The sequence below is a fragment of the Vibrio casei genome, from assembly GCF_002218025.2.
GTDB classification, from domain to species: Bacteria; Pseudomonadota; Gammaproteobacteria; order Enterobacterales; family Vibrionaceae; genus Vibrio; species Vibrio casei.
In genome coordinates, this window is record NZ_AP018681.1 from 692059 (window position 1) to 807401 (window position 115343).

A 115343-nucleotide genomic window follows, 5' to 3' on the forward strand; every position below is an offset into this window, starting at 1 on the left:
TGTATGCAAATAACACACATAAATCATGCCTTTTAACCTCAACAGCCCCTAGCAAATTCAAGACATTTAGGTATATGATAAATACGTTTATTTTATTGCGGTACAATAAGGACTTTCCATGGAACAACTCATCCGTCAAGAAATGCAAGTATTACCCACTATTGACCCCCTATTTGAAATCTCTCGTCGAGTTTCTTTCATCAAGAAAAAGCTGAATGAATCCGGCTGCAAATCATTAATTTTAGGAATAAGTGGCGGTGTAGACTCCACCACTTGTGGTCGACTTGCACAAATCGCTATTGATGAACTGAATCACGAAAGACAATCTAATGATTACCAATTCATAGCCGTACGTTTGCCTTACGGTGAACAAAAAGATGAGGAAGAAGCTCAACTGGCATTAGGTTTTATTAAACCAACACACTCAATATCCGTCAATATAAAGCAAGGTGTTGAGGGTATTAACTCCGCCACTCATGCAGCACTTCATCACACCAATCTATTACCAACCGATCCGGCTAAATTAGATTTTGTAAAAGGTAATGTGAAAGCTCGAGCTCGCATGGTGGCTCAATATGAAGTCGCTGGTTATGTTGGGGGGCTCGTACTTGGAACGGACCATTCAGCCGAAAATATTACAGGTTTTTATACTAAATTTGGTGATGGTGCTTGTGACTTAGCGCCTTTATTTGGATTAAATAAACGTCAAGTTCGTCAAGTAGCTGCAGTGTTAGGCGCTCCAGAGTGCTTAGTGAAGAAGATACCAACCGCAGATTTGGAAGAGCTAGCGCCTCAAAAAGCGGATGAAGATGCTTTAAACCTTACTTACGATCAAATCGATGATTTCCTTGAAGGCTTACCAGTAAGCCAAGATGTGATAGACCGACTTGTGAGCGTATACAAAGCAACACAACACAAACGTCAACCAATCCCAACGATCTATGATTAATATCCGTAAAATAAAAGGACTCATTGATAAAAATGAGCCCTTTTATCACTATATGTTGCTACCCTTATCGTGTATTTATTGCTTTATGCCTTCGACATAAAGGTCTAAATCAACATAACTAGTGCCTGCCATTTCTTTAATACCAAAATCGTTAAGTTCCAAACGAGTCGTCCCTTTAAAACCAGCGCGCTCACCGCCCCATGGGTCTTTACCTGCCCCAATAAATTCAGCATCAATAGTCACAGGTACGGTTTTACCATGAAGTTCTAAATTACCATCAACGGATAATTTTCCTTCACCTTTATCCGTCACTTTGGTGCTTGTAAATGTTGCTTTTGAAAATTTGCTTACATTCAAAAAGTCATCACTTCGAATATGTTTATCACGATCGGCATGATTTGAATCAACACTGCTAGTATCAACCACAACCTTCACTTTAGACGCTGCTACATTTTTAGGGTCATACGAAAAGGTCCCCTCAAAATCATTAAAACGACCTTGTGTGAAGCTAAAACCTAGGTGACTTACTCGGAAATTAACAGAGGCATGAGCACCCTTAGTATCAATATTATAATCAGAAGCGATTGCTCCCATAGGAAAAACGATAGAGGCACATAAACCGGCAGTCGTTATCCATTTTTTCATTTCCATCTTTATCATTTTGTTGCTCCTGTTATTTTTCTTAAGGTATTGTCTTTATTAACAAAGTGATGTTTCAAGGCCGCAATCGCATGAACGGAAGCTAGCCCTATGAGTACGCAAGCAAAATAGTAATGTAGCATGCCAGCAATATCGGATTGGTCTTCAAATAAAGCGCCTAAAGAAGGGACGGTGATCCAATCAAAAATATCAATGCCACGCCCATCTGAAGTTGAAATCAAATAACCAGAAATAAATATCCCAAAGAGTAGTAGGTACATCAAAGCATGAGCAATTTTGGCAGCCACTTTCTCAAAATGAGATCCTTCAATTTGAGGTGATGATGTCAACATTTTCCAAATAACACGAAAAACCGTGTATGCAGCAAGCATTAACCCCACCGATTTATGCCAATGCGGAGCATCTTGATACCACGCACTATAGTAGTCTAGGTCAACCATCCATAATCCTGCGGCAAATAAACCAATGATTATCGCCGCTGACAACCAATGATTCACTTTGGCTAAAAAATTATATTGATCCACATTTTGTTTCATATTCTTTCTACCGTCGCTGCTAATGTGATGTTGGCAATGCATAAAGCATGAGTATGCACTGATGGCATAATTACAATAAATCATCATCGTTGAACACGTCATTTGCAAAATGGACGGCGACGCAAAGTATCGCCCCAAAAACACAAACGACATTACCCACACTATAATGATAATCAATAAGACGAAACAAACATTAACATTATTTTCTGTAACATTTGCTTACTGAGTTGACGTGCAAGTCAATCTTAATAGATATTTTATCATTTATTTACAAAAAGTTAGAAAATGAGAGAGTAAGTTGAAAGATATTAACAACTCATACGGTCTTTTAAGTATTCGTTATGATGAGTGATATACGCTTAACTAAACCATTTTAAAAGGATTGAACGTATGCTAATTAAAAATCGCCCTTCTTGGTTTCTGAATGAAAGAGATTCAACACCTGAATCTATCTATAAAGAACGCAGAGAAATTGTTAAGAAGCTTGGTATAGCCGCCGCAATAACTCCATTTTCCACACAAGCAAATGCGGGGATATTTGATGTATTTTCGTCCAAAAAAGATAATGAACCATACCAAGATCCTCGGGTTGCATTGCAAAGTATAGACTCCCAATACTCCACGCAAGGACTAACATTAACACCAGAAAATAAAGTACTTACTTATAATAATTTTTATGAATTCGGTAGTAGCAAAGGGTCTCCTGCTGAGCTAGCTAAAGGCTTTCAGACCACACCTTGGACAATAACTATTGATGGCGAAGTGGCTAAAGCCGTCACTTTGGATATGGACGATGTAATGAAAAGCATGCAGATAGAGGAGCGTATTTATCGCCATCGCTGTGTAGAAGCTTGGTCTATGAATGTACCGTGGTTAGGATTTAGTCTCGCGTCATTATTAAAACTCGTTCAGCCAACCAGTAAAGCTAAATACGTCGCATTTGAAACACTCTATGACCCAGAACGCATGCCAGGACAAAAATCATATTCTGTTGGTGGCGGGATTGATTACCCCTATGTAGAAGGCCTAACTATCGACGAAGCTATGAACCCACTTACTTTGATGACAGTCGGTTTATATGGAAAAACACTTGCACCACAAAATGGCGCTCCACTTCGATTAATTGTTCCATGGAAATATGGTTTTAAAGGCATTAAATCCATAGTGAAAATTCACCTATTAGAACAACAACCACCAACAACATGGAACCTGCTTGCAGCCAATGAATATGGCTTTTATGCCAACGTAAACCCTAACGTAGATCACCCAAGATGGAGCCAAGCAAGTGAACGTTTCATAGGTGAAGGCAGTTTATTTAGCTCTCGCCGCCAAGATACCTTAATGTTTAATGGTTATGGCGAAACGGTAGCATCCTTATATAAAGGTTTAGACCTAAAGCGGAATTATTGATCATGAAACTTTCACCCAATCATATTATTGGGCTAAAAGTGTTTATTCATTTGGCTCAACTGTTTGCTTTTACATGGCTATTATTTGCAGTCTTAAATGGTCATTTAGGAGCAGACCCAGTTCAACCGATCATTCACTTCACAGGAAAAGCGGCTTTAAATACATTGTTTTTGGCTCTATTGATTTCCCCTATTGCACAAAAACTAAAACAAGGGCAATTAATAAGAACCCGTCGATTACTTGGTGTATATAGTTTTGTTTGGGCAATTATTCATCTTACAAGCTATTCATGGCTAGACTTAGCATTAGAGTGGCAGTTAATTGGCAGTGAGATTATTAAGAGACCTTATTTAGTGATCGGAGCAACGGTATGGATAATCCTGTGCTTATTAACACTAACCTCAACACAAAGAATGCAGCGTCGGTTAGGTAAGAAATGGCAGCAATTACACAACTGGGTATACCTTGCCGCCATCCTTGCGCCTATTCACTACTACTGGTCTGTAAAATCAGATATTGTTGAGCCTACTATTTATATCATGGCTGCCTTATTGTTACTTCTGGTTCGCAAAGACAAAATCCAACGATGGATCAAGCCCATCAGAAATAAAATACGCACATTACGAATGTAAACTTCCTCAGTCATAATTTCTTAACCTATCATAGGCATTCTGATTAATAGAATTTCTAATCATGATGAATGCCTTGAAAACTCTGAAAAGATATCAGTACGAACGTTATGCGGTTTTATGTCGACTAGCTTACCCAAGGGTTTTTAAGCAAACAAGATACGGTTTTGATCCTAACGGACAACGTATAATTAAAAATGCCAAAGGCAAAACTTTAATACGTGTTTTGTGGAGCAAAGATAAAGAAGAGGTTATCGTTGTTATTAAAGGCTCCCATAGCCCTTCAGACTGGTTTATCAATCTCGCAATGTGGCTTCGTTCATGCGAAACAACACTTGGCTTAAACTATTCAATTCATGCTGGTTTTTATTATCTGTTACATCAAGAAAGCATGCCCGCTCATCGGCAAGATACGCTTGGAGACTCGGTCATTGTAAGGCTAGAAACTATTTTAACACCTTTAATTAACAGCGGTAAAAGAATCAGTGTCACTGGTCATTCATCCGGTGGCGCTATTGGTTTAGTGATCGCTGACTACTTAGAAACAAAGTACCCTAATGTCATTAAACGAGTGGTTACCTTTGGCCAACCTGCCGTTGGTGGTTGGCGATTTCGTCAAAACTATCAACTTGCACGTCGTACTTTTCGTATATGCTGTGATATTGACATGGTTACTTTCCTTCCTCCTATTCCTTTTATGTATTGGCATACTGGCAAAATGCTATGGCTATATAATGAACGAATTCACGAAAATACACCTACCATTCTTCGACTTGGTCGCTCTATATTAAGCTGGCTACTTAGGCCATTCTCTTATCATTTAATGAGTAAATACATTCGAGACAAAGATTTTTTTGACGACAGATAATAAATAAAACCAATGGTTATAAATACGTTAAGGTAGGAATGAAAATGTGTTAACAGATTAATATAAAGTCATTTATATCGATAATATTGATAGATGTTCATCACTCTGTTTACTACATTAATTAGTAAATACTGGTATAATCTGAGTCTTAATTCATGCTTGAAAACTTAAAAATATTTTTATTTAAAGACAAATTTGGTAACCATATCTCTAAGTATAAAAGCTTTCTACTTAGCAGTGTATTTCAACCTATTTTCAACCATAATAATAACATTGTAGGTGTGGAAGCACTTTTAAGAATAAAAGATGTATCAGGTGAATCTATTTGCCCTGGGTTTTATTTCTCAGATCAAAATCCGGACAAAGAAGATAAAGTAACGATTGACAAAATTAGTCGAATTTTACACCTTAATAATTTTGCTTCTTCCCAATACTGCAACAAAAAATTGTTTTTAAATTTACTTCCTGATGCAATTAAAACCCTTCATTCACCTTGCCTATACGACATACGCTTTTTACGAGAAATGAAAAAGCTTAACATCAGCTCAAAACAAGTTGTTTTAGAGTTGCTAGAAGTAGGATGTGATAATTTATATGAACTACAAAGATCAATAGGTAACTTGAATAATTATGGCTTTAATATCGCTATCGATGATTTTGGTTCAGAACATTCAAATGCTAATCGCGTGAGTCTTATTTGCTCGAGCGTCTTAAAAATAGACAAAAGCTTACTGAACCAATTTATGAAAGGTAATAAAACCAATTTAACCCAAGCGATGAAAATGGCGAATATATTTAAGGCTCAAACGGTTATTGAAGGCATAGAAAACCAAAACCAATTAGACACCATGCGCGCCCTTAATATTGATATGTATCAAGGCTACTTTCTAGCAATGCCACAGCCAATAGCTTCCTGCCCCGAATAACATCCCCAAAGCATTAAATCGTGCTAACCTTATTTAAGGCAAGACAAACCGCCACATTAATAACATATTATAAGTCCAAATTTTATACGTCAAACAATGCTTTCTTTGCGGCTTAATGATTTATTATCTCCCTCAATAGACACAAAAAACGCACCCGAAAGTGCGCTTCTTCAATGACTAATTACTTAGTCCAATCTAGTATCACTTTCCCAGAAAGCCCGCCACGCATAGTGTCAAAGCCCTCTTGGAAATCATCAACGCTGAAGTGATGCGTGATAATTGGTGTTAGATCTAAGCCTGATTGAATCAAGCTCGCCATCTTGTACCAAGTTTCGAACATTTCCCTGCCATAGATGCCTTTGATCACTAAACCTTTAAAGATCACTTTAGTCCAGTCAATCGCCATGTCAGATGGTGGAATGCCAAGTAAGGCAACACGCCCACCGTGATTCATGCCTTCTAGCATGGCATTAAATGCAGATGGTACGCCTGACATTTCTAGGCCCACATCAAAACCTTCCGTCATACCCAGTTCAGTCATCACATCTTCTAGCTTTTCATTGGCGACGTTAACGGCGCGAGTGACGCCCATTTTACGTGCAAGGTCTAAGCGATATTCATTCACATCAGTAATAACAACGTGACGAGCACCAACATGTTTTGCCACTGCTGCCGCCATAATACCAATTGGGCCAGCACCTGTGATCAACACATCTTCACCCACCAAATCAAACGATAGCGCTGTATGAACGGCATTACCAAATGGGTCAAAGATGGAAGCTAAATCATCTGAAATTTCATTTGGGATCTTGAATGCGTTAAAAGCAGGGATCACTAAGTATTCAGAGAACGCACCGGTACGGTTTACACCCACGCCCGTTGTATTACGACATAAGTGAGTACGACCGCCACGGCAGTTACGACAGTGACCACAAGTGATATGGCCTTCACCTGAAACACGGTCGCCAAGTTCAAAACCTTTTACTTCTTGACCAATACCAACCACTTCACCCACGTATTCGTGACCAACAACCATTGGGTAAGGAATAGTATTTTGTGACCACTCATCCCAGTTATATATATGAACATCAGTACCACAAATAGCGGTTTTACGAATTTTGATTAAGATGTCGTTATGACCCATTTCAGGCATATCAACTTCTGTCATCCAAATGCCTTCTTCAGGCTTTAGCTTAGAGAGTGCTTTAATTTTACCCATAGATTGAACTGACATTTAGATGATCTCCATTTCTTTACCAACTGCGATGAAAGCATCAATTGCGCGATCTAATTGCTCACGACTATGTGCTGCTGACATTTGAGTACGAATACGCGCTTGGCCTTTAGGCACTACAGGGAATGAAAAACCTACAACATAAATGCCTTTTTCAAGTGCACGCTCTGCAAACTCAGCCGCGACTTTTGCATCACCTAACATGATTGGAATGATCGCGTGATCCGCGCCAGCCATTGTGAAGCCTGCCTCGGTCATACGAGTGCGAAAATGCGTAGCGTTATCCCAAAGCTTCGCGCGTAAATCACTGCTTTCGGCCAATAAATCAATCACTCGAATAGAAGCTGAAACGATCGCTGGAGCCACTGAATTTGAGAACAAGTAAGGGCGAGAACGCTGACGTAGCCAATCAATCACTTCTTTTTTACCAGAAGTATAACCACCTGAAGCGCCGCCCATGGCTTTGCCTAGTGTGCCCGTGATCAAGTCGATACGGCCCATTACATTATTGTATTCGTGAGTACCACGACCATTTTCCCCCATAAACCCAACAGCATGAGAATCATCGACCATCACTAACGCATTGTATTTATCGGCTAAATCACAGATAGCAGTTAAGTTAGCAACCACACCATCCATTGAGAATACGCCATCAGTAACAATGAGTTTATGACGCGCGCCAGCTTCATTCGCTGCAATCAACTGCTCTTCCAGTTCCGCCATATTGTTGTTGCTGTAACGGAATCGTTTTGCTTTACATAAGCGCACACCATCAATGATTGAAGCGTGGTTTAATGCATCAGAAATAATTGCATCTTCTGCGCCAAGAATCGTTTCAAATAAACCTGTATTGGCATCAAAGCATGACGTATAAAGAATAGTGTCTTCCATGCCTAAAAACTCAGAAAGCTTACACTCCAATTCTTTATGTGAATCTTGTGTACCACAAATAAAACGAACGGATGCCATGCCAAAGCCATGCTCGTCCATCCCTTGTTTTGCTGCTTCGATCAATGCGGGATGATTGGCAAGGCCAAGGTAGTTATTCGCACAGAAGTTCAATACCTCTTCACCAGTCGAAATAGAGACAGCAGCCGCTTGAGCAGAAGTGATAATGCGTTCAGATTTATACAAACCTTCAGACTTAACATCTTCAATTTGTTGGTTAATTTGACTGTAGAATGCAGAAGACATGAAATTTCCTTTTTATATTTATGATTTTTTCAATTAAAAACCTACCATCTATTCTAGTTTATGCCATAAAAGACTATTATCCCCCTGCATGGAAAAACATTAGTGAATTGAATTCACAAATAGACTCACTGCTTGGAGATAATGGCATGCTTAATTCTCGATTGATTGCTCTTTTGCCCGATTTAGCCACCTTCATACTGGTGGTCAATAAAGGCAGCTTTACGGCAGCAGCAAAAGAATTAGGTGTCACGCCTTCGGCTTTAAGCAAACTCATCACTCGCTTGGAAGCTTCACTCTCTGTAAAACTGTTTGATCGCACGACACGAACATTACAAATCACACAATCTGGTGAGAAAATTTATCAACAATCTGTCGCTATGGTGAACGCTGCTCAGCTTGCCATTGAAGTATCGAATGAAGAGCATTTAGAGCCAGTAGGCACTATTACGGTAGCTGCTCCAAAAGCGTTTTTAAGCATTCTTCTTCAACCCATTGTGACGCCATTTTTACAACAATATCCAGATATTGAATTGAAACTTAAAGTCTCTGATGGCGATATTGATATGCTCGAACAAGGCATCGATATTATGTTTCGCTTAACCGATGCGCCTTATGAAAATCTCATTTCAAAAGAACTTGGAAAGGTAAATTTATCTTTATGTGCTAGCCCTACATATCTTGATTTAAAAGGCACACCAGCCGAGCCGACAGAATTATCACTTCATGATTGCTTATACCTTGGCGAAACCAAAACCGATCATATTTGGGATTTTGTAAAAGGTAATGAAACCCATACCATTCCAGTTTCAGGACGCTATGCGGTAAACCACTCGCAAATGCGATTAAATGGAGTAAAAGATGGTTTAGGTATTGGTATTTTCCCCGATTTTGTCATCAAAGAAGCACTACAAAATGGTGAGGTCGTTCAGGTATTGAAAGATTGGACGATTAAAGGGAATTATCATGGTGTGATTGCTATGCAATACGCGCCAAGTAAATACATGCCGACGCGCTTGCGAGTCTTCATTGACTATGCGACGAAAAACCTGCCGATATAATGTATCATGCAGGCTTACAATCGGTGATTAACATTCAAAAAAGAAGATTACATACCTTGAAATTCAGTGATGGGTTTACGGCCACGTAATGCGAGAAAATCAAGAAACTGCTTGGGCGTATGAGTGATCACCTTATCGCTTGGCATGGTGACTTTATCCAGTAAAGCACTGACTTTTTCAAACTTGCCTAAGTCATAACAAAAGTGAGCATCGGATCCCGTGGTAATAAAGCCACCCACCTCTTTCACTACGCGCGCAATCGCTTCACAGCGCTCTTCACTGCCTGCTCGGCTTCCCCCCTTAAGCGAAGAATTATTTAACTCAATCGCGACATTGTACTCTTTAGCGCATAACGCAACGGCTTCAAAATCAAAATCGTAATTAGGGTTTCCCAAGTGGCCGAGAGCATCGACTTTACCGCTTTTGATCGTATTAATTAAAGCACGAGTATGTCCTGCTTTATCTTGAAAACGAAAAACCGCTTCGTGAAAACTGGCGATAATCCAATCTAAATGTTCATAAGAACTCGGGTGAAGATCCACTTCACCTTGCTCGTTCATGATATTCGTTTCAACGCCTCGTAAAACGGCTACACCATTTAAAAATCTAGGCACAACTCGTTGATTGTTAAAAAACCAATAATGTGGAGAACCAGGCATTGCAGATGAGTGATCAGTTGTGCAAAACATTGCCATTCCATGTTCTTTCGCCATTTGAGCGTTTTCAATCAGTGTACTGTAAGCATGACCACTTGCGTAAGTATGCGTGTGAGTATCAACTTTAATCTGCATGGGAACACCTTATTGTCTTATTTAATTCTAATACCATATCATTTGTGATGGGAAAAAGGACCATTCCGATATCACCATTTGATGATGACCATCGTCACCAACCATAAATGAAGTAATATGCGCCTGATTTTTATATTTTGGTTCAAAGAATAGAGAAAAGTTTCACGTCAATAACATTTCTGGTCAACAATTATCGTTAACCTCTTTTATCTATTTCTTGATAGGAACTTATCAATGTCAAAAGTAAAGGCGAGAACACTGCTCACGCTGGCTATTTTAACGCTACTTCACGTGCCGTTTAGTCCGACTCTATTGGCTAAAACAAACCCCTTACAAGATCATCACTCACCTGAGTTTCGAGCATTACACACAACACGCTATCAAGACGATGCCGAGCGAATCAAAAAAACATTTGAAAATGAGCTCTATACCTTAAATGCAAGTACTGCTGGTCACTACGGACTACGGATGTATCGCCAAACTTTAGACCCTAAATATTCAGCAGCAGTATGGTCAGATATGGCTAGAGTCGCCAGTACCTTAAATGGCATTGCTGCAAGTATTCACACCAAAGAACAAGCAAAGGAATATGGTTCAAAAAGATTGGAAGAATACAGAAAGAAAAAGACAACTCGCAGCCAACTTCGCTACCAAGCAACAAAAGACAAGCCAGAATACCTACTCATTGGTCTTGATATGCTCGGTTCGATGGCAAGAGCCAATGAATATGGCTTAAAACATAAAGCTGACGTGCAACTTCGTCACCTCATTAAACAGTTCGATTTTAAACCCTATGCAACCAATCCAGAAATGATTCGAGCGTGGGCAGCACAATTAGCCAATCAAGTTTACTGGTTGCGTCAATTAGGAGAGCAAGATATCGTCGATGACTTTATTCATGCATTTAAAAACACTTACCCAGATAGCCAAGATAAGCAATTATCAGATCAACAATTTACGAATAAGATTTATGGATTAACGCATATTATCTTTGCCGCTTCTGAATATTATCAACAGTCTGTTGATCCCAACGAGTTTGCTTGGATATATGACTATTTTGATAATAATATCGATCAGATTTTAACTCGCACAAAAGAGGATGTGGTAGCTGAAGTGGGTATCAGTTATCTTCTGGCAAACAAATTACACTCCCCGGTTCTTGCCGATACCCAATCAACCATTGCTCACGCTATTGATATAAACCACGACATGATTCCATCAACTGACGGAAGTTTTGCATTACAAAAAGGTGAACATCGTAATGTGCTCGCGATCATGTTATTAAATTGGCAAGGCGTCAAAAATGCACCAACGGTAAAGAACCAACCAGAAGTTTTTAAAGATCGACCTTATGGGTTAGTCAACAATAACTTAATGAACAATGATTTAGTCACAAAGTAATGGTTTAGTCATAAAATAACGCTTTAATTAATAACCACCGCAGTACGGAGGAGAAAAACGTTAAATATTACAAAAGCGTATTCAACATAAAGAAACAGCCCATGCTCAATATTGTCGTCGCAATAACATTTTTGGTCTTCCATGCCACTAGCGCAGCAATAACCGCCGCAATCAAATAAGGGTTACCTAAGTTTACCGCTAATTTGTCATCATGAACAAACACAATAGGAGCCCAAATAGCCGTTAATACTGCGGGGCTAGAATAATTTAAAAGGCGCTGAGCACTTGGATTAATCTTTATAGGTAAGCGAGGTTCCAAAAAAAGGTATCGACTCAGAAAAACAACCGCTGTCATAGCAAAAATAGAGAGCAGAATCATCACTCCACCTCGTTGTTGATCACAGGTTTCACCCCTGATTTAGATAGTTTAACTTCGGCCAAATAACCCGAAATCATCGCTAAGATACTGGCAATAATCAAACTCCCCTCAACCTTCCAATAGCTGAACAAAACAGAAGCCACTAAAGCCACAATCACAGAAATTAAAATAGGTAGATTTTTAATGGTAGGAATGACAATCGCAATAAAGGTTGCCGCCACCGCAAATTCCAATCCCCATTGATTCAAATTTGGGATCTGTTTTCCCGCGACAATCCCAGCAAAACTTGCAATATTCCAAACAAGATAAAAACTTAGCCCTGCGCCTAAAGCATACCAAGGGTTAAACTCTTTTTGCTTTTGATGACCACAAACGGCAAACAGTTCGTCGGTAAGTAAAAACCCCAAGACTAAACGCCAAGGAGTACTTAATGGGCTGATTTTTTCTCGCATTGACATGCTGTACAGAAAGTGGCGCGAGGTAATAAAAAAAGTTGTCGCTAACATCGTCCAAATGCCAACGTTTGCATCAAACATGCCCGTTGCAACAAGCTGAGCAGCCCCTGCAAATAAAATCGCAGACAGTGCCTGAGCTTCAATTGGAGTGAGGCCAATATCAATGGCATATGACCCCGCCAATAACCCCCAAGGCAACACCGCAAGGCTTAATGGAGAGATAGCAAGCGCACCTCTCCACAATGAAATAAATCGAGATGATGGATTACGCTCAGCTCCCATTTTGAAGAATTCCTAATAACAAATCTATGAGTGTTCAGTCGGATCAATCAAAGCTTCAAAGCGAACATTGCCACGAAGTAATTCAAAATCCGTTTCTTCTGCGGCTAATTCTCGTAATGAATTACTTGATTCAATGGCAAGCTTAAGATCATTAATGGCCTGCTCTTCTGCACCAAGACGAGAATAAGCACAAGCACGTTGATAAAGCGCATGGCCATTACTGTCATCCACTTCTAAGACTCGGTTACATATACTTAATGCCCAATGGTATTCATTGATTTCCATTGCTGCATCCGCTTTATGCGTTAGTGCTTCTAAATCACCTGGGCGTATCTTCAGAATTTCATCATAGGTCTCAATTTGCTGCTCCGGTGTTTGCGCACTTTGCGCCCGAAGCCATAAATTATGTACCTCATTGATAATCTCAATTTCTCGATTATTTTCGGTAATAATGCGCGTTTTACGTTTCAAATCCCGTTCTAAAGCACCGAATTTTTTCTCGTAGGACATGGTGATTTCGTTTAAACGCTTATCCGCCATTTCTTTGGTGTTATGCTTGATTTCTTTAAGAGATTGCCAACCGACTAATGCCACTAAAGACGCCACCCCCGCAATAATATAGAAGAAATAAGTAACGGTAATATTTGAGTAGTTGAGCGACTTATCTGCAACGTCTAATTCACGGTCAGTGATCTGTATGGTTAGTCGACGTTCCAAATCTTGTTGATCCATACGCAAAGATTTCAATTCATCAAGAATATAGCGCTCCATTAACGGACGGTCGAGTATCTCTGTTTTTGAATATTTTTCTTCTGCTGCGGCGAGTACTTGAAACGACAGCAACGACACTAAAACAATCCATAACCATTTCATAACTATGCTTATCTTCCTTTTCAATATTTAGCAACAAACCTTAACATATAAGCTAAAAAATTATAGTCTTGGAAAAGAAACAACTTTTAAAAGCGATATATAAAGCACTATTACTAATAAAATACTTAATTTTGTTTCCCTTTCTTCTGGTTAAAAATCATTTCCAAAAGAAACGTTTCTCTTTCTATCGATAAGCCCTTTTTATCGCTTAATGCTATGGTGCTTAGGTTGTGTTCAATGGCTTCTTCAAGATTAATCCAAATCGGCTTCATGCCATTATTAATTTCATGACTTTCAAAACGGGTATGGCCTAATGTCTTATCAACCTTGCAGGTATAGCAGTAAGAAATCATGTGGATGACATCCGCATTCGTTTTGTGCCATGGCCGATATTCTTCATAACGCCCGAATGGTTCAATATCACGAATATTTTGAGCGCCGGTTTCTTCTTGTAATTCTCGAATCATGCCTTCAATTTTATCTTCACCTGCCTCCAATCCTCCACCAGGCAGAGTGTAGTCATGATAACGCTCAGTATAGAGCAGTAAGATATCGGCTCCATTCAAAACAATGGCGCGTGTTGCTAAACGTTGAATAATACTCAGTTCATCAAGCGAGAGAATATCCGGATGGATGGTGCTGCGTAGTAATTTCATATAAACAAAGGCTTTATTAGTAATAAAAAGATCTTATCAGTTTTCAGGTGACATTATTGATTGTTTTTCTTATCAACTCGATGTGTAAACTAATATCTCGCTATTATTTGACGACGACCTCAACTAATCGATGTTTAACTCCGCGACCGATTCAATACACATTGCATCATGTCGCCAATATTCCAAATCACAATCGATCAACTCCCCTTTTTGATTATAATTGACACGCTCAACTAACGTTGCAGGGCTGCCAGCAGTGGCACGTAACGCTTTTGCCATATTGCCTAATAATGAAGTAGTACTAACACGATAACGAATTCGTTGATATACCTGTCCGTAATGCTCACGGTAGATATCAGTAAGTGATTGCGTTAAGTCATGGCTCAATAGTTTAGGGAAAATATCAGGTCGGACAAAATTTGTTACAAAGACCACCGGCCGATCATCAAGATAACGGACACAATCAAAGCGGTATACATCAGCAAAAGGGGCAAGATCTAACAATGTTGCGGCCTGCTTATTCGCCAGCATAGACTTTGCTGAAACAAGCTGCGTTTCAGGGACTCTGCCTTGCGATAACGCCATATTGGTAAAATTTAACGTTTGTGTAGGGTCGTAAACTAAAGGATCAGGAGAGATAAACCAACCTCTGCGATCTTCACGATAAATTTGACCTTCTGCCTCTAATAAAGAAAGTGCCTCACGTAAGGTAATACGTGTCGTATCAAATGATTCAGCTAACTTCCGCTCTGATGGTAACTTTTGTCTCGGCGTTAACATTCCCGAATCTATCTGCTCAACAATAGCTTCTTTTATTTTTACGTATTGCATACGATACCCCTACTTAAAATAGGTACTCAGTCATTCAAAAAATACACAAAGCGTATAAAAAATTCGCCCCAAGCATGAACATGGAGCGAATTTTTATTCATAAGCGATATTAGATATGCCGTAACACCTTACAACTTAACAAACATGATTACTTCGTCACTATCCATAATGCATGGATCATCGCTGGGAAGAAGAAAAAGAAGCATAATACGATGTTAATTAATAAATCTTTACCAACACCGCATTTTAAGAAAACAGCCACAGGTGGTAAAAGTACCGCTAAAATAATCGCAACTAATTTGTTATCCATCAGTCACCTCCATCAAAATTTAATAAAAAAACTTTTATTTCAAAAAGTATGGCCAAATTACAGTAATAAGCTCAATCATGTTTCAATTTAACGTCAAAGTTATTCATTATCCTAATCAGTTTTGATATTAGGTCACAAATCAACCTATCTCAATGCGATAATTTCCCAGCTGTGGGTCATTTCAATACCAGCGCCTAACATGAGACAAACAGAACAGTACTTTTCAAGAGAATTAGCAGCAACGTTAGCAACCACGTTTTCATCTAGATCTTGTCCAGAGACTTCAAAGTGGATATTAATATGAGTAAAAACTCGAGGAGCAGTTTCACGACGTTCAGTCGTCAATTTAGCGACACAACCAAATACCGCTTGGTTAGCGGTTTGCAAACCGTCAATAACATCAACAGAACTGCAACCACCAGCGGCCATTAGCACCATTTCCATAGGACTTGGTCCTGTTTTTCCGCCATTACCATCCATAACAACGGCATGCCCAGATTGAGACTCACCAACAAATTGAAACCCATCTACCCATTTAACTTCTGCTTGCATAACACCCCTCAACACAACAAATAAATAACCTGAACTCTGTAAAAGAAAGTCTATTCTCTATTAATTTATAGCTTATTAATTTATAGCCTATTGCCTCATTGACAGAACAGCGCAGAGATTTTATACCCATGACACTAATTAGATGACCAGATAATAAGTACAATTGGTATGAGCTGCATTAATATTTTTTTACGATAGTTTGACCGATCGGGGCCAATGAAATCAATGCAAGCTTAATATGTTGAATACCAAACGGAATACCAATAATCGTGACAAAACACGCTAATGCTGACGTTAAATGCCCAATGGCAAGCCAAATACCGGCAAAGACAAACCATACAACATTACCAATCATACCTAGAACGCCCGTTCCAACATCTTTTTTAAAGCTCAATTCGTTACGTTTCACCGCTTCTTTTCCAAAAGGGAAAAACGTGAATGCACCAATCACAAAGCACGATTTAGCCCAAGGAATACAAATTATACTGATGATACAAAACACACCGGCTATCCACCAGAATAGCCCCATGAACACTCCCCCGAGCAAAAACCATAAAATATTACCAATCGTACGCATTCAAACCTCTTCTATAATCCGGCATGCATCAGCATCGCCTTGCTGTCCATTTTGTTGTATGACTAACTCTGTATCACGTTCTCTAAGACTTAAGATAAACATATCATTAGTCAGTCAATATATTATCTTCAGGATACTTGAGTAATGTTGAATTAGATTTCGCTAACATGTAAGCCAATGTTAACAGCCCTATATGGCCAATAATCCGATCATAACCATAATCACAACATAATGTATTTTCATGGCGCTGATAACTCAGCCGTTAAACTGGCAAATAACCCCACGGTTGCGAAAGTGGGATAACCTTCCACATAACGTTGTCGAAACTGGCTTCTTCTGTCAGTATCAATAAAAACGGTAAGGATAATACCACTGACCACTGTGATAGCCAAAGTTCGTGTCACTTTCGGCCAACTTACGGTACGCTTAAATATAACCGCAGATAAGTTCATTTATAGCAAAGAGTAGGCAGCAACCCTAATTTTTGATAGCGTCTAATCTGACCTTGAATTCAATACATTAAGGCTTACGAATTTAAATGGAAGAATTGTTTAACCACACCAAAAACTTGATCGTAGAGCATAATTACAGCTGGGCAACCGATCTTCTTATCATTGGCCTATGCAGCTTTATTTTTTGGATTATTTGGCGCATTGTCTATGCTCGTTTAGTGAGTATTACTGACAGAACAAAATTGCAATGGGATGACGTTATTATCCATTCCTTAAAAGCACCTGTTAGTACTTTTATTTGGTGCTGGCCAATGCTCATCGGTATTGGGGTACTATTAGAGGATGTTTTTGACCGCCCTATCGGCTGGCTCCATACTGTCCAGATCTTGATTGGCATTGTACTCGTCATTTGGACTTTATTTCGTTTAGTGAGCAATGTTTCAGACATCGTTCTCAAGAATAAAAAACGCGATGAAACGACGGTTCATGCTTTATCAAAAGTTGTCCGCATTATTATCTTTATAATTGGTGCAATGACCATCATGCAAGCCTTAGGTCTAAGCTTATCAGGCCTGCTGACATTTGGTGGGGTTGGTGGTCTGATTGTTGGTTTAGCGGCTAAGGATCTCTTATCTAACTTTTTCGGCGGCATGATGGTTTACCTTGACCGGCCTTTTAAAGTTGGAGATTGGATCCGTTCACCCGACAGAAATATTGAAGGCACCGTTGAAAAAATAGGGTGGCGAATGACGATTATCCGCACCTTTGACAAACGACCTTTGTATGTACCCAATGCAATTTTTAGTAATATAGTTGTAGAAAACCCATCTCGGATGCATAACCGTCGGATTAATGAAAATATTACCCTTCGCTACCAAGATGCAAATAAAATTGATGCCATCATTGCAGATGTTACTGACATGGTAAAAAATCACCCCGATATCGATTCCCGCCAAACCATCATTGTGAATTTTAATACTTTTGGCCCATCATCACTCGATTTCTTCATCTATGCATTCACCAAAACCGTCGAATGGGTTCGCTACCATGAAGTAAAGCAAAACGTATTATTAGAAACCATCAAGATTATCCACAAACATGGCGCTGATGTGGCTTACCCGACAAGGACACTGATGATGAATATGCCTTCGGATGAACATCATCATTCAGCACAAGAGCCCTCCCTAACAGAAAGAAACCCATAAAATACCGTGCTCAAGAAAAATAAATATGCCCCGCCTATTGATTATCGATTCGTGATACTACACTCAATTATACGTAATAAAATACATTAACATACCCATATTATTGTAGAGATACTCGCTTATTGAGATATTTAATAACACCAAACCTATACAACGATACTGTCGGTTATGCGTATTAATCTATACTCAAAGTAATTGGAGTTGTAGGGAGGCGAATGAACGCCGTCAACAACACTGCAACTTCAAGTACGAAGGATATAATGACAAAGGGTAAGAATGATGAATAAACCTACAGACAAACCATCCTCCGCTTGTGATTCTGATTTGGATATTTTCTGCTGTCCAATTTGTTCGAGTGATGAGTTTTTATTATCGAGTGATCAAAAAGAAATAATTTGTGTGGATTGCGGAGTTGTCACGCTAGAACCAAAATCTAGGATTCATCGCATATCTGAATTTTCTCATGCTTATACCGTTTGTGTGCTGCATTGAACATCACTATTTGCCCACACACAGGCATGAATTCGCACGTTTCAAATATTCTGATAATCTAAGTTCAATCAATACGATCTTTAAAAATACGCTTTCAACTCAGATAGGTCTTGAATATATTCGACCAATGGATGAACAATATTATGCGTATTATTTGGGCAATAATGAATTGTCTTTATATTGGCGTTAATACCCGCCCAAACACCATTTTCCGTATCGTCAACAAACAAACATTCTTCGATTAAAAAACCCATTTGCATAGCGGTATACATTAATAAATCTGGCTCTGGTTTCCAGCTATTAATATCAAAAGCGCTAAAAATTTTATTTTTAAACAAAGGTAACATACCGGTTAAAGCCAAAGAGTGCTCCATTTTATTGGTAGAACCATTTGAGGCAACACAAACCGCAATACCTTTATCAATCAAATATTGAACCGTTTCTAATGCGGAAGAAACCGGTTTCAGTTTTTCATCAAATAGTTGGCGCATACATTGACGATACTTAGGCTCCAATATATCCATTGGGATAGTGAGCCCAGCCCTATTACTTGTTTCTTTCAATACATCGAACATTTTTCCACCTTGGAAATGCGCCATACATTCATCAAAACAAATCTCAGCACCATAACTGGCAAAAACCTGAACAAGAGCTTGGCAACTTAAACGTTCACTATCGACTAAAGTACCATCACAATCAAAGATCACACATCTAATTTTGTCCTTATCCATCTGAATACCCTATTCATATATCATGAACTTGAGTGTCGCTTTTAAAGAACAAAAAAGACAGAGAGCAACAAATATTGTGTTAGATCAAACAATATAAAAATTAAAATTTATAAACAGGATCACTATTTAAAACGAATAAATATCATTGTATCTATTCGTCATCTAGTATTTAACCTAAAGTAGGATGGATAACAGAGCTTATATTTTTTCCATTCACTGCTAAATAACGTAAAACATCCGAAATAAAATCATTAACTTGATTTTTCTCTTTATATTCTGGTGCAATAACCACATCACTAAGCAACATCACTTGATTTTCAATATCAAGCTTTCCAATCAATGCCGCGGCAGGAGTGGCTCCCATAAAGCCAACATACAATTGGTATTCATCACTTAAAATAATCTGAGTTAAAAACTCAATAACTAATTTTTCTTTTTCTGATTCATTGGCCCATTGAGTCGCCTGTAAAACTGAAAAAATAATAGTTAAACGATGAAAATCGACCAGTACAACATCATCTATCCATGTAGATGATAACAATTGAAATTGTTGAGTCAGCTTATACTCTTTACTTTTTTCAGCTTGTAAGTATAAGTCACGGCCTTCAATACTTTGAGGTGTTGGAAATGCAACATTAACTTGTTCAGCGAGCCAGTTATTTTTATCATTAAGATAATTTACAATTTGAGTTTGCATAGATTCCTTTGGCTCACTTTAGCATTGAAAATAAGATTCGTGTTCGCATCCTAACAGTTACAACCTACATCGGCTAGCAGCAAAGCCTTCGATTAAAAATCATACCTTCATTAAACATCTTATTTATAAGTATTTTTCTTATATCAACACGTATTTTTCATTGCTGTGTTAGAATTTAAAAACACACCGACAGGAAGATACTACTATTGAATCATTCTGATTCATTTGTTTACATTTAATTTGTTCCAAAGGAAAGGAAAATGATTAAAAAAATTGCCCTAATCTCTTGCATAACATTATCACTTAGCGCTTGTGATAGTAATGAAGTTGGTGACGTATCACTGGGTATTTTCACAACAAAAGACATCAAAATAGATGTATTAACTGACCCAATCGTAACGGGCATCACTTGTCATATTTCAAGTGTCGAAGCGAATTTAGATTTTGCAGATCCTTCGGATATGGGAATATCTTGTCGTCAAACCGGTGAAGTAACATCTGAAATGATTGATACTATTGATAAATCCAAGTCAGGCGAAATAGTCTTTAAAAAGTCTAAAAGTGTTTTATTCAAAACCTTGAAAATTCGTCGTATTTTCGATGCAAACTCGCAAACCCTACTTTACCTTTCGTATAGTACCAAAGAAACTGAAGGCAGCTATAAGCACAGCCTATCAACGGTTCCATTATGGAACACAAAAGCATATAAAACCCCCGCTCAACTGGAAGCTGAAAAATTATCGGCTCAAGAGAATAACTAATTACTAAGCCATTAGTGATTATGTTACTGCCATAACGTTAAAGAGACCCCATGCAACTTATAGCATAGGATCTCTTTACATATTTCTTGTTTATTGCTCGTATTTCGTTTAAAAAATACAACTTAAATTCAAAGTACAGCTTGGTTGCTTCTACGCTTCCACTCTAGGATTATCAACATAAACATAGTAAGCCAACCTAACGAACCGCCACCACCTGAATCACTTCCTGAGTTATCCATGTTATTAGTCGCTGTCATTTTTTGTTTTGCCGTTTCCGTTCCATTTAATACCGAAGCAATCCAATCTTGGTAATCGAACACTTCAGTAAAAACACTTTGAACTTCTATATCAGGTCTACCACAAAAGTCAGGACCAAAACTCACAATCCCCGCTTGGTAGAGCTGCCCACCTTCAGAAAATAATAACGGTCCACCAGAGTCGCCTTGACAGCCACCAGATCGAAGCTGATTCATTATAGGTCCAGTGATACAGATCTGATGTTCTGAAATCTTAGTATCGGCAAATGAACTTTCACACTCCATAGGCTCTAAATAAGTTACTGAAACTTCTTTTAAAGTATCTGATTGATTGGTTGAACCTGCAGAGACGTAAGCATCTGGTGCTATTTTCCCATAACCGATCAATGTAAAAGGGAAATCAGGCTGTCGATAAGTCTCTGACGGTGCTAATTTCACATATGAAGCTGCCGGAATAAGGTTCAAGTCCACCGGATTGCGTAACTTAATAATAGCGACATCATCATCAAGAGTGGTGTTGTTATATGTATCCGGATAATAAATTTCAGAGGCTTGATAGCGATTATTTGAGACAAAAATATCACTCGAGATGGTTTCTATATTAAAAGCAACTTCTAAGCGTTCTAACTCCTCTTTTTTTTCTTCTGTTGAGGCATACAGGCAATGTGCTGCAGTCAAAACATAATGTTCATTCAATAAAGTCCCACCACAAAAAGTCACGACATTAGGGCTAGATTGGTCAAGAAAATTAAGTGTCAATAGACCCATATAGGGATAATGACTGATTTGTGCTTGATTGCCATTAATAATATAAGGCGTAATGGCTGAACCTTCAGTATTGGCTAAAGAAAAAGGAGAAAAAATCAAACCAATTGTGATAGCTCCAATCAAATTAAAATGTTGTTTATTGCTTGTGAAAAGATCCATTTATAACTCACGTGAATAATTTATCAATACAGGCTTTTCTTATACTATTTAACAGAGAAAATATAAATAGATAACCACCTATAGATTGTCTATTGTGAAAAAGTTTTTAATCTATGCGAGGATATACAAAAAATATAGGCATCTGTTGATGTAACGCATTCACCAATAAAAATAACCTGTATCATCAAGGCCTATTTTAATTGTAAGATTACGAATATCTTTAACTTTCAAATAGAACATTGATTCCGAGTGGAACTTTACTCGTACTAAGTGTTCTACTAACTATTACTTATACAACAACGCTGAAAGAGCCCATGCCTAAACATTTTAAACTTTTTACTCTATTCGCATTCATACTCGTTTTTCTTTCTGCTTGCTCAGAAAGTGACACGCCGAAACTAGGCAAACAATACCAACAACTTGCAACCCCACTAACTCAAAAAGATATCAAACCCGTGACAGAAGTCTTTTCATTAACCTGTGGACACTGCAGAAATATGGAAGCATCCATTCCTGAATTAGAGAAACTCACCAATCAAGAATTTGGTAAAGTTCATGTTACCTTTAATGACCAAGCTCAAGTTGCAGCTTTAATTTACTACGCTGCGGTGATGCAACTTAATCACATTGATCCGCTCCAGCTGTTTTGGACACTGAGTTAAGTGAGTACAATCACTAACGAGGTGAACAATGACAACTAAGAAAACTAGAATTAAACATTCCCCTGAATTTAAAGCAGAAGCCCTAAAACTAGCAGAGAGAGTGGGAGTAGCTGCGGCTGCAAGGCAGCTTTCTTTACATGAATCTCAAATCTACGGGTGGCGGAAGAACTCGAAGAAAGACACCAATACTAGTCAGCGAGAACAAGAGCTAGCCGCAGAGGTTGCCAAGCTCAAAAGGCAGTTGGCTGAGCAAGCAGAAGAGCTAGAAATTGTAAAAAAGGCCGCCACCTACTTCGCGAAAAATCTAAAGTAAATTGCTACGAATTTATGCTCGAACACCTGATGTACTTCAATATTGTACGTATGGCTAAGGTATTCGGGGTATCCCGAAGTGGGTTTTATTACTGGGTTAAACATCGCCATAAGGCTAGCCAACGCGAGGCAGTTCGCCAAGAGCTTGATACAAAGGTCAAAGAAGCTTTTGATAACAGCAAAGGCCGAGATGGCTCAAGGCGAATCCAAAAAGAACTGTCTGAGAGCGGTGATAACCACAATGTGAAAACCATTGCGGCCAGTATGAAGCGTCAAGATTTAACGCCGAAAGCGGCACGTAAATTTAAGTGCACGACAGACAGCAAGCATCAAATGCCAGTTGCTCCAAACTTGCTGGCTCAGAACTTTAACGCAGCGGCTCCGAATGAAAAATGGGCGGGAGACATCACCTATGTTGCGACAAGCGAAGGCTGGTTGTACTTGGCAGTAATTATTGACCTTTACTCAAGACAAGTAATCGGATGGTCTATGGATACCAGAATGACGGCTACGCTGGTCTGTGATGCTCTATCAATGGCTTTGTTCCGTCGCGAATTTCCTGAGCAGGTTATCGTTCATAGTGATCGAGGTAGTCAGTACTGCTCAAAAGATTATCGAGACCTCATAACTGTTTATAATCTAAAGCAAAGTATGAGTAGGAAAGGAAACTGCTGGGACAATGCTTGTGTTGAGAGCTTCTTCCATTCGATGAAAGTTGAAGCGATCCAATATGAGCCGATTATGACGAGAGACCAGATGCGTCAAACGATCTTCGAGTACATAGAGGTTGATTATAATCGGACAAGAAGGCACAGTGCTCTTGGGTATCTAAGCCCTGTTAACTTTGAACAGCAAAATGTCGCTTAATGAAGTGTCCAGTCTGGCTGGAGCAGATCACATACCCGACGAAACAATGATGAAAGATTTATTTACAGCAGTGCAACTTGGTGAAGGTTCGACGATGACTCAACAACAAAAAGCCATTGAACAAACATTCACCTCTCGCCATATGATCAGTCCATATAGCTTTGATGCTTTGCAACAAAAAGCACTTTTCCGCTATTTAAATGATGCAATGGAAATAAGTAAACAAGGCAATTTTAACTCCGTTCCAACTTTTATCATTAATGGAAAATATCAAGTTCTAGTGGGTGGACATGAAGATATTCAAGGTATTTCCAAAACCATTAACTTCTTACTCAAACAACCTTAAGGGTATACCTGTGAAAGTTTTACTGCCAATCATTGCATTACTACTCATTGCTTTTATTCTATATAGAAATATGAATACACAAAAAATTGCTGAAAAAAACATTCAAGAAGGTAAAGCATTTTTAGAACAAAATTCACATCAAGAAGGGGTCATCACCACAGATAGTGGTTTACAATATCTAGTATTGCGTAAAGGGAATGGTACAGAACACCCTACAGCAACAAGTCAAGTCAAAGTACATTATCAGGGCACCCTACTTGATGGTTCTGAGTTTGATAGCTCATACAAACGTAATGAACCTATTGTCTTTCAGTTGAATCAAGTGGTTAAAGGTTGGCAAGAAGGTTTACAACATATGGTTGAAGGGGAAAAATTTCGACTATTTATACCCTATCAATTAGGGTATGGTAAAAGTGGTTCAGGGCCAATCCCCGCGGGTTCAACACTCATTTTCGATGTCGAATTACTTGAAATAATAAAATAGTTTTTATTATTCATGTTTCCCCAAAGATGCTCTGAATAGTCTCAGAGAATCATTCTTATATCTATCGAAAGTTAAACAATAAGCTGTCCATTAACGACCATAATACACGCCATTCCCGCGGCTAAAGCGGCTTGCTTTCCTATTTCTGTATCTTCGAATACAACACAATCTTCTGGCTTTAATCCTAAACGCTGTGCCGCCAATAAAAAAGTATCAGGGTTCGGTTTATGGTTTTCAACATCAGCAGCCGTTACAACAGCATCTAGCATCGGTAAAATACCATTGTATTCAAGCAGTTTAATCGCATTTTCTTGATTACTGCCGGTTCCTATCGCTAGTTTCTTTTTACCATAAAACTGTTTGAGTACTTGGAAGGTGCAAGTGATCACACAGCCTTCCTCTATTAAATTTCTGAATAACCTAGTTTTTGTATCTGCAACTTTTTGAGGATCAATGTCAATGTGGTATCGTTCATTGAGTTGCATTGCTACTTTTCGAGAAGGCATTCCACCTAAGCTATAAATCCACTCTTGATCAAAAGGGAAGTTATATTGCTCTGCAGTTTGTTGCCATGCATGAAGATGTGAAGGCATTGTATCGATAAGGGTGCCATCCATATCAAAGATCAATCCTTTATAACTAGAAACATCTACTGCCATACGTGCCTCTCTTGTTTGATTTTAATCGTTTTGGCTATCTGTTATATCAATAGAAACATTTAAACTTAATTTTTCTATGGGAATAGCATACCATCAACATTAGCAACAATTCGATAACTAAAGCCCTCAAATATGTGAGCTAATAACCATATTATGTTAAAAATATCCAAAAATGTTGAAATTGCTAGTTGGGAAATTGAACTAACGGCCATTAGAGCCCAAGGGGCTGGCGGGCAAAATGTGAACAAGGTGTCATCAGCTATTCACTTACGATTCGATATTCAACGCTCTACTCTGCCTGATTTTTACAAACAAAGGCTTCTTGGTTTATCCGATAAACGAATCACAACCGATGGTGTTATTGTTATTAAAGCCCAACAATTCCGAACCCAAGAAAAAAACAGAGAAGATGCCCTTGAGCGTTTAAAACTGATGATATTAGAAGCCATTAAAGTAGATAAAGTACGCAGAGCAACTGCGCCAACCAAATCATCACAAAGAAAGCGAACCGATAAAAAGGTACAAAGAGGACAAACGAAGCAATTACGAGGGAAAATAGATTTTTAATAAGTCATCAATACCAATAATAAAATTCATGAAAAGTAGCTCCATCACGATCAAAAAATCCGTTAATTTTATATAAAGTTAACGGATTTTTCTTAGAAAGAATTTATCTTAAACCATGTAAAAACTCAGCTCTAGTCGCTGGGTTAGACTTAAAAATCCCACCTAACGCTGTTGTTGTGGTCACACTTGTTGCGTCCATCACACCACGAGACTTAACACAATAATGCGTTGCGTCGATGGTCACCGCGACATCATCCGACTCTAATAATGTTTGTAGTGCAACCAAGATCTGTTGAGTCATGCGCTCTTGAACTTGTGGCCGCTGTGCAAAAAATCGAACGATACGATTGATTTTTGACAAGCCAATAATTTTACTACGTGGAATATAGGCAACCGCGGCTTGACCATCAATGGTGACTAAATGATGTTCACACGTGCTGGTTAAAGTAATGTCTTTAACTCGAACCATTTCACTACACGACATTTTATTTTCAATGACCGTAATTTTAGGAAAGTTTTTATAATCAAGCCCGGAGAATACTTCGTCTACATACATTTTGGCGATGCGACGCGGCGTTTCTTCAAGGCTATCATCGGCAAGATCAAGTTCAAGTAATGTCAAAATTTCACGCATATGATGTTCAATGCGTTCTTTTTTCTCTTCTTTTGTGATCTCATTTGGTTGCATCGGTGTCTCAATTCCTCGAGTTTCCAATGCAGACTGAACCAATGCGGCAGATTCGCTTAACTCTGGATTATTTTGCGATTGAATCTCCAACTTTGCCATTCGTGTTCTCCGATTTAAACATTCCAACTCTTTATCAAATCCATACAATCTGTTTGATTTTGAGGACGACAAGGATACTCGTTCTCAACAATAATTACATCCTTAAATTACGTGTGTTCTTTATTCTATTAGGCATAACCTGAGGTTAATCATTTCATCTTTTGTCTATTTTAGTAATAATAGATACCTTATCGACATACACAATTAGGAATAAATGATGGGATGCTGTGACACTCCAGGCTTAATGCCTATAGATACTGCTGTTTCAAAAATGCTTGATTCTATAGACCCTATTGATCAGACCATCCAACAAAATTTAGATCAAGCAGTCGGTCATGTTCTCAGTGAGGATGCTCATTCACCAATGCACGTTCCTCCTTTTGATAATTCAGCAATGGATGGTTACGCGGTTCGTATTGCAGACTTAGCACATACGGTAAACTTACCGTTAGCAGGTAAGTCTTTCGCCGGTATTCCTTTTAATGGAAAGTGGCCAGTAGGCACTTGCATCCGTATAATGACTGGCGCACAAGTTCCTAATGGTTGTGATGCGGTCATCATGCAAGAAGAAACTCAAGCGAATGGTGAAATGATCGATTTCTCTCAGGCTTTACCTGTCAAGCCCCAACAAAACATTCGCCCAATGGGAGATGATATTACACAAGGCGCACTCGTCCTTCCCAAAGGACACCGACTCACACCGCGTGATATCCCGATGATTGCCACTCTTGGCATTCCAATGGTTTCAGTTTATTGCAAACCTAAAGTGGCCTTTTTCTCAACTGGCGATGAATTAAAACCATTAGGCACAACACTTAAAGCTGGTGAAATTTACGACAGTAATCGTTACGGTATCAAGGTGTTGTTAGAAAAATTCGGTTGTGAAGCAATTGATTTAGGCGTTATTCCAGATGATAAAGTATTACTTAAGCAAGCTTTCGAACAAGCACAACAACAGGCTGATGTGGTAATTACATCCGGTGGAGTGAGCGTTGGTGAAGCGGATTATACTAAAGATCTTCTTACCGAATTAGGTGAAATCGGTTTCTGGAAAATAGCAATGAAGCCGGGTAAACCCTTTGCTTTTGGAAAGCTTCTAGCCACCAATGAACGTTCTGAATCTATTTTTTGCGGTTTACCAGGCAACCCTGTATCCGCTATTCTCACATTATATATTCTTGTTCAACCACTGCTGGCGAAACTTGCAGGACATAGTGAATGGCAAGCCCAACCGTTACTCCCAGCAACAACAACGACCGCCTTTAAAAAACAACCAGGCCGTACCGATTATCAACGTGGGATTTATCAATTAAATCAACACGGACGATTTGAAGTGTCAACTACCGGTAATCAAAGCTCTGGAGCATTTCGTTCAATGAGTACCGCAAATTGCTTTGTCGTATTAGAGCAAGATCGTGGTCGTGTCGAGGTTGGGGAAACCGTTAATTTCCAAATGTTCAGCCCAAGCTTTTATTAGAGACCATCTACCGCTCAATTAACGATAATGACGTAAACTCGTTTTTCCAAACCACTCGCTTTTCCAAACCAGAAGTGAGCTAAATTCTACCGTTGTATCTAATATAAAAACGGAGCCCATAGTGAAGCTCCGTTTTTATATTTCGTCTTTATTACTGATGCTTTATTGCTAATTGTCCATTGATTTATCTGCTTTCTTCTCTTTCATGATAGATGCAATAACGGCTATCGTCATGGTCGTCAGCAATACGAGTAAAGAAACCATTGTAGGAATAGCCCAGTCCGTATCAATCAACAACATTTTAATACCAATAAATATCATAATAAAAGCCAATGCTGGCCTTAAGTACACAAACTTATCAAGCATTCCTTCTAAGACAAAATACAAGGATCTTAACCCAAGCAAGGCAAAAACATTGGCCGCTAAGACTAAAAATGGTTCTTGTGTCACGGCAAAAATAGCAGGGATTGAATCCAGAGCAAACATAACATCTGTCATCGAAATCACGACCACAACAATCAGCAATGGCGTGACCAATAATCCATGACTATCTTTCGTAAATAACTTTGTCCCCTGATAAGAATCGATAACTCTAAAAAACTTACGGACTAGACGTTCAGGCAAAGAGCTTACTTGTTCTTCTTCCTCTTCTGGCTTAGTAAGCTGATAACCCGTCCAAATTAAAAAGAACGCAAATAGATACAATACCCAGTGGAATGATTCTAATAATTCCGCCCCAATAGCGATCATAATACCGCGTAAAATAAGAGCGCCAATGATTCCCCACAATAACACTCTTGGACGCAATTCATGCGGTACAACAAACCGACCAAATATCAGCGCAAAAACAAAAAGATTATCAACACTTAATGATTTCTCTAATAAAAATCCGGTCAAAAAAGCGGTTGCTGCATCATGAGGTGTATAAAGGCTATTTGGCTCAAATACAGGCCAAAACTTATATAAAGAAAGAAAAAATAAAAAAGCGAGGAAAATCCAAACAAGGCTCCAAATAGCAGCCTTTTTAATGGTCACATTGCCATTGCGCGTTTGCCATACATCTAAAGCAAACATCAATAACGTTAATAAACCAAAATAAGCATAAGTCGAGATGTGCATTTCTTACTCCAACGCGGAAAGAAATGAATTAAGAGATCCAGACCTTCCGCATAATATGAAAAATCACCAAATAAAAATTTGATAATCAATATATGCGTTGGTCTCGTCAGAGTGATAAACCTTCGTTTTCACCTTTGCTTACCGGAAATAGATCTATCACGATGATCGTGGCCTACTTCGAGATGACGACAAGCAAATTTTCACTGACTACTCCCCAAACACGCTTAGTGTACAATTTACAGAACCTGCCACCAAGAGGTATTTTTGATATTTTAGATGCTACCAATCCCTTATCTTAAATTTTGTTTTGATCGGCTCAATACTGACGATGTATGTTGAAACCGATCATTATTAACTTGTAAAAACTCAACGAAACAATCAGCCATTGAGAAACTCGTCACTGTACCATGTTTTCTCATATTAATAATCGCATCATAGCCTTCTTTGCCTTTCATTGTGTAGGCTGAAGAGGTTCCCGTATAAAGGCGATCATGCTCAATTAATTGCCAATCACCCTCGCGATTACAAATATGTAAAGAATCAATGCGCTGCCCTGAAGGTTTATCGGCATCATAGGTATAGCGTAAATTATGAGTGTATGGATAACTGCCTGATCCTGTGCCTTCAACGCCATTATTAAAAGCATTATTCATAGCGCCCTCCAATATCATAGAAAGGTAGCGTCCTTCTATTTCATATACACCAATCGGTACCGCAAAAGGTAATAATTTACCGGCAATATCAGCAATCGTGATATTTCCTGGGTTCAAAGAGCTACGCACACCACCAGCGTTATGGATAGAAAAATCCACATCAAATCCTTGCTTGTTCATCATAAATAAAAATGATTCAGCAACTAAAGGGGCTAGCACACTCGGGCCATCTTTGTCAGGTATACGCACATGTCGTAAAGGAAAGTCGCTCTTCGCCACAATAGTTTTTTGCAGCTTACGAACCCGAGGAATATATTTATTCAGTAAGATATCGTGAACCATCGGATCTTTTTTACAGATCACAATGTTCGGATTTTGCTTTAGCATTTCACTGGCTTTTACGTGAGCGTTATCGACATATACTTGTGATAAACTGGCATCTAAACATAAACGACGACCAAGTAATAATTCATTTTTTCCATTAAAGTGAGAAACATTGCCTTCAGCATCAAACGTTACTTCACAATGTCCCATAGATAAAGCATGATAGCCCGCTTGCACCACAAAAGTTTGGCCGATTTTTTGTCCATAATCATCATCTTTTTCTAAGCCAACCGATGAAAAGTCACCCTGTAACCGATGGGAGTGTCCCCCAACAATGACACCTATTCCCTTAACCTTACTCGCTAAATCCAAATCAGCTTCATAGCCCAGATGACTTAATAAAATAATATTCTTAACGCTATGCTTATGAATATTTTTAATGGTTGAATTTGCCACTTCAATCGCATTTATAAATGGCGTATCTTGGTCAGGGTTAGAAATCTCAGCCATCTTATCTAAAGCTAAACTGAAAATAGCAATGTCTACACCATTTACCGTTTTAACTATCCAATGTGCACACTGCTCGTTAGTATTAAATGATCGTAAGTTATCCGCTTGGCTCACTCTGACTGGCTTATCTTTAGATTCATTCGAGACATCCCAGTTACCAGCTAGTAAAGGAAAATTAATTCGCTTTAGAAAATACGCAACAGGTTCATTACCCATGTCGAGTTCGTGATTGCCTAGCGCCATAGCATCTATATTCAATGCATTCAATAATTCAGCATTCGCTCTTCCTTTAAAAAGAGAAAAATACAACGTGCCTTGGAAGCAATCTCCAGCGTGCAGAAATAAAAATCCTTTATCACTTTCTTTTGCCTGCTGGCGGAGCTGATTCACTCTAGTAGCAATGCGTGCAAAACCACCAGCACTCACATATGGCTGAAGTGTTTGTTGTTCAATAGTCAGCTTTAATTGCAATGAGCTTGGTTCGAAATAAGAGTGGGTGTCATTGATATGAGCTAAGAGCAAGCTCACCGATTGATTATTTTTTTGGATCATTATACCTCTGTGATCGTGTCTATCTTCTCACTGAATTTCTGTTATTCAGTCTTTTGTTTCTTGATTTTTATACCTCACCATACTAATGCTTGCTTGATGACAAAACTATGACTATTTCACTTAAATGAATTTCTTTTGTCACATTGATTCCAAGCCAAAAGAAAAAATTGTGATGAATACAATCGTTTAGCTTTATTCGCTCCTATACTCTACAAGTAAACTCATCTCTAAGAGAGGCTTTCATGCAATTAGATCGAATTGAAATCTTAGGGTTTCGAGGTATCAAGCGCCTATCACTCAGCTTTGATGAAATCACAACATTACTGGGCGAAAATACCTGGGGAAAATCCTCACTTCTGGATGCCCTTTGCCTCGTTTTACCCATCAATGGCCAGCTACATCAGTTCGAAATTGAAGATTTTCATGTTGATTATGCACTTTCTCAACCACAAACTGATCAAATTCAGATCATAACTCGGTGGAAAACTACCATAAGAAATGAACATCGAAACCCTCGATATCGAAAAATAAAACCTATTTGGCTTGATGATACTGACAGTAACAATAGCCCAATAAAAACATTGATCTACCAAGTAACAGCATTTCGAATTGACCATAAAATTCAAACTCAATATGGTTTTCTTAATAATAAAGCTGAAACCATTGCGCTGCATGACAGCAAAAAATTAGCCATTGAACTATCACGAATCCATCCTGTCATCCGTCTTCGTGATGCTCGCCGCCTAATCTTCACAGATGATCGCCAACCACTCAAAACCACCGATAATAAAGTAGAAAAAAGGATAAATAACACCTATCGACGCTTATTAGCCATGCCCGGCCATGTCAATAAAGCGGAGATGAAAAGTACATTAAATGCGATGCAACATTTAATTGAACATTACTTTTCTTTTCAAGAATTACCCAAATCGAATATAAAACAACCAAGAGAAAACCTATTCTCCGGCCAAGTCCACTCATCAGAGGATCAAGCTAGCCTTGTTAGTCTTCTTAATAGAAATAAAAATCAACAGAGTAAATTACTATTAATGGGTTTATTAAATGCTTACCTTCAAGCAAAAGGATCGTCATTTATTAGTACCAATGCTCGCCCTATCTTAATTTTAGAAGACCCAGAAGGACGTCTACACCCAACCAATCTACTCAAATCTTGGGAGTTACTGCAACTGATCCCAATGCAGAAAATTCTAACAACCAATAGCGGTATTTTACTCAGTGCCGTCCCTCTTTCTTCCATACGACGATTAGTACGTCAATCAGATAAAACCAGCGCTTTTCTGATTAAAGAGAACCTCTTGAGCAAAGATGACTTACGACGAATCAGTTTTCATATTCGTTTTCATCGCCCTAACGCGCTGTTTGCCCGCTGCTGGCTATTGGTAGAAGGAGAAACCGAAGTTTGGTTATTCAACGAATTATCAAAGATTTATGGTTATAATTTGGCCTCGGAAGGAGTTCAACTTATAGAGTTTGCTCAATCGGGCTTAAAATCTTTAATCAAAGTAGCGAAGGCATTACACATCGATTGGCATGTTGTGGTTGATGGCGATCCTGCCGGTAAAAAGTATGCGATGACCACCCGTACTCAGCTAGAGCAAGACTTGGAGAAGCATCGGCTCACCGAATTACCCGATCGTGATATCGAACATTTTCTATACAACAATGGCTTTGAAGACTTTTTTCGAAGCATGGTTCATATTACGCCAAATCACCCTATCCCAGACAAAAAAATTGTCCAGAGAGCCGTGAAGAAACACGCTAAACCTGATCTTGCGTTAGGTATTGTCGAATACTGTGAAGAACACGGTGCTGAAAAAATTCCACTACTCTTAAGATGGATTTTAAAACGGGTATTAACCATGGCAAATGGAAACACTTAGCCGTATTTATTCTGTTCATTCATTTATTCAACAGCCATCACCATGAACAATGTTTGTTTCCCACGTGATCAACCGTTACTATCATTTCAGTTTCATTTAAATATGAATGACTGCATTGAAGCTTATTTCATACTTCGTCACGCTTATATCATCTAAGAGTTATAAAATAACGCGGATAAGATAATGATATCTTCGAGAACATTCGAATTTCAATCACCCTAATTAAAGTAACCTGAGGTTAACTATGTATAAACTGATCGCAATTGACATGGATGGCACATTACTCAATTCAGACCACCGTATTACTGAAGAAAACAAGCAAGCCATCGCCGCGGCTCGTGCAAAAGGCATACATATTGTTTTAGCTTCTGGTCGACCTTTAGATGGAATGCTAACCGCCTTACAAGAATTGGATATGGACTCTGATGAAGATTTCGTGATCAGCTACAACGGCTCCATGGTACAAAAAGTAGCAAGCAAAACGGCCATTCGCCAAGAAATTTTAACTGGTTCAGATGCAAAATTAATCGCGGAATGGGCAAAAAAGCTCAATGTTAGCGTTCATGCTTTTTCCATCAAAGAAGGGTTAATTACCCCTAAAAATAATAAATACACAGCCCATGAGTGCAACATCAATGGTATTACGCTTACTGAGATGTCTTTTGAGGATCTAGAGGATAATGACGCAATCTTAAAAGCCATGATGGTAGAAGAAGAAGCCGAATTAAGCCAAGCTATAAACGATCTACCGACTGATTTGTACAACCAATTCACGATTGTTCGTAGCGCCCCTTTTTTCCTAGAGTTTATGCATAAAACAAGCGACAAGGGTGCTGGCGTTCAAGCGCTTGCTGAACATTTAGGCATTAATGCTTCGGAAGTGATTACGATGGGCGATGCAGGTAATGATCACCACATGTTAAAATACGCAGGTCTTGGTATTGCCATGGGTAACGCTACGGAAGAAACCAAAGCAATTGCAGACTATATTACCGATACCAATAACAATAGCGGTGTAGCACGGGCCATTGAAAAGTTTGTCTTAAGTTAACCAGAGATTAAAGTCGCCTTTCTTTTGACTATTATTTCAAAATAAAAGCTTGACCTTGGAGTATACTCATAGGTCTATCCTTGCTTTAATCATGAAGCAAGGAGTTTTTCAATGCGAGTATATAACGCTGTTTCTCAACCTCAAGAACCGAATGTCACTAGTGAATCCACACAAGTTACTGGTCATACGGATCAAGGTTCATGCTGTAACCAATCAAGTTGTCATGGTGATAATCCGGACAATATTATCTCTTCAGATAATCACGCTTCCTCTTCATCCACTAACTCGAAGAAACTTAATTGGAAAGTATCAGGCATGGATTGCCCTGCATGCGCACGAAAAATTGAAAATATTGTCAATCAACTCGATGACGTTGAATCCGGAAAAGTACTTTTTGCAACGGAAAAACTTCAGGTCACTTTGGCACCACATGCTAAAGCCGATAAAATCGAATCGATGATAGAAGCTTCCTGCTTGCAACAAGGTTTTACACTACAAAGTCTAAACTCATTGACTAAAAATCGTCATCTTGCAGCAAATGAAACACCGAATACATGGCAACAAAAAATAAAAGACAATGGGCAAATTATTACGATTGCCATTGCGATGCTAGTGTCCACTTTATCTCAATACTGGTCACCAAGTTTAAGCCAAGATTTGTTCGCACTCACCTGTGTATTAGGCCTAATACCGATTATAAAAAAAGCTTACCGACAAACCAAAACCGGCAGCCCTTTTGCAATTGAAACCCTAATGAGTGTTGCCGCACTAGGTGCATTGTATTTAGGTGAAACTGCTGAAGCAGCCATGGTTCTATTGTTATTTTTAATCGGTGAAAGGCTTGAATCGTTTGCGGCTTCAAAAGCGCGTAGTGGCGTTCAAGCTTTAATGGCATTAGTACCTGAAACTGCAATGAAGATCGTTGATGGTAAAAGTGTTGAAGTGGCAGCAAGTGAGCTGCAACTTAACGATATTATTGAAGTTGCACCGGGCTCTCGTATGCCAGCTGATGGCATTTTATTAGAACAAGCAGCAAGCTTTGATGAAAGTGCGTTGACCGGAGAATCCATTCCAGTAGAGCATCCGCAAGGTGCGAATGTTATGGCTGGAGCCATTGTTGTCGATAAAGTGGTTCGCTTTAAAATCACATCGAAGCAAGGCGAAAATGCAATTGACCGCATCTTACATTTAATTGAAGAAGCCGAATCACGTAAAGCCCCGATTGAACGTTTTCTAGATAGATTTAGCCGCTGGTACACACCACTGATGATGGTCGTTGCACTGATGGTTATCGTACTGCCACCCTTATTATTCGGTGAAAGTTGGGATACATGGATCTACCGAGGTCTTGCTTTATTGCTGATTGCTTGCCCATGTGCTTTGGTTATTTCGACACCCGCCGCCATTACTTCTGGCTTATCTGCCGCCGCTAAATATGGTGCTCTAATTAAAGGTGGTGCGACCCTTGAACAACTCGGTAGGATTGAAACCATTGCTTTTGATAAAACAGGAACACTAACAAAAGGTAAACCAGAGGTTACGGATATCATCGCCTTTGACAACTGGACAGAACAAACACTGCTTGAATACAGCAGTGCAATAGAACAAGGGTCAACTCACCCATTAGCTAAAGCGATTGTGATCAAAGCACAACAAATCGGCAATAAAAGTATAACTGAGAGACAAGCTTCTAATAAACAAGCACTAGCGGGTGTCGGCGTTTCAGGAATAATTGAAGGTAGTCACTATCAAATTAGTGCACCGAATTCGGTAGAAAACATATTATCCAAGGAACACTCCCAACAAATCTTCGCTCTAGAAGACCAAGGTAAAACCGTCGTTGTTGTATTAAAAGAGCAACAAACTATTGGCTTCATTGCCATGCAAGATACTTTACGAGAAAGCAGCGCTCAAGCCATTCAAGATCTCCAAAGCATGGGTATACAAACCATTATGTTAACGGGTGATAACCCACGTAGCGCAGCCGCTATTAGCCAAAGTATTGGGATAGACTATAAAGCAAGCTTGTTGCCAAAAGACAAAGTTAATTACGTTGAGCAACTATCACAACATTCATTTGTGGCGATGGTTGGAGATGGGATCAACGATGCGCCCGCGATGAAAGCGGCCAATGTCAGTATTGCAATGGGAGGAGGCACCGATGTCGCATTAGAAACCGCTGACTCCGCTTTAACTCATAATCGACTTACTGAGTTACCGAACATGATTAACTTATCACGAGCAACGATGTTGAATATTCGCCAGAATGTCACATTAGCACTTGGATTAAAAGGCATATTTCTTGTCACTAGCTTATTTGGGATTACAGGGCTTTGGGTGGCAGTTTTAGCCGACAGTGGCGCAACCGCATTAGTGACACTCAATGCATTACGCTTATTAAACTTCAAATCAAAAATTGAAAAATAACTGTTTAGCCGAAAGTATTAAAGTTGCAATACCTCGGCAAACAAACCGTTAACGAGTAACAACTTTAAATAAGATAGATATAAATCAATAAGCGAAAAGATTGTAACGAATTTCAGTTGAAAGATATTACACCAACCGTATGATGAGCAGATAACAATACTGAAGTGGCTACATTTAACCGCTTCAGTATCAAATCATAACATTCGATGGAATTAACCAATGAGAATTGTTGCGGTAACCGCTTGTCCTACTGGAATTGCCCACACTTACATGGCAGCAGAAGCTTTAATTAAATGCGCGGTAAAGTTAAGTGTGAGTATCCATGTAGAAACACAAGGCGCGATGGGTATAGAAAATAAACTCAGCTATAAAGACATCAGTCAATCTGATATTGCATTAATCGCCTCAGACATCACCATTGAACAAATGGAACGTTTTGAACAAAGTAAAACGTTAACAGTGACGATCGAAGAAGTGTTAACTAACCCTGAAGCTGTGCTCAAAAGCTGCTTGAAGCATGCAAACTAAACGAATAACCTTCTTTCTTGGCGCAGAAGGTCTGCCTAGCTGGTTAATTAAATTCATTCATAATCAACTTATGGCGTTTAATGGTAGTGCAACACTGCTTAAAATTCAGACTTTGCAACAAGTCAACGTGCGAGATTATTTAAATGCGATGACCCTCGCCTTTCAACCTTTTGATCTATGCCAGATTATCTTATGTGGTTCTAAAGCAGACATTTTTGAATCAATGGTAAAACGAACATTGGTAGAAGATTGTTTTCTCATCGAGAAAAACACTAAAACGACACCTCAGCATTTAAATTTCGATAATTTTTATTTCCAATTTTTTAATATCACTAATGAACTTGCTGCTTTTAATCGACTTTTACATAGTGTCAGCCTTAACGAGCAAACAAAAAATATCGAAATAGAAAAAGCCTTCGTTTTACAATGGGTAGCTAAACATGCTAATCACATGCAACAAAAAAACCTTAGAGAACAACTAATACAGCGAGAATCCATATCTTCAACTGGGATGCAAGACGGCATAGCTTTCCCTCACATCCTCAGTGATCGCGTCAAAAAGCCGCAATTGATCTGCATAACAACCGATAAACCAATCCAATGGCATTCCACCATGGGATCTGTCACTCATATTATCGGCTTGGTTTTGCCGAAACCATGTCAGACAGAAGCGTTATCTGGTGTGAGAAATCTTGCTACGAAATTAGTCAATGAAGATTTTCGTCTCTTCATTACACAACACCACACAAGCGCAGAGTTACAGGTCATTTTAAGCTGCCTTATGGGTAAAATCTAACCATCACTCTCTTTCTTTTAATGCTCTGAATTCGCTAGGTGTTCGTCCTACCTTATTTTTAAACACTCGAAAGAAATAGTTCACATCGTTATAGCCACAACGCATCGCGACTTCACTTAACCGAAATGAATAACGCGTTAGCATAAATTTCGCCCGCTCCAATCTAACCCAAGTTATGTAGTCAGCTAAACGCATATGTCCTTGCTGTCGAAATAAACGAGACAAATGATTTGGACTAATATTAAATCGGTATGCAATGCTGTCTCGCGTAATGCTTCGATGAAAATTTTCTTGAATATAAATACAAATACCTTGGTACAAATCTTCACTATGACTTTGAGATGAACAATCTGGTGAAAGCAACATTCCATGACAGTAGGTCATTAAAGCCATGAGTAAATGCCCCCCTGTAGGATGCAAGTTTTTTTCTTTAGAAAGCGTATTGAGTGCATTTAAAATATGATCAATAGCGTGACCTGTTCGAGTTTGTATACTGTGCTTTTGTACGTCAAAAAAGCTCACCTCAGCCTTTCTCTTTTCAACCAAACTGAACCCTAATTGGCGCTTTCCAAATAGCAAGCTCAAAACACAGCAATCGGCCTCCCAATCCGGTTTATTCCAACTATTTGGGGGAATATATAGGATATCCCCTGGAAGAACCTTCACTTGCGTTATACCAAACTCAGGATCTTCAATCTGATTCATGTATTCACCGGTAATTACAAACTCCATTCGAGGGAAATTCACCTGGTAACTAAATGGTGGCGGTGTTGATTGGTCACTAGCAAACCAAACTCGTTTAAAGTGATCCCGTTCTGAAAGTACACCTTCTAATACATTGATAAAAACTTGACTCATAGCTGAGTATCACGCCTATTAAAGTTGGAATTAACTACAATTTTTATAGCCAATTTTAGGTGACTTCTATTCTAATCTTATGTGGGTTAATAATTATAGCGTGACTACTTCTTGCTGGGTGATCAAGATCACAAAGAAACCATTAGGTTACAATAATCCAGTAAATGTCTTTTATATGCACTATTTTTAAAGGTTCAAATCACCAACAATTCACAACGTCAAAATATCAACAATAATATTCTAATAATAGGTACGATTATGATTACGCAGCTGATTAATAAAAACCTGATCCGCTTGAATCTAAAAGCCACGACAAAAGACGAAGTCTTTAATGAGATGGTTGATGTATTAGAGGCTCAAGGAAAACTAAGTGATCGTGGGCAATTTTTAAAAGACATATATGCTCGTGAAGACATTGGCAATACCGGTTTTGAAGACGGTATCGCTATTCCTCATGCCAAAAGTGCCGCAGTGGCAGAGCCTGCAGTTGCTATTGGTATTAGTCGTACCGGTATTGAATATGGCGCCGAAGATGGTGAAAATTCTAAACTATTCTTCATGATTGCTTCTCCCGACGGAGGCGCGGATCATCATATTGAAGTATTAGCCGAACTGTCTTCCAAATTGATTGAAGACGGTTTCATTGAGGCCTTTTTTAAAGCAGAAACCCCAGAAGATGCACTCGCTTTATTGCTTGAGAAAAAAGAAGCGCACGAGACTATTGCTGCAGACAAAGGATTCATTATCGGTGTCACTGGCTGCCCTGCAGGTATCGCTCATACTTATCTAGCAGCAGAAGGTTTAGAAAAAGCCGCAGCCGAAATGGGTTACAAAATTAAAGTCGAAACAAATGGTTCTATCGGTGTCAAAAATGCCCCGACTCAAGAAGAAATTGATCGAGCCGTGGCTATCGTAGTGAGCTGTGACAAACAAGTTGATATGACTCGCTTTAATGGAAAAAAGCTTATTCAAACAAGCGTAAAAGCTCCCATCAGTAATGGTAAGGGCGTGATTCAACAAGCGCTTGATGCCCCACTTTATAAAGCAGATGTCTCTGCTAATAGCAAAAATGATAAGTCAGGAGCCAATTCTGGCCGTTCTAATCTGTACCGCTACTTAATGAATGGTGTATCTCACATGATCCCGTTTGTGGTAACTGGTGGTTTGATGATCGCCCTTTCATTAGCGATCGGTGGTGAACCTACGGCTAATGGTATGCAGATCCCTGAAGGCAGTTTATGGAATCAAGTACTGAATGTTGGTGTCGTCGCCTTCACCTTAATGATTCCAATTCTGGCCGGTTATATTGCCTTTGCTATTGGGGATCGCGCTGCACTCGCGCCTGGTTTTATCGGTGGCTGGATTGCAAACAATGGATCTTTCTATGGTGCAGAAGCTGGAACAGGATTTATTGGCGCCATTATCGCAGGCTTACTTGTGGGTTATTTTGTCCGCTTTATTGCGATGCGAGACTACCACAAAATGATCGCCCCTCTTGTACCAATTATGATTGCACCAATCTTAGGTACCGTATTTATTGCGTCACTTTTCATTTTTGTCATCGGCGCACCTATTGCAGATTTAATGCAATGGTTAAACGCGGTTTTGACAGAAATGAGTACTGGTAATGTGGTATTACTCGGCATTGTATTAGGGGGTATGGCAGGGTTTGATATGGGCGGTCCATTTAACAAGGTGGCGTTCCTATTTTCAGTCGGCATGATCGCTAATGGACAAACTCAATTTATGGGCGCAATGGCCGTCGCCATTCCAATCGCACCGTTAGGCATGGCACTTGCAACCATTATTGGTCGTAAACTTGATATTTTTGAAGATAGTGAAATTGAAGCAGGTAAAGCCGCAGGGGCAATGGGTCTGGTTGGTATTTCAGAAGGTGCCATTCCATTTGCAGCGCAAGATCCACTGTCTGTGATTCCGGCAAACGTAATTGGCTCTATGGTTGGTGCCGTAATGGCATTTTCTTTTGGCATTACCAATAGCGTTGCTCACGGGGGACCAGTTGTGGCGCTCCTTGGTGCAATGAATAAACCTGTCATGGCCATCATTTGTATGGCTGTCGGCGCCATTGTTACTGCCATCGTTTGTGTCGCCTTAAAGAAAATGCGTAAAGCGAAAGCAGTACAAATCGCTTCAGCTTAGTTTGAGTAAAATCAAAGAACCTGTAATCACTCATTATCGGTTCTTTGATATTTATCCACATTCACGATCAGAGTATAATTTCAGCCAGAATCGAATTTCTGTAAATATTGCATTAAATAAGGTCTTTCATGAAACAACTTCCTCCTTTTACACTCATGCAAAATGTTATCCAAGATTACGCATGGGGCAGCGTGACCTCAATTTCGCAACTTTTTGACATCCCCAATCCTGAAACAAAGCCTCAAGCTGAAATATGGATGGGCGCTCATCCGAATGGGTGCTCACAAGTGACACTAGAGGGTCAAACGCTTCGATTGGATAACATCATTAATCAAGATAAGCGCTCTATTTTAGGAGAAAGAACCGAAGCTCGCTTCAATGAATTGCCTTACTTATTTAAAGTATTAGCGGCTGAAAAAGCACTTTCTATACAAGTTCACCCGAGTAAAGAAGCTGCTGAAATAGGCTTTGAAAAAGAAAATCAAGCTGGTATCGATTTAAAAGCGGCTCACCGTAACTACAAAGATCCGAACCACAAACCAGAACTGGTCTATGCTTTAACATCTTATCAAGCGATGAATGGTTTTCGTGGTTTCCAAGATATTATCCGTTATTTTGAAGCAGTGAATGCCCCTGCACTCACTCATTACCTTGATCATTTAAAAGCTAACCAAAATGAAGCGGGATTAAGCCGTTTTTTTGAAGCTGTTTTGTCCATTAAAGGCGAAGCAAAGACATCCTCTTTATCGGCGCTAATGTCGCATGCTCATAAAAGTAAAGGTCATGAGCTGGCTGACTTGTTAATTGAATTAGAAAAACAATACCCTGGTGATGTTGGCCTATTTGCACCATTAATGCTTCACTATATTACCTTGCAACCCGGTGAGGCCATGTTCCTTAATGCTTGTACTCCCCATGCTTACATTAAAGGTACTGGCTTGGAAATCATGGCGAACTCTGACAATGTACTTCGCGCAGGTTTAACACCAAAATACATGGATATCCCAGAGCTGATTTCTAACACCGTTTGCCAGCCAAAACCAAGTGATGAAATTCTTCTTGCACCAATTGAAGAAAATAATGCCAAGCATTATCCTATTCCAGTCGAAGATTTTAAATTCAGCGTATATAAAAATAACGCCAACATAACATGTAAAAGCGCTGAAATTATCTTCGCCATTGATGCCGATACAACACTATGTCATACAAGCGGTCAGACATTAGTCTTATCCAAAGGCCAATCTGCATTCATTCCTTATAATACACATCAGTATCGAGTGACGAGTTCTGGAAGCTACGCTCGCGCTTATAACTGATCATTTGTGATTCTTATCACCATTTAACTTGAAAAACGTGCCAATCGGAGTTACCTTGGCGCGTTTTTCATCATTTTGTATTACACGAAATGATACTTTGCTTCTCGAATAGATTTTTATAAAGGGTTATACATTGATTTCTACAGCTAATATCACAATGCAATTTGGTGCTAAACCATTATTTGAAAACATTTCAGTAAAATTTGGTGACGGTAACCGCTATGGCCTTATCGGTGCTAACGGTTGTGGTAAATCAACGTTTATGAAAATCTTAAGTGGTGAGCTAGAACCAAGTGCAGGTAATGTAAGCGTCGATCCCAATGAACGTGTCGCCAAGCTAAACCAAGACCAGTTTGCTTACGAAGAATTTACCGTTCTTGATACCGTTATTATGGGTCATAAGGAACTTTGGGAAATAAAACAAGAGCGTGACCGCATTTACTCCCTTGCTGAAATGAGTGAAGAAGACGGCATGAAAGTGGCGGATCTTGAAACTGAATTCGCTGAAATGGATGGTTACACAGCTGAATCTCGCGCAGGGGAATTATTACTTTCTGTGGGCATCCCAACTGAGCAACACTGGGGTCCAATGAGCGAAATCGCTCCAGGTTGGAAGCTTCGTGTTCTTTTGGCTCAGGTTTTATTTGCAGACCCGCATATCATGCTTCTTGATGAGCCAACCAACAACTTGGACATGGACACCATTCATTGGTTGGAAGATACGCTAAACCAACGTAACTGCACAATGATCATTATTTCGCATGACCGTCATTTCTTAAACTCAGTATGTACTCACATGGCCGACATCGATTATGGTGAACTACGTGTTTACCCTGGTAACTATGACGACTTCATGTTTGCTGCAACGCAAGCGCGTGAGCGTTTGTTAAATGATAACGCAAAGAAAAAAGCACAAATTGCAGAACTGCAAACGTTCGTATCTCGCTTCTCTGCTAACGCATCGAAAGCCAAACAAGCGACTTCTCGTGCTAAACAAATTGATAAAATTCAACTTGATGAAGTGAAAGCGTCTAGCCGTCAAAACCCATTCATTCGTTTTGAACAGTCAAAAGAGCTTTTCCGTAATGCTTTAATCGTTGAAGAATTAAGCCAAGGCTTTGATAACGACCTTTATACTAACTTCAATGCTATTTTTGAAGTCGGTGAGCGTGTTGCTATCATTGGTGAAAATGGTGTAGGTAAAACTACCCTACTCAATACTTTGGCGGGTAAACTGGAACCTAAAACAGGTTCATTTAAATGGTCAGAAAACTCGAACATCGGTTACTACGCTCAAGACCATGCTTATGAATTCTCAAAAGACATGCTTGTGTTTGATTGGATGGATCAATGGCGTCAAGAAGGCGAAGATGAACAAGTCGTCCGTAGCTTCTTAGGCCGTATGTTATTTGGCCAAGATGATATCAAAAAACGTGTTAAAGTCCTTTCTGGCGGTGAACAAGGCCGTATGTTACTTGGCAAATTAATGATGCATAAGCCAAACATGTTGTTAATGGATGAACCCACTAACCACATGGATATGGAATCAATTGAATCATTAAACCTAGCGCTTGAAAACTACAAAGGTACACTGTTCTTCGTTTCTCACGATCGCCAATTTGTGTCTTCTCTCGCAACTCGTATACTTGAAATTCGCGATGGTAAAATTCATGATTTCCGTGGTACTTATGAAGAATTACTTAAAGATCGCGCGGCTAAATCAGCTTAATCATTAATTGCTTATTAAAATAGCTGCAATTGAGTTTTAAGGCTCTAAAGTAACCGCTTTAGAGCCTTTTTATTGATCATGTATAGCCGTTTTACGCTATTTTCTATATAGACTCCCACTCCCTCTTTTTTAGGCTTTAATCATGACCTTTTCTGAACTTAATCTTCATAATGATATTCTTCGTGCTTTACCCGCATCAATCACGACACCAACCCTAATTCAACAACATGCTATTCCTGCTATTTTTCATCACGCCGATGTTCTTGCTCTTGCTCAAACTGGTAGCGGAAAAACATTTGCCTATGGTTTACCACTTTTACAAATGATCGAAACCAAGCAACCACAAATCCAGTGCGTCATTGTCGTACCAACCCGAGAACTAGCCAGACAAATTCACCAAGATTTATCACCCATCGCCGCTGAATTAAAGATAAAATCAGCCAACTTGTTTGGAGGCATTGATTTAACGGTTCAAACATCACAATTGGAGAATTTACCACACATGGTCATTGCAACACCGGGTCGCTTACTGGCATTACTCAATGCCAAAACACTCGACCTGTCAGCCGTAAAACATCTGGTATTTGATGAAGTGGATCGGCTACTAGATATGGGCTTTTGGACTGACATCCAAAGTATTATTAAAGACATCCCCCCCCAACGACAAATCCTGTGCTTCTCCGCCACGCTCACTAATGAGGTGGAGAAAGAAGTAGAAAGCATTCTAGAGTCCCCTGTTCGCCTTAATGCCCATGATAAAAACAGTGTGGTTGATGCAATTGAAGAACATCTTTACCTCGTTAATAAAGGCAGTAAAACAAAAGCATTATTATCACTTTTAGGGCAACAAGCAGATAAGCAGTCATTAATATTTAGTAATACCAAAGACACTGCCAATACACTTGCAAAAAAATTATTAAAAGCAGGTCTTTCTGTTTCGGTATTGCATGGAAACAAAGAACAGGCAGAACGTGATCAAGCGCTTGACGATTTCAAACATAAAAAAATTAAGACTCTTATTGCAACGGATGTGCTTGCACGCGGTATCCACATTGATCATCTACCCATAGTGATAAATTTTGAACTACCCGAAAACCCTGCTGTTTATGTACACCGTATTGGTCGCACCGCTCGTGCAGAGCAAACAGGCATCAGCATTACTTTAGTTTCTCATATAGAGCAAGAAGCCCTCAGTGCAATCCGCGAACTGACTAAGAGAAGCATGCCTTTAACCGAACTTGATGGTTTTCCTGTAACAGACAAGCCAAGCACAGGTGAAACTAAGCGACAACCACGAGACAAACAAGCGAATCGTAGAAGCGCAAAAAAGCGCAGCATCAAAGACTTTCAATCGAAAGTAAAATGCCCCTCTTCGTCGCCTAGCCAAAAGAAGTCATAACATTGGACTTTCTCAACCTAAAATCTTAGCTATGAGGATACTTTATCCTCATATACCCTTCGATCTTGAAGCTGCAATTTTTTGACTGCGTTCATTCATCCCGTTCACATAGCCTATAGCCACAGGGATTCATTCGCTTGTCGCCTCACTGCAACTTCAATTACTCGGGCATAGTCATATTTCAACGCGGTAAAAACCGCACCAACAAGAGGCCAGAAGCACTAAAACGGTGCAATCAATCCACTTTACTCGTCATCTTCTCACCCAATCACCACACTGATATCTTCATCACCTTATAAAAATAACCCATGCCAATACACTTAATTAATTGGCCTGATTTTTGCTTTACAACTAAATCATTATTGAATACTGCTCTATAAAAGGGCAAAAAAGTTATAAAGCACATTTTTTGTGCAATAAGATTGAAAATAATAATTCTGCTTAGGAGAAAATACATGGACGAGTCAATGAGCCAAGTGAATGGCGCAGTACAAGCCCTCACCCACAGTTCTGACACCCTATTTTTATTGCTCGGTGCCATTATGGTGTTTTTAATGCATGCTGGATTTGCATTTTTAGAAGTTGGCACGGTTCGTCATAAAAATCAAGTCAACGCATTAGTAAAAATATTGGCAGACTTTGGCGTATCGACCATTGCTTACTTCTTTTTTGGCTATTGGGTTGCTTATGGTCATACCTTCTTTGTTGATGCTCAAACATTATCGGCTGGCAATGGTTATGAACTCGTAAAATTCTTTTTCTTATTAACATTTGCCGCGGCTATTCCTGCCATCGTATCTGGTGGTATCGCAGAACGTGCACGTTTCTACCCTATTTTAATCGCAACCTTCTTCATCGTTGGGTTAGTTTATCCATTTTTCGAAGGTATTATTTGGAATGGTAACTTTGGACTACAAAACTGGTTTGATATTACCTTTGGTGCACCATTCCACGATTTTGCAGGCTCAGTTGTCGTTCATGCTGTAGGTGGATGGATTGCACTGATCGCGGTTATTTTCCTAGGGATGCGTAACGGACGAGTACGTGCAGGTAAACACACTAACTTCGCGCCTTCAAATATCCCTTTTCTTGCTTTGGGAGCATGGATCCTTTCTGTAGGCTGGTTTGGCTTCAATGTTATGTCGGCACAAACTATAAGTGGAATCAGTGGCTTAGTTGCAATGAATTCATTAATGGCAATGGCGGGAGGAATCATTGCGGCAATGATAGTAGGAAAGAATGACCCGGGCTTCATTCACAATGGTCCACTAGCTGGTTTAGTTGCAATATGTGCAGGCTCTGATTTAATGCACCCACTTGGAGCTTTAATCACAGGAATTATAGCTGCTTCAATATTTGTTTGGTTATTTACCTTCATGCAAAATCGTACAAAGATTGATGATGTATTAGGCGTTTGGCCTTTGCACGGGGTTTGTGGTGCTTGGGGTGGTATTGCTGCCGGTATTTTTGGACAACAAGTGTTAGGTGGCATGGGTGGGATCAGTTTAACTGTTCAAGTTATTGGAACATTAATTGGAATTCTTGTTGCGGTTGTAGGCTCAGCCAGCGTTTATGGTCTCATCCATAAAATGACAGGATTGCGATTAACCCAAGAAGAAGAATACAATGGAGCGGATTTATCAATTCATAAAATCAGCTCAACAAATGAAGATTAATACATTTTAAAAGAGCCGTAGATGGAGTTTACGGCTTCTCTTTCTATTCTTGCTGTTGCTTCGACTCATAAACTTTATGCATTTCAGGCAACCAACATGCTCCTCTCACACCACTTGAATCACCAAACTTCGCTTTCATAATTTTCGTGTTACACACATCAGAAAACACATATTGGTTAAGAAGCTTAGGAATATCTTCGTATAACTCATCAATATTAGAAAGACCGCCACCTAAAACAATAGCATGAGGGTCTAAAATATTAATAATAGAGGCGAGACTACGAGCGCACATATCCACAAAATGATTGTAATGTTCAACAGCAGACTCTTCGCCCATTCTTTTTTTCTTGATGATATGAATAGCCTGTAACTCATCACTATTTTTTAAACGACTACCGTATCGTTGGTGGTAACGTTTAGTAAATCCCGTACCTGAAATATAACGTTCAATACAATTATCTTTTCCACAATAACAAGGCTGTGGAGGCCCATCACTCTCAACGCTATATTGAGGCAACGTATTGTGTCCCCATTCACCGGCTATCGCATTAGGCCCAGATAAAAGCTGTCCATTGACCGTAATACCACCACCACAGCCTGTGCCCATGATCACACCAAACACTGTGGGATGGTTTGCACCTGCACCATCCATCGCTTCAGATAATGTAAAACAATCAGCATCATTTGCGATATAAATAGGTTGATGTACTGCAAAGCTCAAATCTGCTTTTAAATCTTTGCCATTTAATATGAGGCAATTACAATTTTTAATTTTGCCCGTTTCAGGGCTAATAGCGCCCGGCAAACCAATACCAATGCTTAGGGATTGTGTCACTTCAACCTTAACAGTTTTAATCAAAGTAACGATGGCATTTAAAAAAACCTCATAGCTTTCTGTTGGAGTGAATATTCGTTTTTGATAGACGATATCATTATGTGCATTCATAGCCACCGCTTCAATTTTTGTTCCACCAATATCTAGACCCAAGCGAATCATTCATCATTTTCCTTATTATTAGTTTGGTTTTAACACTCTTAAATCCTCAATAAATAGTGACGCACGTCACAATATTGAATTTTTGTATTTATAATGGAAACTTATTGTCAAAGTGAATAAATCAACAATTATTGCAATAAATATTCATATAATACGGGGCAATTCACATATAGAAACAAAGTGATTAATTAATAAGTATCTGATTATAAATAATTAATCCCTAAAAAATTGATACAAAAATATAGAAACCAAGAAAATATCACAACACAATAATTAGCATATTAAGGGAAGTGTTGGACATAGTTTTCTTACAAAAGTTTCACACATGGCGATTGATAAACTACGCTTACATCAGTATTGTTTAGTTAGCTCTCTGATAACTTTATAGTTTTCAGTAAAATAGCTGACATTACCATGACCCAATTGACATAATTCACACAAATTGGATCGTTTATGGACAAATTAATTTAATTGGTGCTGATATGAAAAATAAACAGGTTTCTTTACTTGCTTCGATAATTTCCCTTTCTTTACTACTTTCTAGTCAAGCAAATGCTGCTGCTGAAAATGCAGGCGAATTTTACTTAGGTGCGAAAACGGGTTGGGCTAATTTTGATTTCTGCGAAACTGGCGATTGTGATGATGATGCCTGGGGCGGTAGTGTTTATGGCGGTTATCAATTCAATTCATGGATATCTTTAGAAGGCGGTTATAACTACCTTGGTAACTCTAAGTCTTATGTAGGGAATCAAGTAACAGATAGAACCAAAGTCGACAACGGCGAATTAGGTTTAAAACTTGATTGGAACCTAGGAAGTGCATGGAACTTATTCGGTAAAATTGGTGGTACATACAATGACGTTCATAGCCAACGCTATAACGGTTCAAATACTGTAAAATCAGATAACACTTCATTGATGGCTGGTGCCGGTCTTGAATATCAATTAAGTCATAACTGGCGTGTTCGTACTGAGTACCAATGGTTTGATGACGTAGGTGAAAAAGGTACTGGCCAAAGTGATATTAACTATGTATCAGTTGGTTTATCTTACTACTTCGGCGAAGACAAAAATGCCGCAGCGGCTGCCGCTGTTGTTGCAGCACCAATTGTGGCTGCAGAACCTGAGCCAGTTGTAGAGCCAGAACCAGCGCCACTACCTCTACCAGCCGCCACGCTGTCAACAGGTGCATTTGAACACGATTCTACAGCTCTAACTGGCAGCGCAAAAGAATCTTTAACTCCAGTTGCAACCTACCTTGAGCAAAACCCTGAAGTTAACGTTGATGTGATCGGTTACACTGATTCAACAGGTGCTGCTGCATATAACCAAAAACTGTCTGAAAAACGCGCGAAAGCAGCCGCAGATTACTTAGAGTCTGAAGGTGTTGAAAACTCTCGTATTAATGTTGAAGGTCGTGGAGAAGAAAATCCAATCGCTGACAACAAAACGGCTGAAGGTCGCGAGAAAAACCGTCGTATTGAAGTTTTCTACAGCAAATAATCAACAGCACAAGCCAAATTCTTGGTTAACTGAACATTGATTAAGCAATATAGTTTAATATGGAAGAAGCCACTATTGAGTGGCTTCTTTTTTATACTTTGTTGTCCCGTTTTAGGGTTTAATATTAGAAAGTGTTATGGAGTGAATTTACAGTGGATATTTTTACGAAATTCCTCCTTTCGTCAGATGAAGAGGATCCAATAAGCGCTCTAACTCTTCCAGTGGTAAGTCTGTTTCTTCAAACGCCACATCAATGATAGCACGACCTTCTTGATACGCTTTTTTAGCAACCTTTGCTGCTTTTTCATAACCAATGAGCGGATTAAGCGCGGTGACTAAAATAGGATTTTTTGCTAACGCTACCTGCAAAGTTTCTTCTCGTACGGTAAAACCTACAATCGCCTTCTCTGCGAGCGCTTTCGAACTCGTAGTAAGAAGTATAATACTTTGTAATAAGTTGTGCGCGACTACTGGCAACATAACATTTAACTGAAAGTTTCCCGACTGCCCTGCTACTGTAATAGTGGTATCATTCCCCATCACTTGCGCAGCGGCCATCGCTACCGCTTCAGGTATCACTGGATTCACTTTCCCTGGCATAATCGACGAACCTGGTTGCAAAGCGACAAGTTCAATTTCACCAATTCCCGCTAATGGGCCAGAATTCATCCATCTCAAGTCATTAGCTATTTTCATTAATGCAACAGAATACGTTTTAAGCTCACCCGATAAAGCGACACTGGAATCCTGATTACTCAAATTATAAAAATAGTTTTCGCTCGGCTTTAAACCTTGCCCCGTCAAAACACTCAATGCTTTACAAAACTCACAGGGAAAATCCTTATGCGCATTAATTCCTGTACCAACTGCCGTACCACCTTGTGCCAATTGTTCAAAATCAATCAATACACTTTCAATTCTGAGCATTGCTTTATCTATTTGTGTTTTCCATCCCATCAACTCTTGCTTCATGGTAATGGGCATGGCATCCATTAAATGAGTGCGGCCTGTTTTGACAATATGTGATAATTCATTTGCTTTACCTGCCAAAGCAACACTCAGGCTTCCCATTTCAGGTAACAACCGATGCCGAACCGCCAATAAAGCACTCAGTTGGATTGCCGTTGGAATAACATCATTACTGCTTTGCCCCATATTCACATGATCATTAGGACTTACTTTTACGCTCCCTTTATTAGTTTTTAACTTTTTATTGGATAACGAAGCAATAACTTCATTAACATTCATATTAGTACTCGTCCCTGATCCAGTTTGAAAAACATCAATTGGAAATTGATCGGCATACTGGCCATCAAGTAATTCAATGCAGCTCTTTTCAATCGCGTTAAATAACACTTGATCCAATAAACCCAATTGAAAATTGGCTTTAGCCGCAGCCAATTTAATCAGCACTATGGCATGAATAAACTCTTGTGGCATTTCAATACCACTAATTGAGAAGTTATCAATAGCACGTTGAGTTTGAGCTTGATAAAGAGCATTTTGAGGGACCTTGACCTCACCCATGCTATCTTTTTCAATTCGGAAGGTAGTCGATGTTGAAGAATGAGAAGAAGCCATCATATCGTTCCTTTTAATGTCGGAATAGGATGGCTTCAGTGTCGAACGTAATGAGGATATATGCAAGTTATCGCTCTAATTGGCTTCTATTATCAAAAACCAAAATATATCATTTATCTTTGCTTCTCAAATTGCTGTACACCCTCAGGGATCGTTACCCAAGATTGCTTTTCACTGGTCCAAACATGTGTCGTAGGTACCACCATTTTTGTATCACTAAGGCTACTAATCGCTTTAAATTTAATCACTGTAGGTTCTGCTGGATTTAATTGATAAATTCGATTACCACAGCCTGAACAAAATTTTCCAATATTGGTATTTCCACTATCGGCAATTCTGGAGGTTTCGTGTAATTCTCCCTCAATATCAATATCAATATCAATATCATCTTGCTGGACAATAGCCGTAATACTAAAAGCACTGGTAGATAATTTCTGACATTCCTTACAATGACACGCAATCACCATTTTAGGTGCAGCTTTTAAAGAAAACTTAATTTTTCCACACTGGCATTCACCGAACACTGGGTAGTTCATTTCAATCATTGTTCGTCCTTTTTATGAGTTAGATTCAATTGGAAGGTTGGAATTTGCTCCCCATTCCGCCCAAGAACCATCATACACCGCCAAATTAGGAAAACCGGAAATATAAGCAGCTAGAAGCACAATGCACGCCGTCAAACCAGACCCACATGAAAAAATTTGTTTTTTATCATAATCGAGTTGGTGATCTGCAAAAATAACTTTTAACTCTTCAACGCTTTTGTAACGATGTCCATCTAGTATTAACCCAAACGGTAAATTTATTGAAGTAGGAATATGCCCCGCTCGCATGCCTTCGCGTGGCTCTTTCACGACACCCATAAATCGCTCATTCGAACGCACATCAATAATTTGCTTATCAGAATCATCAATGGCATTTAAGACAGCTTCTGCACAATAAACCATTTCTTGATGGAAGGTCGCTTTGAAATTACCTAATGCTTTTTGTTCAGGCGCCAATAACTTATCAACTAATGGGTAACCCAAAGCTTGCCAACGTGATATTCCCCCATCAAGCACATACACTTGTTCAAATCCCATTGATTTAAATATCCACCATGCGCGAGGCGCTGAATATAAGCCTCTTGCATCATACAGGACCACGGTACTTTCCGTATGGATACCAAGTTGTTTTACTTCTTGTGTGAATTTATCAGCACTTGGGATGGTATTAGGTAGAGGGTTCTCAAGATCAACAAATACATTTTCAATATCAAACGCTTGTGAGTTTGGAAGGTAAGCTCTAGGAGATTCAAGTTGCTCTCCCACAACAGCATGAGTGGTCGTTGCATCCAGCAAAATCAGATTTTCATCCGAAAAGTGATCGAACAACCAAGTGGGAGAAATCATTGGATAAGTAGAGTTCATGACATTTATCCTCTCTTGTTGTAAGTTAGGTAATGCCCATAAACCTTATCAATAAATCATCATAACGAAATGATTGTTACAGTTGATTTACCATAAATTGAGCATCATCGCCGTAGCTATCGGTACTATCTGACCTTACTGATTTAAAACCATATTTAGCCCAAAAGCTAGCCATACCTTGTACAGCGACTAAAGAAATTTTATCAATCCTTGAATCTTCAGCGTGAGTGATAACATTTTCCACCAGCGCTTGAGCGATTCCAGCACCACGAGCATCAGGATTAATGGCCAAATCATGAATGTACAAAGTGGATGCATCTTCCATCGAAACCACTTCATCACGTTCGGAAATATCTTGATTGATACAAGGTGGTACATCGCTTTCCCAGGGATGTGCAAGAACGTACCCAAGTACTTGATCTTCTTCATTCATGTAGACAAAGCACGTTTCAGGAGAAACATCTGATTTAATTTTTAAAATATCAATGTCTTCCGCTAGGCCATCACGATAAGCCACCTCTTGAATTTTCTCTATCTGAGGCCACACTTCATCGGGGATTTCGGTAATTTGGAGATCAATACTTTCAACTTGAGAAGGTTTATTTTTTTGGAAATTTTTAGAAAACTGATTCATAGATCTGGATACACCTAATATCTGTGTTCCGTCATCCTTAACTGATTGGAATGGATTCCGCGACAACGCGGAGGAAACGATATTATAACAAAATAAGACTCGTATATAAACCGCATATTTTTCATACAACTTTAAGATCTGAACAGCGTTAAATTCGCTCTAAAGCCAACAATTTCGAAGAGTTATATTTTTATTTTAATTGATTAAGATCGCTTAAAATCCATGCGCTATTGTGTTTCTCCAATCCAATGTGTGGATAATAATCAACCGCTTGAGGCGCAGATAACAAATTCAATTTACACCCCTCTTTTAATTGCTTAAAGGTTTCAATGATAAGTTGCTTACCAACACCACTTGTTTGTACATTTTCTGAAACGGCTAAATCAGAAAGATAACAACAATAATGAAAATCCGTCACCGAACGAGCAATCCCAATCAGCTCATCTTCAATCCAAGCTGTTACCATCAAGTTACTGTTATCAATCATACCTTGAATCGTTTCCATGTTATCTGTTGGACGACGTTCACCAAGCGTCGTTTGCTTTAATAATCTAATGAATTGTTGAGCGCTGATCGGGTAATTTAATTTATATTCAATAGACATAGGCTCACTCCTTCTATGGAACATTTATACAAATAAAGCCAGACCGTAGTCATCTGGCTTTTCACACAAAGTGGCTTCAATCAATAAAGCGAAATCATGATGCTTAGGAGGAATATACAAAATAACATCACAATGTAATTGCCCAGCCGATTCATGCCGATAATAAAGCGTGATTGCTGTGTTATTTGAATTTTTCAAACACAGTGCTTTTATTCGATAAACTTCCTGCTCAGCAAACAATGCATCCCCCAAGTTTTTACAATACCAGCTTTGCTCTATATTGGTTGCCGCCATTTCGTCCACCAAAAGATTAACACATTATTGATTAGCCGAAGTTTCAGCCTATTAACTCATTGCCAGAGACTTTGTTCTTAGAAAAAGCATCAATATTATGCAATGTTGTTTCAGCAATATTAGCAAGAGCTTCTTGAGTTAAGAAGGCTTGATGTCCTGTAAAAAGGACATTGTGGCATGCAGATAACCGGCGGAAAATATCATCGGTAATAATGTCATTCGATTTATCTTGGAAAAATAATTCCTTTTCATTATCGTAAACATCCAAACCAAGAGCGCCAATTTTTCCTGATTTCAATGCTTCAATCGCTTGCTGTGAGTCCAATAACCCGCCACGACTAGTGTTAATAATCATTACGCCGTCTTTCATTTTGCTGAAAGATTCTGCATTTAATAATCGGCGATTATTTTCAGTTAATGGGCAATGCAATGTAATCACGTCCGCTTGTTGGTATATCTCATCCAGCTCCACGTATTTTGCTCCAATATCAACCGCTGTATCACTTGGGTATGGGTCATAACCGGTGTTTGTCAAACTAGTTGTCGCGATCACTACGTTATGCACTCTCAGCCTTGACACTATTTTGTTCAGGGTTTAAGTACACTTCTTTTGGTAAATCCCAATTACGGATATTACCGCTCCAGCGCTCAGGGTGAGCATCTTTAGCACCTTGATAAACTTCTTTTCTATTAGCCAATATGTCACCCGCTAATCCTGAATGCCTTTGATGTGGGCTGACGTATTTGATGCCACTATGTTTGTGGTTAAAATTATACCAGTGGCTAAATTTCAACACCCAACTACGCGCCTCATCAATTGTTGAAAACCCTTTATACGGATAGTCAGGGCGATATTTACACGTTTTAAATATCGACTCAGCATAAGCATTATCATTGCTCACCCTAGGACGATTAAAAGACGACACGACACCTAAACTATAAAGTGTTTCAAGCATTGATGAGCCTTTCATTGGGCTTCCATTATCCGAATGCAGTACCAGAGGATTATCTTTAACTCCTTCTTTTAAATGAGCTTTCTTAATTAATATTGATGCATTTTCTGCTGATTCGTCATCATGAATTTCCCATCCAACAATCTTTCGACTAAATATATCGAGTATCAAATATAAATAAAAATGCAGCCCTTTAGCGGGGCCTGGTAACCAAGTAATATCCCAACACCACACTTGGTTTGGCCCTGTAGCACAGTGTGTCGTCGGTACTTTTCTCTCTTTTATCTGACTACGTCCGCGAGCGTTTTGCTGTTTTTCTTCATGAAGAACACGATAATATGTTGATTCAGAAGCAAGATAAATACCCTCATCTGCTAATGTAGGGACGATTTGGCTTGGTGGTAAGCTCTTAAAATCATCGCTATTAACGATGGCTAATATGTTATCTCTCTCTGCTTTTGATAGCTTATTTTTTGGCTCAGGGCGCTGAGATATTGGTCTACCATCTGTTTTTATGTTCCCGTCAACAGTCCAACGTTGATACGTCCGGACACTGATCCCAAGTTCACGGCAAGCTTTAAACTTTGGCGCACCAGAACTCACAGCTTCATTAACTAGTTTAACTGCTTGAATGCGAGCTGAGTCGAGGATCATTCGTCCTCGGCTTCCCCCCAGATCGCATTTGCTTTTTTTCTTAACACCAATAGTGCTGCGGTTTCAGCGAGTGCCTTATCTTTTCGACGTAGCTCCTTTTCTAATTGATTGATCTGTTTTTTATCTTTCTTTGTTTCGGTGGAGAAGGCTTTTTCTTGCTCTTTAACGTTAGCGTTTGCATCTATACACGCATTTCGCCAAGCCGATACTTGTTCCACATAAAGACCTTTGCCTCGGCAATATTCCGCTAACTCAGCTTGATTTAAAGAGGCTGTTTCCAACACGACTGAGAATTTATTTGCTGATGACCACTGCTCAGCATTCTTTCCATCACCTGGCACTAAATGCCCCTTATCAATTGCTTGTTTTCGCCAATTATACAAGGTTGATTCACCAATCCCCATCTCGATTGATAATTGGGCTATTGCTATATTATTTGGAGGCATCATCTTCTGAAGAGCCGACTCTTTGCTTTGCGCTGAATAATGTTTCATTGTTACTCCACGCCCTCTGTTTAATGGTTGAATATTAAGCGCGACAACTAGTCTGACAGAGAGGGTAACATAAAATATTCATGCCCAATCCTTTTAGAATTCTCATCGTGGCTAAGCCAATTTTTCCAGAACCAATGACCCCTACGGTCTTACCGTAAAAGTTAAATCCCGTTAGACCTTCAAGTGAAAAGTTTGCATCACGCGTTCTTTGGTAAGCTTTATGAAAACGACGGTTTAAACACATCATCAAACCTACAGCATGTTCTGCAATCGCTTCCGGTGAATAGGCTGGCACTCTTACCACTTGGATACCTAGCTCTTTTGCCGCCTCCAAATCAACGCGGTCAAAGCCAGCGCAGCGCATCGCAATTAACTTAGTACCTTGACCAGCCAATTTTTCTAACACAGGGCGGCCTAATTCATCGTTTACAAAAGCGCATATGACTTGTGAATCGCTCGCTATTGGCGCGGTTTTGAGATCAAGTTGAAAATTATAGAAATGACAATCAAATCCATACCGTTCATTTGCTTGAATAAATGACGCTTCGTCATAAGACTTAGTGCTGAACATCGAAATTTTCATTTGTGACCCTTTACTTTAAAAATAGCAATACGACACATTACCCTCAGTAATTAATGTGCTTCAAGTAATTATTGACGTAAATCACTTTTTCTTACTTATATGGTGCATTTTACGCCAAAAACTTTTATGAGACTCCTTTAAAGTCAGGCGATAAAAATACAATAAGCCAGCAATCGCTGGCTTATTGTTTATTTTAAATCTCTATCTATACCCAAGTGACGGCAATATGTAGAATTTAGATAGATCTAAATAAAGACGCGTGACACATCAATCCTGAGCCAATCTTTCGACATGCCACGCGTTCATTCTTTTCATCGACATTATAGAAAGCAAAATGATTGCCCCCCCACCCATGACAGTGATCACAGCAAATGGCGCAGTCAATGAGGTTTGCTGAATTAAACCGGCAAGTAACGAAGCGCCACTCATCTGAATAAATCCAAGCATTGCTGCCGCGGTGCCTGCTCGTTCACCAAATGCAGAAAGCGCCATACTGGTCGCAGGGCCAAGCAATAAAGCAAAACCGATACAAAGTAATGCCATTGGCAGCATAAAGCCGACTGCGGCGGCCATTCCCATTTGAGAGCCGATTTCTTGGGCTAAAAATTGCATTGCTGCTGATCCAACTAGTAACGATAACGCAAGAATAACGGTTGGGCGATTACCTAACTTTTTGATCACCCAAGGTGCGCCAAAACATGCGGCAATATTGATAATGGCGTTAATCCCAAACAAACCACTAAAAACCAATTCAGACACACCTAATTGACCAATTAACCATACTGGCGCATAAGAAACATACGTTAAAATCGCGCCCATACCGGTCATACAACAAACCGCATAAAATAAGAAATGGCGTTCTGTTAATACCGGTTTATATCGAGCCCAACGATATAACGCCCCTTCACTTACCGTATTAACCGGACGTGTTTCAGGAAATTTCCACAATACAATAACCAGCATGATCAAGCCGTACAGCATCATAAAGGCAAAGGTTGAACGCCAACCAAAATACAATGCTAATACGCCGCCTAAGGTTGGAGCCAAAGCGGGAACCACACAGATCACACCATTCAAATAGCTATAAATTTTTGCGCCATCTTTAACCGAGTAACAATCACGCACCGCGCTAAAGACCACAATAGAGGTTGAACACGCCGCTAAACCTTGTAGCACTCGCGCCACTTGTAATAATTCAAACTCTTTTGATACCACCGCCAATAAACTGCTTAGGATATACAAAACCAGACCAAACAAAGCAACCGGGCGACGGCCAAATCGATCCGCCAATGGCCCAATAATGACTTGTCCTAATCCCATCGCAAATAAGAACAAAATCAAAGTAGATTGCACTTGGCTATTAGAAACCGAGAAATCTTGCGCCATGGTAGGTAAAGACGGTAAATAAATATCAATTGCCAATGGGCTAAGCAGCACCATCGACATCAAAATAAATAACAAATTACGTTGCATATAATTCTCAAAGTGGGAATAAAAAAAAAAAAATCAAGTGCGATATTTTAATGCTTAGATGATATGAACAGAAATGGTATAATTTCGGAAATCAATTTCCAATAAGGAATATCAGGTGAATTTAGATAAACTGGCTCGTATCGATCTCAATTTGCTTGTGATCTTACAAGTTTTACTCGAAGAACAAAGCGTCACGCGTGCAGCTTATCGCTTAAATCTAAGCCAATCAGCATTAAGTAAGAGCTTAAATCGCTTACGTGAAACACTTGATGACCCGCTGTTTCAGCGAACCTCTCATGGTCTAAAGCCTACAGCACATGCAATGGCGTTATCAAAACTACTGCCAAATGCACTGCAAGATTTATATCAATTAACTTTACCGCCCATTTTTGACCCTGCGACCAGCAGCCGAAAATTTACCTTTTCAATGGTAGAAAGTGCTTACGAAACCTTGATCCCTTCTTTTATTGGTTCGCTTTTACAACAAGCTCCCAGTATTAAGCTCGATTCTTACTTATGGACGGGGCAATCTTTTCACGATCTTCAACAAGGGCAAATTGACTTTGGCATTGCAGGGCGAGATTTACATCCCCAAACGGGTTTAGATAATAACAAGCCACCAGAAGGATTAGTTCAGCATACTTTGTACGAAGATAAGCAAGTGTGTTTAGTGCGAAACGATCACCCTATTTTGCAAGCGGTGAAACAAAAAGATTGGACACTAGAACGTTATTTAAGTATGGCGCACGTGCAAGTTCGATGCGAAGGAAAAGAATGGTGGGCACTCGATTATCATTTAGCGGATCGTGGGCATCATCGTAATATCAGTGCAACCGTCCCCGATTTTTATGGCGCGGCGAGCGTATGTGCGCATACCGATTTGATTTTCACCTTGCCATCAAGTTTTGCCAGTCATGCCCTCAAACTTTACCCTTTAACTCAGCTCATTTTGCCTTTTGAATTTTTGCCAATGGCGTATGTCTTGCTATGGCACGAACGTAATAATCAAGACAAAGGCCATCAATGGATGAGAGAAACTATAAGTCTGAGTGTAAAAAAAGCCATCACTTAAACGAATATTATTATACGTGTATTTACCTTCGATGGTCGTCACAGCGCTGCCAATCAATTTCACTCTACCATTAGACCTAAGAATTCCTGAATTCAAGTATTAAGTGCAATTAACTAACACTCGTGAATCTCAGCCTATCTTAATACAAAAAGAGCTATGCCAATCTATCGGCATAGCTCTTTTGGATACAATACTGAAGCTTCAAAACGTAGGCTGATTTATGGCACGCCGTGGCCTTTAGATGCACACCAAACTCGGAACCATTGCTCACGGGTCAGTTCAATACTCAATGCATCGATTGCCGCTTTTACACGTTCAATCTTGCCTGAACCTATGATCGGTAAAGGTTTTGATGGCAAACGACGCACCCAAGCATAAATGACTTGATCAATACTTTGTGCGCCCACTTCTTTGGCAATGGCTTCTAATTCATCACGAACGCGAACATGCTGATCTTCTAAGCCATTAAAAATATCACCACCAGCAAGGCAAGACCACGCCATTGGTTTCACACGTAATTGCTGCAGCAGATCTAACGTGCCATCATGTGATACTTCAAAATTTAGTGGATTAATTTCAACTTGATTAGTGACTAATGGCGCATCTAGACGAGATTGCAATAATTCAAACTGACGAGGAGAAAAATTAGACACACCAAAGTGTTTCACTTTACCCGCTTGTTTTAACTCTGAGAATGCTTCTGCTACTTCATCAGCATCCATCAATGCATCTGGGCGATGGATTAAAAGCACATCCAAATCTTCTATTTGCAAACGTTTAAGCGAATTATTAACCGATTCAACAATGTGAGATTTACTAGTGTTGTAATGATTAACTTTCCAATCTGGGTTTTTATCACCGCACAATTTTATATCGCATTTACTCACGATCTCAATTTGATCTCGCATGCTCTTATCAATCGCTAAGCCTTCACCAAACAGCTGTTCACATTCGTAATATCCGTAAATATCTGCATGATCTACGGTTGTAACACCCAGTTCAACATGCTGCTTTAAAAAGGTGAGTCGCTCTTGTCGGCTCATTCCCCAATCACCTAAACGCCAGTAACCTTGAACCAATTCCGAAAATTCAGGCCCTTGCGGTGCAATTTGTACTTTTTTAATTGTCGTCATATTTCATTTCAGTCCAAAGACTGACTCCATAATGAATATTGAAAATCGATTACGTTAATCCTAGGGAGTTTTCTGGCTTGGCACAATCAATAAACCCCGAAAGATTACATTGCAAAAAAGAGGCTCACTAAAAATGGCTCGATATGACTTTATTTTGCAGTGTGGTGAAACCCATGAAAGCCAATATGTATACCGTGTTCCCAACGAGCATATCAAAACAATCGTGATAACAGTGTAAACTCATAACACTTTAATGAAATACCATTTCGATTCATTGCTAAAATAGCCTTCAACATGTTAGTCTAATTGGTATAACAACTTTGGCTCGATATATCATTTTTATTTAAACATTTATATCCAAAGTAATTACTGTAGGTCGTTATTTTCTAATATTTCACTTTAAGGGTCATACATGCAGTATTTAATTGATTTACCGTTTTCTCAGTGGCTTGGTTTTCTTAGCTTTGCACTTGGTATTTCAACTTTTTATCAAAAAGATGACCGTAAGCTGAAACTTGTTATGCTGATTTTCCAGTTCAACAATGTACTGCACTTTTATCTATTAGGATCGGATATTTCCGCCATCAGCACCCTGCTTTCTTTTCTGCGTACCGCAACGGCAATTAAGACCTCTTCAAAGTTAGTCGCTGCTGCCTTTGTTATCGTAAGTATTGCGCTTGGCTTATGGATTGCAGATGGGCCTTTGGATCTATTACCCATTCTAGGCTCTGTATTGGGAACGATTGCTGTTTTCCTATTAAAAGGAATTCAAATGAGGATCGCCTTTATTATTGGGGCAATATGCTGGCTGGCAAATAATATTATTGTGGGATCAATTGGCGGCTCATTACTAGAAGCGACCTTACTAACCGTGAATTTATTCACCATAATGCGCCTTTATCGTAATAATCAAAAAGTTGGTTTAAAGGCTGAGTGAGTAAATCACATATGATCGCTAAACATAAATTGTGCCTTTCATGTAAAGCGAACCAAAACCAGAAACAAGAACGCGCTCATTATCGATATTACAAAATAAAATCCCACCTCGCTTTGAAGCTTGATATGCAACTAAGTTAGATTTAGATAATAACTCAGCCCAATATGGAGCAAGCCCTGCATGAATTGAGCCAGTCACTGGATCTTCATCTCCGCCATTTGCGGGCCAAAAGTACCGAGAGATGAAATCATATTGCTCAGATTCTGCAGTCACAACGACATCAAATGGTGCTAATAATTTAAGATGCTCTGATTGGTATGTGATGGCTTTAACTTCATCTTCTGACGACATGACAGCAAAATAGGCTTGTCGATTTTTTAACACTTGTACTGGCTTATACGACAACCCCTTTAATAGCGATGGCGGAATATTTTCAATCACTTCGGGCCGCTGGTTAGGAAAACTCATTTCAATTCTCCCATCATTAAGCTGATTCACGAATAGTGAACCCACTTCTAAGGTGAAGAATTCGATCTCACCATCATTATTCAGAACATTAAATATGACGAAAGATGCTGCTAATGTCGCATGACCACAAAAATCGATTTCAGTTAAAGGCGAAAACCAACGAATCTCATATTTATTGGGTGTGAATTCTTTAATAAAAGCAGTTTCTGAAAGGTTGTTTTCCATGGCAATACTCTGCATTAATGCCGGTTCTAACCAATCATCTAATGGTATAACCGCAGCAGAGTTACCTTCAAACTGATGCTCGGTAAAAGCATCAACAACAAATATATCTAATTCCACAAGCTGAACTCCTTTTACTTTATAGTTATGTAATGATAATTCCGTGATGGAAAAACAAACACGATCCCATATTTTACTCAGCCAATTATAATTAACTTAATTCACCAGAACTAATTATGTACTGACAAAATAGATACATAATAGAGTTAACAGAAGTAAAACAAAAAGGCTATGCCAAACGACATAACCTTTTAAGTCAAAGCACTCACTTTGGGACAAACAATAAACACATAAAGTTTAGCTATTTATGATTCAGCAAATCCCATAAACCATTGATGTACATAATGCCAAGGGCGCGGTCGTATAAGCCGTAACCCGGTCTTGCCCACTTTTCTTCACCCCAAATATGACGACCGTGATCGGGGCGTACATAGCCTTGGTAATCGTATTGATGCAGTGATTTAACGATTTGAACAATATCCACCGAGCCATCACAAGCGCGGTGTGAGCTTTCAATAAAATCACCATTTTCAAAACGTTTCACATTACGGATGTGCATAAAGTGAATACGATCATGGTACGCATCAATAATTGCTGGAATATCGTTATCAATGGAGCCGAGTGAACCGGTACAAACGGTTAAACCATTATGCGGCCTATCGACCAATTTTAAGAAACGGCCAATATTTTCCTTATTAATGATAATGCGTGGCAAGCCAAAGATTGGGAAGGCTGGATCGTCTGGATGGATCGCCATTTTAATGTTGCACTCTTCCGCCACAGGAATAATTTGTTCAAGGAAGTATTGTAAGTTCTTCCATAAATCCTCGGCAGTAAAACCTTCATATTGCTTAAAGGTATTTTTTAAATTAGCAAGGCGTTCAGGCTCCCAACCCGGCATGGTGACATCGGTATTTTTTGAAATGGTTTCAATTAATTCAATCGGATCAATCTCATTGATTTTACTTTTTTCAAAGAACAGCGCGTTCGAGCCGTCTGGGAGCTTTTTATACAAATTAGTTCGTGTCCAATCAAACACTGGCATAAAGTTGTAACACACCACTTTTACACCAAACTTAGCGAGTACACGCAATGTTTGTTTGTAGTTTTCAATGTATTGATCACGAGTATCTAAACCCAATTTAATATCTTCATGCACATTCACACTTTCAACAACATCAATATTAAAACCAAACTCTTTGGCTTGTTTTTCAACTTCAGCAATACGTTCAGGCGACCATAATGCCCCTGCAGGCATATCATGCAATGACCAAACAACCCCTTCTACACCCGGAATTTGTTTGATCTGATCAAGAGTGATCTTATCGTTTCCTTCACCGTACCATCGAAAGGTCATCTTCATTGTTATCTTCCTCTGCTGAATTTACACAGCTTGAATAAATTGTTGAACACTGTGTTTTGCACCATATTGAATAAGGCGATTTAAGGCATCTATTAACTGCGCTTTAAATACACGGTTGTTGGCTAATTGCGTTGAAAATATTGCGTCTAATGCCAAAAATTCTTTCACTAAAGCGGAAACAGATTTACTGTGTTGTTGCCAAATCTGCGCAAACTTCCCACTTAATGGGTCTTTTACATCAATTGCATTGCCTTGCTCATCGACACCACTGACGTATTTCATCCATGCGGCCACTGCAAACACCAACCCTGAAATATCAATGTTATGTTCTAAACCATAAGAAATGGTTTGTAGAAATCGTTGCGGCAGTTTTTGTGAGCCGTCCATCGCGATTTGCCATGTGCGATGTTGCAGCGCGGTATTTTGATAACGCTCAATAAGCTGATCTTTATAAGCCTCAAGATCGATGCCTTCCACACTAACTGACGGACTAATTTCTTTATCCATTAAATAACGAATAAAAGTCTTAAAATTCGGATCTCTCATGGTTTCAGATACCGTTTGATAACCGGATAGATAGCCTAAATAAGCAATCGAGGAATGGGTTCCGTTGAGTAATCTCAGTTTCATGTTTTCAAATGGGATCACATCATCGGTCAACATAATATTGGCGATAGAAGTGCTCTCCCACGCTGGACGTTCGTTATTGAATTTATCTTCAATCACCCATTACAAGAAAGGTTCTGTGATCACGCAGCAATTATCTTGAACGCCTAGTTGCGTGGTGATTTTATCAATATCAGCAGTCGTCGTTTGCGGCACAATACGGTCGACCATGCTGCATGGGAAATGGATATTAGCATCAATCCATTGGCTCAACTCAGGGTCAAGTTGCTCGGCAAAATCCAATACCACGCGTTTTAGTACATGACCATTTTCAGGCAAGTTATCGCACGTTAATGGCGTAAACGGTGCAATACCGTTTTCTTTACGAGTTTTAATAGCTGACACTAAAAAACCAATCGCACTGTGTGGTTGACTAATATTGTGTAAGTCATGTTGAATAAGCGGATTATTCAAATCAAGATGCCCAGTGGATGGATGATGACAATAACCTTTTTCAGTAATGGTTAGAGACACCACTTTTACGTTCTCACTGGTCATATAACCGAGTATTTTTTCAACTTGATTACTAAATAGCACTTCTTGGATCGCGCCAATCACTTCAAGTTCAACGCGATCATCTTGCCCTACGGCTACTGTGTACAAATTATCTTGCGAAGCAAATTCACTTTCGATACCAGTTTCTGACCCAAACTTTCCCGCTGCACGCCAGTTATTCACGCCAACAATCTTCCAATTACCGCCATGCTCTTTCATCACGCGATTAGTAATTAACGCTTGGTGGGCACGGTGAAATGCACCAAAACCAAGGTGAACAATCCCCACATCTGCGGTATTAATTTGAGTGTTAGGCTTAATTTGTGCGTTTGCTTTATCAATGGTTTGTGTCGAAAGTACATTCATTTCTAGGCTCTTAAAAAAGGTATACCAATAAAAATCGAGGCATATACAGAAAGTCGTATATGCCTCTGTTCATTTATTATTGTGCTTGTTGGATTTCTTCTAACAAGTCGGCTAAGTCTGGGTTTTCTTTTTTGAATTTTTCGTAAACAGGTTTCACCGCCTCTTGGAACGCAGGGATATCACTATCGGTGAAAGTTACGTTTTGTTTTTTCAAATCAATTAATGATTTATCTACGTAAGCTTTCCAATTCGTTTTTTGTTGCTCAACCGTTTCTTTGGCAATTTTACGAATGGTTGCTTTTTGCTCATCCGTTAATGGGTTCCAAGTTGCAGTCGAAACCACTAACACATCTGGAACCATAGTGTGCATATCGTACGAGAAGAATTTTTTCACTTCATAATGACGAGAAGAGTAGTACGACGGAATATTATTTTCCGCTCCATCAACTACGCCTTGTTGAAGCGCTGAGTACAACTCACCATATGGTAGTGGCACAGCTGTTGCGCCTAGCGCTTTCATGGTATCAATTGAAATTGGCGAGTTTTGAACGCGAATTTTCATCCCTTTTAGATCGGACGGCTCTTTGATTGGTTTATCAGTGTAAAAACTACGTGCACCGGCATCAAGAAATGCAAGACCAATAAAACCGGATTTTTCAGAGGATGCTAGAATTTTATCGCCAATTGGGCCTTCTAATACTTTATCGTAGCTGGCTTTATCTTTAAATAAATAAGGCAGAGATAGAACGTTGTAGTCTGCTGCAAAAGTACTAAGTGGCGCCGCACTTACTTTCGTAAAAGCAATCGTGCCATTTTGCACCATTTGTAAAAGGTTAGTTTCATCTCCTAATGTCCCATTCGGGTACACTTTCACACGAATTTTAGTTTCTTTTTTCACTTCATCAGCAAACCAAGCCAATGATTTGTGCACTGGGTGTTCAGTTGGCAAAGCATGCGCTAGCTTTAATGTGGCGGCTTGTGCCTGAAATGTCATTGCTGAGGTCAGCACGACTGAAGCTAATAACGTTTTCATATTTTTCATGTAAATCGTCCTTTTTATTGTTAGTAACCTACAAATACCTGTAAGTTATTGTTGGTACCCAGCAAGGCGAGGTAACCAAAGTGATATCTCAGGGAAAATAGTAACGATGGCAAGCGTAATCACCATTATCCCAAATAGCGGTAGTAATTTAGGGACAACAGAACCCAGTTTGGTTTTAGAAACACTACAGCCAACGAATAATGCGGTGCCGACTGGTGGTGTACAGATTCCTATACATAAGTTAAACACTAAAATGATACCGAAATGAACAGGATCAATGCCTAACTGAACCGCGATAGGCAAGAAGATTGGGGTGAAAATTAAAACGGCTGGCGTCATATCCATAAAGGTGCCAACCACCAATAAGATGACATTCATAAGCAACATGATCATGATTGGATTTTCAGATGCCGCTAGTACAAAATCGGCGATAAAACCTGGAATATCGGCATTAGCCATCGACCAAGACATCACTGATGAAGTCGCTACCATAAGTAGAACAATCGAGGTAGTCACCACACTTTCAATGAGTAATGGCATCATGTCTTTCATTTTCAATTCTCGGTACACAATCCCAAGAATTAAGCTATAAACGACGGCAATCGCTGATGCTTCAGTTGCCGTGAATACACCACCCAAAATGCCTCCCATGATAATGATAACAAGACTTAAACTTGGCAGTGCATCTAATACGACTTTGCTTTTTTTTTCCGTAAATTCAATACGTTCCGCCGGAATGCCATAACGCTTACCAAACAAGAAGATACCGATCATTATCCCCAGTCCCATCAAGATCCCTGGAAGGTAACCGGCAATGAATAAGTACTGAACCGAGGTGGTACTCACTAGAGCATAAAGAATAAGAATATTGGATGGTGGAATAAGCAGACCGGTTGGGCAAGAGGCCACGTTTACCGCTGCGGAAAACTCTGGTGGATAATCATGCTTGTCTTGCAATGGTTTCATGATCCCCCCAACCGCAGCAGCCGAGGCCGCCGCCGAGCCAGATAATGACCCAAACATCATATTGGCAATAACGTTCACATGCGAAAGCGAACCCGGTAATTTTCCACCAAAAATCATTGCAAAATTAATCAATCGAGAAGCAAGTCCACCACGGTTCATTAAGTTACCAGCCACAATAAAAAAGGGCAGTGCCAATAAACCAAAGTTATCCAAGCCATTTGCAAATTTTTGCGAGCTTAACACCATCGCTTGATCAAGCGGAAAATCGAGGAAAATCGTCAATATCGCAGCAATACCAATAGAAAAAGCAATTGGTACACCAATTAATAAAAGTACACCTAATACACCAAATAAAACCGCCACAGGAATAAAGTCAAAGAACACATCAGGTGCGTTTGCTAAAAAATCCGCTGAAAATAATAGATCTAATAACGTCATGGTTATTGTCCTTGCACTTTATGATGAGACGATATATGAGAGATGATTAATTGACCGGTATCAATAATGCCGTAATACAAAATCAGCACACCAGAAATAGGCACAACTAAATAGACGTAGCCCATTTTTAAACTTTCACCAAAAAAGGTGATCCCTGGCGATATTTGTCCATGCTTTAATGTCGTGCTCACCATCTCTCCACCACCATAAACTAACGCCACTGCGGCAAATGCACAGATAATGAGGTTGATAACAATACCTAAGACCTTTCTACCTTTGTCATTCAATTTAGAAGACAGCATTTCTAATGCAAGATGTCGCTTAACTGAATAGGTGTATGCACCACCAAGAATCCCGATCCACATTAATAAATAACGAGAGAGTTCATCGGTATAACTGGCCGGATCTTGAAGAACAAAACGGGTAAATACTTGCCATACCACAGCAAGGATCATAATCATCATAAAAAACGCTAACAAAACCTCCAGCGCCTTTTTGAGATAGTTATTGAATTGATTGACAAACATACCACCCTCTTTAATTCTTCTTATATTTTTTATATTTCGCTGATATCGATAGTCTCTCTATACATGGAACCTATTTCACGAACAAAAGCTATCAGACATCTTAGTCATACTTACTATGCATTGGTATGACATCTAAAACAGAGCTAAAGATCAATGAAATTAAAATCAGTCGAATATATGTTGTTTTTTTTGAAGTGAATCACGGAAAATAAAGGGTTACATACGAGTGATGTAAAATAACTTATCTAATCTAGGCATGAGAATGGCGTAATAACGGTTCTTGCTCCATTCAATATTGGTATAACATAATTTCAAATTAGAAAAATGGGATAGCGAAGGGTAAGTTTAAAAAACAACGTAGAAGGTCTGAATAAAGCCCCTACTACGCCTAACGTAAAAGATTAAAGTCTTGTTGGGGTTAAATTGGCATGTATTAAGTTGGTATGTATAAAAGCCATCATAAAGAATTTATTTCAGTAAAGTGCTTTCTGAATACAAAAAGCGATCGTAATCTTCGGTACTGGCATCAAACAACATTTGTTTCGTTTGCTCTATATGCAACCATGCTTGATGCTTGGCATCTTCAGCATCGCCTTTCATCAAAGCTTTTAAAATCGCATCGTGATCATCACACCAACTTTTGATTTTGACTTCTTCAATATGCTCATGCAATTTTTTCCAATAAGGATTATTTTCACGATGATTACAAAGCTGCTCGGCAATGTGCACAATGGCTGAGTTTTGCGTACAACGAGCAAGCTGAACATGAAATTCTCTGTCCCAGTGAGAGTCCCTAGAATGGTCGTCGCTGCGCGCTTGATCTTGAATTTTCATCAAGGCCACTAAATCCTGCTTAGTAGCTTGAGTTGCAGCAAATTCAGCAATACTACTTTCAAATAATTGGCGAGCTTGAAGCAGCTCAAACGGACCACAGCTTTCCATTGGCGATGCTTCCTGCGGTAATGAAATAGACGGTTCTGTATTCATTACTCGAATTCCAGAACCTTTTCGGACTTCAACATATCCCTCAACTTCAAGCATAATCATTGCTTCTCGAACAACTGTACGGCTGACTTCCATCTGTTCAGATATCACTCGCTCCGGTGGTAACATATCCCCAACAGGGTAGCGATTCTTCTTAATATCCGATTTAAATTGAGCTGCAATTTTTTGATAAAGTTTTGTATTACTTTCCATAACCTATAGCCTTAAATATGTCATACCAATAAAGAGTAACATAGCCAAACCGTGATGTGCTAGATGAGAATCTATGAAAGTAGAATATACCTTCTTCATTCTTATATAGAACGCATTCTACAGACAAGAATATTTAAGCCCCTGATAATTTAACATAGACAAGAACATAATATTTTCTATTCGCGACATACTCCCTAAAAATTAGAAAGTTCCCACAAAATGACTTAATCGGATATTCAAAAGTGTGATCACACATGTTGTCATACCAATTAGCTCTTCGTATCATACCAGTAAATAATGATGCATTAGAGGCTTTCATGGCAAACTTTCTTACTGAAGATTTTTTATTACCTACAGATATAGCCAAAGAGCTTTATCATTCTGTGGCAGTTCATCAACCTATTATTGATTACCACTGTCATTTACCCCCAACACAAGTATCAGAAGATTATCGTTTTAAAAACTTAACCGATATCTGGCTACGAGGTGACCACTACAAATGGCGTGGCATGCGTACTAATGGTGTCGATGAGCGATTTTGTACTGGCGATGCATCAGATAAAGAAAAGTTCATGGCATGGGCGAAAACCGTTCCTCAAACAATTGGTAACCCCTTATTTCATTGGACACATTTAGAATTACGCCGCCCTTTTGGCATCACAAACACCATTTTGAATGAATCCACAGCCGAGAGTATTTGGCATCAGTGTAATGAAATGCTCGCGACTCCAGAATTCTCTGCCCGTAATATCATGAAAACCATGAATGTTCGTATGGTGGGCACCACCGACGACCCAATCGATGATCTTACGCCACACAAAACCGTGATGGAAGATACCAATTTTGATGTGCAAATGCGTCCAAGTTGGAGACCAGACAAAGCTTTTAATGCGAATGCATCAGATTATCTACAATACTTAGCAACATTAGGATCACTCACCGACATTAATATCACTCGTTTCCATCACCTCTGTGATGCGCTAGCCATGCGTTTAGATCATTTTGAAGCACACGGCTGCTGCATTTCCGATCATGCACTCGATACAGTAGTCTTCGAAACTGCAACCGAGAAAGAACTTGATGACATTTTAACAAAACGTTTGTCTGGTCAGTCGTTATCAGATATTGAAGCGGCACAAATGAAAACGGCAACCTTAATCTACCTCGGTAAGCAATATGCGCAACGTGGTTGGGTACAGCAATATCATATTGGTGCGCTGCGTAATAATAACCAACGAATGTTCAATATCATTGGTGCGGATGTCGGCTTCGATTCCATAAATGATTCATTAGTGGCCGCGCCTTTATCTAAATTGCTCAATGCGTTAGATATGGAAAATGCTCTACCTAAAACTATTTTATATTGCTTAAACCCACGCGATAATGAAGTCATTGCTACTATGTGCGGTAATTTCCAAGGCGGTGGTATTGCAGGAAAAATTCAATTTGGTTCTGGATGGTGGTTTAACGATCAAAAAGACGGCATGGTTCGTCAGTTAGAGCAACTTTCTCAGCTTGGTTTACTCAGTCGTTTTGTTGGTATGCTGACCGATAGCCGTAGCTTCTTATCATATACCCGACATGAATACTTCCGCCGTTTACTTTGTCGATTAATTGGACAATGGGTGGTTGATGGCGAAGCGCCGCACGACATGCCGCTGCTATCAAAAATGGTGGAAGACATTTGCTTTAATAATGCCAATCAGTATTTCAACCTGAATATTAAGAAATAATCTCACCAGAACACCAAATGAAGACTGCCGAACTGCCAGATAGTGATTGATTTACCCTATCGCGCAGCCTTCAAATTTCCCAGCTTGCCGATTTTCATATTATGGATATCTTTGGAGAAACAATGAAAACATGGATCCAAATTAACCCAAAAGACAATGTCATCATTGCCTTAACTGATTTACCTTCAGGAACCTTGATTACACTTCAAAATGGCCATGCATTCACTCTTCAAGAAGCCATCACTAAAGGTCATAAAGCCTCAATACAAGACTTAAAAATCGATGACCTTTTATGGAAGTATGGGGAATCATTTGGCCATGCAACGTCTGATATTAAAATGGGTTCGTGGGTTCATAGTCATAATAGCAAAACCAACTTAAATGATAAATTAGACTATCAATATCAACCGATAGATATACCATCTAAAGCATCTGTCGCGGATAATATTCCCGTCAATATCTATCGTCGTAGCAATGGTGAAATTGGTATTCGTAATGAATTATGGGTGATTCCGACTGTTGGTTGCGTTAACGGTATCGCCCAAACAATGGTTAATCAATTCTTGGTCAATAACCCACAACTCGATATTGATGGCGTATATGTTTTTCCTCATCAATTTGGTTGCTCACAACTGGGTGATGACCATATTACCACTCGTAATTTATTGCAAAGTATGGCCAAACATCCCAATGCGGGTGGTGTATTAATTTTGGGGTTAGGTTGTGAAAACAATCAGGTGCCCGCTTTTATGCAAGGCTTGGGTGACATTGATACTAAACGAATCCAGTTTTTGATTTCTCAAAAAGTCGATGATGAAATTGAAGCTGGAAAAGACATTATCCAAGAGATTTACGACACTATTCGTCATGACAAACGCGAAATCGGTACACTATCTGAAATCAATTTTGGTCTTGAATGTGGCGGCAGTGATGGATTATCCGGCATTACGGCTAACCCATTATTGGGACAGTTTTCTGATTATGTGATTGCCCAAGGCGGCACCACTGTGTTAACTGAAGTCCCTGAAATGTTTGGGGCGGAAACCTTATTAATGAAACGCGCCAAAGATGAACCCGTTTTTCATAAGATTGTGGCTATGATTAATGGATTCAAAGACTACTATCAACAACATAATCAACCTATTTACGAGAACCCCTCTCCCGGGAATAAAGATGGTGGAATCACAACTCTTGAAGATAAATCTCTCGGCTGTACCCAAAAATCTGGCACGAGCGCGGTTGTTGATGTTCTAGAGTACACGCAAAAACTGTCAGTTTCTGGACTGAACTTATTAAATGCCCCCGGAAATGATGCTATTGCTACTAGTGCACTTGCGGCATCGGGTTGTCACATGGTGCTCTTTTCAACCGGACGCGGAACCCCTTACGGTGGATTTGTACCAACAGTTAAAATTGCCACTAATACCGAATTATCAGAAAAGAAAAAACATTGGATTGATTTTAATGCTGGCCAATTAGTGTCTGGTGACGTACCAATGGAAACATTACTGACGCAATTTGTTCAAACATTGGTAAGAATTATTAATGGCGAACAAGCACGAAATGAGCGTAACGGAATACGTGAACTCGCTATTTGGAAAAGCGGCGTGACTTTGTAGCTAGTATTTGTTTTTAATAATCAGAATGTTATAAGCATAAATAAGCCCAGTGAGAATATTCAATAAAACAGACCTAACCAGTCTGTTTTTTTATTAGATATTGTTTGGCTTATTTTCATGCTCATAAAATAATGTACAAAAAAACAACACAAAACTTGATATACCTCACATTTACTGGTTTAATTGTGACATAAATCACACTAAATCTTAATTTGAGAGGCCAATATGTCTAGCACTACTATTATCCAAGAACCATCAAGTATTACGATCAATAAAAAACTCAAAAGTACGCTCACAACAGCAATGCATTTTACCTTACTCTATGGTACTGCATTTGCCTTTATCGGGCTCACGGCTTTCACATGGATTAATTTCTGATCACACTTAACAGGCGCACTAGATATACACAGAGCCTTTTAAATAAAGGATAACAATTTCCTTTTTTGCTTGTCCTGAAGGCAAAACTTAGGGACCTCATCTTTACTGACCCCTTCTTCTTTTACAATGTCGTCTGCCCATTCTTGATCTGATATTTCAGACTCTAAACCTTCTTGTTCTTCTTGTGCGGTTGGTACATATACAAGACGAGTAAACAGCGCAAAATGGTCAGAATCAATAGAAGGTAAACGTTGTATTGACTTTAAGGTAAAGTGATCACTGTGAAATAAGTGATCAAGTGGCCAACGTAAGAAAAAATAATCCGCATGAAACGTATTAAACATCCCCCTCCCTACACGTGGGTCTAATAAACCACTCACTTTTCGAAAGAGCCGAGTACTGGCAGACCAAGCAACATCATTAAGATCTCCGGTGACTATCACTGGTTGTTGGCTATCAGCTACGCTTCTACCAATAATAACAAGCTCTGCATCTCTTTCTGACGATTCAAGATTTTCAGTCGGGCTTGGCGGCGCTGGGTGTACAAAATGAGCTCGAATAGAATCTCCCATCGGCAAAATAATTTGAGTATGAATAGAAGGAATACCATCTTCAACTAAATACGATATGGTTGATTCATTAAGAGGCAGGCGGGAAAATACATGCATACCATATAAATTATCACGCGGACATTTTACGCTATAAGGCATCTCATTTTCTAATACGCTAAGCTGATCTTCCCACCATTGATCTGATTCCAGTGTCACTAAAACATCCGGCTTATGCTTTCTCACTAAATTAATTAATGCTTCAGCATTACGATTCGGCGTTAGGACATTAGAAGTCAGAATACTAATTTCTCGGTCAGGATCACTAACCTTGGTGGTTTTCACTTCTTTAGGCCACAGTAATGTATACGGTAATATCCACCATATTTGCCAAATAAAGCAAAAAGAAATGCTCACAACCAGCACCCAACTCGTCCATTGGGTAAAATTAAGAATGGAAAGATCAGCGATTAATATCAAAAAAGCTAACGTTGCGATCTGTAAGCGAGGAAAATCCATTGAGCGAACCATCCAATAAGAATGTCGCGACAAAGGAAGCAAACAAGCGAAAACGATCAACCCTGTCAGTAGTGCTATGGCATACACCATAATATTCCTATCCCTAATATTCTTTCTATTGTACTAATCAATAAATGAATTTAAAAACCTCATTTATCTCATTATTTTCAATGGCTTGACTATCTCATCAAGTCCTTCAATTTTTAAGGCCAAACAAAGCTTTAATAAATCACCTAACTCACCTTTAGGAAATTCAGCTTTATTCTGAAACCACAACAAGTATTCTTCAGGTAAATCGATCAACATACGCCCCGAATATTTTCCAAATGGCATTGGTGTTCTGGCAAGCTTAATTAAATTTTCTTTTTCTAACATTATATTCTCAATATCGTCTTCTGATAGCGCCTTCTCAGTAACGTCTTCTCAAACGTATGATCAGTCACACACCAACCGATAAGAAAACGCCTGCTCAAAGTCAGCAGGCGTTAATCAGTCCAGTAAACTTCATCAATCCAGTGAATATGGCATTAATGAACAGGACGGGCGTCGTCATCATTAAAATGACCAAAATGTTCTTCCAAGACTTCTGGCGTCAATTTGCCCTCAGCTTCGAGTTGCTTGAGTTTTGCAACGATTGCCTTTTGTTCTTCAATACTCGGTAATGGTGTTTCTGCCGCATCCGTCATTTCCACTGACATTTGTTCCAGTTCTTTTTCAATATCGTTGCTCATGATGTACTTCCTAAAAAATGAAACTTACAATAATTCTAACGACTTTAAGTCACAACTGCCAGAAAAGCAGAGCATGTCCACGGGAATATGAAATAAGATGCGCTCTCAGCAGACACATTTGATCGCAAAAATTCACCAAACCAATATTAATTCATGCTATTACCTTCCAAAATGAGAACTTTTGTAATTATTATTGGTCGGATAGATACTGTTACAAATTGCCACACTTACACGAACCAATAGTAACGACTTTATTCTGTTATATTCAGTCAACCGTCATTGTGATTCTAGGAGATATTTTGACCATGCATTCGGACACTTTTGCCCAACTCCAGCAATATTTAAACTCTCAAGTTATTGGCCAAAATGAATTAGTCAAACAGTTATTAGTGGCATTACTTGCCGATGGGCATATTCTCGTTGAAGGGCCTCCTGGCCTTGCTAAAACTCGGGCCGTAAAAGTATTAGCCGATTGTATTGATGGTGATTTTCATCGTGTACAATTTACTCCCGATCTCTTACCTTCAGATTTAACCGGCACAGATATTTTTCGCCCAGAAACCGGTGAATTTACCTTCCAAGCAGGGCCTATTTTCAACTCATTACTCCTTGCCGATGAAATCAACCGCGCTCCAGCAAAAGTCCAAGCGGCAATGCTTGAAGCGATGGCAGAAAAACAGATTACGGTTGGGCGAGAATCTTATAAATTGCCTGAGCTGTTTTTAGTCATGGCAACACAGAACCCAATAGAACAAGAAGGCACGTACCCACTTCCAGAAGCCCAATTAGATCGTTTTTTACTTCACCTTGAAGTGAACTATCCAAGCGCAGAAAGTGAACTCGATATTTTGCGTTTAAATCGTGGTGAAGCGCAGGGTCATGTTGCCTCACAACCTGTTACGTTATCACAACAAACTATTTTTGATGCTCGACAAGCCGCACTTTCTATTCACATGGCAGACAATGTAGAGCAATACATCATTCGTTTGATCATGGCGACACGTCAACCAGAGCAATACAATCCGTTATTAAAAGAATGGCTGCAAATGGGCGTAAGCCCACGTGCGACCATTGCGCTAGATCGCTGTGCGCGTGCACATGCTTGGCTTTCGGGCCGAGACTTTGTTAGTCCTGAAGATGTACAAACAATGGCCTTCCCTGTTCTACGTCATCGCTTATTATTGAGCTACCAAGCACAAGCAGAAGGTATTACTTCCAATCGTGTGATCGCGGAACTATTAGCACAGGTTGGCAGTGCATGATGGAGCAAAAGTTACCCCCTTTTGCGACAGGTGTTCAGCTATGTTTAAAAGAGCTATTGCATTACAAAAGCCATACTGTGCATTGGCAGCCACCAAGCAAAAGTATTTGGTCACAGCTTAACGGTAGCCATCAAAGCCATCAAAAGGGTCGGGGCATGAATTTCTCGGAAGTGCGTCAATACCAAGCGGGTGATGATATTCGCTCAATTGATTGGCGTGTGACCGCTCGCACAGGCAAAGCTCACACCAAACTCTTTATCGAAGAACGTGAGCAACCGGTTATTTTGTATTTAGATTTAAGTCGTAGCATGCGTTTTGGTTCGCAATTACTATTTAAATCGGTTCAATGTGCCCATTTAGCCAGCCTATTAAGTTGGCTCACGGTGGAACAAAAAGATCGTATTGGCGCTTTAATTGATATGGGTGACCGTTTGATCGAATTGAAGCCGACCGCTCGCCAGCAAGGTGCTTTGCATATTAGTCACCAGTTAGTGCAATTGAATAATGAAGCCATTCAACAACTTCAAGAACAAAATACGTCGAAAACGCACATCGAACTCCCCTTTAACCATGCACTGCAAACGTTACATCGCATGTGTCCAAAGGGCAGCGATATTATTTTTATTAGTGATTTTCAACGTTTAACTGAAAAGTCAAAACCATTATTGAACCAACTTCGCCAGCACAACCGTATGCAATTCGTGCATATTTTTGATCCTTTAGAAATGGGAAATACTCATTTTAGAGGCAGCGAATACGTCACTAATGGTCAGCAAACACGATGGCTCAATTTTGGTTTGAAAAACACCCGTCAACAACTTGAAAATCGTTACATGATGCATTTGAATCAATTAAATAAGATCTGCAAAAATATGGCGATTCCAATACGTTCACTCTCATGTGCAGAACTGTTATTAACACAGCTTGGTGCACATTCATCACCTTCAATCTCGCCTTCAGGAGATTTATCATGAGCACACCTTCTTTGGCTTCGGTCTCTCACGCTCAAACAGCATTACCGGCAGCGCAAGCGGCTTCTCAAGCCGCAACACAACCGGCTATACAAACACCGTTACCACTTGCACCACTGCACTTACCTGCCGAGCCGGGATTATGGCCCGTGGCATGGGGCTGGTGGGCAATACTGGCATTGATCATATTAAGTATTTTTATTGCGGTATTTATCTATAAGCGCCATAAGAAACGCTCTCTTGCGAAAAAAACCGTTTTACGATTGTTAAAGCAAAGTACTCATCAACAAACCAATAATAAGAAAGTCGCCACTGTCAATGATCTGCTGCGTCAGGTTTGTTTGTCTTACTACCCTCGCCCAATGCTCGCCAGTTTGCATGGCGAACGTTGGTATGCCTTCTTGGATAATCAACACCCTTCCAAAAAAGACAACTTTCAAGCCAATCAAGATGATTGGCAACACGCACTTTATCAAAAAGACCCAATCAGTGATGACTTAGCCAACCGACTTTATCGACAAGTCGAAGAGTGGATTACACAGACCCTTCCACCAAGTAAAAAACAACTAAAAGCGGCAAATGCCAATTTTCACGCTGCTAGCTCAAATTTACATGGTGATTCTGTCTCTTCTGCCCGGATCATAAAATCATCACCTAATTCTTTGATTGAAAAGGAAAAGGAAATGACAACATCTAAAATCAAGGAACCTAAAGACAATGTTTGAATTTCATTGGGTGTGGATGCTTGCATTACTGCCACTGCCTTTGATTGTTTACTTCCTTGCACCTCCTCACACACCAAGAGCGGCAATCGTACTGCCAACCCTGCCAACCGAAGGAAGTGCCCAACAACGTCAACATATCAGTTTGAAATTGTTAGCAATCATAATCTGGGTTCTGCTCGTTATCGCCTCTGCTCGCCCTGTTTGGTATGGCAAACCTGTCGAGTTTCAACCAAAACACCGCGACATGATGTTGGTGGTCGATCTTTCCGGGTCAATGGCACAAGAAGATATGAATTCAGAAAATGGTTACGTCGATCGCTTAACCGCAGTAAAACAAGTTCTAACCCGCTTTATTGCACAACGTAAAGGCGACCGATTAGGCTTAGTACTCTTTGCTGATCATGCTTACCTACAAACACCACTCACACTTGATCGCACTACGGTTTTACAGCAATTAAACCGCGCTCAATTAAATATGATTGGTTCGCAAACTGCGATTGGTGAAGGCTTAGGTATTGCGACAAAAACCTTTATTAAAAGCAATACTAAGCAGCGAGTGATCGTTTTGCTCAGTGATGGTAGCAATACTTCGGGGGTAATCGAACCATTAGAAGCCGCCAAAATTGCCAAAGATAATGATGCCATTATTTATACCGTAGGGGTCGGCGCAGGCGAGCTCAAAGTCAACAGCTTTTTTGGCAGTCGCACCGTCAATACCTCGCAAGATCTGGATGAAAAAACACTAACAGAAATCGCCAACATGACGGGTGGTCAATACTTCAGAGCACGTAACCAAGAGGAACTGGACAAAATTTACGACACCATTAACCAACTACAACCCGTAACCAACGCAGCCCAAACATGGCGTCCTCAAACCGAATGGTTCACTTATCCATTAGCGCTTGCATTGGTACTGTCTTTCATCCTTGCAATACTAAGGAGACGACATGGCTGATTTTCAATTTCTTTACCCTAATTGGTTTTATGCCTCAATACCCGCACTAATTTTATGTGGTTGGTTATATTCAAAGCCACAGCGCACAAGCTTAATTGCATCACATCTAACCCAACAACTCGGTTTAGATAAACGTCAATCACATCGTTCTATCGTGAGTATTATCAGCACCGCTTGGCTTATTGCCATTATTGCACTGGCTAGCCCAAGCTTCCAAAAGCAAGAAGTACCGAGCTTTGGTGTGAATAATGCACGCGTTATTGTCATGGACATGACTTTATCAATGTACGCCACCGATATTGCACCAAATCGTTTAGCTCAAGCCCGATATAAAGTCATGGATTTATTACCCGCTTTGAAAGAAGGTTCAACGGGTCTTATCGCTTATTCTGGCGATGGCTACATGATTAGCCCTCTCACTAGCGATACCAACACACTTGCCAGTTTAATTCCTAACTTATCGCCAGATATTATGCCGGTAAGAGGCAGTAATGCGGCCGCTGGGGTGAAAAAAGCCATCTCGATGCTCACACAAGCTGGGCATCAACAAGGTGATATTATCCTCGTCGCCGATGACATTAGCACAAAAGAAACTCGGGATATTCAAGACTTATTGAATGGCACTAATTGGCAATTGTCTGTTATGTCTGTTGGCACTCCGCAAGGCGCACCCATTCGTTTGCCGAATGGAGACATGTTTACCAGTAACGGTACGACTGTGGTTGCTAAAACCAATGTTAAAGGTTTACAGGCCCTAGCAAAAGCAGGTAACGGCGTTTATACCCCACTTCGTGCCGACGATAGGGATATTCAAACCTTAACCGCCGCTTTAGATCACGTTGAGTTAAAAACCACCAAAGAAAACAAAGGATCACCTGAATTGGAAGTACACATTAATAATGGATTTTGGCTACTGCCTATTTTATTACTTCTGGCTTTAGGCGCTTTTCGTCGTGGTGGTATTTTCTGCTTAGCCGCCATATTAAGCTTTCCGCTCCTTCAACCACATGATGCCTATGCGGCAGCAGCAGAGCCCACTAAAATGGAGCCTGGATTCAATCTTAACTCCGCTTTTAAAACTCGTGATCAACAAGGTTACGAGGCTTATCAAGCTAAAGCTTATAACAATGCTGCCGCTTTATTTGTTGATAAAAAATGGAAAGGTATCGCGCAATATCAAGCCGGTGACTTCCAAGGAGCCATTCAATCGTTCACGGGTTTAAATGATGTACAGTCTCGCTATAACTTAGCAAGCTCTCAGGCACAAGCTAACTTACTTAATGAAGCCAAAGCTGGTTATGAGGCCATCTTAGAAAGCAATCCGGACTTTACCGATGCAAAAAAAGATTTAGACATTGTAGAGAAAGCATTACAGCAACAACAGAAACAGAAACAGAAACAGAAACAAGACAAATCTAAAGAGCAGCAGTCAAAGGACAATCAATCCAAAGACCAACAATCTCAAGATAAGCAATCACAGAACAATCAAGGTAATCAATCCAATAAAAATGATTCTAGTCCGGACTCACAAGAAAACCAATCGCAGCAAGAGCAAGGTCAGCAGAATCAAACAAAGAAAAATCAATCTGATCAGAAAAAACCGAATCAGCAGCAGTCACAGCAGAACCCTAAACAGAATCAATCAGGAAATTCGCAGCAAAACCAGCAAGAAAATGGCAAGAATAGCGATCAGGCCGATAATAAATCGACCAGTGATAACTCAAATAACTCAGATAACAACAGCGATAAAAATCAAAAACAACAGAAACAAAAAGCGCAGCAAGCAGCTCAAGCAAATCAATCTGATCAAGACAAACTGCAAGAGCAAAAAAAGCAACAAGCCATGAAGGCGCAACAAGATCCTAATGCTAACCCCCAAGCTGGTAATACGGTTGCCGTTGATACTCAACTCAAAAAATTAGAGCAAATTCCAGATAACGCAAAACGTTTATTACAAGCTCAAATGGCGCTTGAAGCACAACAAAATCCAGAACCACAAACCAATAGTCAACAATGGTAGTACGAATAATGTACCGTAAAATGATTTCAATTTTCACTAAAATGCACGCATTCTTTATTCAAAATAATACGCTAAATAGATTTGCTTTATTAAGCTTATGCATGATGACTCTGGGCGCAAGCCAAATAAGCTTTGCGCAAGAGGCTGAAGTATCCGCGTCCGTATCTAAAGCACGTCTAAGCACCAATGAGGTTTTCAATTTAAAGATTGAATACATGGACGCCGCTCACCGTGAAGATTTCGACCCAAGCACCCTCAAAAAAGACTTTACCACTGGGCAAGTTCAATACGGCAGTACACGTTCTTTTGTAAATGGTGATTATTCGGTTCGTAATGAATGGAATATTTCGTTATCGACGGATAAAACTGGTGATGTAATCATCCCAAGCTTTACGATTAATGGTTCCAAAACCGCGCCAATTACATTGCACGTCACTAAAGACCCAAGCAGCCCAACACAAGATGACTTAATTGAGTTCCAAGATCACCTTTCAAAAACTATCTTGTACCCGAAAGAAATGGCGACCCTCACCTCTCGTCTATTGGTAAAAACCGATCCACGTGGCTTACAAAATACCAAATTGGTTCCACCTTCCGGCGAAGGTTTAACCATTGATCCAATTGGTCAACCTAATCAATATCAAAAAGTTATTAATGGCGTTCAAACGACTGTCGTAGAGCAAGGCTACCATGTCACTGCCACCGCTCCAGGTAAGCATGTATTAAATCCTCCTCGTCTCACTGCAACTCTAGTCAGTATTAGCCGTGCCACTGGTGCTCGCCGTATTATCCCTGTCGATGTCTACTCAGGCCCAATAACATTAACCGTACAAGAAAAACCTTCTTCATACACAGGGGCGTGGCTTCCCACCCAATCACTTAAGCTTCAGCAAGGTTGGCAAGACAGTGAAGGTAATATGCTCAATGTTTCAAGCGGGAAGATTGACGCTAAAATAGGCCAACCTATTACACGAATTTTGGCGTTAGTTGTCAAAGACGTGAGTGCCGAAAGCTTGCCAGACATACAACTCACTTACCCAAAAACCGTTCGTGTTTATAATGAAAAACCAAAATTTGGACAAGATAAATCAGGCAACACCGTTATGACACTTAAACAAGTAATCATGCCCAAGCAGTCTGGAGAAATTGTATTACCGTCGGTCAACGTACCATGGTGGAACTCTCAGACAGGCCAAGCACAAACCGCTCAAGTAAAAGGTTTAACATTACAGACTAGTATTGATGAAAATGCCGGTATACAAAGCGCAGCGCCAACCGTAAGCCTTAACGATAATAATGCGAACAAATCAGCGCAAAGTGCGGCTGTCAATAACCTTGCGGAAAGTACAACCGGTCTAAACCAAACCTCAGGCTTCTGGCCTTATTTAACCGCATTATTCGCCTTCTTATGGGTCTTAACGTTATTGCTATTAATTAAGCAAAAACAGTCAAAAGCACCAGAAATCAAAAAACCTAAAGCTGATAAAAACGCGGCAAAAAACCATTTCACTGATGCGATAAGGTCAAAAAATGGCGTAAAAATTCAAGCAGAGTTTACACAATGGAAAACAAAACATCCTAACCTTTCAGATGAGATAAAGCAGGAAATTCAAGCGGAAATAAATGATCTAATGACCAGCTTATATGGCGCTAATCAACAAGATTACCATTGTGAAGCATTGCTTTCTTTGATCAAAAAAGCGGAAAAAAGCCACAAGAAAAAGTCCCCCGAACAAGATGGAAATATCGCAAAACTGTAATTAAGTTCAGTGTCATCTTAGTGTTACTACAGGCATAAAAGACAATAAAAAATACCCGCAAGGTTTTCTCTTGCGGGTATTCATTTTTAAAATATAGTTTTTAGGAATGCTTAATCTTATCAATTAAAATCGATTTTTAAGCATCACAAATACTTTAGTACACATTCTCGCTAAGAAAGCCGATAAAAGAACAATAAGAATCCAGAAAGTGAATGTTGCCGTCTCATATAAAGGCGCAGCACCATCGCACTTAAATCCCAAATTCTGAGCACTGCCTCCTACATCTAAGCAAGCATCGACACCAAAAAAAGAATACAAACTAAAAAAGCTGGCGATGAATATCACCATTGAAAAGACCTTATTCATCTATAAATACCTCAGTTATCTGTGAGTAGCTACTCATTAACGCCCTCTCATTTTCTCAATCACAAACACACTTAATAAACTGATCATGGCGGCTAAGCAGGTAGAAACAAACACATCTTGTGGCCAATGCATCCCCAAAAGCATTCGGCTTAGGCCCATCGATATTCCCCAAAAAATCAACATGATATTCAATACGGTAGCACCAGAAATAAGCAAATAATAACTCGCCGTCAGCACCAGAGTGGTGGCAAAAATAGTATGGCCAGACGGAAAAGCATAACCAACTTCATGCTCCCAATGTCCTTTAATCATGGGTGAGATAGCCATTAATGGCGTTGTTTTATATTGATTAGAACCTTCATTAATTTGATATTGTTGCAACGCTTGCTCAATTAAATCACGCCTCATTTCAGGCTTTTGTTGATAAAACGTCTGTAAATCTATCGGAGAATCACTTTGTTTAGACAAAAAGACAGCATTGGGTCTCGCTTCTTCAAAATACGATTTTAATTGATGATTCAATGTAAAACTAATAAGCAAACTTAACACCACCGCAAGCACTAAACGACCCCAAACCGTTTTAGGCACACAAAAATAACTGACTGCGAGAAAAACCACTACGCTCAATACCGCATAAGGCGCTGTACCGGTTGACGTTAAAAAGAACAAAATAGTTGAGGAAAGACGAGTAAGATCAATTAAAGGAAATAATTGTTGATGAGTAATAAGTAAATAACTTGGTATTGCGGCAAGTACAACCCAAATAAGAGCCAAACTACGATATGTTTTCACATTTAATGACACGGTAACCTCTTAGCATATAAACCTGTTATGTAGACTCTACCCAAGTGACTTCAAAGCTTAAATTCAAGTCTTTCGGCAAGGAAGTAATCTAATCACCTTTCAAACCAATCTGACGCCGAATAAAATCTTGAGAACACTTGAAAAGAGAACATAAAGGATAACGATTACAGATGCTACTAAAAGACACATTTCGATACGCTTATTTTATCCAATCATTTTTATTCTTTCCATTAAGACACGAGAGCACGCTTACCGTTTTGATTTATAGCCAAAACGTTGATAGCGTCATGTTTCAAAATGTTTCTTTATGAAGTCATCAAATATGAATAACACCCCCCAAGATGGATTACCAAACCCACAACGACTTGGCGCTATTCTCGCCATTGCATTTGGTATTACCATGGCAGTACTCGATGGCGCGATAGCAAACGTTGCCCTTCCCACCATTGCCTCTGATTTTAATGCCAGCCCAGCGGAATCCATTTGGATTGTTAATGCTTATCAAATCGCCATTATTGTCTCACTGCTTTCTTTCTCTTTTATTGGCGATCTAATTGGATATCGACGAGTTTACCAAGTTGGTCTTGGGCTATTTTGTTTCACCTCTTTATTTTGTGCCCTTTCCGTTTCTCTCGATATGCTGACCGTAGCTCGTGTCATGCAAGGTTTTGGGGGCGCAGCACTCATGAGCGTCAATACCGCACTCATTAGGCTAATTTACCCAAGTAGGTATTTAGGCCGAGGAATGGGCATCAACTCATTCATTGTCGCCGTATCGGCTGCTGCTGGGCCAAGTGTCGCGGCCGCTATTCTATCTTTTGCCTCTTGGCAGTGGTTATTCTTAGTCAATGTTCCTATCGGTATTATTGCTTTAATGTTAGCGATCAAGTTTTTACCACCAAACCAACAGAAGTCCGTAGGCCAACGTTTTGATATCCCCAGTGCCATTATGAATGCACTCACTTTTGGTTTATTAATTTCAGCGATTACCGGTTTTGCACAAGGCCAATCGAACACACTGATCACAGCTGAGTTAATCGCCGTTGCGGTTATTGGTTTCTTTTTTGTTCGCCGCCAGTTAACCTTGCCCGTTCCTTTGTTACCGATTGATTTGTTTAAAACTCCGATTTTTTCATTGTCCATATGCACTTCTGTTTGTTCATTTTCCGCTCAAATGTTAGCGTTTGTCTCTCTGCCTTTCTTTTTGCAATCGGTACTCGGCCGAACGGAAGTGGAGACCGGGTTATTACTCACACCTTGGCCACTCGCCACAATGGTAATGGCACCTTTAGCTGGCTATTTAATTGAGCGGGTTCACGCAGGTTTATTAGGTGGGCTTGGCATGGCGATAATGGCCGTAGGTTTGCTTGCTTTGGTCTTATTGCCACAAAACCCCACCGATTTTAATATTATCTGGCCAATGATTTTATGTGGTGCAGGCTTTGGTTTGTTCCAATCACCCAATAATCACACCATCATTTCTTCTGCCCCACGTAACAGAAGTGGCGGTGCAAGCGGTATGCTGGGAACGGCGCGCCTATTCGGACAAAGTTCTGGCGCGGCGTTAGTGGCGTTAATGTTCAACATGTTCCACGACAACGGAACACACGCTTCATTAATTTTAGCCGGAAGTTTTGCCATACTCGCCGCTATCATCAGCAGTTTACGAATGTCTCAACCGCGAGCAGGCGCATAAGTAATATACATGGGCTTAAATTCATTCATTGCCAAAAAATCAGGTTAGTAATACAAAGTTTTCGCTAACAATCGTAATTGTTATCCCCGAAATGAGGCACGAATTATCCGGGATTTTTCACACCAATGAAATTCAATGAAAGCGATCTCCCGCACCTTCATTCGCTTAGGTTCATGTGCAGTGTGTTCTGGGAGGCAAACTTATTTATACCTCCCTTCTTACTACTGAACAGTCAGGAGGGGGCTCTATTTAGGAGTGCCCTCAAGCATGTTAATTATTAACTTTTCCAATAAAATTACTCTCGCCAGCCATTCCAAACGAGCCCACCTTCTGTTATTTCAGCTGAACCCATGTTCTGTCATTCCAGCCGAGCCTAAGCGAAAGCGGGAATCTCATACAGCATTCTTCGAGTAGATACCGGATAACTCGTGCCTCGTTTCCGGCATGACGGTTGTTGAATGTTTCTGGTATGACTGGATAGGTCTTAAACTCATTCATGCCCCAAACTGAGCTAGGAATTGATCAATATTTATTACCACCTCTTTAACCTTGAAAAGGTAATTCTACTAAACATTAGTAATAATACTGGTCAGATTAGAATTAGAATTAGAATCCAGATTTCTGATCAGATTATATTGTCCTCTGATATCCAGCATAAGGCTGAATTTTTGTTCTAATAAACTGAGAGCCGGGTTTGAGTTTCAACGATCGCAGTTGAACTTTAATAGCCGATAAAAAGTGTTTTGGTTATCATTACGATAGAAAGGATAGTGTGGGAAACCGTCGCACTCAAATAAAACAGTAATGCAACATTATAACAAGGAAAGATAATGTTTAAGAAAGTCGTAGTATTGAGCGCAACACTCTTTTTAGCCGCATGTTCTGCGCCGAAGTACGCTGTAGAGCCTATATAAGAAAGCAAGCAAACAAAAGAAATAACCATAATTAAAGATGATGCTACAAGGGCTATTTTCCTAGATACCATGCAAGAGTGGTGCTTAGATAACGCCAAACGCTGCAAACTCGTGCCGGACGGTACCCACCCTAAATCGTCAGAACTAACATTGATGTACGTCTCTAGATGGAGCTGGGATTTAAGCTCTTATATAGCAGACTCCCGAATCAATGCATATAAAGATGAACTAAAGGTTGGGAAGGTTGAGTTTAAAGCACCAAATACATTGAATTCTGATAAATGGGGCGATGATCGCAAACGTATTTTGATGATGTTAGATCTATTGTTCGGTAAAAAAACACCACAGAAGCACAGTCAAAAATTGAATCTAGTGAAATTTAATCGGAACTGACAAAAGTAACCGGCCTCAACGAGAAGCAGCTAACGGAATGTTCGCGCCAAAGACGGTTCAATAGGCACATCTACCAAACAAATGTCCACCATAAGTTATAACAACGTAGCTCGGTTGAACATGACCCACCAACCGCCAAATATAAAACGAAGCCTATCTCCCAGTAAAAAGCACCCGTACTCTTTAGCATGGGTGCTTTTCCTTTGTAGAGTGGTATTAAAGACGCTGCAACCAAACTTGATTGTTTTCGACTTTCACTGCCCAAGTTTTGATTTGCACTTCAGGCGTTTCAACACAACTTCCTGATTTTAAATCGAAGTGTTGTTTATATAAAGGCGATGCGACACAAGGCTGCCCTTTTACATCGCCAACAATGCCACGACTTAATACAAAGGCTTTACCAATTGGATCCCAGTTATCAATCGCAAATACTTTTTCAGCTTGATTCGGCAAGTGGAATAAAGCAACTTGTTGCCCTTCAACAAATGCGCCTGTGCCTATATTTGCATCCAGTTGAGATAATTCACATACGTTATGCCACATGGTTATGCCTCCATATCTACCGTTATTTTAATTTGATTACTTTCTTGTTTAAGGTCTTTTGGCGCAGCGTCGACCACCAACGCAGGAATACGTTGCTCACGGATTCGTTGATATGTCATCGGAACCGGTAGATCTGCACTGTGTTGGTTGATGAATGGACGGAATTTTGCGCGTTTGGCTGGATTTTCTACGGCGGATTTCCACTCACATTGATAAGTATCGACCACACTTTGCATTTGCGCTTCGAGCGCTTGCCCTAACCCAAGTGAGTCTTCTATTACGACTTGTTGCAAATACGCTAAACCACCGTCTAAGCTTTCCATCCATACCGAGGTACGTTGTAATTTATCGGCGGTTTTCACGTAGAACATTAGCACCCGATCAATGTATTGAATCAGTTGTTCTTTACTTAGATCAACCGCAAACAAATCGGCGTGGCGTGGGCGCATTCCTCCGTTACCACAGACGTATAAGTTCCAACCATTTTCAGTCGCGATAATGCCGATGTCTTTACTTTGTGCTTCAGCGCATTCACGCGTACAACCAGATACGGCAAATTTAATCTTGTGTGGCGAGCGTAAACCTTTGTAACGGTTTTCCAACTCAATGGCTAAGCCAATCGAATCATCCACCCCATAACGACACCAGGTTGAGCCCACACACGATTTTACGGTGCGTAAAGATTTACCGTAAGCATGGCCTGTTTCAAACCCAGCTTGAATCAACTCTTCCCAAATATCGGGTAGTTGCCCTACTTGTGCACCAAATAAATCGACACGTTGCCCACCGGTTATTTTGGTGTATAAATCGTATTTTTTTGCCACTTCACCCAATGCGATCAGTTTATCTGGCGTAATCTCACCACCGGGAATACGGGGAACCACCGAATAAGAACCGTCTTTTTGCAAGTTTGCCATAAAGGCGTCATTCGAATCTTGCAAGCTGCGGTGTTGTGGTTCAAAAATGTGTTCATTCCATAAAGAAGCAAAAATAGAGGCAGCGGTCGGTTTACAAAGATCGCACCCTAGCCCATGACCATGCTCTGCTATTAATGTCTCGAAATCTTTGATCTCTTCAACTTGGCACAAATGGAATAACTCTTGACGAGAATATTCAAAATGCTCACAAATATGGTTATTCACTTCCATCCCCATATTGGCAAGTTCGGTGTCTAATACGGTTTTGACCATGTTACTGCAACCACCACAACCACTACCGGCTTTGGTACACGATTTCAAAGAGGCTAAATCATGGCTTCCGGCATGAATAGCCGTGATTAAATCGCCTTTCGTCACGTTATGACATGAACAAATCAACGCGGTATCGGCCACTTCTCCAGAGAGCATTGAGGTATCAAACAACAGATGCGCGGCATGATCAGGCAATGGGGTGTTATTCAAATAACATTGGAGCAAAACATCATAATCGGTGTTATCCCCCACCAAAATAGCGCCTAATAGTTGGTCACCTTTCTCATTGACCACCAGCTTTTTATAACTGCCTGCAACGGTATCTTGTAATACCATTTCTTGCGCGCCTTGCGTCATCATTTGTGCATCACCAATAGAGGCAACATCAACACCTAGCAGTTTTAATTTGGTGCTCATATCGGCGCCGGTAAACGTTTGTATTTTGCCCGCTTGTTCACCTAACAAACTTGAACATGCCACTCTCGCCATTTGGTAACCTGGGGCAACCAAGCCAAAGATTTTTTGCTCCCATAAGGCACATTCACCAATCGCAAAAATATTAGGATCATTGGTTTGGCAAGCATCATTCACCACAATACCGCCACGTTCACCCACCGCTAACCCCGCTTGTTTCGCTAACGCATCTTGCGGGCGAATACCGGCAGAGAAAACCAACACATCCACTTCAATAAATTCACCATTTTTGAAGTTCAAACGGTGTTTGGCACTTTCACCATCACAGATAGAAGTGGTTGCCGTATCAAGGTGTACCTGTAAACCCAATTGTTTAATTTTATCTTCTAATACCCCACTCGCTCCTGCATCTAATTGCACAGGCATCAAACGTGGAGCAAATTCGATAACATGCGTATCTACGCCTAATAAACGCAAAGCATTGGCGGCTTCTAGGCCCAGCAAACCACCACCAATGACGGCACCAGAACGGGCCGATTCACACGCATTTCGGATTTCAGATAAATCATCTAAGGTGCGATATACAAAGCAATTATCACGATCGTTGCCATCAATTGGCGGCACGAAGGGGTAAGATCCCGTTGATAAAACCAGTTTGTCGTACGCTAATACATCTTCATCATCCATTACTAAGCGTTGGTTTTGAGTATCTAAGGTGGTGACTCGACTGCCTAGAATGAGACGAATACCTTGTTGTTGATACCAATCTTCGCTGCTTAATAATAAGTCTTGGTTGGTTTGGCCCGAGAAAACCGACGATAAATGCACGCGGTCATAAGCCACAAACCGTTCTTCCCCGATCACGGTAATATTGAATTGCGCCATGGCATTGGCTTCAACTAAACGCTCAACAAGATGGTGACCCACCATGCCGTTTCCGACGATCACTAAATTTAATTTTTTCATAGCATTGTCCTTATGCGCGTTTAATGTCAGCGGCAAATGTAATATTGGCTTTCTTCACACCGCCATCATTCTCTTTAAGAGCAGCCGCTTTTGGCTTGTCTGACGTTGAAGGTTGTGGATGAACGTGTTTTTCATATAAGAATTTCAATACCGCTTGGCGATAGCCTTGATACTGAGCATCATTGGCAAGCTCTACACGGTTTCTTGGGCGATCGAGTTGAATATCCAACACTTCACCAATCGTGGCGGATGGGCCATTGGTCATCATGACGATCTTATCCGACAGTAAAACCGCTTCATCAACATCGTGAGTGATCATGATGATGGTGTTGCCTAAATCCGCTTGAATGTTCATTAATGAGTCTTGCAGATGCGCTCGTGTTAATGCATCCAGCGCGCCAAAAGGCTCATCCATTAATAAGACTTTAGGTTGCAGGGCTAACGCTCGTGCTATCCCCACGCGCTGCTTCATCCCACCAGAAATCTCATCCGGTTTTTTATCTGCGGCATGCTGCATTTGAATCAATGCTAAGTAATGCGCTGTACGCTCTTTTACCCAAGCTTTGTCTTTGCCTTTTGCGACTTGTTTGACCGCCAATTCCACATTCTGGTAGACGGTTAACCAAGGCAATAATGAGTGATTTTGAAACACCACCGCACGCTCAGGCCCCGGCCCATCCACTTCACGGCTATCAACAATCACACCACCATCGGTTGGCAAGATTAAACCGGCAACCAGGTTGAGTACGGTGGATTTACCACAACCGGAATGACCGATTAAGGACACAAATTCGCCTTTCTTAATGGTGAGATCGACACCTTTTAACGCAATGAATTCTCCTTTCGGCGTTGGGAAACGCATACCTAGGCGAGTTAACTCAACCATTGGGCGTTGAGAAGGTTGATATTGCGTGCTCTCTTGCGTCGGTTTAATGACCGATTTCGCTTTTTTCGTGACTTCCATGATCGTCATATTCTTCTCCATCCTAAGATTGAACTAGCGCAGTTGTTGTTTTTTGTCCCAAGACATTTTCTTTTGCAGTTGCAGCATGCCTTGATCGAACAACAACCCGATAAAACCAATAACAATGACGGCCACCATAATTCTGCCTAATGAGTCTGAGCTGCCATTTTGAAATTCATCCCACACAAATTTGCCTAACCCTGGGTTTTGCGCCAGCATTTCCGCGGCAATCAGCACCATCCAAGCGATACCAATCGATAAACGTAAGCCGGTAAAAATCATGGGAATTGCAGAAGGAAGAACAATGGTACGAACGTGTTTCCACCACGATAAACGTAGAACTTTACTCACATTCAGTAAGTCTTTATCAACACTGTTTACGCCGACAGTGGTGTTGATTAGCGTTGGCCAAATACAACATAAAGAGACGGTCAGTAAAGAATTAACAAACGATTTGGGAAACATAGGATCATCGGACACATAAGTGGCGCTGACAACCATGGTGATGATCGGCAACCACGCCAAAGGAGAAACAGGTTTAAGAAGTTGAATGATCGGGTTAAAGGCCTTGTATAAACCTTGATTTAAACCAAGCACAATGCCAACAGGAATCGCAATGACCGTCGCTAATACAAAGCCGGCCCCAACAGTGAATAGGCTGGTCGCAATTTGATCAAAAAACGTCGCTTTTCCGGTATAAGGTCGAATTCGAACATCCGCATTAGGATCTTTTGCAAGTTTCGCTTGGTTACGAACCTCTTGGCGTTCATAAAAAGCCACTTCTTTATCTCGGCTAGCAAAATGTTCTTTCACCAACCCGCTAAATTGCTGCCCAGTTTCATACGGCCCTGGCAGAGTGCCTAATGAGGTTTGAACTTGTTTTGCCGCGAGGCTCCACATCAATAAAAAGACCACAATACCAACCAAAGGCAGTAGCACTTTTTTCGCCACCGAAATCGATCCTGAGGTTGAGGCGTAAGGCAATAACGAAAAAACATTATTGCTTTTTTTGATTGATTGACTTCTTGTTGAGCTAATCAGTGTTGAATTCGACATAGTACTTTCCTTGTCTCTATAAATAGCGATATTGGGTTACATAAAGACGTTCTTTAGAAGCGTCACCTTAAAGAGCGTCTTTATCTTTCAGACCAATACTGAACTTTTCCAAATAAGCATTAGGGTGTTTTCCGTCGTAAACGATGTTATCGATAAAGTGTTTTTGAGGTGCTTTGAATCCATCGCTGCTATGTAGATCAGGAAAATCTGACGCTTTTAAGGTTCCATCATCAATCAAAGATTGAGCGGCAATCTTGTAGATGTCTGGACGGTAAACTTTCTTAGCAATATCCATGTACCAAGAGTCTGATTTGTATTGAGGAATCTGCCCCCAGCGACGCATTTGAGTTAATGTCCAAATCGCATCGCTGTAATAGGGATAAGTCGCGTTATGACGAAAGAAAACATTAAAATCGGGTATGTCGCGTTTATCTCCTTTTTCATATTCAAACGTCCCTGTCATTGAATTGGCGATAACATTTTTGTCTGCCCCAACATATTCACTACGCGCTAAAATACTGACGGCTTCTTTACGGTTTTTGTTGTTTTCTTCATCTAACCAATACGCTGCGCGGATCATGGCTCTCACAATTCTTAAGTGAGTATTCGGGTTTTTCTCAGCCCATACTTTCGATACACCAAAGACTTTCTCTGGGTTGTTTTTCCAAATTTCATAATCGGTCACTACTGGTACACCAATTCCTTTAATTACCGCTTGTTGGTTCCAAGGTTCACCGACGCAATAACCATGAATGGTGCCGGCTTCCATCGTGGCTGGCATTTGTGGTGGTGGTGTCACACTGAGCAATACATCGGCTTTAGCCGTACCACTGTTATCGCCTTTTTCTGGTGCATAAAAACCGGGATTAATGCCCCCTGCGGCTAACCAATAACGCAATTCGTAGTTATGGGTAGAGACTGGAAAAACCATGCCCATTTTGAACGGTTTACCTTCGGCGTTATATTGTTGAATAACAGGTTTTAAGGCGTCCGCTTTAATGGGGTGTGCGATTTTTCCATCCGATGTTTTCGAAAGTTTCGGTTTCATTTGATCCCAAACCTCATTTGAAACCGTGATCGCATTACCATTTAAATCCATGCTAAAAGCCGTGATGATGTCCGCTTTTGTTCCAATTCCAATCGTTGCCCCTAATGGTTGCCCCGCCAGCATGTGCGCGCCATCCAGTTCACCATCGATAACGCGATCTAATAACACCTTCCAATTGGCTTGAGACTCTAATTTGACGTAAAGCCCTTCATCTTCGAAATAGTGCTTCTCATAAGCCACGGCAAGTGGAGCCATATCGGTTAATTTAATAAACCCAAAGGTCAAATCTTCTTTTTCTGGCTCACCTATTTTGACGATCTTTTCTACAGTTGCAGCATGAGAGGCCGAAGCAAATACAGCCGTTAAGCTTAACCCAACCATTAAGCTTAATAGCGCTAATAATTGCTTTGCCCAGCTTCCTGTCGAGCTTCTGTTGTTATTAACCACAGCTTTATTCATGTATGACTCCAGTCTTTCCAGCAAAAATTCCAAAAAAAAGCGCCATCGATCCTAAGACCGATAGCGCCATTGCTATTCTTTACTTCTTGTTCGATATTTTCACCGCCGTTGATGAAAGCACCGATTATTTATGTTTGCTTATCACGTCAATTCAGTAAGTGATGCATATTTTAATAATCCAATTTTCGTGCCAGTTTTTATAATTGTTTATTTTCATCAGCTTAAGAAAAAATGGGATGGGTACCACCACATTTTGATTGCTTATGGTGCACCTTTGCACCGCTTTCATCCTTTATATGGATAAATTTTCAAACGTAGAAATAACATTCTTCGCCACTTGCCCCATCGTTTGGCTATTTTTCATCGCCGAATTACGCAGCGCTTGGTAAGCTTGTTGTTCATCTAAATTGTGCATTTTCATCAACAAGCCTTTCGCTTGATCTACCCACTTTCTATCTTCTAATTTTTGGTTGAGTTGTACGATTGTTTGATCCAACGCTTGGCTTCTTCTTCGTAATTGCTGCGCGTATTCCACCCAACCTTTTAATGGAATATCAGGTTTAAATGGCAATAATGCATACCCAAGGCTATCAGGCAGCCGAGTCGTATCATCCATATTAAGTTCCTGAGTTAACACGAGAAGTGAGTTTTGTTTTTGTTCGATAAAATCAATTGCCCAAACAAGATCAGCGCAAGGCTTACGCCAAGACAGCACGACACTTGAATCAGGTTGTTGGTGTAATAATTTCGGTAATTTATGTAATGAACACGCGGTAATGTCATCAAAATCTTGAGCAAGTTGAGCACATAACAGCACTTGCTTTTCGATATTATCACAACAAACAATCAAAGGGATTTGCCTAGACGACTTAACTGATTTATCTATTTTAACTGATTGATTTAATTTGGCTGATTGTGATATTTTGAACGAATTTTTAGCACGCTCTAAAGACTGAGTCATGGGTTTGCATCCTTGCAAAAACAACATAATCTTTATTAAGCAGCAACTAACATGCCTAATTTGACAGCTTTTCCTTTAAAAACAATAAAATACCTCTAAAGTGGTAGTTAAAGGCTACTGATATAAACTCAGTTCTTCAACCCATTCAACGTTCAGTTTTTCTCGTAACGACACCACTTCCCCAACCACAATTAATGCAGGTGTTAACCCCTTAAGCTGGTTAGACAAACAACAAAGTTCAGATAATTTATTCACATGTACTTGCTGATTTTTGCTACACCCATTACCAATAATGGCAATTGGTGTCTGTTTTGATAAACCAGAATTAAGCAAACCAGCCTGTATTTTTTCCGCTTGTTCAAGCCCCATATAAAACACTAATGTTTGCCCTGTTGACACTAAACCTGACCATGAATCAAATGCACCAGCCATAACATGTCCGGTCACTAACGTCACACTGCGAGAAAGTCCACGATGAGTTAAAGGAATTTTAGACGATGCCGCACAACCTATTGCCGCCGTAATGCCGGGGATCACATCATAAGAAACTTGCTGGGCAATTAAAGCGAATGCTTCTTCACCACCACGACCAAAAATAAAAGGATCACCGCCTTTTAATCGAACGACTTGTTTACCCAACTTAGCTTGCTCAATAAGAATGTGATTGATTTCATCTTGCTTCAAACTGGGTTGCCCACAGCGTTTTCCAACATAAATTTGCTCACAATGCTCTGGGATAAGGTTTAAAATGCCTTGTCCAACTAAACGATCAAACACAACCACTTCCGCTTGCTGAATCGCTTTATACGCTTTCACCGTGAGTAAATCAGGATCATTAGGGCCTGCGCCAACTAGCAGCACTTTTCCTGCTTTCTTGTTGCTTCTTTTTTTATCTCCAACTTTTCTATTTCCCCACTTATCGACATTATTCAGTGATTGATAATCAATGTACCCATTTCTTGCTTCTATATTCCTTGTCTCTTCATTCGTTAACTCTTTATTGCTAACGTCCTTGATTATTGTTTCAATTGATGTTGTTTTTTTTAGATTTAATTTATTTGCTCGCATGACACATTCCTTGTGTTATTTAACGGTCATTACTTCGATGGTTTGTTCATTCAAATAACGTTTTACTTCTGGTAAACATGATCCACAATTTTTACCGCAACTCAGTGTATTTTGCATTTCGCGCAGAGACATGTTCGGCGCTTGCTCTAGTTGCTCTAAAATATCCGACTCTGTGACACGGTAACAACTACACACCAGTTTATTAGCTTTGCCATCGGTACTGCTTAATAAAGAAAGCAGATTGGCTAGGTTTAGAGGCTGTTTAATGAAAGGAATAACAAAATCTGCTTGTAAAACGATGGGGGATTGGCTCACTGAGATCATAGCAATAACCTTGCTATCAATGATGGCAATCAAGGTCCAAGATTTCAGATGATCCAGTGTTAATATTTGGCTATTAAGACATTGCTTTCGCATCAATTCCTTTATTTCATTCTTACTAAAATATTCAAAATCAGCAAAGCGCCATACACCTTGTTTCTGTTCTGAAGTCGAGCGGGTTTGCGTGAATTCGACATGTTGTAAACTCATGTATTGCCAGTTCTGCTTCGACAGATCAATACCAAGCGCCAATCCATAGCTGCCAATTTCTGCCGCTTGAATTTGAATCTGTTGTGACTTAAACGCAGGTTGACCAGAATAAGGATCGACGTCACCAAATAAAGTTTGATTCACTCTACTTTCACCACCAAATAACCCAGACCAATGCATCGACATAAATGCTTGTTGATGAGTCAAACCCTCATCAAATGCGAGCCGGGCTTTAATGCTTTTAGTTATGATATTTTGGTCTTGCTTTGCCGTACTTGGCTTTGTGATATCTGGCTTTGTGGTACTTTGTTTCGTATTCGTGTGACTTATTTCAACAATATGACCCGCTTTGAGCTCAGCTTGCTCGGCCGCTAAAGGATGTAAGTAAACGGTCGGCTCAACTTCACTCGCCGCTAAATGGCTAATATGCCCTGTTCTGGTCATGGTATGCCATTGATCACGCTGGCGACCACTATTCAACCACCACTCTTTATTAAGGCTTGCTTCATGTTCACCGATTGCGTTATGGGAGGCTTCCGTTTTGGTTAACACCAGATTGGCTTTGCCATTATGAGTCGGAAAGGTAATCGCTTGAGTGCCTTTGACTGTTAACACTGATCGCCCATCCAGCGGCCAAGCCTGTGGCTGCCAATTGTGATAGTCCGTATCAGATAAATTTTTTAACGCTGAAATGTCTAATTGCAGTGGCGTATTTTTGTTTATTTCTGTCAGCGCTGCGTATTCTCTAAAGACATCGGCTTCTGACTCAAATTCAAACCCTGATGCAATTCCCATTTTATGGCACAGATTTTTACCAACTTGGCTCAATATCCACCAATCGGCTTTGGCTTCACCCGGTGGTTGAATGAATTGACGCTGACGAGTCATACAACGCTCTGAATTGGTTACCATGCCTTGCTTCTCACCCCAACCTGCCGCGGGTAATAAAATATCCGCATAATGAGCCGTATTGGTTTGAGCGGTAATGTCTGACACCACAACACAATCACACTTTTCTAATGCCCGACGAATTTGTGCAGAATCGGGCATGGAGACTGCAGGGTTAGTTGCAATTATCCACAAGAACCGAATGTCTCCACTCTCAACCGCATTAAATAAATCGACCGCTTTTAAACCCGGTTGCGTGGCCGTATTGGCGGTGTTCCAAAACTGCGACACTTGTTTTATAGAATCAGGATCAAACTCTCGATGTACGGCTAATTGATTAGCAAGCCCGCCAACTTCACGCCCTCCCATCGCATTCGGTTGTCCGGTAATAGAAAAAGGGCCAGAACCTTGCTTAGCAATTTTTCCCGCTAATAAATGAGTGTTAATAATCGTATTGGCTTTATCGGTTCCTGATTCTGATTGATTGACACCTTGGCAAAATAAAGAAATCACATTAGGAGAAGAGGCAAACCATTGAAAAAAAGTTCTTAATAACGTTGGATTCACTGCCAGAGCATCACTCACGGCTTGCAATTCATAATGGGGTTTAGCGATTTCTTTGCGTAAAGTATCGAAATCATTAGTGTGTTTGGCGATAAAATCAGTATCAATCGATCCTGTATCAAGCAGATACCGAGATAACCCATTAAAGAGCAAAACATCACCATCATTTTCTAGTGCCAAATGTAAGTCGGCTTGTTCTGCTGTAACGGTTTTTCGAGGGTCAATAACTACCAACTTCAGATTAGGATTGACTTCACGTGCTTGTTGAATTCGACGAAAAATAATAGGATGTGTCCAGGCAGTATTAGCACCAATAATCACAATGAGATCAGCGTAATTAAGATCATCGTAATTAACTGGAACAAGGTCTTCACCAAAGGCTCGCACATGAGCGGCAACCGCAGAAGACATACACAAACGTGAGTTAGTATCAATATTGGAGCTACCAACAAATCCTTTCATTAACTTATTTGCGACGTAATAATCTTCGGTTAATAACTGACCTGATACATACATACCAACAGCCTGTGGGCCATATTCCTTAATTGTGGAATGCATTTTTTCACTAATTTCCTCAATAGTGCTTTGCCAATCCATTTGCTTCCCATTAACACGTGGGTAGAGCAAGCGTGATGGCATTTTTAAGCTTTCCCCTAATGCCGATCCTTTCACACACAAGGCTCCCTGATTAGCTGGATGGGAAAAATCGCCTACTATCTCACCATTCTTTTTTACTTCAACACCACAACCAACGCCGCAGTATGGGCAGGCAGACTTTATGCATTCCTTCGCCATATTTCTCATCCTTTTTATCTTCAGAAAATAAAAATGCCTCCCATATTTTTATCACTAGGTGACTAAAACAATAGGAGGCATCTTTGCCTGCGAATCAGGTTTTCTGAATATCAAATGTTATTCATTACATTATATAAAGCGAAAAGTGTGCCAAGTTTTATATTCTGATAAGTTGTTGTTATTTAATACTGGATTGGTAATAAGCTGTACATTGCTCCTAACATATGCACCATAATGAATCGTTGTGCAGCCCAATAAACAAAAATGCCTCTTAGCTAAACCTTAAGAGGCATTGATTAATTTGCTATCTATTGATGAAAATTAGTATCAATTATCAACGGTAAACGCATTATGTTGATTATATAAACTCGAAATAATATCGCTGGAACTGGCGGTACTGTCTAAACCAAGCGAATCTGTACTCACATTATCAAGAACGATAATTTGCTCTCCACCAGATTCAGATGTTACGTTTAAGTTTACTTTACCCTCATCGACAGAGGCAGTAATACCAGCTAGCATATCGTCCATCTGAACACCTTCGCTATCACCATCACTAAACAAATCACGGAGATCAATTTTATCGATATTGAGTTCGAAATCTTTGATCACATCAATAGCCGGAGAACCTGAAGCTCCAACATCTTCAGCATGCCAGACAAATATATCTGTCACACCATCGCCTGTCCCATTATATTCACCGCCCCACAACTCATCATTTCCAGCGCCACCGGTTAAAATATCCATTCCTAACCCACCAATGAGCACATCATCACCATCCGTACCTATAATAAGAGAAGGCTCATCACCACCGACCAATATCGAGGAATGAGAAGTGTCACTCGCATCCGCCGTTTCTAATACGTTTTGATCATTAGGTTGAACGGTAACTTCAATCATTGATTGTGATGTTATCGTTTCATCATCATGTTGCTCAACGATAGCTACTTCAAGACTATGTTCACCTTCCGGTAAATCATTAATAAAGGCATTATCCAAATCTTGGGCTGCAATGACCCAAGATCCATCTTCTTGAGTTTCACCTAGTGGTTGACCGGCTGAATCAACAATATTGGATAAACCTAAATGCTTCAATTCAACTTGAACTAATTCAGCAGAGTTCACTTTTTCACCTAATAAAGCCAGTAATGGAATTAATGCCAATTGAGCCGCTGTCACAGAGGTGTGTGGAACAGCCCTAGGCGCCATCGCAAAAGCAGACATAAGTGCGACGGGAGCAGCAACGGATACGGTAACCGTATCGCTATCGCTTAATACACCGCCGGTACCAGAATTACCATTATCACTCGTCGTCATGGTAATGGTTGCATCACTACCACCCGTACCAGAATTTGGTATATATTCAACACCGCCACTAAGTAAATCATTAATCGCATCTAATGAACCCGTTAATGTTAATTCACCAGAGTCATTACCAATAATCGTAACACTACCGGAATAGTCATCAGGTATTGATAACAATCCATCACTACTGCTTAGAACTACTTTCATTTGACCATCGACGGTATCATTAACATCCACATCGGAAATTGATAAGCCGTTGATAATCGTGACTTCACCTTCCATACCTGCCAATTCACCTGTAGGAAGTGTATTTTCAGGAGCATCATTCACGGCGGTAACATCGACATTAATGGTTGTTTGAACACCAAGAGACGCATCAGCAACCACTCCATTATCGACAGATCGGATATCCAGTTGTAGTTCACCATCCCAATTCATGTTATTGGCATCACCCGGATTAAAAATAAGACTGTCTAATGTTCCAGATTCTGTCGTGATCGTCCAAGTACCATCACCGTTATCAATAATCGTTCCAGCCTCACCATTCGGGAAACTAAAGCTTGCTCCCATGCCAACAGGGACATTACTGATGGTGATTTGAATGATCTCTGGGCCATTCTCCGTCACATTCGAAGCATTGGTCGTATCACTCAACTTATTATCAACCGTTGATATATCAAGATCTAACAGAATATCGCCATTTTCTAAGCCTTGGGCTGAAGTAACCACATCGGCGTCTATTTGATCAGCAACAGGAAGGACTTCAACATCAATTGAATGAGTAAAAGAAACTACCGAATCCAGAGAATCTTCTTTGGTGTATAAAACAACATCAATCGTAATATTACCGCTGAAGTTTTTCGGTGGGATTAAGCTAATACCATTAAGGTCAAAACTGGTTGAACCAAAGGGAATACTCACACTCCATTCACCACCACCATTATTGACAGCACCAAGCACCGTAAAACCTTCAGGTATATTCGTCAGTAATAATGACACCATGGATTCAGAACCATCAATATCTTGTAGTGTAACGGTTCCACCGCCCAATGAAATTGCGGTATCTTCATCACCTTGTATACCACCATCAATGATTTCAACTTTAACATCATCGTTCACTGCAACGACATCAAAACTGACCGTTGTTTCTGCAGTTGTTTTAGTATCGGTAGCCGTTCCGCTAAGAATATCATACGTAGCGGTATCGGTAATCGTGCCACTCACGGATATATCCACCTGACCACTGAAGTCTTCGGTAGGAATAAACTGAACGTTGCTTAACTCATCAGGGGAAAGCGTCAATACACTGACTTCTTTCCCTTCAGAGTCAAGGAAGTGACCCATCGATGGATCAACACGAATCGTTAAACTGTCTAAGGTTTCTAATCCACCCTCTACAGTATTTAAGGTATCGCCAAAAGAAACGGCTGAAAAATCTAACGTAATGGTGGCATCTTCATAAGCAATATTGTCATACACCACCTCAGTTTTATCGTCCGATTCACTGATTGGTTGATAATCTTGATTCAAGCCTGAGCTACTCACCACATTGAGTGATATGCCTGGGCCTGCATCAACCACAGGATCCACTTTCACCACAACGTTTTGAGTCGCTTCATTCACATCACCACTATTCGCATCAGTCGTGACGTATTTAACTTCAAATTGAAAATCACCAGCATAATCATTAGGTAACACGAGCCCTAAACTACTCAGGTTAACGGTACCATCAGGGTTTAATGTCGCTTGATAAACATACTGCCCCGTTTGAAAATCGTATTCAGCTCCTGTAATTGTCGCTCCTGATGGAAGTTGAGAACTATCGATCACAACCGTCATCACATCATTAGGAATTTCACCATTCCCATCACCATTAACATCATTGGTCGAAACAGAAATTGAACCGTTTGTGGTTAATTGAGAGCCTAAGTTAACACCTTTATCTTCCACTCCAAGAACGATGGTATCTTCAACAATAATATCCGCAGCAAGCTCAGTGTTAGTATTTTGATTATTTGAGAAATCGAGTTCTATATCACCTTCGCGAACAACGATTTCACTTTTATCATTTTCAAGATTACCATCATTATCTCTATCGCCTTGATCTTGAACTTTCGCTGTTACATGGACGGTTACGGTATCGGTAAAATTAGCGGGGGCTTGAATTTGAATATTATCGAGAGAACCCGATTTAACCGTCCAGCTGCCATCACCATTATTAACAGCACCAACCACTACAAACCCTTGCCCTTCTGGCAAATTAATATGAGAAAAATCAAGAACCAGCTCCATAATTATTTCATTACTGGATAAATCATTTTCGGCATACATTATGGTGCCAACACCGGATCCTGGGTTATTACTTAAATCCACGACACCAGTGGTGTCACAAGTTACTATTCCTGCATCATCGATAATACCGTCGTTATTAGCATCAGCACCGGTACTAATGACAATTTTCCCCACTCCATTATCTGCATTTGGATCTGGGTTATAAGGGTCACCACCTTGTTCAACCGCGGCCTGAATATCAATAGTAATACTACCAGTCACCGTTTCTTCAGAAAATGCATCAGAATCAACGTCATCTTGACGAATGGTCACTTCAGCGCCAAGGGTGAAATCTTTATCCGAGTTTTCTGGAGTGGTAATTTGCAAAACGGCAGAGCCATCCGCTAAGGCCTCTAGATATTGATCTAAATTTAACTTACCTTCAGCATCAAAATTCAACTCAGTCTCCACTCCACCTTGAACAATGATCAAAGTATAACCCGTTGGGTCAGCGCCTATAGGCAACGTAAATGTGAGATGCGTAACTTTCTCTTGGCTATCTGCCAATGGCGGCATCCAGTTAGTTCGATCAATGGTAATCGGAGTATCTTCAACACCTGCAATCGTACTAGAAAAATCCCCTGCATCAATGACTGGCTCAACATGAATGATAATGTCTTTTTCATACTCAGCACTATCACCATCGGCTTCCGTGACAACTATTTTCGCCGTAAGCTCTAGATCGACAGTACTATTTGGTGGGGGGGTGATTTTTATATCATCTAAACTATCAAGGCTTATTTCATAGATAGGTTGTCCATTTCCATCCATACCAACAAAGGTGACATCGAGAGGGCTACCATTGCTGGTAATGATTGTTCCTTCTGGTATACCTGAAATCACGACAGACAAAGTTTCAGAGTCATCGCCCGGCATAGCATCAACCATTTCACCAGAAATGATACCAAAATCAAAACTTGCAGCTCCATCTTCAGGAATTGTTATCTCAATACCCGAGTACTCATCATCAACAGGCTTCCAATCAGAACCCGTCAGATCGAATCTAGGTTCATCCGCTACACCTTTAACGGAAATATTGATGTTTTTACTGCCTGTTATATATTCATCACTGATCGCCGCTTCAGGGTCTAAAACACTATCGCCTTGAAACTCGGCGGTATCTCTTACTATACCTTCAACGGTTAAGGTAAAATCACCACTACTTTCAGGCGCAGGTAAAAATTGCAACTGATCTAAGTCGCTATAGGGGATATCATAACTACCATCAATCAATTCGACGGGCGTTCCATTAAGTAATAACTGTGATCCATCGGGTAAGTAACTGAATCGTACATATAAGGTTTCGGAGCCATCGCTTGTATCAGCAGTATGGTTGAGTGTAATTAATGGCTTTAGATCAATAGCGGTATCTTCATCTGGAATAAATTTCACGCCAGAAATGGTCACCACTCCATCTCCATCAGGAGCGCTAATTGCACCACTCGGAATCGTTACTTTCCCTTCAGCATTTGGCGTTAAAAAAGCACCATTGTAATAAAATTGTCCATGTGCATCCGCAGGAAGCGTAATGGTAAATGAGCCATCAACAATAGCTTCACCACGATCAACATCCCCTAAATCAATGCCCATCGGCACTTCAATACCATCGATTAAATGGTTAGTCCCGTCAACATTATCAAATTCATCTAGACCGGCTTCAGCGCCGTCGGTAATGAGTTCTTGCCCATCTTCTTCTTGACCATGAGTCGGATTAGGAAAGATAAAGGCTGGATCTTGGTCGTGAATATCTAATGTCACCGTTCCTGAGTCTTGGTCCCCATCTTTATCGGTTATAATGATATCCATATCTAGAGTAATAGATTCTTGAACATCCGCTAAATCAGGATTACTCACAAAAGTGACGATCCCTTCAGAATCCACACTGATTTGACCTAACAGTTGGTCACCTTTATAAACATCGGTTAAACCAAATGGTGATGAGTGTTCGGTAATAGCACCATTCTCTGTATCGGCAAAAGAAAGGCTAATAGAGGCGATATCATCTGCACCTTCACTGGAAGGAAGTAATAACGCGGTGATGGTTTCCCCTTCATTCACATCAAATGTATTGCCTTGAACCGTAGGCACATCGTCATTAACAATGATGTTAATCGTAGAGCTGCCATAATCATCATCATTAGGTACCACATCCCCATCTTTATCCACGGCGTAAATAGGTAATGGAATCGTTAAGGATGTATCATTACCAGTCGCTTTATTGTGGTCAAGAGCCCCTGTGATAGTGAAGGTATATGCTCCATCAGGTGAGAAAGTCACAACAAACACTTCTCTGCCGCCAGCTATACCACTGAATGTTCCATCGTTATTATCAACAAGTTCAACGACAGCCCCTTGCGATGTCAGACTTCCATCCGTGTTAAACGCTTCAATATCTATTTTGAAATTGGCAATCTCATCACTACCAAGCGTAATAGAAATTTGACCCGTTGCCGTTTCAGTATTACTGCTAGGATTGGAACCTTGGTGGTTATCGCCACCGGCATTAATAGCGGATTCGTCAACCGTAACACCTGAATCCACGGTAAATGTTGGATTAGTACCATCGACAATAGTCAGATCAATATCAACGGCGTTATCTAAATAATCACCATCGGTATCTTGGACTTGTACTGGGAGGTTAATATGGATTTCAGAGTCGTTCACCGTGACCCAACCAGAAGAGTTAGCACCAGAAGAATCTTGATCATGGTCAAGTGGTAAGCTCTGTGTCATGGATACATTAATATCAACGCCTTGGCCATTTTGAGTCGCCGTTAACACAATAGTTAAAGCAATAGCACCTGTGTCACTTCCCACTCGTCCGATTAATGTTCCATTTGCAGAATCATATTCAAACACAAGCGCCTGTCCACCAGACGTTAAGTCAGCTTCCAATTCACTCATCAACGTATTCAGATCCGAGGGTTTGATTTGAACAGTAGTCGGGTCTAAGCGCTCTACACCAGCGGCGATGAAAATATTCCCCGTAGAGCCTGTTGGGGCTGGATCAGGATAACCTGCATCTGGATCCGAAGACGACAACGTCCCTTCAACAATACTAATTGAGCCAGATAGCCCATCCCCCGTTGCGCTATCACCATCGGTGACAGCAAACGTTAATGTGCCATCAGTGGTATCATTATCAAAATCTGTTGCAGTAACATTCAGTTCAATATCCGTAGATTGGCTGTCTTCTTGATCAATAGGCCCAAATACCGTCACTGTATAATTACCACTATCATCCAATGTAACGGTCAGTAATGTATTACCATTGTTATCAAACAAAGTGACTAAATAAGGCTCTACTTCATACGTTGTTGGCTCACCATTAGAGGTTAACCCATCAAAAGTCGGTTGATTACTTTGAAAAACAATGGTCTGGACATTAATCAACTTTACCCAACAGACGTTCGCAACAATATTGGCTGCGTACCTCAAGATTGTGCGCTTTTCTTTGGCTCTATTCGCGACAACATTACCCTTGGCAGAACACAAACCAGTGATGACGATGTATTGTATGCAGCAGAACGCGCTGGTGTAACTCACTTTACTCAACATGATGAGTCTGGCTTAGATAGACAAGTCGGTGAAGGTGGTGCAGCACTTTCTGGTGGACAAAGGCAAGCCATTACTATTGCCAGAGCTTGGTTAAGTAACCCCCCTATTTTATTAATGGATGAGCCAACGAGCCAAATGGACAACCGCTCTGAAGCATTAATTAAACGACAATTAAATAATTTATCATCAGCCAAAACACTAATTTTAATTACTCATAAAACGGGCATGCTTGATCTGGTTGACCGTTTAATCGTTATGGAAAGAGGTCAAATTGTTCTCGATGGACCTAAACGTGATGTTTTACAGTCATTAAAAGAAGGAAAAACAACCACAACAAAAAAGGATTCTAAAAGTACATCTTAGTCTCCGTACTGGATTCATTTCATTGTAAACGTTGATGGCAAGAGTAAACGCTACGAAAAAATAGCGTTTACTCTTTTAATAATTACAAATACGTTCTCAAATATTCAGACAAACATAAGATTGCCATTGCTTGTCCATAAGGCATGGAGGTTAATGGAATACCTCGATAATAATCCAAATCACTGCCCATTGCCGTGCCAAACGATACATTAATCAGCTCACCGTCATCATTAATGTAATCTTTAACTAAACTGTCCACGGCTTTGTGGGCAATCGGGGCATATGATTTATCAATGTAGCGTTTACGAACGGCCTTTAATATACCGTAAGCAAAACCTGCGGTGGCAGAAGATTCAACGTAAGAATCAGGATCGTCCAATAAGGTGGTCCACAAACCATTTTCTTGCTGGCTGCTTACCAATGCTTCCACTTGGCGAGTTAATACATGCACCAAATGACGACGATACGCATCGTGTTCTGGTAGATCTAAAAGTTCTAAAAAATCGGGAATAACAATCGTTACCCAACTATTGCCACGTGCCCAACGTGCATTGGCAAAGTTGTGTTTACCATCAAACGTCCAACCGTGGAACCATGTCCCTGTCTCGTTATCCATTAAGTAGTTAATGTGCATTAAGAACTGGAATTTAGCTTCTTCTACATACTCTGGCTTATTCAATAACAAACCAATTTTAGTCAGTGGCATAACACTCATCATTAGTGTGTCATCCCACATTTGTTGGGTATTTTCACTGTTATAAACGATGTGTTGAATCGCGCCATGTTCAGTGCGAGGCATCTCATACATTACATATTCTGCCCAGGTTTCAAGATACGGCAACAAGCTTTGATCGCCGGTTTCTTCATAGCGATATGCCAGAGTTAAAAATGGACAAACCGTGTTCACATTCTTAGTCATTTGCTCATCTGCAAAACGAGCGCTAAACCAATCATCAATAATCTTAACGACCGTTTTATCATTAGTTTGTTGGTAATATTTGTACATGCCATATAAACCAATGCCGTGTGTCCATTCCCACCCTGCCCAACCTTTGGTATCAATGGTGCGGCCATCATCAAGGTGAAGTAAGAACTCACCAGTTTTATCTTCAATATTAATTAAATTGTCGATTAAACTATTAATTTTTTCCACAATCAAACCACGCTCGTGTGTACGAACAGGACGACGAAGAAGCTCACTGTGTTTTACTGGAAATACTTGCATTTTAAGACCTCGATAAATGAATTACATGACACCAAGCATTTTTGGTAAGAATAAGGTTAGATTCGGAATATACGTGATGAGCAAAAGCACAGCGATAATCGCAATATAAAACGGAATCAATGGTTTAATGACCTCTTCTACTTTTACTTTACCCACACTCGCACCAACGTATAAACCACTTCCTACTGGTGGTGTAATCGTGCCAATTGCTAGGTTAAACACCATTAAGATGCCGAAATGAACAGGGTCGACCCCAACTTGTTTCATAATAGGCAGTAGAATTGGCGTAAAAATTAAGATAGCAGGACCAATATCCATAAACGCGCCGACAATCAATAAAAACACAGTGATCACTAGCATGATAACCATTGGATTGTCTGATATACCAAGAATCAACGCACTCAACGCAGCAGGGATCCCAGTGATCGACATCGAGAATGACATTGCAGAAGATGTTGCGAGCAAGAACATGATCACGCCAGTCATTACAAATGTTTGAATCAGAATGTCTGGTATCTGTTTTATTTTAATCGTTCTATATAAAATCAATGTAAGAAATGCAGTGTAGACTACCGCGACCGCAGAAGCTTCAATGGCGGTAAATATGCCTTGAACAATGCCGCCTACCACGATCACAATCAGCATTAAACTTGGTAATGCATCTTTAGTGACTTTCCAAGCGACACCCTTTTGAATCGTAAAAAACACCGTATAATTATTACGTTTGGCGACGATATAGGTCACCAACATACAACCAATGCCCCATAAGCTGCCAGCTACAAAACCACCAGCAAACAGAGCTGCAATTGAAGTGCCTCCACTGGCTAATGCGTACAAGATAAATGCAGTTGTCGGTGGAATTAGCATCCCTGTCGGCGCAGAAGCGATATTGACCGCAGACGCAAAGTTACGGTTGTAGCCTTCTTTGGCACTCATTGGGATCATTACCCCACCAATAGAAGTGGATGCTGCAATCGCTGAGCCAGATACTGCGCCAAACAACATGTTTCCGGCAATATTGGTATAAGACAAAGAGCCCGGAATTTTACCGGTAAACAATTTGGCAAAGTTGACTAGCCGAGTCGCTACACCACCATTATTCATAATCACTCCTGAGAGAATGAAAAATGGCACCGCAAGTAATGCAAAACTGTCTAGGCTTGAGAACATCTTCTGCGCAGTTGAAAACATCGCAATATCAAATGGCAGAGCCAATAAAATTGTCGCTCCGGAAGAAATAACAATACATAGGCCAATTGGTGTCCCAAGTACAAGTAGCAAAACAAAAACCGAGATCAACACACTGGTTGCAACAACGGGATCAATCATGATGACCTCCTTTACCTGATACTGAATATTCAACCTGTTGAGAGATATTCGAAGCAGAGTTCGCCATTTTTTGCGCTTTAGTTAAATCTATAATATTCATCACGCTGTAAAAAATAACCAAAACACCAGAGATTGGCAGTGCGTAATAAACCTTGCCCATTGATATTTGCAATACTGGTGATATTTGATACATCGCATTGGCGGATACTTTCCAACCACCAATAATTAAGATGTAAGTGGCAAACGCAATAAAAACGACTTGCAGAATAATCTTCCAAATATTGATAAGCGTCGGTGGGCATTTATCTAAAAATAACGTCAAACTAATATGTTCTTGTTTACCTGCAACATAAGCCAAACCGATAACGGAGAACCACACTAATGCAAAACGCAGAAACTCCTCTGAAAAAGTACTTGGATCATTAAATACATAACGGCTAATAACTTGCCAACACGCCACAATCACCATGGCACTTATTAAGACACATGCAAAAACTTCAATACATCGGTCTACTATTATTCTTAATTTATTCATAACATCCTCGGATACAACATTAAATAGAGCGAACAGATCTCTGCCGCTCTATTTGGGATGGTTTATTTAATATTGATGATTTTTTGATATAACGAATACAGTTCAGGTTTTTTCTTCAAATCGTCATAAATCGGCTGAACGGCTTTTTGGAATGGGCCATGGTCAACTGTATTAAATTTAACGCCGAATTCTATTTTAGCTAACTCGCGCGTTTTATCCATTTCGGCTTTCCAAGCTTCTTGCTCCATAACCATTGACTCTTGGATCGCCTCATTAAGCACTTTAAATTGTTCAGGTGTTAATTTGTTCTTAGTGGAGTTACTCATCAAAATGATGTCTGGAATACGAGTATGTTCGTCATAGCTATAATATTTTGCCACTTCGCCGTGGCGAGCAATCGTCATGGCAAATTCATTATTTTCAGCACCATCAATAATACCTTGTTGCAGCGAGGTATATACTTCAGATTGACTCATCGCGATAGGAGACGCACCTAACAATTGCATTGTCTTGATTGATGTTTCACTTTGCATAACGCGAATTTTTTTACCTTTAAGATCGGCAATCGTATTAATTGGCCCCTTACTCATATAAAAACTACGCGCACCAGAGTCATACCAACCAACACCAGTAAAACCCATTGAAGCAGTTGAATTATAAACAGGATCCATCACGTCTTTATCTGACATAACTTTATAAAATTGTTCTTGGTTAGTGAAAAGATATGGCAAAGAGAAAACGCCATAAACAGGGGCAAAACTTTCCATTAAACCAGAAGATACTTTGGTGATATCGACCACGCCAACTTGTGTCATTTCCACCAATTCTCTTTCACCGCCAAGTTGCGCATCTGGAAAGTATTGAATTTTCACTTCACCGTTGGTTTTTTCTGCCACCGCTTTGCCGATATATTGCAGAGCATCTTTCACTGGCTGACTATTTTCCGCATACGCGAGTTTTAACGTCACCGCTGCCGAGGCAACATTACTAAACGGCAAGATAACAGCTGATACAAGTAACGCCTTAGATATTATATTTTTATTGAACATGGGATTCTCCATATCACTTTATGATTATTTAAGTTATTGGTATAAAAATAAAATCACACAAATTAAGACATAATATTCATGCTATTTCTGACACTTAGAATCTCATATGCCTCTCAGACTCACCTTTGAAAAACTGCCATCAATTACCAGAGTTGTCCAAAATGACAAGTTTCACAGGGCAAATTCACAAAAAAGAACATCGATAAAAGAGAGGTTTCTTCAAAATTGATCGAGGTCAATTACCATTCAAAAACCACGAAAAATACCGTGATGAGTGGGCGGAAAAGAATGAGAGGAATAAGCAGAACTAAAAATGATGACGACATTTTTCTATATGCTTTGCTATACGTTAGCGGTAATCCGAAGGTGACTTTTTAGTTAACTTTTTAAATTTAGTACTAAAATAATTACTGTCTAAATATCCAACTTTAAAAGCAATTTCAGTAATAGAAAGATCGCCATATTGCAGCATTTGAATGGCGTTATTAATACGAACTTGATGCAAATAATTATTAAACGACTGCTGAGTCATTTGTTTAAGTTTACGGCTTAACGTGCGCGATGACAGATGAAACTTATCCGCCACTTCACCAATGCTGCATTCGTTTTGATAATTGGCTTTTATCCAATCCAGAACTTGCAATGCTCTATCATCCATTGTGGCTTGTTCAATCGATGTTAATCTTCCGCGGTTAAGCTCCACAACCAATTGTTGAAATAGCGCTTGTGCCATCAGTTCAGAATCATCTTGCTTTTGGTGTACCTCAGTATTGAGATCGCTCACCAATTGAGAAATTCGTTGCATAGAGGTATGACTAATATACCATCCTTTTTGCTCTGAATAGCCAGAAGGAATGTAGTGATTGAGTCCCGCTGGTAAGTTCAAAGCTTCTTTACGAAACAAAATATTAGATAAAAAAAGGTTATCAACATTCTCAAATAAATGCCGATCACTTGGATCAACAAAACACACATGATTTTGGCTTAAATCATCAGGTACATCATTAATCACATGCGTACCACGTCCTTTAGAAACGATGATCAATTCCTGGAAATCATGGGAATGTTCTGGATAGTTTTCTTGAGGTGAACGGATCTCTGTCGTAATGGCTCGATTCTTATTTTGGAAAAAATCATCACTTTTTAGTTGATACATGAAATACACCCTCAATCTAAGTCATGCGATAAGCTAATGCAGTATTGAATAAAAAAAAACGATCTAATCGATATAAATGATACAGCGTTTCATTTATACGTTGGTTTTGTGAACTCAACCAAGTTTTAAACTTCACTCTTATTTATATAAAGCAAAAGGAGAACATACAGTCCTCCTTCTAATAGTTAATCACTAAGATTTATTAACCGTTTACAAACCAAAAGTTTCTTTCAAATGCTGCATATTTTCTTTACTGACGCCTTCTGGTTCATAGCCACTAGCAAGACACATCAGGTATAATTTTGCGCCTTTATTCGCAACATCAATAAAATCAAAGGCGGTTAATGCATCCACGCCAGTTGCAACCGCACCATGCTTTTCCCAAATCGCGACATCATTATCAGCTAATTTAGCTTTCGTTCCTTCTGCCATCACTTTACTGCCAGGCATGCAATAAGGAACAATGCCAATCCCACGCGGAATAAACGCTCGAACTTCTGGGATCATCTGCCAACAAACGTGAGTATATAATTGATCGTCATGCGCGTATTTAGGGTGGTGTGATAATGCGATAAGTTCGAGTGGATGAGTGTGAACCACACAACGATCGGCAGAACCCGCCGCTTGTTTTTGCATGATGATCTCAACATGAGAAATAAATTCACTGGTCGGTGCGTAATCTGGTAAATCACGGCCCCCCCAAAGAATATGGTAGCCTTGCGCCTGATCATCAATACGTAAAATACAGCCTGCCAATTCAGGATGATTCAATTCACGAATACGCTCGCCTGTTCCCTTTACAAAGAAAATATGACCAGCACTTTCTTTTGGGAAACAGTTATCACCCATTGTGCTGTTGCTCACCATCGACAAATGACAATGTGGAAAGCTGTCTAAGCTCGTTGGTAGCTCACCAAAAATGTCAGTCACATCAACAGAAATATTGCCGCCATTACGTTCTGCCCATTCACGTTGCCATAAATATTCAGCCGTTTCACTCACTTTGGCGATTTCTAATTTCACGGCATCGTTTAAAAATATCTGTGTAATCTGATTCATGATTTTCCTTTATATAAAAGCGAGAACCTTTGCCCTCACTTAAATTTCATATTGATTAATTAGGCTAAATAAAACATATCGACAAGATCTTCCGCTACCGGTGAATTATCGTTATTGGTATCCATGATATCGGCCATGTATTTCCACCAACGTTGACAAGTTTCGTTGCTCGCCGTGGCTTGCCATTTTTCTTCAGACTCGATTTCCACATAGGCAAAAAGTTGCAAAGTCTGTGGGTGAAGAAAAATCGAATAGTTATGTCCACCATGTGCTCTCAACATTTCCACCATTTCAGACCAAAGCTCATCATGGCGTTTTTTATATTCAGCTTCACAACCAGGTTTTAGCTTCATCACGCAAGCTTTACGGATCATAAGTGTTTCCTATTGATAGAAAATTAATATCCCAAGCAATTGATATAACTTACATAGTTTAAATTTCAGCCCCGCCCAAAAACGGTAATATCAGGAAAGGATGAAAATTCAAGTCAAGGCATACATTGGGTGGAAAGTATTAACGTTGGATCAGGACTTTTTCTTCGTACTGTTTTACGCTTGCTAGCCAATCACTGCCCACTGGCACATCCGCTTTCAAGCAGTAGTAATCCCACACCGCTGCCCAAGAATTCGAATGTGATTCTTCCATTAGCGCCAAACGCGTTGTGTAATCACCATCTAATTCAAGCTGTTTAAGCTGAGCGGTTGGCTCTAGCATCGCTTTCAACAACGCTTTACGCATATTACGAGTACCAATTACCCACGCGGCAATACGGTTGATTGAGGCATCAAAGAAATCCAAACCAACATTGACGCGAGCAAGCAAGTCATGGCGAATAATCTCTTTAGCAATTTCTTGAGTTTCAGTATCAAACGACACGATATGGTCACTGTCCCAACGCATTGGGCGCGTCACGTGCAAAATGAATTCATTCACATACAAAGAGCAGGCGCTAATTTTGTCTGAAATGACTTCCGTTGGATGGAAATGCCCTGCATCTAAACAAAGTAGAATATCGCGGCTAGTGGCATAACCCATGTAGAATTCGTTGCTACCCACGGTATACGCTTCTGCGCCTATGCCGAATAACTTACTTTCTACGGCATCTTTGTGGTATTTAGTGTCGATTTTTTCGGAGATAATTTCATCTAATGACGCCATTAAACGTTGGCGTGGTGCAAGGCGATCCGCTGGCATATCTTTCATGCCATCAGGAACCCAAATATTCATCACAGAAGGCGTGCCCAATTCTTTACCAAAATATTCCGAAATACGGCGACTGGCTTTACAGTGATCAATCCAAAATTGACGAATATTGTCATCATGATGCGACAGCGTAAAACCACCTTCACTGTTTGGATGTGAGAAGCACGATGGGTTGAAATCTAAACCAACTTGCTCTTGTTTTGCCCATTCGACCCAGTTTTTAAAATGCTCTGGTTTGATCTTATCGCGATCAACTGGTGTATCTGATTCAAGGTAAATCGCATGTAAATTCAAACGTTTCGCACCCGGAATTAAACTGAATGCTTTATCTAAATCTTGACGTAAGTCATCGGCGCTGCGAGCACGACCAACATAATTACCAGTGGTTTGAATGCCACCGCTTAATTCTTGATCTGGATTTTCAAAACCGCGTACATCATCACCTTGCCAGCAATGGATAGAAATTGGCACACCATCTACATCAGCGATGGCTTTATCCGTATCTATGCCCATTTCAGCAAAGCGTTTTTTAGCAATTTCGTAAGCAACTTCAATATCATGTGTATTCATTGTATTAACCTTTTAGTAGCGGGCATTTAATAACGAGCATTTAATAAACAAATGCTCACCACAGTTCGAAAACTTGCGCTTAGCTAGCAATCGCAAGTGGCTTTGATTTCAGTAATTGTTTAAAGGTATTTATCACGCGGCCTAGCTGCTCAATCGGCTGTGGTGTGTAAGTATCGACTGGAAAAGAGTGACGGATCACCTCTCGTCCCGCATTCACATTTTCAAGTTCACCCAATGCAATTAATTGCCCAACCACATTACCAAGTGAAGAAGCTTCTGTAGGATTGGCTTGCACAGTGACTTGGCAAACATCAGCACATAATTGATTTAAAAATGTGTTGTTAGCGCCACCACCAATGATATGAATAGAATTGAGTTCCTCTTCACTAACGGCTTGTAAGTCACTAAAGGTATGTTGATATTTCAATGCGAGACTGTCGTAAACACACCGAGCAAGCTCAGCTATCGTTTCAGGAATAGGTTGGTGTGAGTTACGACAGAAATGTTGGATCGATAAACTCATCGATTCAGGATTTAAAAAACGTTCATCATCGGGATCGATAAGCGAACGAAATGGTGGAACTTTGCTGGCTAATTCAACTAACTGTGGGAATGTGAACTCACTGAACTCGGCTTGTAAACGTTGAACTAACCATAATCCCATGATGTTTTTTAGCATTCTAAATCGACCTTCTGCCCCACCTTCATGGGTAATTTCAAGTCGTGTCGTTAATGCATTAATCACAGGTTCGCTGCGTTCGATCCCCATTAATGACCAAGTACCGGAACTTAAAAAAGCGGTCGATTGAGACTGTAAAGGCGTGCCAACTACGGCAGATGCGGTATCATGGCTCGCAATCGAAGCTACCGGAATGTCTAGCCCTGCTACATGATAATGACCAATTATTTTATTCGGTAAACTTGGCGATAAAAACCACGTCGATGGCGCGTCAACCAAATCAAGTAACGTCTTGCTCCACTGTTTGGTGTGGCAATCGAGCAATTGACTGGTGGAAGCATTGCTGTATTCACAATGTTCTACACCCGTTAAGCAGTAATTAAGATAATCAGGAATAAACAGTAGGCGATTTACATCTGCTAACCACTCTGGTTGTTGTTGATTGAGTGCTGCCAATTGGTAAATAGTATTAAAGGATAAAAATTGCAGGCCGGTAATTTGGTAAATGTCTGCACGTGACAGCTTATCTGCAATAAATAGCTCCATCACACCTTGAGTACGATCATCACGGTAGGCAACATAATCCCCTAATGGCTGGCCTTGCTTATCGAGTAGGACAAAATCAACACCCCATGTATCAATACCGATGGAATCAGGGACAATACCTTGGTCAATAACTAAGTGAATACCCGTTTTGATCTCACATAATAAACCATCAAGATCCCAACAATCTTGACCATGCTTTCTCACCAGCTCA

The 115343-nt window shown here is 40.0% G+C and carries 100 protein-coding genes and 4 pseudogenes (1 of these 104 running past the window's edge); 39 read left to right on the forward strand and 65 right to left on the reverse strand.

The features are described 5' to 3' along the window. Positions 1–118 precede the first annotated feature (118 nt). Positions 119–949, forward strand: a complete 831-nt coding sequence (gene nadE / locus VCASEI_RS16150; protein WP_089110829.1) for an ammonia-dependent NAD(+) synthetase — start codon at positions 119–121, stop codon at positions 947–949. Positions 950–1024: 75 nt separating this feature from the next. On the opposite strand, the gene VCASEI_RS16155 is transcribed toward nadE, so the two are convergent. Together VCASEI_RS16155 and VCASEI_RS16160 are read right to left on the reverse strand one after the other, a co-directional pair. After that, positions 1025–1594 (reverse strand): YceI family protein, encoded by a 570-nt coding sequence (locus VCASEI_RS16155; protein ID WP_086958964.1) that lies wholly within the window; start codon positions 1592–1594, stop codon positions 1025–1027. Positions 1595–1605: 11 nt separating this feature from the next. Then, positions 1606–2145 carry a cytochrome b gene (locus VCASEI_RS16160; protein WP_086958631.1) on the reverse strand — a complete coding sequence of 180 codons (540 nt, stop codon included), beginning with the start codon at positions 2143–2145 and terminating at the stop codon, positions 1606–1608. A gap of 390 nt (positions 2146–2535) precedes the next feature. On the opposite strand from VCASEI_RS16160, the gene msrP reads away from it, so the two are divergent. The 4 genes from msrP (at position 2536) to VCASEI_RS16180 (ending at position 5978) form a co-directional block, all read left to right on the forward strand. Then, entirely contained in the window at positions 2536–3555 is a 1020-nt protein-coding gene (gene msrP / locus VCASEI_RS16165) for a protein-methionine-sulfoxide reductase catalytic subunit MsrP (RefSeq protein WP_086958633.1), read from the forward strand. Positions 3556–3557: 2 nt separating this feature from the next. Then, positions 3558–4187 carry a protein-methionine-sulfoxide reductase heme-binding subunit MsrQ gene (msrQ, locus tag VCASEI_RS16170; protein WP_174208763.1) on the forward strand — a complete coding sequence of 210 codons (630 nt, stop codon included), beginning with the start codon at positions 3558–3560 and terminating at the stop codon, positions 4185–4187. Positions 4188–4260: 73 nt separating this feature from the next. Further along, complete coding sequence (locus tag VCASEI_RS16175) at positions 4261–5052, forward strand: lipase family protein (protein ID WP_089110834.1); 792 nt, start codon at positions 4261–4263, stop codon at positions 5050–5052. A gap of 155 nt (positions 5053–5207) precedes the next feature. Continuing rightward, the gene (locus VCASEI_RS16180; protein WP_089110830.1) at positions 5208–5978 is read left to right on the forward strand and encodes an EAL domain-containing protein; all 771 of its coding nucleotides are present in this window, start codon (positions 5208–5210) and stop codon (positions 5976–5978) included. Positions 5979–6159: 181 nt separating this feature from the next. Here VCASEI_RS16180 and tdh read toward each other — a convergent pair whose 3' ends face one another. After that, a complete protein-coding gene (tdh, locus tag VCASEI_RS16185; protein ID WP_089110835.1) occupies positions 6160–7197 on the reverse strand; it encodes an L-threonine 3-dehydrogenase in 1038 nt (345 codons plus the stop codon). 15 nt (positions 7198–7212) lie between these two features. After that, complete coding sequence (locus VCASEI_RS16190) at positions 7213–8406, reverse strand: glycine C-acetyltransferase (protein WP_086958637.1); 1194 nt, start codon at positions 8404–8406, stop codon at positions 7213–7215. Positions 8407–8552: 146 nt separating this feature from the next. On the opposite strand from VCASEI_RS16190, the gene VCASEI_RS16195 reads away from it, so the two are divergent. After that, the gene (locus tag VCASEI_RS16195; protein WP_086958972.1) at positions 8553–9464 is read left to right on the forward strand and encodes a LysR family transcriptional regulator; all 912 of its coding nucleotides are present in this window, start codon (positions 8553–8555) and stop codon (positions 9462–9464) included. A gap of 47 nt (positions 9465–9511) precedes the next feature. Here VCASEI_RS16195 and VCASEI_RS16200 read toward each other — a convergent pair whose 3' ends face one another. Next, a complete protein-coding gene (locus VCASEI_RS16200; protein ID WP_086958639.1) occupies positions 9512–10255 on the reverse strand; it encodes a phosphatase in 744 nt (247 codons plus the stop codon). A gap of 234 nt (positions 10256–10489) precedes the next feature. Here VCASEI_RS16200 and VCASEI_RS16205 point away from each other — a divergent pair, with 234 nt between their 5' ends. Next, the gene (locus VCASEI_RS16205; protein ID WP_086958641.1) at positions 10490–11656 is read left to right on the forward strand and encodes a DUF3541 domain-containing protein; all 1167 of its coding nucleotides are present in this window, start codon (positions 10490–10492) and stop codon (positions 11654–11656) included. Positions 11657–11723: 67 nt separating this feature from the next. On the opposite strand, the gene VCASEI_RS16210 is transcribed toward VCASEI_RS16205, so the two are convergent. The 9 genes and pseudogenes from VCASEI_RS16210 to VCASEI_RS19690 all read right to left on the reverse strand — a co-directional run. Next, positions 11724–12035: an AzlD domain-containing protein gene (locus VCASEI_RS16210; protein ID WP_086958642.1), complete on the reverse strand. Its 312-nt coding sequence runs from the start codon at positions 12033–12035 to the stop codon at positions 11724–11726. Further along, a complete protein-coding gene (locus VCASEI_RS16215) occupies positions 12035–12772 on the reverse strand; it encodes an AzlC family ABC transporter permease (protein WP_086958644.1) in 738 nt (245 codons plus the stop codon). The genes VCASEI_RS16210 and VCASEI_RS16215 overlap by 1 nt, the downstream gene beginning before the upstream one ends. A gap of 24 nt (positions 12773–12796) precedes the next feature. Beyond that, positions 12797–13645, reverse strand: a complete 849-nt coding sequence (locus VCASEI_RS16220) for a tetratricopeptide repeat protein (RefSeq protein WP_086958646.1) — start codon at positions 13643–13645, stop codon at positions 12797–12799. A gap of 125 nt (positions 13646–13770) precedes the next feature. Beyond that, positions 13771–14301 carry an NUDIX hydrolase gene (locus VCASEI_RS16225; RefSeq protein ID WP_086958648.1) on the reverse strand — a complete coding sequence of 177 codons (531 nt, stop codon included), beginning with the start codon at positions 14299–14301 and terminating at the stop codon, positions 13771–13773. 123 nt (positions 14302–14424) lie between these two features. Next, entirely contained in the window at positions 14425–15132 is a 708-nt protein-coding gene (gene phnR / locus VCASEI_RS16230) for a phosphonate utilization transcriptional regulator PhnR (RefSeq protein ID WP_086958649.1), read from the reverse strand. 148 nt (positions 15133–15280) lie between these two features. Next, on the reverse strand, positions 15281–15442 hold the full coding sequence (locus VCASEI_RS16235; protein ID WP_086958651.1) for a YqaE/Pmp3 family membrane protein: 162 nt from the start codon (positions 15440–15442) through the stop codon (positions 15281–15283). A 144-nt stretch (positions 15443–15586) separates the two neighbouring features. Beyond that, complete coding sequence (locus VCASEI_RS16240; RefSeq protein WP_086958653.1) at positions 15587–15994, reverse strand: OsmC family protein; 408 nt, start codon at positions 15992–15994, stop codon at positions 15587–15589. Between the two features lie 178 nt (positions 15995–16172). Then, entirely contained in the window at positions 16173–16571 is a 399-nt protein-coding gene (locus VCASEI_RS16245; RefSeq protein WP_086958655.1) for a YccF domain-containing protein, read from the reverse strand. A gap of 106 nt (positions 16572–16677) precedes the next feature. Continuing rightward, positions 16678–17008: pseudogene (locus VCASEI_RS19690) on the reverse strand (Ktr system potassium transporter B); the annotation flags it as partial. Positions 17009–17109: 101 nt separating this feature from the next. Here VCASEI_RS19690 and VCASEI_RS16255 point away from each other — a divergent pair. Then, on the forward strand, positions 17110–18228 hold the full coding sequence (locus VCASEI_RS16255) for a mechanosensitive ion channel family protein (RefSeq protein WP_086958656.1): 1119 nt from the start codon (positions 17110–17112) through the stop codon (positions 18226–18228). A gap of 572 nt (positions 18229–18800) precedes the next feature. Here the strand turns inward: VCASEI_RS16255 and VCASEI_RS16260 are convergent. Further along, positions 18801–19451, reverse strand: a complete 651-nt coding sequence (locus tag VCASEI_RS16260) for an HAD-IA family hydrolase (RefSeq protein WP_086958658.1) — start codon at positions 19449–19451, stop codon at positions 18801–18803. Positions 19452–19620: 169 nt separating this feature from the next. Beyond that, positions 19621–20148, reverse strand: coding sequence for a hypothetical protein (locus tag VCASEI_RS16265; RefSeq protein ID WP_086958660.1), 528 nt, complete (start codon positions 20146–20148; stop codon positions 19621–19623). A gap of 260 nt (positions 20149–20408) precedes the next feature. On the opposite strand from VCASEI_RS16265, the gene VCASEI_RS16270 reads away from it, so the two are divergent. After that, the gene (locus VCASEI_RS16270; protein ID WP_089110831.1) at positions 20409–20909 is read left to right on the forward strand and encodes a CreA family protein; all 501 of its coding nucleotides are present in this window, start codon (positions 20409–20411) and stop codon (positions 20907–20909) included. A 128-nt stretch (positions 20910–21037) separates the two neighbouring features. Here the strand turns inward: VCASEI_RS16270 and VCASEI_RS16275 are convergent, their stop codons facing one another. Continuing rightward, entirely contained in the window at positions 21038–22093 is a 1056-nt protein-coding gene (locus VCASEI_RS16275) for a S1 family peptidase (protein WP_089110832.1), read from the reverse strand. Positions 22094–22407: 314 nt separating this feature from the next. Here VCASEI_RS16275 and VCASEI_RS16280 point away from each other — a divergent pair, with 314 nt between their 5' ends. The 4 genes from VCASEI_RS16280 to VCASEI_RS16295 all read left to right on the forward strand — a co-directional run bounded on the left by VCASEI_RS16280 (position 22408) and on the right by VCASEI_RS16295 (position 24764). Next, complete coding sequence (locus tag VCASEI_RS16280) at positions 22408–22755, forward strand: thioredoxin domain-containing protein (RefSeq protein ID WP_197709595.1); 348 nt, start codon at positions 22408–22410, stop codon at positions 22753–22755. Between the two features lie 28 nt (positions 22756–22783). Beyond that, positions 22784–23934, forward strand: a protein-coding gene (locus tag VCASEI_RS16285) for an IS3 family transposase (RefSeq protein ID WP_110957783.1) whose coding sequence is annotated in 2 segments (ribosomal slippage) — positions 22784–23027 and positions 23027–23934 — 1152 coding nt in all. Because the reading frame shifts where the segments join, the coding sequence is not laid out codon by codon here. Beyond that, positions 23924–24280, forward strand: coding sequence for a thioredoxin domain-containing protein (locus VCASEI_RS16290; protein ID WP_089110827.1), 357 nt, complete (start codon positions 23924–23926; stop codon positions 24278–24280). Before VCASEI_RS16285 ends, VCASEI_RS16290 begins: the two co-directional genes overlap by 11 nt. Positions 24281–24350: 70 nt before the next feature. Next, complete coding sequence (locus tag VCASEI_RS16295; RefSeq protein ID WP_226983410.1) at positions 24351–24764, forward strand: FKBP-type peptidyl-prolyl cis-trans isomerase; 414 nt, start codon at positions 24351–24353, stop codon at positions 24762–24764. Between the two features lie 71 nt (positions 24765–24835). Here the strand turns inward: VCASEI_RS16295 and VCASEI_RS16300 are convergent, their stop codons facing one another. Continuing rightward, on the reverse strand, positions 24836–25423 hold the full coding sequence (locus VCASEI_RS16300; protein ID WP_086958670.1) for a beta-phosphoglucomutase family hydrolase: 588 nt from the start codon (positions 25421–25423) through the stop codon (positions 24836–24838). 153 nt (positions 25424–25576) lie between these two features. On the opposite strand from VCASEI_RS16300, the gene arfB reads away from it, so the two are divergent. Further along, positions 25577–25990, forward strand: a complete 414-nt coding sequence (arfB, locus tag VCASEI_RS16305; RefSeq protein ID WP_089110826.1) for an alternative ribosome rescue aminoacyl-tRNA hydrolase ArfB — start codon at positions 25577–25579, stop codon at positions 25988–25990. 103 nt (positions 25991–26093) lie between these two features. Here arfB and folE read toward each other — a convergent pair whose 3' ends face one another. Further along, positions 26094–26777 (reverse strand): GTP cyclohydrolase I FolE, encoded by a 684-nt coding sequence (gene folE / locus VCASEI_RS16310; RefSeq protein WP_086958674.1) that lies wholly within the window; start codon positions 26775–26777, stop codon positions 26094–26096. 217 nt (positions 26778–26994) lie between these two features. Here folE and moeA point away from each other — a divergent pair, with 217 nt between their 5' ends. Beyond that, complete coding sequence (gene moeA / locus VCASEI_RS16315) at positions 26995–28254, forward strand: molybdopterin molybdotransferase MoeA (protein ID WP_086958676.1); 1260 nt, start codon at positions 26995–26997, stop codon at positions 28252–28254. A 168-nt stretch (positions 28255–28422) separates the two neighbouring features. On the opposite strand, the gene VCASEI_RS16320 is transcribed toward moeA, so the two are convergent. Next, positions 28423–29373 (reverse strand): TerC/Alx family metal homeostasis membrane protein, encoded by a 951-nt coding sequence (locus VCASEI_RS16320; protein ID WP_086958678.1) that lies wholly within the window; start codon positions 29371–29373, stop codon positions 28423–28425. Positions 29374–29663: 290 nt separating this feature from the next. After that, positions 29664–31412: a bifunctional metallophosphatase/5'-nucleotidase gene (locus VCASEI_RS16325; RefSeq protein ID WP_086958680.1), complete on the reverse strand. Its 1749-nt coding sequence runs from the start codon at positions 31410–31412 to the stop codon at positions 29664–29666. A 242-nt stretch (positions 31413–31654) separates the two neighbouring features. Between VCASEI_RS16325 and VCASEI_RS16330 the strand changes: the two genes are divergently transcribed. The 5 genes from VCASEI_RS16330 to VCASEI_RS16350 all read left to right on the forward strand — a co-directional run bounded on the left by VCASEI_RS16330 (position 31655) and on the right by VCASEI_RS16350 (position 38115). Further along, on the forward strand, positions 31655–33313 hold the full coding sequence (locus VCASEI_RS16330) for a DUF2813 domain-containing protein (protein ID WP_089110825.1): 1659 nt from the start codon (positions 31655–31657) through the stop codon (positions 33311–33313). A 244-nt stretch (positions 33314–33557) separates the two neighbouring features. After that, positions 33558–34364, forward strand: a complete 807-nt coding sequence (gene yidA, locus VCASEI_RS16335; RefSeq protein WP_086958684.1) for a sugar-phosphatase — start codon at positions 33558–33560, stop codon at positions 34362–34364. Positions 34365–34475: 111 nt separating this feature from the next. Next, positions 34476–36791, forward strand: coding sequence for a zinc/cadmium/mercury/lead-transporting ATPase (locus VCASEI_RS16340; RefSeq protein WP_086958686.1), 2316 nt, complete (start codon positions 34476–34478; stop codon positions 36789–36791). A 219-nt stretch (positions 36792–37010) separates the two neighbouring features. Then, a complete protein-coding gene (locus VCASEI_RS16345) occupies positions 37011–37319 on the forward strand; it encodes a PTS fructose transporter subunit IIB (RefSeq protein ID WP_086958688.1) in 309 nt (102 codons plus the stop codon). Then, entirely contained in the window at positions 37309–38115 is an 807-nt protein-coding gene (locus VCASEI_RS16350) for a PTS sugar transporter subunit IIA (RefSeq protein ID WP_086958689.1), read from the forward strand. Before VCASEI_RS16345 ends, VCASEI_RS16350 begins: the two co-directional genes overlap by 11 nt. A 3-nt stretch (positions 38116–38118) precedes the next feature. Here the strand turns inward: VCASEI_RS16350 and VCASEI_RS16355 are convergent, their stop codons facing one another. After that, positions 38119–38973 (reverse strand): helix-turn-helix transcriptional regulator, encoded by an 855-nt coding sequence (locus tag VCASEI_RS16355; protein ID WP_086958691.1) that lies wholly within the window; start codon positions 38971–38973, stop codon positions 38119–38121. 258 nt (positions 38974–39231) lie between these two features. Here VCASEI_RS16355 and VCASEI_RS16360 point away from each other — a divergent pair, with 258 nt between their 5' ends. The 5 genes from VCASEI_RS16360 (at position 39232) to VCASEI_RS16385 (ending at position 47253) form a co-directional block, all read left to right on the forward strand. Further along, a complete protein-coding gene (locus tag VCASEI_RS16360) occupies positions 39232–41133 on the forward strand; it encodes a PTS fructose transporter subunit IIABC (RefSeq protein ID WP_086958693.1) in 1902 nt (633 codons plus the stop codon). Between the two features lie 128 nt (positions 41134–41261). Continuing rightward, the gene (gene manA, locus VCASEI_RS16365) at positions 41262–42449 is read left to right on the forward strand and encodes a mannose-6-phosphate isomerase, class I (protein WP_086958695.1); all 1188 of its coding nucleotides are present in this window, start codon (positions 41262–41264) and stop codon (positions 42447–42449) included. A gap of 133 nt (positions 42450–42582) precedes the next feature. Continuing rightward, positions 42583–44178 carry an ABC-F family ATPase gene (locus VCASEI_RS16370; protein WP_086958696.1) on the forward strand — a complete coding sequence of 532 codons (1596 nt, stop codon included), beginning with the start codon at positions 42583–42585 and terminating at the stop codon, positions 44176–44178. A 142-nt stretch (positions 44179–44320) separates the two neighbouring features. Next, positions 44321–45577 carry a DEAD/DEAH box helicase gene (locus VCASEI_RS16375; RefSeq protein ID WP_086958698.1) on the forward strand — a complete coding sequence of 419 codons (1257 nt, stop codon included), beginning with the start codon at positions 44321–44323 and terminating at the stop codon, positions 45575–45577. Between the two features lie 455 nt (positions 45578–46032). Beyond that, a complete protein-coding gene (locus tag VCASEI_RS16385) occupies positions 46033–47253 on the forward strand; it encodes an ammonium transporter (protein WP_086958704.1) in 1221 nt (406 codons plus the stop codon). A gap of 43 nt (positions 47254–47296) precedes the next feature. On the opposite strand, the gene VCASEI_RS16390 is transcribed toward VCASEI_RS16385, so the two are convergent. Next, positions 47297–48247 carry an ROK family protein gene (locus tag VCASEI_RS16390; protein ID WP_197709612.1) on the reverse strand — a complete coding sequence of 317 codons (951 nt, stop codon included), beginning with the start codon at positions 48245–48247 and terminating at the stop codon, positions 47297–47299. Positions 48248–48732: 485 nt separating this feature from the next. On the opposite strand from VCASEI_RS16390, the gene VCASEI_RS16395 reads away from it, so the two are divergent. Then, entirely contained in the window at positions 48733–49752 is a 1020-nt protein-coding gene (locus VCASEI_RS16395) for an OmpA family protein (protein WP_086958708.1), read from the forward strand. 162 nt (positions 49753–49914) lie between these two features. Here the strand turns inward: VCASEI_RS16395 and VCASEI_RS16400 are convergent, their stop codons facing one another. The 10 genes and pseudogenes from VCASEI_RS16400 to VCASEI_RS16445 form a co-directional block, all read right to left on the reverse strand. Continuing rightward, positions 49915–51333 (reverse strand): class II fumarate hydratase, encoded by a 1419-nt coding sequence (locus tag VCASEI_RS16400; RefSeq protein WP_086958710.1) that lies wholly within the window; start codon positions 51331–51333, stop codon positions 49915–49917. A gap of 113 nt (positions 51334–51446) precedes the next feature. Then, a complete protein-coding gene (locus VCASEI_RS16405; RefSeq protein WP_197709613.1) occupies positions 51447–51869 on the reverse strand; it encodes a GFA family protein in 423 nt (140 codons plus the stop codon). A gap of 21 nt (positions 51870–51890) precedes the next feature. Then, on the reverse strand, positions 51891–52742 hold the full coding sequence (locus tag VCASEI_RS16410) for a sulfurtransferase (RefSeq protein ID WP_086958715.1): 852 nt from the start codon (positions 52740–52742) through the stop codon (positions 51891–51893). 76 nt (positions 52743–52818) lie between these two features. Continuing rightward, on the reverse strand, positions 52819–53376 hold the full coding sequence (locus tag VCASEI_RS16415; protein ID WP_086958717.1) for a GNAT family N-acetyltransferase: 558 nt from the start codon (positions 53374–53376) through the stop codon (positions 52819–52821). Between the two features lie 190 nt (positions 53377–53566). Further along, positions 53567–53980 carry a GNAT family N-acetyltransferase gene (locus tag VCASEI_RS16420; protein ID WP_086958719.1) on the reverse strand — a complete coding sequence of 138 codons (414 nt, stop codon included), beginning with the start codon at positions 53978–53980 and terminating at the stop codon, positions 53567–53569. Positions 53981–54004: 24 nt separating this feature from the next. After that, entirely contained in the window at positions 54005–54274 is a 270-nt protein-coding gene (locus VCASEI_RS16425) for a hypothetical protein (protein ID WP_086958721.1), read from the reverse strand. Between the two features lie 43 nt (positions 54275–54317). Beyond that, positions 54318–54794 (reverse strand): annotated as a pseudogene (locus VCASEI_RS16430) (NAD(P)-dependent oxidoreductase); the annotation flags it as partial. 37 nt (positions 54795–54831) lie between these two features. Next, positions 54832–56375 (reverse strand): IS3 family transposase gene (locus VCASEI_RS16435; RefSeq protein WP_110957763.1). Its coding sequence is split into 2 segments (ribosomal slippage): positions 54832–55910 and positions 55910–56375, totalling 1545 coding nucleotides; the frame shifts between segments, so codons are not numbered across the junction. Positions 56376–56439: 64 nt separating this feature from the next. Beyond that, a pseudogene (locus VCASEI_RS16440) lies at positions 56440–56958 on the reverse strand (NAD(P)-dependent oxidoreductase); the annotation flags it as partial. Positions 56959–57225: 267 nt separating this feature from the next. Further along, entirely contained in the window at positions 57226–58431 is a 1206-nt protein-coding gene (locus VCASEI_RS16445; RefSeq protein ID WP_086958724.1) for a multidrug effflux MFS transporter, read from the reverse strand. 115 nt (positions 58432–58546) lie between these two features. Between VCASEI_RS16445 and VCASEI_RS16450 the strand changes: the two genes are divergently transcribed. Continuing rightward, positions 58547–59503, forward strand: coding sequence for a LysR family transcriptional regulator (locus VCASEI_RS16450; protein ID WP_086958726.1), 957 nt, complete (start codon positions 58547–58549; stop codon positions 59501–59503). 218 nt (positions 59504–59721) lie between these two features. Here the strand turns inward: VCASEI_RS16450 and VCASEI_RS16455 are convergent, their stop codons facing one another. Continuing rightward, positions 59722–60636 (reverse strand): aldo/keto reductase, encoded by a 915-nt coding sequence (locus VCASEI_RS16455; protein ID WP_086958728.1) that lies wholly within the window; start codon positions 60634–60636, stop codon positions 59722–59724. Positions 60637–61048: 412 nt separating this feature from the next. On the opposite strand from VCASEI_RS16455, the gene VCASEI_RS16460 reads away from it, so the two are divergent. Continuing rightward, on the forward strand, positions 61049–61573 hold the full coding sequence (locus VCASEI_RS16460) for a YgjV family protein (RefSeq protein WP_086958730.1): 525 nt from the start codon (positions 61049–61051) through the stop codon (positions 61571–61573). 18 nt (positions 61574–61591) lie between these two features. Here the strand turns inward: VCASEI_RS16460 and VCASEI_RS16465 are convergent, their stop codons facing one another. The 8 genes from VCASEI_RS16465 to VCASEI_RS16500 all read right to left on the reverse strand — a co-directional run bounded on the left by VCASEI_RS16465 (position 61592) and on the right by VCASEI_RS16500 (position 69383). Then, complete coding sequence (locus tag VCASEI_RS16465) at positions 61592–62383, reverse strand: PhzF family phenazine biosynthesis protein (RefSeq protein ID WP_086958732.1); 792 nt, start codon at positions 62381–62383, stop codon at positions 61592–61594. A gap of 241 nt (positions 62384–62624) precedes the next feature. Next, on the reverse strand, positions 62625–63686 hold the full coding sequence (gene uxuA, locus VCASEI_RS16470; RefSeq protein WP_086958734.1) for a mannonate dehydratase: 1062 nt from the start codon (positions 63684–63686) through the stop codon (positions 62625–62627). Positions 63687–63707: 21 nt separating this feature from the next. Continuing rightward, a complete protein-coding gene (locus VCASEI_RS19895) occupies positions 63708–64412 on the reverse strand; it encodes a mannitol dehydrogenase family protein (RefSeq protein WP_089111137.1) in 705 nt (234 codons plus the stop codon). A gap of 3 nt (positions 64413–64415) precedes the next feature. After that, a complete protein-coding gene (locus VCASEI_RS19900; RefSeq protein ID WP_089111138.1) occupies positions 64416–65213 on the reverse strand; it encodes a mannitol dehydrogenase family protein in 798 nt (265 codons plus the stop codon). Positions 65214–65289: 76 nt separating this feature from the next. Continuing rightward, entirely contained in the window at positions 65290–66255 is a 966-nt protein-coding gene (locus VCASEI_RS16485) for a TRAP transporter substrate-binding protein (RefSeq protein ID WP_086958738.1), read from the reverse strand. 45 nt (positions 66256–66300) lie between these two features. After that, on the reverse strand, positions 66301–67659 hold the full coding sequence (locus VCASEI_RS16490) for a TRAP transporter large permease (protein WP_086958740.1): 1359 nt from the start codon (positions 67657–67659) through the stop codon (positions 66301–66303). A gap of 2 nt (positions 67660–67661) precedes the next feature. Beyond that, on the reverse strand, positions 67662–68186 hold the full coding sequence (locus VCASEI_RS16495; RefSeq protein ID WP_226983307.1) for a TRAP transporter small permease: 525 nt from the start codon (positions 68184–68186) through the stop codon (positions 67662–67664). Between the two features lie 468 nt (positions 68187–68654). Further along, positions 68655–69383 (reverse strand): GntR family transcriptional regulator, encoded by a 729-nt coding sequence (locus VCASEI_RS16500; protein WP_086958742.1) that lies wholly within the window; start codon positions 69381–69383, stop codon positions 68655–68657. Positions 69384–69700: 317 nt separating this feature from the next. On the opposite strand from VCASEI_RS16500, the gene uxaC reads away from it, so the two are divergent. Then, positions 69701–71116, forward strand: coding sequence for a glucuronate isomerase (uxaC, locus tag VCASEI_RS16505; RefSeq protein WP_086958976.1), 1416 nt, complete (start codon positions 69701–69703; stop codon positions 71114–71116). Positions 71117–71238: 122 nt separating this feature from the next. Further along, on the forward strand, positions 71239–72735 hold the full coding sequence (locus VCASEI_RS16510) for a UxaA family hydrolase (protein WP_086958744.1): 1497 nt from the start codon (positions 71239–71241) through the stop codon (positions 72733–72735). Positions 72736–73151: 416 nt separating this feature from the next. On the opposite strand, the gene VCASEI_RS16515 is transcribed toward VCASEI_RS16510, so the two are convergent. From VCASEI_RS16515 to VCASEI_RS16525, 3 genes are all read right to left on the reverse strand, one after another. Next, complete coding sequence (locus VCASEI_RS16515; protein ID WP_086958746.1) at positions 73152–74270, reverse strand: endonuclease/exonuclease/phosphatase family protein; 1119 nt, start codon at positions 74268–74270, stop codon at positions 73152–73154. A gap of 63 nt (positions 74271–74333) precedes the next feature. Beyond that, positions 74334–74555, reverse strand: coding sequence for a DUF3820 family protein (locus VCASEI_RS16520; RefSeq protein WP_086958750.1), 222 nt, complete (start codon positions 74553–74555; stop codon positions 74334–74336). 152 nt (positions 74556–74707) lie between these two features. Further along, positions 74708–74911: a chromosome partitioning protein ParA gene (locus tag VCASEI_RS16525; RefSeq protein WP_086958752.1), complete on the reverse strand. Its 204-nt coding sequence runs from the start codon at positions 74909–74911 to the stop codon at positions 74708–74710. Between the two features lie 305 nt (positions 74912–75216). Between VCASEI_RS16525 and VCASEI_RS16530 the strand changes: the two genes are divergently transcribed. The 6 genes from VCASEI_RS16530 to VCASEI_RS16555 are packed head-to-tail and all read left to right on the forward strand — an operon-like array spanning position 75217 to position 82604. Beyond that, positions 75217–76173, forward strand: a complete 957-nt coding sequence (locus VCASEI_RS16530) for an AAA family ATPase (protein WP_086958754.1) — start codon at positions 75217–75219, stop codon at positions 76171–76173. Further along, complete coding sequence (locus VCASEI_RS16535) at positions 76173–77147, forward strand: DUF58 domain-containing protein (protein ID WP_086958978.1); 975 nt, start codon at positions 76173–76175, stop codon at positions 77145–77147. The genes VCASEI_RS16530 and VCASEI_RS16535 overlap by 1 nt, the downstream gene beginning before the upstream one ends. After that, positions 77144–77869, forward strand: a complete 726-nt coding sequence (locus VCASEI_RS16540; protein WP_162621094.1) for a DUF4381 domain-containing protein — start codon at positions 77144–77146, stop codon at positions 77867–77869. Before VCASEI_RS16535 ends, VCASEI_RS16540 begins: the two co-directional genes overlap by 4 nt. Further along, positions 77862–78824, forward strand: coding sequence for a vWA domain-containing protein (locus tag VCASEI_RS16545; protein WP_086958759.1), 963 nt, complete (start codon positions 77862–77864; stop codon positions 78822–78824). The genes VCASEI_RS16540 and VCASEI_RS16545 overlap by 8 nt, the downstream gene beginning before the upstream one ends. Continuing rightward, positions 78817–80844 (forward strand): VWA domain-containing protein, encoded by a 2028-nt coding sequence (locus VCASEI_RS16550; protein ID WP_089111139.1) that lies wholly within the window; start codon positions 78817–78819, stop codon positions 80842–80844. The genes VCASEI_RS16545 and VCASEI_RS16550 overlap by 8 nt, the downstream gene beginning before the upstream one ends. 20 nt (positions 80845–80864) lie before the next feature. Then, positions 80865–82604 carry a BatD family protein gene (locus VCASEI_RS16555; protein ID WP_162621095.1) on the forward strand — a complete coding sequence of 580 codons (1740 nt, stop codon included), beginning with the start codon at positions 80865–80867 and terminating at the stop codon, positions 82602–82604. Between the two features lie 123 nt (positions 82605–82727). Here VCASEI_RS16555 and VCASEI_RS16560 read toward each other — a convergent pair whose 3' ends face one another. Continuing rightward, positions 82728–82970, reverse strand: a complete 243-nt coding sequence (locus tag VCASEI_RS16560) for a hypothetical protein (RefSeq protein WP_140396183.1) — start codon at positions 82968–82970, stop codon at positions 82728–82730. Positions 82971–83006: 36 nt separating this feature from the next. Continuing rightward, on the reverse strand, positions 83007–83774 hold the full coding sequence (locus VCASEI_RS16565) for a phosphatase PAP2 family protein (protein WP_086958766.1): 768 nt from the start codon (positions 83772–83774) through the stop codon (positions 83007–83009). A 307-nt stretch (positions 83775–84081) separates the two neighbouring features. Here VCASEI_RS16565 and VCASEI_RS16570 point away from each other — a divergent pair, with 307 nt between their 5' ends. Then, on the forward strand, positions 84082–85470 hold the full coding sequence (locus tag VCASEI_RS16570) for an MFS transporter (RefSeq protein ID WP_198772018.1): 1389 nt from the start codon (positions 84082–84084) through the stop codon (positions 85468–85470). 968 nt (positions 85471–86438) lie between these two features. Beyond that, positions 86439–86777: an Sbal_3080 family lipoprotein gene (locus VCASEI_RS16575; RefSeq protein WP_238321419.1), complete on the forward strand. Its 339-nt coding sequence runs from the start codon at positions 86439–86441 to the stop codon at positions 86775–86777. 216 nt (positions 86778–86993) lie between these two features. On the opposite strand, the gene nirD is transcribed toward VCASEI_RS16575, so the two are convergent. The 9 genes from nirD to VCASEI_RS16620 form a co-directional block, all read right to left on the reverse strand. After that, entirely contained in the window at positions 86994–87320 is a 327-nt protein-coding gene (gene nirD / locus VCASEI_RS16580; protein ID WP_089111140.1) for a nitrite reductase small subunit NirD, read from the reverse strand. A 2-nt stretch (positions 87321–87322) separates the two neighbouring features. After that, entirely contained in the window at positions 87323–89890 is a 2568-nt protein-coding gene (gene nirB / locus VCASEI_RS16585) for a nitrite reductase large subunit NirB (protein WP_086958770.1), read from the reverse strand. 10 nt (positions 89891–89900) lie between these two features. Next, a complete protein-coding gene (locus VCASEI_RS16590; RefSeq protein ID WP_089111186.1) occupies positions 89901–90776 on the reverse strand; it encodes an ABC transporter ATP-binding protein in 876 nt (291 codons plus the stop codon). 111 nt (positions 90777–90887) lie between these two features. Beyond that, positions 90888–91910, reverse strand: a complete 1023-nt coding sequence (locus VCASEI_RS16595; RefSeq protein WP_162621096.1) for an ABC transporter permease — start codon at positions 91908–91910, stop codon at positions 90888–90890. Between the two features lie 67 nt (positions 91911–91977). Next, positions 91978–93339: a CmpA/NrtA family ABC transporter substrate-binding protein gene (locus VCASEI_RS16600; RefSeq protein WP_162621107.1), complete on the reverse strand. Its 1362-nt coding sequence runs from the start codon at positions 93337–93339 to the stop codon at positions 91978–91980. A gap of 370 nt (positions 93340–93709) precedes the next feature. Then, positions 93710–94378, reverse strand: coding sequence for an ANTAR domain-containing response regulator (locus VCASEI_RS16605; protein ID WP_162621097.1), 669 nt, complete (start codon positions 94376–94378; stop codon positions 93710–93712). Between the two features lie 114 nt (positions 94379–94492). Further along, on the reverse strand, positions 94493–95446 hold the full coding sequence (gene cobA / locus VCASEI_RS16610; protein ID WP_086958776.1) for a uroporphyrinogen-III C-methyltransferase: 954 nt from the start codon (positions 95444–95446) through the stop codon (positions 94493–94495). Positions 95447–95461: 15 nt separating this feature from the next. Then, on the reverse strand, positions 95462–98224 hold the full coding sequence (locus VCASEI_RS16615; RefSeq protein ID WP_086958777.1) for a molybdopterin-dependent oxidoreductase: 2763 nt from the start codon (positions 98222–98224) through the stop codon (positions 95462–95464). 327 nt (positions 98225–98551) lie between these two features. Then, on the reverse strand, positions 98552–104764 hold the full coding sequence (locus VCASEI_RS16620; RefSeq protein ID WP_309598712.1) for a T1SS-143 repeat domain-containing protein: 6213 nt from the start codon (positions 104762–104764) through the stop codon (positions 98552–98554). Between the two features lie 477 nt (positions 104765–105241). Between VCASEI_RS16620 and VCASEI_RS16625 the strand changes: the two are divergent. After that, positions 105242–105781, forward strand: a pseudogene (locus tag VCASEI_RS16625) (ATP-binding cassette domain-containing protein); the annotation flags it as partial. Between the two features lie 82 nt (positions 105782–105863). Here the strand turns inward: VCASEI_RS16625 and bglB are convergent. The 9 genes from bglB to rhaB form a co-directional block, all read right to left on the reverse strand. Then, complete coding sequence (gene bglB, locus VCASEI_RS16630) at positions 105864–107006, reverse strand: beta-galactosidase BglB (RefSeq protein WP_086958780.1); 1143 nt, start codon at positions 107004–107006, stop codon at positions 105864–105866. Positions 107007–107027: 21 nt separating this feature from the next. Beyond that, positions 107028–108335: a TRAP transporter large permease gene (locus tag VCASEI_RS16635; protein WP_086958782.1), complete on the reverse strand. Its 1308-nt coding sequence runs from the start codon at positions 108333–108335 to the stop codon at positions 107028–107030. Beyond that, on the reverse strand, positions 108328–108870 hold the full coding sequence (locus tag VCASEI_RS16640) for a TRAP transporter small permease (protein ID WP_086958784.1): 543 nt from the start codon (positions 108868–108870) through the stop codon (positions 108328–108330). The genes VCASEI_RS16635 and VCASEI_RS16640 overlap by 8 nt, the downstream gene beginning before the upstream one ends. Positions 108871–108932: 62 nt before the next feature. Beyond that, on the reverse strand, positions 108933–109919 hold the full coding sequence (locus tag VCASEI_RS16645) for a TRAP transporter substrate-binding protein (protein ID WP_162621098.1): 987 nt from the start codon (positions 109917–109919) through the stop codon (positions 108933–108935). A 349-nt stretch (positions 109920–110268) separates the two neighbouring features. Beyond that, positions 110269–111075, reverse strand: a complete 807-nt coding sequence (locus VCASEI_RS16650) for a helix-turn-helix domain-containing protein (RefSeq protein ID WP_089111141.1) — start codon at positions 111073–111075, stop codon at positions 110269–110271. A gap of 210 nt (positions 111076–111285) precedes the next feature. After that, positions 111286–112134: a rhamnulose-1-phosphate aldolase gene (gene rhaD, locus VCASEI_RS16655; protein WP_089111142.1), complete on the reverse strand. Its 849-nt coding sequence runs from the start codon at positions 112132–112134 to the stop codon at positions 111286–111288. 59 nt (positions 112135–112193) lie between these two features. Then, positions 112194–112508, reverse strand: a complete 315-nt coding sequence (rhaM, locus tag VCASEI_RS16660) for an L-rhamnose mutarotase (RefSeq protein WP_086958790.1) — start codon at positions 112506–112508, stop codon at positions 112194–112196. Positions 112509–112647: 139 nt separating this feature from the next. Further along, positions 112648–113907 (reverse strand): L-rhamnose isomerase, encoded by a 1260-nt coding sequence (locus tag VCASEI_RS16665; RefSeq protein ID WP_086958792.1) that lies wholly within the window; start codon positions 113905–113907, stop codon positions 112648–112650. 79 nt (positions 113908–113986) lie between these two features. Continuing rightward, positions 113987–115343: the 3' portion of a rhamnulokinase gene (rhaB, locus tag VCASEI_RS16670; protein ID WP_086958795.1), read on the reverse strand. The gene runs 110 nt beyond the window's last position; 1357 of the gene's 1467 nt are visible here — the last part of the coding sequence; the start codon falls outside the window, past its right edge; it ends in the stop codon at positions 113987–113989.

Bases quoted from the DNA above. Each gene is read 5' to 3' on its own strand.
- VCASEI_RS16295 (WP_226983410.1), top strand. From the start codon at position 24,351: ATGAATACACAAAAAATTGCTGAAAAAAACATTCAAGAAGGTAAAGCA.
- VCASEI_RS16330 (WP_089110825.1), top strand. From the start codon at position 31,655: ATGCAATTAGATCGAATTGAAATCTTAGGGTTTCGAGGTATCAAGCGC.
- VCASEI_RS16600 (WP_162621107.1), bottom strand. From the start codon at position 93,339: ATGGTTGGGTTAAGCTTAACGGCTGTATTTGCTTCGGCCTCTCATGCT.
- VCASEI_RS16530 (WP_086958754.1), top strand. From the start codon at position 75,217: ATGCATTCGGACACTTTTGCCCAACTCCAGCAATATTTAAACTCTCAA.
- VCASEI_RS16635 (WP_086958782.1), bottom strand. From the start codon at position 108,335: ATGATTGATCCCGTTGTTGCAACCAGTGTGTTGATCTCGGTTTTTGTT.
- yidA (WP_086958684.1), top strand. From the start codon at position 33,558: ATGTATAAACTGATCGCAATTGACATGGATGGCACATTACTCAATTCA.
- VCASEI_RS16265 (WP_086958660.1), bottom strand. From the start codon at position 20,148: ATGCAAACTCAAATTGTAAATTATCTTAATGATAAAAATAACTGGCTC.
- VCASEI_RS16325 (WP_086958680.1), bottom strand. From the start codon at position 31,412: ATGATCCAAAAAAATAATCAATCGGTGAGCTTGCTCTTAGCTCATATC.
- rhaD (WP_089111142.1), bottom strand. From the start codon at position 112,134: ATGAATCAGATTACACAGATATTTTTAAACGATGCCGTGAAATTAGAA.
- arfB (WP_089110826.1), top strand. From the start codon at position 25,577: ATGTTAAAAATATCCAAAAATGTTGAAATTGCTAGTTGGGAAATTGAA.
- uxuA (WP_086958734.1), bottom strand. From the start codon at position 63,686: ATGAAGATGACCTTTCGATGGTACGGTGAAGGAAACGATAAGATCACT.
- VCASEI_RS16385 (WP_086958704.1), top strand. From the start codon at position 46,033: ATGGACGAGTCAATGAGCCAAGTGAATGGCGCAGTACAAGCCCTCACC.
- VCASEI_RS19900 (WP_089111138.1), bottom strand. From the start codon at position 65,213: ATGAATGTACTTTCGACACAAACCATTGATAAAGCAAACGCACAAATT.
- VCASEI_RS16615 (WP_086958777.1), bottom strand. From the start codon at position 98,224: ATGGCGAAGGAATGCATAAAGTCTGCCTGCCCATACTGCGGCGTTGGT.
- VCASEI_RS16445 (WP_086958724.1), bottom strand. From the start codon at position 58,431: ATGCAACGTAATTTGTTATTTATTTTGATGTCGATGGTGCTGCTTAGC.
- VCASEI_RS16645 (WP_162621098.1), bottom strand. From the start codon at position 109,919: ATGTTCAATAAAAATATAATATCTAAGGCGTTACTTGTATCAGCTGTT.
- VCASEI_RS16510 (WP_086958744.1), top strand. From the start codon at position 71,239: ATGAAAACATGGATCCAAATTAACCCAAAAGACAATGTCATCATTGCC.
- VCASEI_RS16535 (WP_086958978.1), top strand. From the start codon at position 76,173: ATGGAGCAAAAGTTACCCCCTTTTGCGACAGGTGTTCAGCTATGTTTA.
- VCASEI_RS16515 (WP_086958746.1), bottom strand. From the start codon at position 74,270: ATGGTGTATGCCATAGCACTACTGACAGGGTTGATCGTTTTCGCTTGT.
- VCASEI_RS16225 (WP_086958648.1), bottom strand. From the start codon at position 14,301: ATGAAATTACTACGCAGCACCATCCATCCGGATATTCTCTCGCTTGAT.
- VCASEI_RS16320 (WP_086958678.1), bottom strand. From the start codon at position 29,373: ATGCACATCTCGACTTATGCTTATTTTGGTTTATTAACGTTATTGATG.
- VCASEI_RS16245 (WP_086958655.1), bottom strand. From the start codon at position 16,571: ATGCGTACGATTGGTAATATTTTATGGTTTTTGCTCGGGGGAGTGTTC.
- VCASEI_RS16375 (WP_086958698.1), top strand. From the start codon at position 44,321: ATGACCTTTTCTGAACTTAATCTTCATAATGATATTCTTCGTGCTTTA.
- VCASEI_RS16290 (WP_089110827.1), top strand. From the start codon at position 23,924: ATGTCGCTTAATGAAGTGTCCAGTCTGGCTGGAGCAGATCACATACCC.
- VCASEI_RS16340 (WP_086958686.1), top strand. From the start codon at position 34,476: ATGCGAGTATATAACGCTGTTTCTCAACCTCAAGAACCGAATGTCACT.
- folE (WP_086958674.1), bottom strand. From the start codon at position 26,777: ATGGCAAAGTTGGAGATTCAATCGCAAAATAATCCAGAGTTAAGCGAA.
- VCASEI_RS16500 (WP_086958742.1), bottom strand. From the start codon at position 69,383: ATGGAAAGTAATACAAAACTTTATCAAAAAATTGCAGCTCAATTTAAA.
- VCASEI_RS16275 (WP_089110832.1), bottom strand. From the start codon at position 22,093: ATGGATCTTTTCACAAGCAATAAACAACATTTTAATTTGATTGGAGCT.
- VCASEI_RS16460 (WP_086958730.1), top strand. From the start codon at position 61,049: ATGCAGTATTTAATTGATTTACCGTTTTCTCAGTGGCTTGGTTTTCTT.
- VCASEI_RS16620 (WP_309598712.1), bottom strand. From the start codon at position 104,764: ATGAGTGAATTGGAAGCTGACTTAACGTCTGGTGGACAGGCGCTTGTG.
- VCASEI_RS16350 (WP_086958689.1), top strand. From the start codon at position 37,309: ATGCAAACTAAACGAATAACCTTCTTTCTTGGCGCAGAAGGTCTGCCT.
- VCASEI_RS16190 (WP_086958637.1), bottom strand. From the start codon at position 8,406: ATGTCTTCTGCATTCTACAGTCAAATTAACCAACAAATTGAAGATGTT.
- VCASEI_RS16235 (WP_086958651.1), bottom strand. From the start codon at position 15,442: ATGGATAACAAATTAGTTGCGATTATTTTAGCGGTACTTTTACCACCT.
- VCASEI_RS16205 (WP_086958641.1), top strand. From the start codon at position 10,490: ATGTCAAAAGTAAAGGCGAGAACACTGCTCACGCTGGCTATTTTAACG.
- VCASEI_RS16345 (WP_086958688.1), top strand. From the start codon at position 37,011: ATGAGAATTGTTGCGGTAACCGCTTGTCCTACTGGAATTGCCCACACT.
- VCASEI_RS16280 (WP_197709595.1), top strand. From the start codon at position 22,408: ATGCCTAAACATTTTAAACTTTTTACTCTATTCGCATTCATACTCGTT.
- VCASEI_RS16255 (WP_086958656.1), top strand. From the start codon at position 17,110: ATGGAAGAATTGTTTAACCACACCAAAAACTTGATCGTAGAGCATAAT.
- VCASEI_RS16550 (WP_089111139.1), top strand. From the start codon at position 78,817: ATGGCTGATTTTCAATTTCTTTACCCTAATTGGTTTTATGCCTCAATA.
- VCASEI_RS16640 (WP_086958784.1), bottom strand. From the start codon at position 108,870: ATGAATAAATTAAGAATAATAGTAGACCGATGTATTGAAGTTTTTGCA.
- VCASEI_RS16180 (WP_089110830.1), top strand. From the start codon at position 5,208: ATGCTTGAAAACTTAAAAATATTTTTATTTAAAGACAAATTTGGTAAC.
- VCASEI_RS16520 (WP_086958750.1), bottom strand. From the start codon at position 74,555: ATGTTAGAAAAAGAAAATTTAATTAAGCTTGCCAGAACACCAATGCCA.
- VCASEI_RS16540 (WP_162621094.1), top strand. From the start codon at position 77,144: ATGAGCACACCTTCTTTGGCTTCGGTCTCTCACGCTCAAACAGCATTA.
- cobA (WP_086958776.1), bottom strand. From the start codon at position 95,446: ATGCGAGCAAATAAATTAAATCTAAAAAAAACAACATCAATTGAAACA.
- VCASEI_RS16270 (WP_089110831.1), top strand. From the start codon at position 20,409: ATGATTAAAAAAATTGCCCTAATCTCTTGCATAACATTATCACTTAGC.
- nadE (WP_089110829.1), top strand. From the start codon at position 119: ATGGAACAACTCATCCGTCAAGAAATGCAAGTATTACCCACTATTGAC.
- VCASEI_RS16195 (WP_086958972.1), top strand. From the start codon at position 8,553: ATGCTTAATTCTCGATTGATTGCTCTTTTGCCCGATTTAGCCACCTTC.
- VCASEI_RS16395 (WP_086958708.1), top strand. From the start codon at position 48,733: ATGAAAAATAAACAGGTTTCTTTACTTGCTTCGATAATTTCCCTTTCT.
- VCASEI_RS16355 (WP_086958691.1), bottom strand. From the start codon at position 38,973: ATGAGTCAAGTTTTTATCAATGTATTAGAAGGTGTACTTTCAGAACGG.
- tdh (WP_089110835.1), bottom strand. From the start codon at position 7,197: ATGGGTAAAATTAAAGCACTCTCTAAGCTAAAGCCTGAAGAAGGCATT.
- VCASEI_RS16410 (WP_086958715.1), bottom strand. From the start codon at position 52,742: ATGAACTCTACTTATCCAATGATTTCTCCCACTTGGTTGTTCGATCAC.
- bglB (WP_086958780.1), bottom strand. From the start codon at position 107,006: ATGCAAGTATTTCCAGTAAAACACAGTGAGCTTCTTCGTCGTCCTGTT.
- VCASEI_RS16590 (WP_089111186.1), bottom strand. From the start codon at position 90,776: ATGGTTGAGTTAACTCGCCTAGGTATGCGTTTCCCAACGCCGAAAGGA.
- VCASEI_RS16545 (WP_086958759.1), top strand. From the start codon at position 77,862: ATGTTTGAATTTCATTGGGTGTGGATGCTTGCATTACTGCCACTGCCT.
- VCASEI_RS16560 (WP_140396183.1), bottom strand. From the start codon at position 82,970: ATGAATAAGGTCTTTTCAATGGTGATATTCATCGCCAGCTTTTTTAGT.
- VCASEI_RS16240 (WP_086958653.1), bottom strand. From the start codon at position 15,994: ATGCAAGCAGAAGTTAAATGGGTAGATGGGTTTCAATTTGTTGGTGAG.
- moeA (WP_086958676.1), top strand. From the start codon at position 26,995: ATGGGATGCTGTGACACTCCAGGCTTAATGCCTATAGATACTGCTGTT.
- VCASEI_RS16220 (WP_086958646.1), bottom strand. From the start codon at position 13,645: ATGAAATGGTTATGGATTGTTTTAGTGTCGTTGCTGTCGTTTCAAGTA.
- VCASEI_RS16665 (WP_086958792.1), bottom strand. From the start codon at position 113,907: ATGAATACACATGATATTGAAGTTGCTTACGAAATTGCTAAAAAACGC.
- VCASEI_RS16210 (WP_086958642.1), bottom strand. From the start codon at position 12,035: ATGATTCTGCTCTCTATTTTTGCTATGACAGCGGTTGTTTTTCTGAGT.
- VCASEI_RS16300 (WP_086958670.1), bottom strand. From the start codon at position 25,423: ATGGCAGTAGATGTTTCTAGTTATAAAGGATTGATCTTTGATATGGAT.
- VCASEI_RS16400 (WP_086958710.1), bottom strand. From the start codon at position 51,333: ATGGCTTCTTCTCATTCTTCAACATCGACTACCTTCCGAATTGAAAAA.
- VCASEI_RS16455 (WP_086958728.1), bottom strand. From the start codon at position 60,636: ATGACGACAATTAAAAAAGTACAAATTGCACCGCAAGGGCCTGAATTT.
- VCASEI_RS16570 (WP_198772018.1), top strand. From the start codon at position 84,082: ATGAAGTCATCAAATATGAATAACACCCCCCAAGATGGATTACCAAAC.
- VCASEI_RS16260 (WP_086958658.1), bottom strand. From the start codon at position 19,451: ATGGATAAGGACAAAATTAGATGTGTGATCTTTGATTGTGATGGTACT.
- nirB (WP_086958770.1), bottom strand. From the start codon at position 89,890: ATGAAAAAATTAAATTTAGTGATCGTCGGAAACGGCATGGTGGGTCAC.
- rhaM (WP_086958790.1), bottom strand. From the start codon at position 112,508: ATGATCCGTAAAGCTTGCGTGATGAAGCTAAAACCTGGTTGTGAAGCT.
- VCASEI_RS16215 (WP_086958644.1), bottom strand. From the start codon at position 12,772: ATGGGAGCTGAGCGTAATCCATCATCTCGATTTATTTCATTGTGGAGA.
- msrP (WP_086958633.1), top strand. From the start codon at position 2,536: ATGCTAATTAAAAATCGCCCTTCTTGGTTTCTGAATGAAAGAGATTCA.
- VCASEI_RS16485 (WP_086958738.1), bottom strand. From the start codon at position 66,255: ATGAAAAATATGAAAACGTTATTAGCTTCAGTCGTGCTGACCTCAGCA.
- VCASEI_RS16650 (WP_089111141.1), bottom strand. From the start codon at position 111,075: ATGTATCAACTAAAAAGTGATGATTTTTTCCAAAATAAGAATCGAGCC.
- VCASEI_RS16160 (WP_086958631.1), bottom strand. From the start codon at position 2,145: ATGAAACAAAATGTGGATCAATATAATTTTTTAGCCAAAGTGAATCAT.
- VCASEI_RS16490 (WP_086958740.1), bottom strand. From the start codon at position 67,659: ATGACGTTATTAGATCTATTATTTTCAGCGGATTTTTTAGCAAACGCA.
- nirD (WP_089111140.1), bottom strand. From the start codon at position 87,320: ATGTGGCATAACGTATGTGAATTATCTCAACTGGATGCAAATATAGGC.
- VCASEI_RS16555 (WP_162621095.1), top strand. From the start codon at position 80,865: ATGATTTCAATTTTCACTAAAATGCACGCATTCTTTATTCAAAATAAT.
- VCASEI_RS16495 (WP_226983307.1), bottom strand. From the start codon at position 68,186: ATGTTTGTCAATCAATTCAATAACTATCTCAAAAAGGCGCTGGAGGTT.
- VCASEI_RS16405 (WP_197709613.1), bottom strand. From the start codon at position 51,869: ATGAACTACCCAGTGTTCGGTGAATGCCAGTGTGGAAAAATTAAGTTT.
- VCASEI_RS16605 (WP_162621097.1), bottom strand. From the start codon at position 94,378: ATGACTCAGTCTTTAGAGCGTGCTAAAAATTCGTTCAAAATATCACAA.
- VCASEI_RS16200 (WP_086958639.1), bottom strand. From the start codon at position 10,255: ATGCAGATTAAAGTTGATACTCACACGCATACTTACGCAAGTGGTCAT.
- VCASEI_RS16415 (WP_086958717.1), bottom strand. From the start codon at position 53,376: ATGAATCAGTTTTCTAAAAATTTCCAAAAAAATAAACCTTCTCAAGTT.
- uxaC (WP_086958976.1), top strand. From the start codon at position 69,701: ATGGCAAACTTTCTTACTGAAGATTTTTTATTACCTACAGATATAGCC.
- manA (WP_086958695.1), top strand. From the start codon at position 41,262: ATGAAACAACTTCCTCCTTTTACACTCATGCAAAATGTTATCCAAGAT.
- VCASEI_RS16360 (WP_086958693.1), top strand. From the start codon at position 39,232: ATGATTACGCAGCTGATTAATAAAAACCTGATCCGCTTGAATCTAAAA.
- VCASEI_RS16595 (WP_162621096.1), bottom strand. From the start codon at position 91,910: ATGTCGAATTCAACACTGATTAGCTCAACAAGAAGTCAATCAATCAAA.
- msrQ (WP_174208763.1), top strand. From the start codon at position 3,558: ATGAAACTTTCACCCAATCATATTATTGGGCTAAAAGTGTTTATTCAT.
- VCASEI_RS16155 (WP_086958964.1), bottom strand. From the start codon at position 1,594: ATGAAAAAATGGATAACGACTGCCGGTTTATGTGCCTCTATCGTTTTT.
- VCASEI_RS16525 (WP_086958752.1), bottom strand. From the start codon at position 74,911: ATGAGCAACGATATTGAAAAAGAACTGGAACAAATGTCAGTGGAAATG.
- VCASEI_RS16420 (WP_086958719.1), bottom strand. From the start codon at position 53,980: ATGTCTATTGAATATAAATTAAATTACCCGATCAGCGCTCAACAATTC.
- phnR (WP_086958649.1), bottom strand. From the start codon at position 15,132: ATGCAATACGTAAAAATAAAAGAAGCTATTGTTGAGCAGATAGATTCG.
- VCASEI_RS16425 (WP_086958721.1), bottom strand. From the start codon at position 54,274: ATGGCGGCAACCAATATAGAGCAAAGCTGGTATTGTAAAAACTTGGGG.